103 protein-coding genes and 1 tRNA gene (2 of these 104 running past the window's edge) are annotated in these 112,347 nt (G+C 69.1%); 57 read left to right on the top strand and 47 right to left on the bottom strand.

What is annotated here, in order from left to right; translation table 11 throughout:
• The 8 genes from flgC to ACG00Y_RS05325 all read left to right on the top strand — a co-directional run.
• On the top strand, positions 1-381 hold the 3' portion of the coding sequence (gene flgC / locus ACG00Y_RS05360) for a flagellar basal body rod protein FlgC (RefSeq protein ID WP_394476678.1). Its footprint begins 33 nt before the window's first position; the window shows 381 of its 414 coding nt (coding positions 34-414); its start codon lies beyond the left edge, outside the window; its stop codon occupies positions 379-381.
• A 5-nt stretch (positions 382-386) separates the two neighbouring features.
• Positions 387-1,028: a flagellar hook assembly protein FlgD gene (locus ACG00Y_RS05355; protein ID WP_394476677.1), complete on the top strand. Its 642-nt coding sequence runs from the start codon at positions 387-389 to the stop codon at positions 1,026-1,028.
• A 46-nt stretch (positions 1,029-1,074) separates the two neighbouring features.
• Positions 1,075-2,391, top strand: a complete 1,317-nt coding sequence (flgE, locus tag ACG00Y_RS05350; RefSeq protein ID WP_394476675.1) for a flagellar hook protein FlgE — start codon at positions 1,075-1,077, stop codon at positions 2,389-2,391.
• A gap of 25 nt (positions 2,392-2,416) precedes the next feature.
• Positions 2,417-3,142 carry a flagellar basal-body rod protein FlgF gene (gene flgF, locus ACG00Y_RS05345; protein WP_394476674.1) on the top strand — a complete coding sequence of 242 codons (726 nt, stop codon included), beginning with the start codon at positions 2,417-2,419 and terminating at the stop codon, positions 3,140-3,142.
• 2 nt (positions 3,143-3,144) lie between these two features.
• A complete protein-coding gene (gene flgG, locus ACG00Y_RS05340; RefSeq protein WP_394476672.1) occupies positions 3,145-3,927 on the top strand; it encodes a flagellar basal-body rod protein FlgG in 783 nt (260 codons plus the stop codon).
• A 10-nt stretch (positions 3,928-3,937) separates the two neighbouring features.
• Positions 3,938-4,606 (top strand): flagellar basal body L-ring protein FlgH, encoded by a 669-nt coding sequence (locus tag ACG00Y_RS05335; RefSeq protein ID WP_394476671.1) that lies wholly within the window; start codon positions 3,938-3,940, stop codon positions 4,604-4,606.
• A gap of 136 nt (positions 4,607-4,742) precedes the next feature.
• Positions 4,743-5,417, top strand: a complete 675-nt coding sequence (locus tag ACG00Y_RS05330; protein WP_394476669.1) for a substrate-binding periplasmic protein — start codon at positions 4,743-4,745, stop codon at positions 5,415-5,417.
• A gap of 98 nt (positions 5,418-5,515) precedes the next feature.
• The gene (locus ACG00Y_RS05325; protein ID WP_394476667.1) at positions 5,516-8,830 is read left to right on the top strand and encodes an ATP-binding protein; all 3,315 of its coding nucleotides are present in this window, start codon (positions 5,516-5,518) and stop codon (positions 8,828-8,830) included.
• Here ACG00Y_RS05325 and ACG00Y_RS05320 read toward each other — a convergent pair.
• The 6 genes from ACG00Y_RS05320 to ACG00Y_RS05295 all read right to left on the bottom strand — a co-directional run bounded on the left by ACG00Y_RS05320 (position 8,827) and on the right by ACG00Y_RS05295 (position 14,333).
• Entirely contained in the window at positions 8,827-10,119 is a 1,293-nt protein-coding gene (locus tag ACG00Y_RS05320; protein WP_394476666.1) for a hypothetical protein, read from the bottom strand. The genes ACG00Y_RS05325 and ACG00Y_RS05320 overlap by 4 nt on opposite strands.
• Positions 10,120-10,217: 98 nt before the next feature.
• Positions 10,218-11,474: an amidohydrolase gene (locus ACG00Y_RS05315; RefSeq protein ID WP_394476664.1), complete on the bottom strand. Its 1,257-nt coding sequence runs from the start codon at positions 11,472-11,474 to the stop codon at positions 10,218-10,220.
• 116 nt (positions 11,475-11,590) lie between these two features.
• Positions 11,591-11,740: a hypothetical protein gene (locus ACG00Y_RS05310; protein WP_394476662.1), complete on the bottom strand. Its 150-nt coding sequence runs from the start codon at positions 11,738-11,740 to the stop codon at positions 11,591-11,593.
• Positions 11,741-11,761: 21 nt separating this feature from the next.
• The gene (locus ACG00Y_RS05305) at positions 11,762-13,087 is read right to left on the bottom strand and encodes a hypothetical protein (protein ID WP_394476660.1); all 1,326 of its coding nucleotides are present in this window, start codon (positions 13,085-13,087) and stop codon (positions 11,762-11,764) included.
• Positions 13,084-13,926 carry an ABC transporter ATP-binding protein gene (locus tag ACG00Y_RS05300; RefSeq protein WP_394476658.1) on the bottom strand — a complete coding sequence of 281 codons (843 nt, stop codon included), beginning with the start codon at positions 13,924-13,926 and terminating at the stop codon, positions 13,084-13,086. The genes ACG00Y_RS05305 and ACG00Y_RS05300 overlap by 4 nt, the downstream gene beginning before the upstream one ends.
• Positions 13,923-14,333 carry a GntR family transcriptional regulator gene (locus tag ACG00Y_RS05295; protein ID WP_394476656.1) on the bottom strand — a complete coding sequence of 137 codons (411 nt, stop codon included), beginning with the start codon at positions 14,331-14,333 and terminating at the stop codon, positions 13,923-13,925. The genes ACG00Y_RS05300 and ACG00Y_RS05295 overlap by 4 nt, the downstream gene beginning before the upstream one ends.
• Positions 14,334-14,522: 189 nt before the next feature.
• Here ACG00Y_RS05295 and ACG00Y_RS05290 point away from each other — a divergent pair, with 189 nt between their 5' ends.
• The 7 genes from ACG00Y_RS05290 (at position 14,523) to ACG00Y_RS05260 (ending at position 24,475) form a co-directional block, all read left to right on the top strand.
• Entirely contained in the window at positions 14,523-15,572 is a 1,050-nt protein-coding gene (locus ACG00Y_RS05290) for a flagellar basal body P-ring protein FlgI (protein ID WP_394477493.1), read from the top strand.
• Positions 15,572-16,441: a flagellar assembly peptidoglycan hydrolase FlgJ gene (gene flgJ, locus ACG00Y_RS05285; protein WP_394476654.1), complete on the top strand. Its 870-nt coding sequence runs from the start codon at positions 15,572-15,574 to the stop codon at positions 16,439-16,441. Before ACG00Y_RS05290 ends, flgJ begins: the two co-directional genes overlap by 1 nt.
• A gap of 179 nt (positions 16,442-16,620) precedes the next feature.
• Positions 16,621-18,612: a flagellar hook-associated protein FlgK gene (flgK, locus tag ACG00Y_RS05280; RefSeq protein ID WP_394476652.1), complete on the top strand. Its 1,992-nt coding sequence runs from the start codon at positions 16,621-16,623 to the stop codon at positions 18,610-18,612.
• A 3-nt stretch (positions 18,613-18,615) separates the two neighbouring features.
• Complete coding sequence (gene flgL / locus ACG00Y_RS05275; RefSeq protein ID WP_394476650.1) at positions 18,616-19,917, top strand: flagellar hook-associated protein FlgL; 1,302 nt, start codon at positions 18,616-18,618, stop codon at positions 19,915-19,917.
• A gap of 119 nt (positions 19,918-20,036) precedes the next feature.
• A complete protein-coding gene (locus tag ACG00Y_RS05270; protein WP_394476648.1) occupies positions 20,037-21,218 on the top strand; it encodes an EAL and HDOD domain-containing protein in 1,182 nt (393 codons plus the stop codon).
• Between the two features lie 191 nt (positions 21,219-21,409).
• Positions 21,410-23,869 (top strand): PAS domain-containing sensor histidine kinase, encoded by a 2,460-nt coding sequence (locus ACG00Y_RS05265; protein WP_394476646.1) that lies wholly within the window; start codon positions 21,410-21,412, stop codon positions 23,867-23,869.
• A gap of 9 nt (positions 23,870-23,878) precedes the next feature.
• Positions 23,879-24,475 (top strand): response regulator, encoded by a 597-nt coding sequence (locus ACG00Y_RS05260; protein WP_394476644.1) that lies wholly within the window; start codon positions 23,879-23,881, stop codon positions 24,473-24,475.
• 164 nt (positions 24,476-24,639) lie between these two features.
• On the opposite strand, the gene ACG00Y_RS05255 is transcribed toward ACG00Y_RS05260, so the two are convergent.
• Entirely contained in the window at positions 24,640-25,968 is a 1,329-nt protein-coding gene (locus ACG00Y_RS05255) for a sensor histidine kinase (protein WP_394476643.1), read from the bottom strand.
• A 140-nt stretch (positions 25,969-26,108) separates the two neighbouring features.
• Between ACG00Y_RS05255 and ACG00Y_RS05250 the strand changes: the two genes are divergently transcribed.
• The 3 genes from ACG00Y_RS05250 to ACG00Y_RS05240 are packed head-to-tail and all read left to right on the top strand — an operon-like array spanning position 26,109 to position 30,548.
• Complete coding sequence (locus ACG00Y_RS05250) at positions 26,109-26,477, top strand: Hpt domain-containing protein (protein ID WP_394476641.1); 369 nt, start codon at positions 26,109-26,111, stop codon at positions 26,475-26,477.
• A 7-nt stretch (positions 26,478-26,484) separates the two neighbouring features.
• Positions 26,485-28,704, top strand: coding sequence for a putative bifunctional diguanylate cyclase/phosphodiesterase (locus ACG00Y_RS05245; RefSeq protein WP_394476639.1), 2,220 nt, complete (start codon positions 26,485-26,487; stop codon positions 28,702-28,704).
• The gene (locus ACG00Y_RS05240; protein WP_394476637.1) at positions 28,704-30,548 is read left to right on the top strand and encodes a diguanylate cyclase domain-containing protein; all 1,845 of its coding nucleotides are present in this window, start codon (positions 28,704-28,706) and stop codon (positions 30,546-30,548) included. The genes ACG00Y_RS05245 and ACG00Y_RS05240 overlap by 1 nt, the downstream gene beginning before the upstream one ends.
• Before the next feature lie 22 nt (positions 30,549-30,570).
• Here the strand turns inward: ACG00Y_RS05240 and ACG00Y_RS05235 are convergent, their stop codons facing one another.
• From ACG00Y_RS05235 to ACG00Y_RS05170, 14 genes are all read right to left on the bottom strand, one after another.
• Positions 30,571-31,917: a methyl-accepting chemotaxis protein gene (locus ACG00Y_RS05235; protein ID WP_394476635.1), complete on the bottom strand. Its 1,347-nt coding sequence runs from the start codon at positions 31,915-31,917 to the stop codon at positions 30,571-30,573.
• Between the two features lie 50 nt (positions 31,918-31,967).
• Positions 31,968-32,681: an RNA polymerase sigma factor FliA gene (locus tag ACG00Y_RS05230; RefSeq protein WP_394476633.1), complete on the bottom strand. Its 714-nt coding sequence runs from the start codon at positions 32,679-32,681 to the stop codon at positions 31,968-31,970.
• 17 nt (positions 32,682-32,698) lie between these two features.
• Positions 32,699-33,478 (bottom strand): flagellar biosynthesis protein, encoded by a 780-nt coding sequence (locus ACG00Y_RS05225; protein ID WP_394476631.1) that lies wholly within the window; start codon positions 33,476-33,478, stop codon positions 32,699-32,701.
• A complete protein-coding gene (flhF, locus tag ACG00Y_RS05220) occupies positions 33,478-35,133 on the bottom strand; it encodes a flagellar biosynthesis GTPase FlhF (protein ID WP_394476630.1) in 1,656 nt (551 codons plus the stop codon). Before flhF ends, ACG00Y_RS05225 begins: the two co-directional genes overlap by 1 nt.
• Complete coding sequence (flhA, locus tag ACG00Y_RS05215; protein WP_394476628.1) at positions 35,130-37,220, bottom strand: flagellar biosynthesis protein FlhA; 2,091 nt, start codon at positions 37,218-37,220, stop codon at positions 35,130-35,132. Before flhA ends, flhF begins: the two co-directional genes overlap by 4 nt.
• Positions 37,217-38,392, bottom strand: coding sequence for a flagellar biosynthesis protein FlhB (gene flhB, locus ACG00Y_RS05210; protein ID WP_394476626.1), 1,176 nt, complete (start codon positions 38,390-38,392; stop codon positions 37,217-37,219). The genes flhA and flhB overlap by 4 nt, the downstream gene beginning before the upstream one ends.
• Positions 38,393-38,559: 167 nt before the next feature.
• The gene (locus tag ACG00Y_RS05205; protein WP_394477491.1) at positions 38,560-39,189 is read right to left on the bottom strand and encodes a protein phosphatase CheZ; all 630 of its coding nucleotides are present in this window, start codon (positions 39,187-39,189) and stop codon (positions 38,560-38,562) included.
• Positions 39,190-39,221: 32 nt separating this feature from the next.
• On the bottom strand, positions 39,222-39,614 hold the full coding sequence (gene cheY / locus ACG00Y_RS05200) for a chemotaxis response regulator CheY (protein WP_233371843.1): 393 nt from the start codon (positions 39,612-39,614) through the stop codon (positions 39,222-39,224).
• Positions 39,615-39,668: 54 nt separating this feature from the next.
• On the bottom strand, positions 39,669-40,643 hold the full coding sequence (gene motB, locus ACG00Y_RS05195) for a flagellar motor protein MotB (RefSeq protein ID WP_394476625.1): 975 nt from the start codon (positions 40,641-40,643) through the stop codon (positions 39,669-39,671).
• Positions 40,644-40,685: 42 nt separating this feature from the next.
• A complete protein-coding gene (gene motA / locus ACG00Y_RS05190; RefSeq protein ID WP_394476623.1) occupies positions 40,686-41,543 on the bottom strand; it encodes a flagellar motor stator protein MotA in 858 nt (285 codons plus the stop codon).
• A 90-nt stretch (positions 41,544-41,633) separates the two neighbouring features.
• The gene (locus tag ACG00Y_RS05185; protein ID WP_394476621.1) at positions 41,634-42,386 is read right to left on the bottom strand and encodes a class I SAM-dependent methyltransferase; all 753 of its coding nucleotides are present in this window, start codon (positions 42,384-42,386) and stop codon (positions 41,634-41,636) included.
• Positions 42,387-42,409: 23 nt separating this feature from the next.
• The gene (gene flhC / locus ACG00Y_RS05180) at positions 42,410-42,946 is read right to left on the bottom strand and encodes a flagellar transcriptional regulator FlhC (RefSeq protein ID WP_394476619.1); all 537 of its coding nucleotides are present in this window, start codon (positions 42,944-42,946) and stop codon (positions 42,410-42,412) included.
• 34 nt (positions 42,947-42,980) lie between these two features.
• Positions 42,981-43,301, bottom strand: a complete 321-nt coding sequence (gene flhD, locus ACG00Y_RS05175; RefSeq protein WP_394476617.1) for a flagellar transcriptional regulator FlhD — start codon at positions 43,299-43,301, stop codon at positions 42,981-42,983.
• 226 nt (positions 43,302-43,527) lie between these two features.
• On the bottom strand, positions 43,528-43,986 hold the full coding sequence (locus ACG00Y_RS05170; RefSeq protein WP_394476615.1) for a tetratricopeptide repeat protein: 459 nt from the start codon (positions 43,984-43,986) through the stop codon (positions 43,528-43,530).
• Between the two features lie 436 nt (positions 43,987-44,422).
• Between ACG00Y_RS05170 and ACG00Y_RS05165 the strand changes: the two genes are divergently transcribed.
• The 8 genes from ACG00Y_RS05165 to ACG00Y_RS05130 all read left to right on the top strand — a co-directional run bounded on the left by ACG00Y_RS05165 (position 44,423) and on the right by ACG00Y_RS05130 (position 51,413).
• Positions 44,423-45,334: a flagellin N-terminal helical domain-containing protein gene (locus tag ACG00Y_RS05165; protein ID WP_394476613.1), complete on the top strand. Its 912-nt coding sequence runs from the start codon at positions 44,423-44,425 to the stop codon at positions 45,332-45,334.
• A gap of 294 nt (positions 45,335-45,628) precedes the next feature.
• Positions 45,629-46,540, top strand: a complete 912-nt coding sequence (locus tag ACG00Y_RS05160; protein ID WP_394476611.1) for a flagellin N-terminal helical domain-containing protein — start codon at positions 45,629-45,631, stop codon at positions 46,538-46,540.
• A gap of 174 nt (positions 46,541-46,714) precedes the next feature.
• The gene (locus tag ACG00Y_RS05155; protein ID WP_394476609.1) at positions 46,715-47,698 is read left to right on the top strand and encodes a flagellin N-terminal helical domain-containing protein; all 984 of its coding nucleotides are present in this window, start codon (positions 46,715-46,717) and stop codon (positions 47,696-47,698) included.
• A 153-nt stretch (positions 47,699-47,851) separates the two neighbouring features.
• Positions 47,852-49,255: a flagellar filament capping protein FliD gene (gene fliD, locus ACG00Y_RS05150; RefSeq protein WP_394476607.1), complete on the top strand. Its 1,404-nt coding sequence runs from the start codon at positions 47,852-47,854 to the stop codon at positions 49,253-49,255.
• A gap of 130 nt (positions 49,256-49,385) precedes the next feature.
• Positions 49,386-49,832, top strand: coding sequence for a flagellar export chaperone FliS (fliS, locus tag ACG00Y_RS05145; protein WP_394476606.1), 447 nt, complete (start codon positions 49,386-49,388; stop codon positions 49,830-49,832).
• Positions 49,833-49,864: 32 nt separating this feature from the next.
• The gene (locus ACG00Y_RS05140; protein ID WP_394476604.1) at positions 49,865-50,164 is read left to right on the top strand and encodes a flagellar protein FliT; all 300 of its coding nucleotides are present in this window, start codon (positions 49,865-49,867) and stop codon (positions 50,162-50,164) included.
• A gap of 23 nt (positions 50,165-50,187) precedes the next feature.
• The gene (locus tag ACG00Y_RS05135; protein ID WP_394476603.1) at positions 50,188-50,919 is read left to right on the top strand and encodes a flagellar brake protein; all 732 of its coding nucleotides are present in this window, start codon (positions 50,188-50,190) and stop codon (positions 50,917-50,919) included.
• Positions 50,916-51,413 carry a pilus assembly FimT family protein gene (locus tag ACG00Y_RS05130; RefSeq protein ID WP_394476601.1) on the top strand — a complete coding sequence of 166 codons (498 nt, stop codon included), beginning with the start codon at positions 50,916-50,918 and terminating at the stop codon, positions 51,411-51,413. Before ACG00Y_RS05135 ends, ACG00Y_RS05130 begins: the two co-directional genes overlap by 4 nt.
• A 5-nt stretch (positions 51,414-51,418) precedes the next feature.
• On the opposite strand, the gene ACG00Y_RS05125 is transcribed toward ACG00Y_RS05130, so the two are convergent.
• The 3 genes from ACG00Y_RS05125 to fliE form a co-directional block, all read right to left on the bottom strand.
• Positions 51,419-51,874 carry a putative toxin-antitoxin system toxin component, PIN family gene (locus tag ACG00Y_RS05125; protein ID WP_394476599.1) on the bottom strand — a complete coding sequence of 152 codons (456 nt, stop codon included), beginning with the start codon at positions 51,872-51,874 and terminating at the stop codon, positions 51,419-51,421.
• Positions 51,874-52,125 carry a type II toxin-antitoxin system Phd/YefM family antitoxin gene (locus ACG00Y_RS05120; RefSeq protein WP_394476598.1) on the bottom strand — a complete coding sequence of 84 codons (252 nt, stop codon included), beginning with the start codon at positions 52,123-52,125 and terminating at the stop codon, positions 51,874-51,876. The genes ACG00Y_RS05125 and ACG00Y_RS05120 overlap by 1 nt, the downstream gene beginning before the upstream one ends.
• A 95-nt stretch (positions 52,126-52,220) precedes the next feature.
• Positions 52,221-52,547 (bottom strand): flagellar hook-basal body complex protein FliE, encoded by a 327-nt coding sequence (fliE, locus tag ACG00Y_RS05115; RefSeq protein ID WP_394476596.1) that lies wholly within the window; start codon positions 52,545-52,547, stop codon positions 52,221-52,223.
• A gap of 147 nt (positions 52,548-52,694) precedes the next feature.
• Here fliE and fliF point away from each other — a divergent pair, with 147 nt between their 5' ends.
• The 13 genes from fliF to fliR all read left to right on the top strand — a co-directional run bounded on the left by fliF (position 52,695) and on the right by fliR (position 63,734).
• The gene (gene fliF / locus ACG00Y_RS05110; protein ID WP_394476594.1) at positions 52,695-54,389 is read left to right on the top strand and encodes a flagellar basal-body MS-ring/collar protein FliF; all 1,695 of its coding nucleotides are present in this window, start codon (positions 52,695-52,697) and stop codon (positions 54,387-54,389) included.
• Positions 54,390-54,397: 8 nt separating this feature from the next.
• Positions 54,398-55,393 (top strand): flagellar motor switch protein FliG, encoded by a 996-nt coding sequence (gene fliG / locus ACG00Y_RS05105; protein ID WP_394476592.1) that lies wholly within the window; start codon positions 54,398-54,400, stop codon positions 55,391-55,393.
• 12 nt (positions 55,394-55,405) lie between these two features.
• Positions 55,406-56,173 carry a FliH/SctL family protein gene (locus tag ACG00Y_RS05100; RefSeq protein ID WP_394476591.1) on the top strand — a complete coding sequence of 256 codons (768 nt, stop codon included), beginning with the start codon at positions 55,406-55,408 and terminating at the stop codon, positions 56,171-56,173.
• Entirely contained in the window at positions 56,170-57,597 is a 1,428-nt protein-coding gene (gene fliI, locus ACG00Y_RS05095; protein ID WP_394476589.1) for a flagellar protein export ATPase FliI, read from the top strand. The genes ACG00Y_RS05100 and fliI overlap by 4 nt, the downstream gene beginning before the upstream one ends.
• Before the next feature lie 72 nt (positions 57,598-57,669).
• Positions 57,670-58,125: a flagellar export protein FliJ gene (fliJ, locus tag ACG00Y_RS05090; protein ID WP_394476587.1), complete on the top strand. Its 456-nt coding sequence runs from the start codon at positions 57,670-57,672 to the stop codon at positions 58,123-58,125.
• Positions 58,126-58,139: 14 nt separating this feature from the next.
• Positions 58,140-59,336, top strand: a complete 1,197-nt coding sequence (locus ACG00Y_RS05085) for a flagellar hook-length control protein FliK (protein WP_394476586.1) — start codon at positions 58,140-58,142, stop codon at positions 59,334-59,336.
• Between the two features lie 113 nt (positions 59,337-59,449).
• Positions 59,450-60,046, top strand: a complete 597-nt coding sequence (locus ACG00Y_RS05080) for a flagellar basal body-associated FliL family protein (RefSeq protein ID WP_394476584.1) — start codon at positions 59,450-59,452, stop codon at positions 60,044-60,046.
• 10 nt (positions 60,047-60,056) lie between these two features.
• Positions 60,057-61,061, top strand: a complete 1,005-nt coding sequence (gene fliM, locus ACG00Y_RS05075; protein ID WP_394476582.1) for a flagellar motor switch protein FliM — start codon at positions 60,057-60,059, stop codon at positions 61,059-61,061.
• Positions 61,051-61,497, top strand: a complete 447-nt coding sequence (gene fliN / locus ACG00Y_RS05070; protein WP_394476581.1) for a flagellar motor switch protein FliN — start codon at positions 61,051-61,053, stop codon at positions 61,495-61,497. Before fliM ends, fliN begins: the two co-directional genes overlap by 11 nt.
• Before the next feature lie 64 nt (positions 61,498-61,561).
• Complete coding sequence (locus tag ACG00Y_RS05065; RefSeq protein WP_394476579.1) at positions 61,562-61,885, top strand: FliO/MopB family protein; 324 nt, start codon at positions 61,562-61,564, stop codon at positions 61,883-61,885.
• Complete coding sequence (gene fliP, locus ACG00Y_RS05060) at positions 61,875-62,618, top strand: flagellar type III secretion system pore protein FliP (RefSeq protein ID WP_394476577.1); 744 nt, start codon at positions 61,875-61,877, stop codon at positions 62,616-62,618. Before ACG00Y_RS05065 ends, fliP begins: the two co-directional genes overlap by 11 nt.
• A 67-nt stretch (positions 62,619-62,685) precedes the next feature.
• Positions 62,686-62,955 (top strand): flagellar biosynthesis protein FliQ, encoded by a 270-nt coding sequence (gene fliQ / locus ACG00Y_RS05055; protein ID WP_394476575.1) that lies wholly within the window; start codon positions 62,686-62,688, stop codon positions 62,953-62,955.
• 14 nt (positions 62,956-62,969) lie between these two features.
• Positions 62,970-63,734 (top strand): flagellar biosynthetic protein FliR, encoded by a 765-nt coding sequence (fliR, locus tag ACG00Y_RS05050; protein WP_394476573.1) that lies wholly within the window; start codon positions 62,970-62,972, stop codon positions 63,732-63,734.
• A 218-nt stretch (positions 63,735-63,952) separates the two neighbouring features.
• Here fliR and ACG00Y_RS05045 read toward each other — a convergent pair whose 3' ends face one another.
• The 7 genes from ACG00Y_RS05045 to ACG00Y_RS05015 form a co-directional block, all read right to left on the bottom strand.
• Complete coding sequence (locus tag ACG00Y_RS05045) at positions 63,953-64,819, bottom strand: DUF4394 domain-containing protein (protein WP_394476572.1); 867 nt, start codon at positions 64,817-64,819, stop codon at positions 63,953-63,955.
• 121 nt (positions 64,820-64,940) lie between these two features.
• On the bottom strand, positions 64,941-66,257 hold the full coding sequence (locus ACG00Y_RS05040; RefSeq protein ID WP_394476571.1) for an ABC transporter permease: 1,317 nt from the start codon (positions 66,255-66,257) through the stop codon (positions 64,941-64,943).
• Positions 66,258-66,259: 2 nt separating this feature from the next.
• On the bottom strand, positions 66,260-67,429 hold the full coding sequence (locus ACG00Y_RS05035; protein WP_394476569.1) for an ABC transporter permease: 1,170 nt from the start codon (positions 67,427-67,429) through the stop codon (positions 66,260-66,262).
• Positions 67,430-67,431: 2 nt separating this feature from the next.
• A complete protein-coding gene (locus ACG00Y_RS05030; RefSeq protein ID WP_394476568.1) occupies positions 67,432-68,130 on the bottom strand; it encodes an ABC transporter ATP-binding protein in 699 nt (232 codons plus the stop codon).
• The gene (locus ACG00Y_RS05025; protein ID WP_394476566.1) at positions 68,127-69,350 is read right to left on the bottom strand and encodes an efflux RND transporter periplasmic adaptor subunit; all 1,224 of its coding nucleotides are present in this window, start codon (positions 69,348-69,350) and stop codon (positions 68,127-68,129) included. The genes ACG00Y_RS05030 and ACG00Y_RS05025 overlap by 4 nt, the downstream gene beginning before the upstream one ends.
• A 161-nt stretch (positions 69,351-69,511) precedes the next feature.
• On the bottom strand, positions 69,512-70,159 hold the full coding sequence (locus tag ACG00Y_RS05020) for a response regulator (protein ID WP_394476565.1): 648 nt from the start codon (positions 70,157-70,159) through the stop codon (positions 69,512-69,514).
• The gene (locus ACG00Y_RS05015) at positions 70,156-71,313 is read right to left on the bottom strand and encodes a hybrid sensor histidine kinase/response regulator (RefSeq protein ID WP_394476563.1); all 1,158 of its coding nucleotides are present in this window, start codon (positions 71,311-71,313) and stop codon (positions 70,156-70,158) included. Before ACG00Y_RS05015 ends, ACG00Y_RS05020 begins: the two co-directional genes overlap by 4 nt.
• Positions 71,314-71,512: 199 nt before the next feature.
• On the opposite strand from ACG00Y_RS05015, the gene ACG00Y_RS05010 reads away from it, so the two are divergent.
• The 6 genes from ACG00Y_RS05010 to ACG00Y_RS04985 all read left to right on the top strand — a co-directional run bounded on the left by ACG00Y_RS05010 (position 71,513) and on the right by ACG00Y_RS04985 (position 78,658).
• Positions 71,513-71,980, top strand: a complete 468-nt coding sequence (locus tag ACG00Y_RS05010; RefSeq protein ID WP_394476562.1) for a hypothetical protein — start codon at positions 71,513-71,515, stop codon at positions 71,978-71,980.
• Positions 71,981-72,034: 54 nt separating this feature from the next.
• Positions 72,035-72,397: a response regulator gene (locus ACG00Y_RS05005; RefSeq protein ID WP_394410235.1), complete on the top strand. Its 363-nt coding sequence runs from the start codon at positions 72,035-72,037 to the stop codon at positions 72,395-72,397.
• Between the two features lie 25 nt (positions 72,398-72,422).
• Positions 72,423-74,561: a chemotaxis protein CheA gene (locus tag ACG00Y_RS05000; protein ID WP_394476559.1), complete on the top strand. Its 2,139-nt coding sequence runs from the start codon at positions 72,423-72,425 to the stop codon at positions 74,559-74,561.
• A gap of 30 nt (positions 74,562-74,591) precedes the next feature.
• Positions 74,592-75,116 (top strand): chemotaxis protein CheW, encoded by a 525-nt coding sequence (locus ACG00Y_RS04995; RefSeq protein ID WP_394476558.1) that lies wholly within the window; start codon positions 74,592-74,594, stop codon positions 75,114-75,116.
• A gap of 83 nt (positions 75,117-75,199) precedes the next feature.
• The gene (locus ACG00Y_RS04990) at positions 75,200-75,775 is read left to right on the top strand and encodes an ECF-type sigma factor (protein ID WP_394476556.1); all 576 of its coding nucleotides are present in this window, start codon (positions 75,200-75,202) and stop codon (positions 75,773-75,775) included.
• 39 nt (positions 75,776-75,814) lie between these two features.
• Positions 75,815-78,658, top strand: coding sequence for a protein kinase domain-containing protein (locus ACG00Y_RS04985; protein ID WP_394476555.1), 2,844 nt, complete (start codon positions 75,815-75,817; stop codon positions 78,656-78,658).
• 2 nt (positions 78,659-78,660) lie between these two features.
• On the opposite strand, the gene alaS is transcribed toward ACG00Y_RS04985, so the two are convergent.
• Positions 78,661-81,285: an alanine--tRNA ligase gene (gene alaS / locus ACG00Y_RS04980; protein WP_394476554.1), complete on the bottom strand. Its 2,625-nt coding sequence runs from the start codon at positions 81,283-81,285 to the stop codon at positions 78,661-78,663.
• A 107-nt stretch (positions 81,286-81,392) separates the two neighbouring features.
• On the opposite strand from alaS, the gene ACG00Y_RS04975 reads away from it, so the two are divergent.
• Entirely contained in the window at positions 81,393-82,877 is a 1,485-nt protein-coding gene (locus tag ACG00Y_RS04975; protein WP_394476553.1) for an NAD-dependent succinate-semialdehyde dehydrogenase, read from the top strand.
• A 104-nt stretch (positions 82,878-82,981) separates the two neighbouring features.
• Here ACG00Y_RS04975 and ACG00Y_RS04970 read toward each other — a convergent pair whose 3' ends face one another.
• On the bottom strand, positions 82,982-85,387 hold the full coding sequence (locus ACG00Y_RS04970; protein ID WP_394476551.1) for a TonB-dependent receptor: 2,406 nt from the start codon (positions 85,385-85,387) through the stop codon (positions 82,982-82,984).
• Positions 85,388-85,809: 422 nt separating this feature from the next.
• Here ACG00Y_RS04970 and ACG00Y_RS04965 point away from each other — a divergent pair, with 422 nt between their 5' ends.
• The 4 genes from ACG00Y_RS04965 to ACG00Y_RS04950 all read left to right on the top strand — a co-directional run bounded on the left by ACG00Y_RS04965 (position 85,810) and on the right by ACG00Y_RS04950 (position 91,716).
• Positions 85,810-87,474 (top strand): bifunctional metallophosphatase/5'-nucleotidase, encoded by a 1,665-nt coding sequence (locus ACG00Y_RS04965; protein ID WP_394476550.1) that lies wholly within the window; start codon positions 85,810-85,812, stop codon positions 87,472-87,474.
• A gap of 150 nt (positions 87,475-87,624) precedes the next feature.
• Positions 87,625-90,192, top strand: coding sequence for a response regulator (locus ACG00Y_RS04960; protein ID WP_394476549.1), 2,568 nt, complete (start codon positions 87,625-87,627; stop codon positions 90,190-90,192).
• Positions 90,189-91,106 (top strand): diguanylate cyclase, encoded by a 918-nt coding sequence (locus tag ACG00Y_RS04955; RefSeq protein WP_394476548.1) that lies wholly within the window; start codon positions 90,189-90,191, stop codon positions 91,104-91,106. The genes ACG00Y_RS04960 and ACG00Y_RS04955 overlap by 4 nt, the downstream gene beginning before the upstream one ends.
• Before the next feature lie 22 nt (positions 91,107-91,128).
• Positions 91,129-91,716 carry a DUF1349 domain-containing protein gene (locus ACG00Y_RS04950; protein WP_394476547.1) on the top strand — a complete coding sequence of 196 codons (588 nt, stop codon included), beginning with the start codon at positions 91,129-91,131 and terminating at the stop codon, positions 91,714-91,716.
• A 171-nt stretch (positions 91,717-91,887) separates the two neighbouring features.
• Here the strand turns inward: ACG00Y_RS04950 and ACG00Y_RS04945 are convergent.
• Positions 91,888-91,961: transfer RNA gene (locus tag ACG00Y_RS04945), tRNA-Gly, on the bottom strand.
• Positions 91,962-92,016: 55 nt separating this feature from the next.
• On the opposite strand from ACG00Y_RS04945, the gene ACG00Y_RS04940 reads away from it, so the two are divergent.
• The 4 genes from ACG00Y_RS04940 to rpoH all read left to right on the top strand — a co-directional run bounded on the left by ACG00Y_RS04940 (position 92,017) and on the right by rpoH (position 99,433).
• The gene (locus tag ACG00Y_RS04940; RefSeq protein WP_394476546.1) at positions 92,017-94,584 is read left to right on the top strand and encodes an ABC transporter permease; all 2,568 of its coding nucleotides are present in this window, start codon (positions 92,017-92,019) and stop codon (positions 94,582-94,584) included.
• Between the two features lie 73 nt (positions 94,585-94,657).
• On the top strand, positions 94,658-97,837 hold the full coding sequence (locus ACG00Y_RS04935; protein ID WP_394476545.1) for a PAS domain S-box protein: 3,180 nt from the start codon (positions 94,658-94,660) through the stop codon (positions 97,835-97,837).
• A 36-nt stretch (positions 97,838-97,873) separates the two neighbouring features.
• On the top strand, positions 97,874-98,371 hold the full coding sequence (locus ACG00Y_RS04930) for a chemotaxis protein CheW (RefSeq protein WP_394476544.1): 498 nt from the start codon (positions 97,874-97,876) through the stop codon (positions 98,369-98,371).
• A gap of 144 nt (positions 98,372-98,515) precedes the next feature.
• Positions 98,516-99,433, top strand: coding sequence for an RNA polymerase sigma factor RpoH (gene rpoH / locus ACG00Y_RS04925; RefSeq protein WP_394476542.1), 918 nt, complete (start codon positions 98,516-98,518; stop codon positions 99,431-99,433).
• 48 nt (positions 99,434-99,481) lie between these two features.
• Here rpoH and ACG00Y_RS04920 read toward each other — a convergent pair whose 3' ends face one another.
• Together ACG00Y_RS04920 and ACG00Y_RS04915 are read right to left on the bottom strand one after the other, a co-directional pair.
• Complete coding sequence (locus ACG00Y_RS04920) at positions 99,482-100,762, bottom strand: sensor histidine kinase (RefSeq protein WP_394477489.1); 1,281 nt, start codon at positions 100,760-100,762, stop codon at positions 99,482-99,484.
• Between the two features lie 5 nt (positions 100,763-100,767).
• The gene (locus ACG00Y_RS04915; RefSeq protein WP_394476540.1) at positions 100,768-101,427 is read right to left on the bottom strand and encodes a response regulator transcription factor; all 660 of its coding nucleotides are present in this window, start codon (positions 101,425-101,427) and stop codon (positions 100,768-100,770) included.
• A gap of 90 nt (positions 101,428-101,517) precedes the next feature.
• On the opposite strand from ACG00Y_RS04915, the gene ACG00Y_RS04910 reads away from it, so the two are divergent.
• Both ACG00Y_RS04910 and ACG00Y_RS04905 read left to right on the top strand, forming a co-directional pair.
• On the top strand, positions 101,518-102,210 hold the full coding sequence (locus tag ACG00Y_RS04910) for a phosphatase PAP2 family protein (RefSeq protein ID WP_394476538.1): 693 nt from the start codon (positions 101,518-101,520) through the stop codon (positions 102,208-102,210).
• Complete coding sequence (locus tag ACG00Y_RS04905) at positions 102,207-103,874, top strand: phosphoethanolamine transferase (protein ID WP_394476536.1); 1,668 nt, start codon at positions 102,207-102,209, stop codon at positions 103,872-103,874. Before ACG00Y_RS04910 ends, ACG00Y_RS04905 begins: the two co-directional genes overlap by 4 nt.
• Here the strand turns inward: ACG00Y_RS04905 and ACG00Y_RS04900 are convergent.
• The 5 genes from ACG00Y_RS04900 to ACG00Y_RS04880 are packed head-to-tail and all read right to left on the bottom strand — an operon-like array spanning position 103,866 to position 107,820.
• Positions 103,866-104,474 (bottom strand): SCO family protein, encoded by a 609-nt coding sequence (locus tag ACG00Y_RS04900; protein WP_394476535.1) that lies wholly within the window; start codon positions 104,472-104,474, stop codon positions 103,866-103,868. The two genes, ACG00Y_RS04905 and ACG00Y_RS04900, sit on opposite strands and share 9 nt — an antisense overlap.
• Entirely contained in the window at positions 104,471-105,373 is a 903-nt protein-coding gene (gene cyoE, locus ACG00Y_RS04895) for a heme o synthase (protein ID WP_394476533.1), read from the bottom strand. The genes ACG00Y_RS04900 and cyoE overlap by 4 nt, the downstream gene beginning before the upstream one ends.
• Positions 105,374-105,375: 2 nt before the next feature.
• On the bottom strand, positions 105,376-106,464 hold the full coding sequence (locus tag ACG00Y_RS04890; protein WP_394476531.1) for a COX15/CtaA family protein: 1,089 nt from the start codon (positions 106,462-106,464) through the stop codon (positions 105,376-105,378).
• Positions 106,461-107,093 carry an SCO family protein gene (locus ACG00Y_RS04885; RefSeq protein WP_394476529.1) on the bottom strand — a complete coding sequence of 211 codons (633 nt, stop codon included), beginning with the start codon at positions 107,091-107,093 and terminating at the stop codon, positions 106,461-106,463. The genes ACG00Y_RS04890 and ACG00Y_RS04885 overlap by 4 nt, the downstream gene beginning before the upstream one ends.
• 16 nt (positions 107,094-107,109) lie before the next feature.
• Entirely contained in the window at positions 107,110-107,820 is a 711-nt protein-coding gene (locus tag ACG00Y_RS04880) for an SURF1 family protein (RefSeq protein ID WP_394476527.1), read from the bottom strand.
• A 30-nt stretch (positions 107,821-107,850) separates the two neighbouring features.
• On the opposite strand from ACG00Y_RS04880, the gene ACG00Y_RS04875 reads away from it, so the two are divergent.
• Positions 107,851-108,069 carry a twin transmembrane helix small protein gene (locus tag ACG00Y_RS04875; RefSeq protein WP_394476525.1) on the top strand — a complete coding sequence of 73 codons (219 nt, stop codon included), beginning with the start codon at positions 107,851-107,853 and terminating at the stop codon, positions 108,067-108,069.
• Between the two features lie 71 nt (positions 108,070-108,140).
• On the opposite strand, the gene ACG00Y_RS04870 is transcribed toward ACG00Y_RS04875, so the two are convergent.
• The 6 genes in view from ACG00Y_RS04870 to coxB are tightly spaced (at most 49 nt apart) and all read right to left on the bottom strand, a layout consistent with a single transcriptional unit that may run on beyond the window.
• Positions 108,141-109,025 (bottom strand): cytochrome c oxidase subunit 3, encoded by an 885-nt coding sequence (locus ACG00Y_RS04870; RefSeq protein WP_394476523.1) that lies wholly within the window; start codon positions 109,023-109,025, stop codon positions 108,141-108,143.
• A 49-nt stretch (positions 109,026-109,074) separates the two neighbouring features.
• Positions 109,075-109,317 (bottom strand): DUF2970 domain-containing protein, encoded by a 243-nt coding sequence (locus ACG00Y_RS04865; protein WP_394476521.1) that lies wholly within the window; start codon positions 109,315-109,317, stop codon positions 109,075-109,077.
• The gene (locus ACG00Y_RS04860; protein WP_394476519.1) at positions 109,314-109,916 is read right to left on the bottom strand and encodes a cytochrome c oxidase assembly protein; all 603 of its coding nucleotides are present in this window, start codon (positions 109,914-109,916) and stop codon (positions 109,314-109,316) included. Before ACG00Y_RS04860 ends, ACG00Y_RS04865 begins: the two co-directional genes overlap by 4 nt.
• A 1-nt stretch (position 109,917) precedes the next feature.
• Positions 109,918-110,028, bottom strand: coding sequence for a cytochrome oxidase small assembly protein (locus ACG00Y_RS04855; protein WP_394476517.1), 111 nt, complete (start codon positions 110,026-110,028; stop codon positions 109,918-109,920).
• A gap of 5 nt (positions 110,029-110,033) precedes the next feature.
• Positions 110,034-111,683 (bottom strand): cytochrome c oxidase subunit I, encoded by a 1,650-nt coding sequence (ctaD, locus tag ACG00Y_RS04850; protein WP_394476515.1) that lies wholly within the window; start codon positions 111,681-111,683, stop codon positions 110,034-110,036.
• Between the two features lie 28 nt (positions 111,684-111,711).
• Positions 111,712-112,347: the 3' portion of a cytochrome c oxidase subunit II gene (gene coxB / locus ACG00Y_RS04845; RefSeq protein WP_394477487.1), read on the bottom strand. Its footprint extends 483 nt past the window's final position; 636 of the gene's 1,119 nt are visible here — the last part of the coding sequence; its start codon lies beyond the right edge, outside the window; its stop codon occupies positions 111,712-111,714.

Here is a 112,347-nt window from a genome sequence, read left to right as displayed (position 1 = left end):
AGCGCGGTCAGCGCGCAGAGCCAGCGGCTCAACGTGGTGGCCAGCAACCTGGCCAACGCCGACACCGTGGCCGGCCCGGACGGCCAGGCCTACAAGGCGCGCCAGGTCGTCTTCCAGACGCAGCTGATGGGCGCGGGCAACGACAGCGGCAGCGCCGGCGTGCGCGTGACCACCATCAGCGAGGACCAGACCCCCGGCCGCCGCATCCACGACCCCAAGCATCCCCAGGCAGACGCAGAAGGCTACGTGACCTATTCCAACGTGAACCCGGTGGAAGAGATGGTCAACATGATCTCGGCGTCGCGTTCCTATCAAAACAATATTGAGGTCATGAGCACGGCGAAGAACCTGCTGCTCAAGACCTTGCAACTCGGCCAGTGATTGTTATGGACATCACCGCACTCAACGGCAGCTCGACGAGCTCGCCCACCACCTCGGCCAAGAACGCCCAGGACACGCAGGACCGCTTCCTAAAGCTGCTCGTCGCGCAGATGAACAACCAGGACCCGCTGAACCCGATGGACAACGCCCAGGTGACCAGCCAGATGGCGCAGATCCAGCAGGTGACCAGCCTGTCCACGCTGGACACCAGCATCAAGAGCCTGGGCGGCCAGCTCGGCCAGATGCAGGCGCTGCAGTCCATCTCGCTGGTGGGCCGCGAGGTCAGCGTACCCAGCGACAAGATCCAGGTCGTCGCCGGCGTGGCCGAGGGCAGCTACGAGCTGGACGGCGCGGCCAAGACGGTCAAGCTGGAGATCCTCGGGCCCGCCGGCAACGTCATCGACACACAGCAACTTGGGGCCGAGGGCTCGGGCCGCCACACGTTCACATGGAAGGCGGGCACGCTGGCGGCCGAGGGCGGCGAGGTGAAGTACCGCATCACCGCCATGAACGGCGCCGCCACCGTCTCCGCGACGACCTATGCCTACGACACCGTCGACGCCGTCTACAGCGAGGGCGGCAGCCTCAAGCTGAACCTGGCCCGCCTGGGCCCCGTGGACTACACGAGCGTCTCGGCCGTCAACTGACCGCCTTTTTCATCCGAACTTCCCGCACGACAGCAAGGACTCCCTCATGAGCTTCCAGCAAGGCCTTTCCGGGCTCAACGCCTCCTCCAAGAACCTGGATGTCATCGGCAACAACATCGCCAACTCCGGCACCTACGGCGCCAAGAGTTCGCGGGCCGAGTTCGCCGACGTCTACGCCGCCGCATTGAACGGCGCGGGCCAGAACCAGATCGGCATCGGCACCAGCCTGCAGTCCGTCGCCCAGCAGTTCACGCAGGGCAACATCTCGACCACCGAGAACCCGATGGACCTGGCCATCAACGGCGGCGGTTTCTTCCAGGTCAGCGACGGCCTGAACCCGACGCGCTACAGCCGCAACGGCCAGTTCAAGGTCAGCAAGGACGGCTTCGTCATCAACAACGACGGCCTGAAGCTGATGGGCTACCCGGCCAACGGCGCTGGCGTCATCCAGCCCGGCACGGCGCAGCCGCTGCAACTGCCCACGGGTGGCATCCCCCCGGCCGTCACGACCGAGATCGAGATGGAGTTCAACCTCGACTCGCGCCTGGCCACCACCGCCCCAGGCGGCGGCACCGGCGTCGGCATGGACCTGGCCGACAGCGCCACCTACAACAACGCCACGTCGTTGACCGTCTACGACGCCAAGGGCCAGGACGTGGCCGTGACCTTCTACTTCCAGAAGGCCGCGACGGCCGCCGACGGCAGCGACTCCTGGAACGTCTATGCCACCGCCAACGGCTCGGCCTTCGACACCGACGCCACCGGTGCGGCCATCCCGCTGGACGCCTTCGGCAACCCGACGGCGCCCTACACCACCCTCACCTTCCCGCCCACCGGCGGCTCGCCGACCTTCCCGACCACGCCCATCTCGATGAACGTGCCGGCCGGCACCAGCGCCCGCGGCAACGCGACGCTGGCCATTCCGAACATCCAGCTCGACCTGACCGGCGCGACCGAGAACGGCAGCAGCTTCGCCGTGACCAACCTGACGCAGGATGGCTACGCACCGGGTCAGCTGACCGGCATCCAGGTCGCCAGCAACGGCATCGTGCAGGCCCGCTACTCCAACGGCCAGAGCAAGCCGGCCGGCCAGGTCGAGCTGGCCTCTTTCCGCAACCCGCAAGGCCTGCAGACCATGGGCGGCAACGTCTGGATTCGCACGGTGAACTCCGGCGACGCGGTCGTCGGCGTGCCGGGCGACGGCAACATGGGCGCGCTGCAGTCCGGCGCACTGGAGGAGAGCAACGTCGACCTGACCGCCGAGCTGGTGAACATGGTCACCGCGCAGCGCGCCTACCAGGCCAATGCGCAGACGATCAAGACGCAGGACCAGGTTCTGCAGACGATCGTGAATCTGCGCTGATCAACGCAACGGCTGAGGAGGTGTAATGGACCGCATGATCTACCTGTCAATGGCCGGCGCGAAAGCGGCCATGCAGCGGCAGGACGTGCTGTCGCACAACCTCGCGAACGTCACGACCAATGGCTTTCGGGCCGAGTTGCAGGCCTTCCGCGCGGTGCCGGTGCGCGGCGACGGCGCCTCCACGCGTGCCTTCGCGCTGGAAACCACCATCGGCTACAACGACGCCCCCGGCCCGCTGACGCCCACCGGCCGCAACCTCGACGTGGCCATGCAGGGCAACGCCTGGCTGGCCGTGCAGAGCAATGACGGCACCGAGGCCTACACCCGCGCCGGCTCGCTGGACGTGAACGCCGAGGGCCTGCTCGTCATGCGTAACGGCATGCCGGTGCTGGGCGACGGCGGCCCCATCAACGTGCCGCCCAACAGCGCGGTGGAGATCGGCAGCGATGGCACCGTCAGCGCCAAGTCGCCCAACCAGCTGCCCACCACCATCGGCCGCCTCAAGCTCGTGACGCCCGAAGTGCCGATGACGCGCGGCGATGACGGCCTGTTCCGCGCTGGTGAAGGCGACCTGCCCGCCAACCCGGCCGCCCGCGTGCAGGACGGCGCGCTGGAGGGCAGCAACGTCAGCCCGGTCGAGACCATGGTCGCCATGATCGCCGCCGGCCGCCAGTTCGAGCAGCAGATGAAGCTGATGCAGATCGCCCAGACCCAAGGTCAGCAGTCCGCCAAACTTTTAGGGAGTACCTGACCATGATGCGTTCTTTGTGGATCGCCAAGACCGGCATGGAAGCCCAGCAACACCAGCTGGACAACATCTCGCACAACCTCGCCAACGTGGCCACCAATGGCTACAAGCGCTCGCACGCCGTCTTCGAGGACCTGATCTACCAGAACATGCGCCAGGTCGGCGCCAACAGCACCGAGCAAACGACGCTGCCCACCGGCCTGCAGGTCGGCCTGGGCGTGCGCCCGGTGGCCACGGCGCGCATCTACACGCAGGGCAACCTGCAGCAGACCAGCAACAACCTGGACCTGGCGATCAAGGGCGACGGCTTCTTCCAGATCCAGCTGCCCGACGGCACCAACGCCTACACGCGCGACGGCAGCTTCCAGCTCAGCGCCAACGGTCAGATGGTGACCAGCAACGGCTACACGCTGCTGCCCGGCATCACCATCCCCGCCAATGCGCAGAGCCTGACCATCGGCAACGACGGCACCGTCAGCGTCACGCTGCCCGGCCAGGCCGCGGCGCAGACGGTGGGCCAACTGCAGCTCGCCAACTTCGTGAACCCGGCCGGCCTGGACCCCAAAGGCCAGAACCTGTTCGCCGAGACCGCCTCCAGCGGCACGCCCAACACCGGCGCGCCCAACAACAACGGCATGGGCGCCGTGCAGCAGGGCTTCGTCGAGACATCCAACGTCAACGTCGTCGAGGAGCTGGTGCAGATGATCCAGACGCAGCGCGCCTACGAGCTGAACTCCAAGGCCGTGCAGACCTCCGACCAGATGCTGCAGAAGCTGGCCCAGATCTAAGGCATTCGCCATGAAGACCCTCGCCCTCCTCGCCGTCACCGCCCTGCTCGCCGGCTGCGCCGCGCCCTACCCGCAGCCGCAGGTGGAGCTGGCCCACACGCCCGTCGTCAACCTGCCGCACGTGCAGCCGGTGGCCGCCAGCAACGGCGCCATCTACCAGGCCGCCAGCTACCGCCCGCTGTTCGAGGACCACCGCGCCCGCCTCGTCGGCGACACGCTGACCATCAACATCACCGAGCGCGTATCGGCCTCGCAGACCAGCACCAGCGAGCTGAGCAAGACCGGCTCGCTGGCGGTGGGCGTCACCGCGCTGCCCGGCATTGCCGGCAACTCCTTCAACCGCGCCAGCGCGGCCGCCACGTCGGCCAACGACAACCAGGGCAAGGGCAGCAACCAGAACACCAACGAGTTCACCGGCGCCATCACGGCCGTCGTCACCGGCGTGCTGCCCAACGGCCACCTGATGATCAGCGGCGAGAAGCAGATCGGCGTGAACCGCAATGTCGACGTGCTGCGCTTCTCCGGCCAGGTGGACCCGCGTTCCATCGGCCAGGGCAATGCCGTGCAGTCAACGGCGGTGGCCAATGTGCGCATCGAGCAACGCGGCCGCGGCGCAACCGCCGATGCCCACTCGGTGGGCTGGCTGTCGCGATTTTTCCTGAACATCGCGCCGAGCTAGCGGGTTGCCCCGGCCCCCGCGCCGGCCGCGGCGGCCTACCATCACCTGAGGGGAGCCATCAGAGCGACGCAGAGGGTTGGCAGCCATGACGGGTTGGCAACGCAGGAGGGCCGGTGCGGCGTTTTTCACGCTGCTGATGCCCGGGCTCGCGCAGGCCACGCCGCTGCGCCTGGCCACCGACGCCAACGACCAGACCGGCCTGGCCCCCATCGGCCGCGCCATCCTGCGCCGCGCCTTCGAGCGGCTGGGGCTGGCGCTGCAGTTCGAGCCCCTGCCGCTGCGCCGCTCGCTGCCGATGACGCAGCAAGGCCTGCTGGACGGCGAGGCGCTGCGTATCCGCCAGCTGGCGCTCAGCCACCCCGAACTGCTGCTGGTGCCGGTGCCCATCGCCATCGTCCAGGTGCTGGGCTATGTGCGCCAGGCCGGCCCGAGACCCGGCGACGAGGCGGGGCTGAAGGCGCTGCGCCTAGGCTACCCGCGCGGCGTCCTGCTGCTGGAGAACTGGCTGGCCGACGCGCCGCGCAAGGCCGAGGCCAGCACGCGCACCGACCTGCTGCGGCTGCTGCGCGCGGAGGTCATCGACGTGGCCCTGCTGACCTCTCCCGCCGGCCTGCCCGAGCTGGAGCCCGACGACATGAGCGGCCTGGCGCGGCTGGCCACGCCCTTCCAGGTGACACCGCTGTACACGCTGCTGCACCAGCGCCACCGCGAGCTGCTGCCGCGCCTGGCGGCGGTGCTGCGGGAGATGGAGCACAGCGGCGAGTCATCTCGGCTGCGCAACGCGGCCTGGAACACGCTGCTGATGCCTTGACGGCGGCGGCCATCCGCTGCGAGGAGCAGAGCGGCCTGACTACACTGCCGCGCAAAGGAGCATGCACGGGCGCCACGCCCGGTCCAGCAAGCGCAGCGATGGCGACGCGTCCACCGGCAGGCCCGAACACCGCCCCCAACCCCCGCCTGTCGCTGCTGCACGCGCCGGCGCTGACGCTGCCCGACGGCACCCGTCATCCGCTGGCGGCCAAGGATGCGGCCCTGCTGGCCCTGCTGGCCCTGGACGGCCCCACGCCGCGCGCCCAGCTCGCGGCGCTGCTGTGGCCCGAGGCCGGCGTGCCCCAAGCGCGCAACAACCTCCGTCAGCGCCTGTTCCGCCTGCACCGGCTGGCGGGGCGTGACCTGGTGCTGCAAGGCGAGCCGCTGACGCTGGCGGCCGATCTGGCGCACGACCTGGCACCACCCGCCGAGGCCTTGCAAGACGATGCCGGCGCTGCGGCCGGCAGCTTGCTCGGCAGCCTGAACTTTGAACAAGAGCCTGCGCTGGCGCGCTGGGTCGAGCACGCCCGCGAGCGCTGGCGCAGCCAGTTGCGCGACCTGCTGGCCGGGGTGGCGTCAAAGCACGAGGACGAGCACCGCATTGCCGAGGCCCTGCCCTACGCCGAACGCCTGGCGCGTGACGAGCCCTTGCTTGAACACGCGCAGCGCCAGCTGATGCGCCTGCACTACCGGCGCGGCGACCGCGGCGCCGCACTGGCCGTGTATGAGCGCCTGCGCGACACGCTGGACCGTGAGCTGGGCGAGACACCGTCTCCCGAGAGTCGGCAGCTCGCCGCCTTGATCGAGGCCAGCCAGCAGCTGCCCAGCGTGCTGCCGCAACCCGCGCCGGTGGCCGTGCTGTGCCCGCCCCGCCTGGTGGGCCGCGAGGCCGAATGGCAGGCCATGTCGGCTGCCTGGGCGCGCGGCGCGCCGCTGCTGCTGCTGGGCGAGCCGGGCATCGGCAAGAGCCGCCTGCTGGCCGACTTCGCGCAGGCGCAGGGCCTGCGCTGCCGCGTGCAGGCGCGGCCCGGCGACCTGGGTGTGCCGTATGCGCTGCTGGCGCGGCTGCTGCGCGCGTGGTTCACCGCCCATGCCGACGCGCCACCGCCCGAGCCCTGGGTGCGCGCCGAGCTGGCGCGTTGCGTGCCCGAGCTGGGCACGCCGGCCGTCGGTGTGGCCAACGCCCTGCGGCTGCGCGCGGCAGTGGCGCAGGCGCTCCAACACACGGGCGGCGCCGGCATCGCCATCGACGACCTGCAGTTCGCCGACGAAGCCACGCTGGAGCTGCTGACCGGCGGCCTACTCGGCGACGAGGGCGGCGTGCGCTGGCTGCTCGCCGCACGCCGCGCCGAAGTGCCCGCCGCCGTGCGGGCCTGGGTGGCCAGCGCCATGCCTGCGGTGGTGGCGCTCGGGCCCCTGGACGCGGCCGGCGTGCAGGCGCTGCTGGCCTCGGTGGCCGAAGCCGACACCGAGATGCACCAGCTGGCCGCCAGCCTGCACCGCCACACCGGCGGCAGCCCGCTGTTCCTGTTGCAGACGCTGCTCGAATGGCTGCGCCACGGGCGCCGGCCGCTGGGCGAGGGTCAGGCCTTGCCCTTTCCGGCCGACGTGCTGCGGCTGATTCAACACCGCCTGGACGCGCTGTCGCCCGACGCGGTGAAGCTGGCGCGCATCGCCGCGCTGGCCGGCATGGATTTCGAGGTCGCCCTCGGCGCCGCCGTGCTGGAGCGCCACCCGCTCGACCTGCTGGCGCCGTGGCGAGAGCTGGAGCAGGCGCTGGTGATCAACGAGCAGGCCTTTGTGCACGACCTGGTGCGCGAGGCCTGCGTGGCGGCCATTCCCAAACCCATCCGCGCCTGGCTGCACCGGCGCGTGGCGCAGTGGCTGGCGGCCGAACGCCCGGCCACGCCGCCCGCGCGCCTGGCCGCGCACTGGGCGGCGGCGGGCGATGCCGGCGCCGCAGCGCGCGCGTGGCTGCAGGCGGCGCAATACAGCCGCGACGCCGGGCGCATCGGCGAGCAGGCGCGGGCGCTGCGCAGCGCGGCCCAGGGCTTTGCCAGCGCCGGCCTGGCGCCAGAACGCTTCCACGCGCTGACGCAGCTGGTGATCGCCACGCGCGAATCGCAGTCGCCCGCCGAGGCCTTGCCGGTGGCCGACGAACTGCTGGCCGCCGCCGATGGCCCGGCCCAGCACGGCGTGGCGCTGAAGGAGCAGGCGGTGTGCCACATGAATGCGATGCGCCACGACATCGCCGCGCCCTTGCTGCAGCAGGCGGTGGCGCTGCTGCAGACCAGCGGCAACGCCCAGGCGCTGGGCCACGCGCAGTACATGCACGCGCTGTGCACCGCGCGCAGCATCGGCCCCGCGCACGCGACCACGGCCATGCTGGCACTGCTGCCCTGGGCCAAGCAGCAGGTGGACGAGTCGCAGCGCCAGTGCTTCAACGTCGACCTGGGCATCGTGCTCGACCAGTCGGACCAGCGCACGCGGGCGCGGCCGCACTTCGAGGCCGCCATCGCCTTCTTCGAGCGCCACGGCGAGCTGGCCAACCTGGCCTCCACCCACCTGACGCTCGGGCGCAGCCTGGTGCAGCTGGGTGCGCTGCCCGCCGCCACCCGGCACCTGGAACGCGCGGTGGCCTTGCGCAACGAGCTGTCCGGCGGCGTCGCCGGCCAGGGCATCGATGCGCTGAGCCTGGGCCGCGCGTGGGTGGAAGGCGGGCGCTATGCGGATGCCATCGCCCTGCTGGAGCCCTTGATCGAGCGCCTGGACGGCCAGGGCATGGCCGTCGTGAGCGCCGCCGCCCGCCACGCGCTGGCGCGCGCCTTCGCCATGCTGGGCCAGCCGGCGCGGGTGCGCCAGGTGCTGGGCGCGCAGCCCGACAGCGCGCCGCCGTTCCAGCAGGCGCAGGCCCTGTGGACCGAGGCGCTGGCCGTGCAGGCACAGCCGGCCGAACGGCGCGCACTGCTGGAGCGCGCGCTGGCCTGCTTCACGCGCGGCGACATGCCTTATGTGCGGCTGCCCATCGCGTTCGATCTGCTGGCGCTGCAGGGCGATGCCGACGCGCTGGCGCGCTTCGATGAGCGGCTGGCCGAATGCGAGGCCCGGGAACTGCCGGCGGCGCGCCTGCTCGGCTTGGCGCGCCGCGTCCCGCTGCTGCCTGCGCACGAGACGGCGCCCGCGATCACCACGCTGCTGGCCGAGATGGACGAGCGGCACTCGGTGGGCGCCTACCTGCCCGAGCTGCTGGCCGGCTGCGCGAACGCCGCGTTGCAGGCCGGCGAGGCCAAGCTGGCCACGCGCTGCCGCGAGCGTGCGCGCCGCTGGATCTACACGGTGGCACTGCCCCAGGTGCCGGCGGCGTTTCGCGACAGTTTTTTGCAGCGCAACCCGTTCAACCGCGGGCTGGCTTAGAGCCTGGGCGCCTCGCGCTGGCGCACCGTCTCGTCGTCCTTCTTGCCGGCCTTCTGCTGCTCGCTCAACAGCAGCGCGTGCGCGGCCAGGCCGGCCTTGGCAAAACTGCGGTGGTCCATCAACACGCTCTTGAAACTGCTCACCGGGGCGCCGGGCTGCCCGAGGATGTTGAGCGTCAGCACGGTGCCACAGCCGGGGTGCAGCGGCTCGGAACTGCCGGTCTTGCGCAGCGTGTCGGCATCGCCGACCACCTGACGCAGCAGGCTGCTGCGTTCCTCCGGGTCGACGGAGCACAGCTGGGTGCCTTGGCCCGACGGGTACTTCACCACGCGCGGCACGCTGCTGATGCGGCGTTCATCGAGGTACCACACACGCTGACCCGGCGTGACCAGCCCCGGCTTGCCATGGCGTTCGATCAGCTGGTCGACCAGCGACTCCTGCGACACCGGCTGCTTCAGCGTCAGCGTGCGCACCACCGACACCACACCCCCGCCTGCCGACGGCGGCGCCAGCGTGACGAAGATCAGCTCCATCGCCACCTGGCCGGCCGCGCGGTTGGCCACGCCCATGCGCGCCTCGATCTTGAAGTCGTAGCCTTTGCAGCCGGCGCAGTTGGCCTTGTAGACGTAGCGGTTCACTTCCATGATGCGGCCGCCGTAGCCCGCAGCGTGCTTGCGCAGGAGGGCCTCGGCCTCGTCGGCCGGCATGTCCAGGCGAATGCCGAGCACGCTGGCGACGCGCTCATCGGCAGGCGCGGCGGGCGCAGCCGGCGTGGGCTGCGCCGCCGCCGTCGCGCCACCGGCCACCACCGGATACACCATCGGCTTGCCATGCAGCGGCGTGCCGGGCTTGTTGGCAATCTCGATGCTGCCGTTCTCGGTGGCCGCCGCCAGCGCGCGGTAGCCGCCGGGCTTCTCGGCGGTCAGCATCAGCAAGGTGGGCAGGGTCTGCGAGAACAGCGGCACCAGCAGCCTGCCCTTGACCTCCAGCACCACCACCGCGCAGCCGCCCGAGCCGCAGAAGCCGCTGGAGTCGGAGCGCACGATGACCTCCTTGCTGCCGTCGTCGTTGAGGTCGACCACGGCGATGGAGAAGCGGTCCTCGACGATCTCACGCACCGCCTCCAGGCGCTTGAGCCCGTCGCGCTGCTTGGCCGTGCCGGGCTGGAAGTCCAGCGCAGGCCCGGGGCTGTAGGGCTGCGCCAACACCGCCCCCGCCCCCACACACAGCCACCCCGCCAGCGCCAGCTGGCGCGCGGCCTGCGCCATTGCCGAACCGTTCCTGTCCATCGTTGCTCCTTGTCCTCGGAGCAAAGGCTAGCCAGGAGTGCGTTACTGAGGCGTTACCCGCCACCGCCAGCGAAGGCTCGGCCGTGGCGCCAGCCCGCTCAACCCTTGATCGAACCCAGGTAGTCCACTGCCAGGTGGGCCAGTGCCCGCACGCCCACCTCCAGCCCGCGCTCGTCGACGACGAAGCGCGGCGAGTGGTTGGAGTAGGCCTTGCTCGGCTCGATGTCCGGCGGCGTCACGCCGACGAAGAAGAACAGGCCCGGGATCAGGCGCTGGAAGAACGAGAAGTCCTCCGCGCCGGTCGCCTTGGGCACCACCTCGATGCCCATGGGCCGCGGGCCGGTGCTGGCCACGCGGGTCAGCGTGGGCACCATCTGCTCCGTCAGCACCGGGTCGTTGCGCGTGACGGGATAGTTCTTCGTGATGCAGACCTTGCAGGTCGCGCGCGACGCGGCGGAGATGCCCTCGGCCAGTATCGTGATGCGCTCGTGGATCGCATCGCGCATGCCCTCGTCGAAGCTCCGGATGGTGCCGCGCATCTCGACCGAGTCCGGGATGATGTTCTCGCGCACGCCGCCCTTGATGGCGCCGATGGTGACGACGGCAGGCTCGCGGTTCAGGTCCAGCGTGCGGCTGACGATGGTCTGCAGGCCCAGCACGATCTGCGCCGACGTGACGATGGGGTCGATGCCCAGCCAGGGCGCCGCTCCATGCGTCTGCTTGCCCAGCACGGTGATCTTGAGCTTGTCGGAGCTGGCCATCGTCGGCCCCGGCCGGTAGCCGATGACACCGGCCGGCTGGCGTGACGTGACATGCAGGCCGAAGATGGCCTGCGGCGTCGGATGCTCCAGCACGCCCTCCTTGATCATCAGCGCCGCGCCGCCCTCCTCGCCCTCGGGCGGCATCTCCTCGGCAGGCTGGAAGATGAACTTCACGGTGCCGGGGATGTCGGCGCGCAGGCCGGCCAGGATGCTGGCCACGCCCATCAGAATGGCGACATGGCAGTCATGCCCGCAGGCGTGCATGACGCCCACCTCCTCGCCGTTCCAGACCGCGCGGGCCTTGGAGGCGAAGGGCAGTTCCACCTCCTCGGTGACGGGCAGGCCGTCCATGTCGGCGCGCAGCGCCACGACCCCGCCGGGCTTGCCGCCCTTGAGCACGCCGACGACACCGGTGTGGGCCACGCCGGTCTTGACCTCGTCGAAACCCAGCGCGTGCAGATGCTCGGCGACGATGGACGCGGTGCGGAACTCGCGGTTGCCCAGCTCCGGGTGCTGGTGCAGGTCGCGGCGCCAGGCGATGACCTGGGCTTCCAGCGCGGCACTTGCCGCATCGATGTCCTGCTGCAACGACATGGGCGAACCTGAGGTGGGATGCCCCAGTATGAAACAGCTCAGCTCAATTGGTTCAGATCACGCGGGCTCCATGCATGCATGGCCGCCCGAGTCAGCCGTAGGACAAGGGCCCGTTCTCAAACCTGGGGACTCAAGCCGTGGAACTGCCAGGCCATTGCCTCAGGCAGCAGGGCGTTGGCGCTGACTAGGCCGGGCTGAAGGCGGGTCGGCAGCGGCAGCCCGAAGGCCTGGGGCTCGCCATCGGGCGTGGTGGTGGCCAAGGTCATCATGGGTTCATAGCCTCTGCATCAAGCCATCGTGTTCAGGTCACGCCGCGCCCACGCGCGGATCGCGGCGCGGGCGAACAGCGCCGTCAGCGCCAGTTGCAGCAGCAGCCAGACGGGGCCGCGCTGCGGCGTCAAGCCCGTCCAGATCAGCAACGACAGCAGCGTCGGCGCTGCCAGCACCAGTGCGACTCCGATGAGCACGCGCTGCTTCGTCGTGCCACGCCGGCCACGCAACCAGGCCGCAGCGCTGGTGGCGAGCAGCAAGTCGCCGATCCCGGACAGCAAAACCGCCGCCTGGACCGGCCAGAAGGCCCACCCATTGCGGAGCAGGCCCAAACCCACCCCGACACTGAAGAAGCCGACGTAGAACAACATCGATCCCAGCACCAGGCGCTGCGCCCAGCGCTGCACGGAGAAGCCTCCGGGTGCGATCCGGTGGCGCCAGTGCACCGGCGGCGCGATCAGGCGCGAACCCGCGATGGCGCCGAACAACAGCAGCCCCACGCCATAGCCGAGCGCGGCGTAGGGGTGGCTGTAGTCGCGCCCCCAACTCAGCCAATCCAGATCATCCGCGTGCGACACCGGCTGGTACAGCCAGAACAACAGCGGCCAAAAGGACATGCCCTTCCTGCCTTCGCTGCGTTCGGCCACGAAGCTCCACATCCGGTGCGCCCAGCGCCGCCGCCACCACGCCAGTGGCCGCAGCCGTGGCAAGGGGCGCGCTCGGGCGGCCAGCGACCTGGGCGACATCAACGCCGCCCACAGCAGGCCGGCACAGGCCAACAGTGCGAGCGACTGCAACACGTCACCCTCGCTGAGCGCGCGAATGACACCGGGCTGCGCAAGCGACGCCAGCACCAACAGCCCCGGCACGATCAGTACGCGCTGGGCGCGGCCCCAGCGGCTCAGGCCCAGCACCACCCCGCCGCAGAGCCCGGCCGACAGCACCGCCGCCACGCCGGGCAGCAGGCGCAGTTCGCCCTTCTGCCAATCCAGCACCGCCGCCAGCACCCACGGCCCGGCCAGCGCAAGGGCGCCCATCCAGCCCAGGTCGAGCAGCAGTTGCCGGCGCACGCGGTCCCGCGCGGCAGCCGGCGCCACACGGGCTTCCCAGGGGCGCAGGCGCTCGTGCGCTGTCGTCACCAGCGACAACGCGCCCAGGGCCAACAGCAGGACCTGAACCCACAGCAGCGACACCAGCATCTGGGCTGCCGGGCCGCGCATCTCCCAGGCCATCGTGGCGGCCGCCAGCGCGGACGCGCTGACGACGCCCGGCAGCATGCGGGTGAACACGGGCAGCAAGGCGAGTGGTATCTCGCGGCGGGCCTCGGCGCTCACGGCGTTCATGTGTTCAACACCTCCAGCAGGTCCTCCATGCTCAGGCCCGGCTCGCCGGCCGCTTCGGGCCATTGGCGAACGTCCACCAGCGCGCGCCCACCCTGCGCTGCGCTCCAGTGCAGGGCCATCGCATCGCGCTCCCGCGCCGGCACGCAGCGCAGGTTCTCCACGGCCTCGTCCCATTCGATGAAGAGCTGCACCTCGCCGTCGCGCATGAAGAGCACGTGGCTCACCACCCGCTCCAGGTCGCTGAGCAGATGGCTGGACACGAGCACCGTGCGCGGCGCGGGCTTGCGGCGCATGGCGAACAGCGCGCGCATGAAGTCGCGGCGGGAGATGGGGTCCAGGCTGGCGACGGGTTCGTCCAGCAGCAGCAGGTCGGGGTCATGGGCCAGCGCCAGCACGACGGCGAGCTTCTGCTGGTCGCCCAGCGACAGCGCCGACGCCCGCATGCCCAGCGACAGGTCCAGCCGCGCGGCCAGGGCGGCGGCGCCGCGCAGGTCGACGTTGGGATAGATGGCTGCCATCTCGTCCAGGTGCTCCAGGCCGGTCAAGCGGGCGAAGAGGTCGGGCGTCTGCGCCGCGTAGCCCAGGCGCTCGCGCACGCTGTCGGGCAGGGCCAGGCTGGGCTCGCCCAGCAGCCAGGCGTTGCCCTCGTCCGGCGTCTGCAAGCCCAGCAGGCAGCGCATCAGCGTGCTCTTGCCGGCGCCGTTGCGGCCCACCAGGCCGACGACGGCGCCTTCGGGGATGGCCAGGTCGATGCGGTCGAGCACGCGGGTGCGCGCCGAACTCCACTGCTGGGAAGGAACCTGGAGGCCGAGTTGGCGGGCCTCGATGGCGGGGGTCATGGGCTGTCCTGTTCAGTGGAATGAAGGGCTCGTTCCAGCGCCTTGAGCGCCTGGGCGGGTGTGATGCCGAGCTGGTGGGCCTGCCGGGCGACGGCCAGCAGGGCCGGCTCCAGCAGGGCGATGCGGTCATGACCGGCCCGGGCCGGCTGGGCATGGGCGGCCACCACCATGCCCACGCCCCGGCGGCGCTCCAGCAGCCCTTCAGCCTCCAGCAGGCTGTAGGCCTTGCTGACGGTCATCGGGTTGATGGCATGGCGCTCGGCCACCGCGCGCACGCTGGGCAGCTCCCCCCCCGGCCCCAGCTGGCCGCCCGCGACGAGGCGCTGCACCTGCTCCACCACCTGGCGGTAGATGGGTGTGGCCAGTTGCGGCTGGATGTCGAAGTTGAGCTGGGGTGGGCTCGCCATGTGTATTAGTGTATTACTCACACAATACACAAGACAAGCGCTTTCTCGTCGGCCGGCGGCGGAAGGGATCTGAATTGCAGGGCAGTCCACGCCCTTTTCTGCGGCTTCGGGGGCTCAAGCTTGCGCAGAATCGGTCGAGTGAAGTCCCTGCACGCCCTCCTCCTCGCCCTCGCCGTCCTCCTGGCGCCGATGGCCCACGCTGCCCGCATCAAGGAAGTCGCGTCCGTGGCCGGCGTGCGCTCCAACCCGTTGACGGGCTATGGCCTCGTCGTGGGCCTGGACGGCACGGGCGACCAGACCACGCAGGCGCCCTTCACCGGCCAGAGCCTGACGGCCATGCTGCAGCAGTTCGGCGTCATCCTGCCGCCGGGCGTGACCATGCAGCCGCGCAACATCGCCGCCGTCATGGTGACCACCTCGCTGCCGGCCTTTGCCCAGCCCGGCCAGCAACTGGACATCAATGTCTCGTCCATCGGCAATGCCAAGAGCCTGCGCGGCGGCACGCTGATCGCGACACCGCTGCGCGGCGCCGACGGCCAGGTCTATGCCATCGCCCAGGGCAACATGGTCGTCGCCGGCGCCGGTGCGTCGGCCGGCGGCTCCAAGGTGCAGATCAACCACCTCAGCGCCGGCCGCATTCCGGCGGGCGCCCTCGTCGAGCGCTCCGTGCCCACGCCCATCAACCAGGGCGACATGCTGCAGTTCGACCTCAACAGCAGCGACTACGCCACTGCCCGCGCCGTGGCCCAGGCCATCAACAAGGCCAAGGGCGCCGGCATCGCCCAGGCGCTGGACGGCCGCGTCGTGCGCGTGAAGGCGCCTGCCACGCCGGACGAGCGGGTCGCCTTCCTGGCCGATGTCGAGAACCTCGTCATCGACGCCGGCATACCGGCCGCGCGCATCGTCATCAACGCGCGCACCGGCTCCATCGTCATGAACCAGGCGGTCACGCTGTCGTCCTGCGCGGTGGCCCACGGCAGCCTGTCGGTGACCATCAGCTCCACGCCCATCATCAGCCAGCCCAATGCCTTGTCCGGCGGGCAGACGACGGTGACCGAGAAGTCCGACATCTCCATCCGCCAGGAGCCCGGCAGCCTCATCCAACTGCCGGCCGGCGCGCGGCTGTCGGACGTCGTCAAGGCGCTGAACTCGCTGGGCGCCACCCCTCAGGACTTGCTCGCCATCCTGCAGGCCATGAAGAGCGCGGGCGCACTCAACGCCGAGCTTGAGGTGATCTGATGTCGAACAGCTTCCAGTCCATCTCCGGCCAGAGCCTCGGCAGCCTCGACGCGCTCAAGGCACAGGCCTCGCGCGACCCCAAGGCCAGCATCCGCGAGACGGCCAAGCAGTTCGAATCGCTCTTCATGCAGGAAGTCATGAAGAGCATGCGCGCTTCCACGCTGGCCAGCGGCATGCTGGACAACAGCGCCACGCAGCTCGGCACCGAAATGCTGGACACGCAGTTCGCCGGCAAGATGAGCGGGCTGCCGGGTGGGCTGTCAGAGGCCATCCAGCGGCAGCTGCAGCGCCAGATGGGCATCCAGGACCTGTCGCCCGAGAAGGTCAGACAAGCCAGCCAGACGACGCTGGCCCAGGCGCTGCCGGCGCTGGCCACCAAGGGCATTCCCAACCACGTGCAGGGCTTTATCCAGAAGCACGACGCCTCCGCACGCGCCGCCTCGGCGGCCACCGGCATCCCGGCGAGCTTCATGGTCGCGCAGGCGGCCCACGAGAGCGGCTGGGGCAAGCGCGAGATCACCGGCGCCGACGGCACCAAGAGCCACAACATCTTCGGCATCAAGGCCACACCGGGCTGGACGGGCAAGACAGTCGACGTGCGCACCACCGAGGTCATCAACGGCCAGGCGGTCAAGGTGACGGCCAAGTTCCGCGCCTACGGCAGCTACGACGAGGCCTTCAAGGACTACGCCCGCCTGCTGGGCAACAACGACCGCTATGCCAAGGTCGTCGAGCAGGCCAAGAGCGGCAACGCCGCCGGCTTCGCGCGCGGCCTGCAGCAGGCCGGCTACGCGACCGACCCGGCCTATGCCGACAAGATCGCCCGCACCATTCAAACGACCCAGCGCGTGCAAAGCACGTTGGCATAACGCCATGAGACTCAAAAGCGCGCAAGGCTTCCGAATGGAACCAAAAGGCAACCACAGAGGCACAGAGCCACAGAGAACCGCTTTCTCTGGCCTGCCTCTGTGCCTCTGTGCCTCTGTGGTTGCATTGCTGCATTCGCAACATCTGGCACGGGTCACGCGAGACCCCGTGGAGATCTGACATGGCAGGCCTGCTCTCCGTCGGCGCCCGCGCGATGTTCGCCAACCAGGCGGCATTGCAGACCATCGGCCAGAACATCGCCAACGCGAACACGCCCGGCTACTCGCGCCAGTCCGTCGTGCTGACGACCTCGCCGGGCCAGTACACCGGCGCCGGCTTCTTCGGCCGCGGCGTCGATGTGAAGACCGTCGAGCGCTCGCACAACGCCTTCCTGACCAAGGAGGCCTCCACCTCCAAGTCCACCGCCTCGGCCGACACGACGCGCGCCGAGCAGCTGTCGCGCATGGAGAAGGTCTTCCAGCCCGGCACCGAGGGCCTGGGCTATGCAGCCAGCCAGTTCCTGAACGCGCTGGTCGACGTGACCAGCCGCCCCAGCGACCCCTCGGCCCGCCAGGTGGCGCTGGGCCGCGCCAGCGAACTGGCGACGCGCTTCTCCAACGCCGGTGCGCAGCTGACCGACCTGCAATCCGGCGTCGTCAGCGACCTGCGCGCCTCGGTGCAGGTCGTCAACCAGCTCGCCCAGCAGATCGCCGCCGTCAACAACGAGGTCGCCAAGACACAGGGCGCCGGCCACACGCCCAACGACTTGATGGACCAGCGCGAACGCCTGATCTCCCAGCTCGGCGAATACGTGGCCGTGTCGACGCTGCCGGCCGACGACGGCACCGTGGGCGTGTTCATCGGCGGCGGCCAGCGGCTGGTGCTGGGCAACCAGGCCTCGCAGCTGCAGGTGGCCAGCGACCCCTACGACACGCAGCGCGCGGTGCTCGCGCTCAACGAGGGCGGCGTCAACCGCGCCCTCGACGAGAGCGTGCTGACCGGCGGTTCCATGAGCGCACTGCTGGCCTTCCAGAACAGCGACCTGCAGGACGCGAAGAACCTGCTGGGCCAGCTCGCTGCCGCCATCGGCACGCGCGTCAACGACCAGAACGCGCTGGGCCTGGACCTGTCCAACCCGCCCGGCGCGGGCGCACCGATCTTCAACGTCGAGCGCCCGCGCGTGATGCCCGCGGCCACCAATGCCCGCGACCCCGGCGGCAGCTTCACCAGCGGCGCGCAGGCCACCATCGTCGATGCCGGGCGCCTGCTGGCCAGCAGCTACAAGCTGACATCCAGCGCCCCGGGCGTCTACGAGCTGACGCGGCTGTCCGACGGCGTCACGCGCGCCGTGGCCGACGGCGACACGCTGGACGGCTTCCGCCTCGACTTCACGCCGTCGGCGCCCGTGCCCGGCGAGAGCTTCCTCATCGAGCCCGTAGGCGCCGCCGCCGTCGGCATGCGCCGCGTGCTGGACAGCCCCAACGGCATCGCTGCCGCCGCGCCGCTGACGGCCGCCGCCGCCACGGCCAACACCGGCACGTTGACGATCGACAGCATCTACGCCGTCGACCCCAGCATCGACACCAACCTGGCGCCGATGACCATCACCTTCGGCGACACCGACCCGGCCGGCGACCCGACGGCCACGCGCCGGCAGTACACGCTGACGCTGGCGGATGGCTCGGTGCTCAACGGCATCTGGAGTGCCGGCCAGCCCATCGGCAACGAGCCCGCCGCCGGCATCGCCCTCGGCTTCGAGCTGCGCACCAACGGCGTGCCGCGCCAGGGCGACACCATCAACCTGGCCAAGACCGTCTACACGACCACCAACAACGGCAACGCCAAGGCCTTCCTGAACCTGCAGGCCGACGCCTTCATCGGCCGCCAGTTGCTGGCCGACGGCAGCCTCACGGTGGGCTCGACCATCAACGACACCTATGCCGCTGCCATCAGCGACGTGGGCGCCCGCGTGCAAAGCGCGGCCTACCTGTCGGAGGTGTCGACCGGCGTCGCCGCCGACGCCGAGACGCTGCGCGCCGGCCAGGCCGGCGTCAACCTCGACGAGGAGGCCTCGCGGCTGATGCAGTTCCAGCAGAGCTACCAGGCCGCGGCCAAGGTGCTGCAGACGGCGCAGACCCTCTTCGACGAACTGATGCGGCTGTCACAGAGGTAAGCCATGAGACTCTCCACCGCCAACCTCTTCGATTCGTCGATCGCCAACCTGCAGCGCCGCCAGATCGCGATGCAGGACCAGCAGCAGCAGCTCACGTCCGGCAAGCGCGTGGCGCTGGCCAGCGACGACCCGACCGGCGCCGCGCGTGCCGAGCGGGCGCTGGCGTCCATCGGCCGCGTCGACGCCAACCAGCGCGCGCTGGAGGCCAGCCGCAACAGCATGACGCTGGCCGAGTCCGCGCTGGGCGACGCCAACGAGCTGCTGCAGCAGGCCCGCGAGACCCTGGTGGCGGCCGGCAACGCCAGCTACTCCGACGCCGAGCGCAAGAGCCTGGCCACCAAGCTGCAAGGCATCCGCGACGAGCTGCTGGCCATCTCCAACCGCTCCGACGGCGCCGGCGGCTACGTCTTCTCCGGCCAGGGCTCGTCCAGCCCGCCCTTCCTGGACCAGGCCAATGGTGTGGCCTACGTCGGCGTGCCCGGCACCATCGATACGGGCAACCTCGACAGCTTCCAGCTGACCGTCGACGGCCGCGCCGCGTGGGAGCAGGCGGTCGGCGGCAACGGCAGCTTCGAGACCGCGCCGCGCGCCATCGTCATCGACCCCGTCAGCGGCAGGCCCACGGTTCAGCTGATCGACCCGGTCGCCACGGCCGGCAACGGCGGCGTGCCGGTGCCCATCGTCAACGCCCTCACCGGCCTGCCCGCAGCCGGCTGGATAGACAGCGGCCGCGTCACCGAGCCCACCTTGCTGACCGGCCATGACTACCGCGTCGACATCGCCGGCACGGCGCCCGCCCAGACCTACACGCTGACCGACCAGACGCTGGGCAGCGTCGTCGCCAGCGGCGCCTTCAAGCCGGGCCAGGCCATCGGCGGCGATGGCATGGCCTTCGCGATCAGCGGCGTGCCCGTCGATGGCGACGCCTTCGCCATCACCGGCGCGCGCCCCGACACCAAGCTGTTCAGCGTCATCGACAAGGCCATCGTCGACCTCAACACGACGCTGCGCACGCCGGTGCAGGTGACCCAGGGCAACACGCTGGCGATCCGCGACGTCGATGCCGTCATGGGCAACCTGCAGAGCATGCGCAGCCAGGTTGGCGAGCGGCTGAACAACCTGGACGGCACCGAAGGCCGCCTGGCCGCGCTGAAGCAGTACAGCGAGCAGGAACGCAGCGCCGCCGAGGACCTGGACATGGTGCAGGGCATCTCCGACTTCCAGAGCCAGCAGTCCGGCTACGACACCGCACTGCGCACTTACGCGATGGTGCAGCGCATGTCGCTGTTCGAATACCTGCGCTAGCGCGCGCCCCGCCAGCTTCGCTGCCGCGTGAAGCTGTCACGATTTGCCGGCATGGGCAGCGGGTGGGCGTGGCAGACTGCCGTATTCACTCGCCCTCACCCGCATCCCAGCGCCGCGCCATGTCAGACAACATCCCCGCCGCCCTCGACCACGCCATCCTGCCCGGCGTCGCCCTCGGCTATGCGCCGGTCATCGACCGCCAGCGCGCCGTCATCGGCACCCGGCTGACGCTGGTGCCGCTGCGCGCCGACGCCCGCACCGACCACGCCGAGCTGCTGGCCGCGTTGAGCGCCACCTTTCCCAACGGCGGCGCCGTCCTCAGCGCCCAGGGCGAGGCCCTGCTGGTCGCGCTGCTGGCCCAGCCACCGGCCGAGGCCGCGCAGATCGAGGTGCCCGCCTTCATCGCCGCCGACCCCACCCACGCCGGCGCGATCGCCGCGCTCAAGGGCGCCGGCCACCGCGGCCTGCTCAAGGGCCTGCCCAATGCGCCGCTGCCGGCCGCCGTCGCCGCCGCCTTCAAGCAGGTCGTGCTGGACCCGGGCCAGGCCGCGCCGGCCGGCACCGAGCTGGTCTGCGCCGGCATGCGCGGCGCTGAAAGCGTCGACGCGGCCTTCAAGGCCGGCGCGCATGCCGTCATCGGCTGGCCGATGGAAGGCGCCTACGAGCCCACCGGCGGCGCCAAGACCGAGATCGCGGTCGACCTGCAGGTCATCATGGAGCTGATGTCGCGCGTCGACGAGGGCGACGACGTCGAGCGCCTGGAACAGACGCTCAAGCGCGACCCCAGCCTGGCCTTCAAGCTGCTGCGCTACATGAACTCCGCCGCCTTCGGCCTGCCGGTCGAGGTGTCGAGCTTTCGCCACGCCATCATGCTGCTGGGCTACGCCCGCCTGAAGCGCTGGCTGGCCCTGCTGCTGACGACGGCCAGCAAGGACCACAGCATGCGCCCCATCATGTACGGCGCGCTGCGCCGCGGCGTGCTGATGGAGGAGCTGGCCCAGGGCATGAGCGAGCGCGAGCAGCGCGACGAGATGTTCATCTGCGGCCTGTTCTCGCTGCTGGACCACATGCTCAAGTCGCCCTTTGACAAGCTGCTGACAAGCATCCCCGTGCCCGAGCGCGTGCGCCAGGCGCTGGTGGACGGCAGCGGCCCGTTCCATCCCTACCTGGAGCTGGTGCGGGCCATCGAGGCCGAGAGCGTGTTCGACTACCGCGAACGCGCCGACGCGCTGATGCTCAGCGCCGGCGAAGTCAACGCCTGCGTGCTGCGGGCCTTGTCAAAGGCGGCTCAGCTCGAATGAGCTGGAGCCCCTCGCCCAATCTCGCACCGCTGAACGCGGGCGAGCCTGGTCGGTCCCCCGAGGGGACGAGGCTGCCCGCGGCATCGAGCCGCGTGCAGCCTCGGGCGGGCCGGCTTGGGGCGGCCCGGCGCTCGGCCCGAAATCCCGCACAACCTGGGTTGACTGACGTGCTCGACGCCACCGGCTGAAAGATGTTCGGCCCGCCCGCCTCCGCCGCGCTGCTGGACCTCATCGCCGACCCCGTGCTGACGCTGCGGGGCGACCTGTCCGCGCTGCGCGCCAACCCGGCCGCGCGCGACTGGCTGGGCGCCGACGCCGCCGAGGGCTGGCGCCTGCTGCGCCACGCGGCCGGCATGCGGCTGGAGACCTGGCTGCGCGAAGCCACCCTGGCCATCGACGCCGGCCGCATGCCGCCGCCGGCGCCGCCGCTCAAGCTCGCCGACGGCCAGCGCGCCACGCTGCGCCTGCTGCGCGAGCGCCCCAACTGGCTGCTGCACGCCCGCCTGAGCGCCGCCGACCCCGGCGAGCCGCCGCTGGTGGAATGGCTGGCGCTGTCGCCGCTGCCGATGCTGCTGGCCGATGCCACCGGCGGCGCCGTGCTGCGCCGCAATGCCGCCTTCGACGCGCTGAGCCCCGGCGCGCCGCGCCATCTGAACGACCTGCCCGACCTGCTGCAGGCCTTGCTGGGCTGGCAGCGCGGCGCGCCGCTGCCGGCGCTGGCGGCCCAGCGGCTGCAGGACCCACCGCTGGTCACCGAGGCCGAGTTCGTCGACCCGCAGGGCCGCCAGCGCTGGCTGCAGGCAAGGCTGCGGCTGTGGCGTCACGACGGCCGCGCGCTGTTGCTGGTCATGCTGGAGGACCAGAGCACGCTGCATGAGCGCGACCTCGCCCACCAGCAGCTGGACGCGCTGATGGACACCGCCGCCGTCGGCCTGGCCACCTTCCAGCCCGAGGCCGGCTGGCTGAAGGCGCACCGCAAGGGCTCGCCGTTCAAGTCCGGGGCCGGCAAGCAGCCGATCGGGTCGCTGCAAGGCATCAGCCGCGACATCGTCGAGCCGGCGTCGCTGGCCGAATTCGAACGCCTGCAACGCGCGCTCAAGAAGGGCGACGCGGTCGAGGTGCGCTACGCCGTGCGTCACCCCGAGCTGGGCCGGCGCTGGCTGCTGACGCGCGTGGCGCCGGCGCTGCTGGCGGGCGGGCGGCGCTCCACGTCGGTCGTCACGCTGGACGTGACCGCCCAGGCCCAGGCCGAGAACGCGCTGCTGCTGCGCGCCGAGAGCGAACGCACGGTGCTGGACTCGGTGCTGGTGGGCATCGTCACCGTCGGGCCGGACGGCATCGAATGGATGAACCGCTCGGCCCGCCGCATGTTCGGCTGCGAGCTGCAGGACGTGCTCGGCCAGCCCATGGGCGTGCTGGCGCCGGACGACGACCATGCCTTCCACGCCGAGCCGGGCAGCGACGTGTTCGAGTGCCGGCTGCGCGGCCGCGACGGGCGCGAGTTCTGGGTCATCGGCAACGCGGTGCAGACGCAGCGCGAGAACGGCCCGGGCGAAGTGACCCAGCAGACGACCTACGCGCTGCTCGACATCGACCGCCGCCGCCAGGCCGAAGCGCAGAGCCGCCAGGCGCAGGCGTCGCTGGCGCGCATCATCGAGGCCGCGCCGCTGGCCATCAGCCTGCATGAGGCGCACAGCCTGCGCATCGTCAAGCTCAACCAGGCCGCTGCAGCGATGGCCGGCCGCACCGAGGCGCAGCTGCTCGGCGGGGGCCCAAGCGTGCTGTTCGGCGCCGAGCAGGGCGAGCAGGTGGCCGCCGACATGCGCGAGGCGCTGGAGACGCTGGCCGTCGTGCAGCGCGAGTACCGCGTGTCGTCCGGCGCGGCGGAGCGGGTCTGGCACACGCGGCTGCTGCACCTGGCCGGCGTCGGCGGCGACGATGCGCCCGAGTTGCTGCTGCTGGTCGCCAGCGACGTGACCGAGCACCGCGCCGCCGAAGCCGCCCGCCTGCAGGCCGCCATCTCGCAGCGCGAGCTGCTGGTGCGCGAGGTGCACCACCGCATCAAGAACAACCTGCAGGGCGTGGCCGGCCTGCTGCAGCAGATCGCCGTGCGCCGGCCCGAGGTGGCCGGCGTGCTGAAGGAAGCCGTGGGCCAGGTGCAGGCCATCGCCCAGGTCTATGGCCTGCAGGTGGGCGCAACCGGGCCGCTGCTGCTCAAGCGCGTGTTCGACGCCATCGTCGGCTCGGTGCAGCGCCAGCAGGGCCGCGTCATCACGACGCCCGCCGAAGCCGGCGCGCTGCTGGACGACTGGTGCCTGCCCGAGGCCGAGGCCATCCCCATCGCGCTGAGCCTCAACGAACTGCTGGGCAATGCCCTGAAACACAGCGACGGCGCCCAGGTGCGCTGCCAGCTCATCTGCGACACGCTGGGCGTCACCGTGGAGATCGCCAACCCCGGCCGCCTGCCCGAGGGCTTCCTGCTGCAGAACGTCAAGAGCGGCGTCTCGGGACTGGGCCTGGTGCGCGCGCTGCTGCCCCGGCGCAGCGCCATCCTCAGTCTGGAACAGCAGGGTGGCGACGTGGTTTGCCGGTTGGAACTGATTCCACCGAGTGTGGTTCACAATCCGGCCACAAGACCAAGTTCTGGATAGAGGGGCACGGTGAGCAAGGGCAAGATCCTGGTCGTCGATGACGACAGACTGGTACTGGCGACGCTGAGCTACGGGCTCACGCAGGCCGGCTTCGAGGTCATCGACGCCGACAACGGCGACGACGCCATCCTGCTCGCCCGCGAACACCGGCCCGAGCTGGCCCTGCTGGACATCCGCATGGAAGGCCTGACGGGCTTCGACGTGGCCGCCTATTTGCGCGAGTTCCTGCAGACACCGTTCATGTTTTTGTCCGCCTTCGCCGACGAGGCGACGGTCGCCAAGGTCAAGGAGCTGGGCGCCGTCGCCTACCTCGTCAAGCCGCTGGACATCTCGCAGATCGTTCCCGCCGTGGAGGCTGCCTTTGCGCGCTCGGCGCCCGCGCCAGCGCCTGCTGCAGCCGCCGCCGCTTCACCCTCGGAACTGCCCACGCTGCTGGACCCGACGGCCATGGCTGTCGGCGTGCTGATGCACCGCTACTCGCTGCCGCGCGACGAGGCCTTGTCCCGGCTGATGAGCCTCGCCGCCGCCGACGGCCACAGCCTGCCGGAGCAGGCCCGGCGCATCGTTGATGCGGTGGAGCTGCTGGCGAGGCCAGGCCAGCGTTGATCGGCGATTCGCGGCCGTAGTGCCTGCGCGGGCCGAGCGCCGGGCCGCTCCCAAGCCGGCCCGTCTGGCGATGTGCGAGCGGGGCACGCCCCGCGAGCATCGCCGTCCCCTTGGGGGACCGACCAGACCGCCTGCGTTCAGCATGGCGGGCTGGGCGAGGGGCTTCAATTCAACGTGAAGTAAAAGCGCGAGCCCTCGCCCACCGCCGACTCCGCCCAGACATCCCCACCATGCCGGCGCACGATGCGCCGCACCAGCGCCAGGCCCACGCCCGTGCCCTGGAAATCGCTGGCGCTGTGCAGGCGCTGGAAGACGCCGAACAGCCGCTCAGCGAAGCGCATGTCGAAGCCAGCGCCGTTGTCCGAGACCACGAACACCCGGCGCCCGCCCTGCTCCACGCTGGCAAAGCGGATCTCGGTGCAGGGCACCTTGGCGCTGTACTTCCAGGCATTACCCAGCAGGTTCTCCAGCACCATGCGCAACAGCGTCGGATCGCCCTGCACGGTCAGGTCAGGCTCGATGTCCAGCACCAGCTCGCGCTGCGGCGAGGCGCGCTTCAGTTCTTCCATGACGTAGCCGGCCTGCTGCGACAGGTTGACTGGCTGGCGGGCCAGCGGCCGTGTGGACAGCTGGCTCAGCGACAACAGCGCGTCGATCATGCTGTTCATGCGCGCGCTGGCACTCATGACGCGGTCGAGATGGTCGTTGCCGACGCGGTCCAGCCGGCCGCCGTAGTCTTCCTTCAGGATGCGCGCAAAGCCCTCGACGACACGCAACGGCGCGCGCAGGTCGTGCGACACCGTGTAGCTGAACGATTCATGCTCGGCGGCCAGGTCCGTCTGAATTGCTGCCGGTGCCGCCAGCGCGGCCACCTCGGGCGGCCGAGCCGTGCCGACATAGCCGGCGAAATGACCCTGCGAGTCGATGCACGGCAGGCCGCTCAGGCACCACTGCGCATCGCCCTCGGCAGCAGCCAACTGCAGCTCGGCAAAGGGCTGGTGGGCATGCAGGCGCTCGCGCAGCTCGACTGCCGGGCCGGCCGCTGCGAAGCGCTCCCACAGCAGCTGCGTGCTGCCCCCCGCACCCACCCAGCTCGATGCCGGCACACCCTGCGGCGCCTGCCAGCGCACGAGTCGGTGGGTGGCATCGGTAGCCCACTGCCAGTCGCGTTGCAACTGGGCCTGCATCAGCAACTGCTGACGCGCATCGCGCAGCGGCTCGGCCAGGCGCTGGCGGGTCAGCCGCACGCCCACATGCCAGCCCAGGGCCGCAGCGACGAGCAACAGCAGTCCGGTGAAGAAAGCCGTCAGCACCAGGGCTGCGTGGACGAGGCCGACCTCGCCGCCCCAGACCCGCATGAGGGCCAGCACGACCCCGGTGCCGAGCATCAGCATCAGCACCGAAGCCCCGGCCAGACACAGCACCACGAGCCTCATCGACGGTCGCCGCTCAAGCCGGCGCGCGAGCACGCTGTCGTCGCTGAAGCTGTTCATGGCGGGCATTGTAGGCAGCGGTTCTGAGCGTTCTGGTGCATATGCACCAACGCTCGGATAGCGCTGAATGTGTGCATTCCTTCGCGTCAAGCCCCCAGGCCAGCCAAGCTACATTTGCAGCATCCCTGTGCCCGCCGCCCATGACTGCCCCATTTCCTGCAGCCCAGCTCGATTCCGAGGCGATCCGTCGCTTGCGCGAGCTTGACCCCAGCGGCGGCAACAAGCTGCTCGAACGCGTGGTGGCCGCCTTCTCCAGCTCGGTGGATCGCCTGCTGGCTGACCTGGCCCGCGCCCGCGCAGCACCGACACTGGATCTCACCGTCATCCGCCACGTGAGCCACACACTGAAGTCCTCCTCCGCCAGCCTGGGCGCGACCGCGCTGTCGGCGCGTTGCGCAGACATCGAAGTCCTCGCCCGCGAGGGCCGCACCGAAGGCCTGGCCGAGCAGTTGGACGCTATGCTCGAAGAGATTCAACAGGTACGCACGGCGCTCGCCGCGCTGCTCTGAGCCCAGCATGCTGCCCACCGGTCAAGACCTCGACGATCTGCCCCCGCAGCCGCGCGTGTTGCTGGTCGATGACGACGAGGTCAACCTGCTGCTGACGGCCGCCGCGCTGCGCGAGCGCGGCTTCGAAGTCACCGAGGCGCCCAGCGGCAGCGACGCGCTGGCCCAGCTCTCGCTGCGCGCGCCGGACGTCGTCGTGCTCGACGCGCTGATGCCCGAGCTGGACGGCTTCGAGACCTGCGCGCTGCTGCGCGCGACGCCGGGCTTCGAGTCCCTGCCCGTGCTGATGCTGACCGGCCTGGACGACGAGGCCTCCATCAACCGCGCCTACCAGGCCGGCGCGACCGATTTCTTCGTCAAGTCGCCGCAGTGGAGCTTGCTGGACGGGCGGTTGCGCTACCTGCTCCGCAGCTCACGCACGCGCAACGAACTGGAACGCAGCAAGGCCAAGCTGGCGCGCGCCCAGGACCTGGCGCGCATGGGCAGTTTCGAGTGGTGGCGCGGCGTGCCCGGCAGCTTCCTGATCTCGGCGGAAGGCCTGCGCGTCTTCGGCCGCGGCCCGCAGGACCGGCTGGACTTCCTCAGCGTCATGCGCATGGTGCCGGGCGATGACCGCCACGTCTTCCTGCGCCTGCTGCGCGATGTCATCGCGCACACGTCGGTGCTGATCACCGACCTGCCGCTGACGCTGCCCGACGGCCGCCAGCGCGTCGTCCACATCGAGGCCGAGCCCGAGTTCAACGAGCAGGGCGGCGTCAACGGCTACACCGGCATCCTGCAGGACGTGACCGACCGCCGCCAGGCGGAGGACCGCATCCGCCAGTTGGCGCACTTCGACGCGCTGACCGGCCTGCCCAACCGACGGCAACTGATCTGGCGCGTCGAGCGCGCCATCGAGAGCGCCCGCCGCGGTGGCCATGAGGTCGGCCTGCTGCTGATCGACCTGGACCGCTTCAAGGTCATCAACGACACGCTGGGCCATGCGGCCGGCGACGAACTGCTCATCGAGGTCGGCCGGCGTCTGCGCGGCTGCGTGCGCCATTCCGACCAGATCATGGAAGGCGTGCTCGAAGGCCTGGGCAACCGCAGCCACCGAGGCCTGGAGGCCGTGGGCCGCCTGGGCGGTGACGAGTTCGTGGCGTTGCTGCCCGAGGTGGCCGACGAGCGCGACGCCGAACGCGTCGCCCAGCGCGTGCTGGAGGCGCTCCGCGAACCCATCTTCGTGGGCGGCCAGGAATGCTTCGTCACGGCCAGCGTCGGCATCGCCATCTACCCGCGCGACGGCCAGAGCATGGCCGACCTGCTGCGCAATTCCGACGTGGCGATGTACGCCGTCAAGAGCCAGGGCCGCAACGCCTCGGCCATCTACTCGCCGCAACTGGCCGGCCACGGCAAGCAGAAGCTGGAGCTGGAAAGTGCGCTGCACAAGGCGCTGGAGCGCAACGAGATCGTGCTGCACTACCAGCCCAAGATCGACGTGCGCGCCGCCCGCATGGTGGGCGCCGAGGCGCTGATGCGCTGGCAGCGCGGCAACGTGCTGGTGCCACCGGCCGACTTCATCCCGCTGGCCGAGGAAACCGGCCTCATCGTGCCGCTGTCCGAGTGGGCGCTGAAGGAAGCCGCCCGCCAGGCCAAGCTGTGGTCGCTGCAATTCGGCTTCGCCGACTCCATCGCCGTCAACCTCCCTAGCAGGCTGTTCGAGCGGACCGATCTCGTCGAGCACATCCACCAGTGCGTCAGCGCCTATGGCGTGCCGCATCGGTCCATCCAGCTTGAGATCACCGAGAACAACCTGATGAAGGACTTGCAGAACGTCATCCCGTCTCTGCACCGCCTGAACGAAGTGGGCGTGGAAATCTCCATCGACGACTTCGGCACGGGTTATTCATCGCTGGCCTACCTGACCACGCTGCCGATCTCGGAAGTGAAGATTGACCGCACCTTCGTGCGCGATCTCGGCATCACGCCGCAAAGCTCGGCCGTCGTCACGGCCATCATTGCACTGGCCCGTGCGCTCGGTCTGCGCGTTATCGCGGAAGGCGTGGAGACGCTGCGGCAGATGGAGGTGTTGCACCGCCTGGGCTGCTCGCTGATGCAGGGCTTTTTGTTCAGCAAGGCACTGCCGCCCGACGAGCTGGAGCGCTGGATCGCGCTGACCGTGTTGCCGCGCAAGGCGCCATGGATCACGCAGGCGGACGGCAGCGTTGACGTGACCCGCGGGCAACGCTGATGCGCTCGCAACTGCCTCCGGCCCAACTGGCCAAGGCCGCGCTGCAACGCCTGGCCCAGGCGCGGCTGGAGCCCACCCCCGAGAACTACGCACGCGCCTACGCCATCGAGGCCGGCGGCGAGCCTGCGCCCGCCACGAGCAGCGTCGTGCCGGAGCGCGCGCAGCAGCTGATGTCCAAGCTCATCAGCCTGGCCCTGCCCTCGGGCACCCAGCGGCAGGATCTGCAGGCGACATTGCGCGAGCAGCGCTACGACGAGCTGCAACGCCAGGTCGACAAGCTGCTGGAGGTGGCCGGCCCGGGCGCCCAGGCCGAGGCGCTGGTGCAGGCCATCGAGCGGCTGGTGCGCGGCCTGGAGCGCGGCGGCAAGCACTGGACGCTGGCGCGCAAGAAGGACGGCATCAACCGCGTGCTGGAGCTGGGCCGCAGCGACAGCAGCAAGCTCGTCAAGCGCCTGTCGCAGCTGATCGCCAGCTGGGACAAGGACGGGGACGGCAGCGAGGTCGAGACTGATGACGACGGTGGCACGCCCAGCCAGTTCTTCGTCGACAGCGCCTTTGCCGAGAGCGGCTTCCGTGAGAGTAGCGGCTTTGGCGACAACCTGGGCCGAGCCACCGACAACGGCACGCCGCCGGTAGACCTGGCGCCCTGGCAGGACATCGGCGACGAACTCAATGCCACCGTGCGCCACGCGCTGCGCTCGCCGCAGACCGACGCGGCACCGGCCGACGCGCTGATGCGCGAGCTGGACGCAGCTCAGGCCGAGCTGAAGGCCAGCGGCGCCAGCCCCGAGCGCGCCACGCAGATGGCCGCGCTGTGCCTGCGCGCCCGCCACCTGCTGGACCACCGCCGCCATCTGTTCGACGAACTCGGCGGCCTGTGCCGCGAGCTGAGCGGCAGCCTGGTGGACCTGGCCGAGGACGACTCCTGGGCACGTGGCCAGGCCGAGGCGATGAACCAGACGCTGGCGCAAGGCCTGTCAGGTCGCGGTGTGCGCACCGTGTCCGAGCTGCTGAGCGGCACGCGCGAGCGCCAGCGCGCGCTGCGCGACGAGCGCTCCAAGGCGCGCGATTCCCTCAAGGGACTGATCCAGCGCATGCTGACCGAGCTGGGCGAGCTAGGCCAGCACACTGACCGCTTCCAGAACAACGTGGGCCGCTATGCCAACGCCATCGAGCAGGCCGACTCCCTGGAGAGCCTGGCCGGTACCGTGCGCGAGATGGTGGAGGAAAGCCGCAGCGTGCAAGGCCTGGTTTCGCAGACGCAGCAGCGGCTGACGCTGGAGCACGACCGCGCTGCCGCGCTGACGCAGCGCGTCGACGAACTGGAGGGCGAACTACGCCGGCTGTCCAGCGAGGTCCACACCGACCAGCTCACCCAGGTCGCCAACCGCCGCGGCCTCATCCAGGCGTTCGGCATCGAGCAGGCCAAGTCGGAGCGCGAGTCAACTCGCGTGGCACTGGCGCTGCTGGACATCGACAACTTCAAGAAGCTCAACGACAGCCTGGGCCACCACGCCGGCGACATCGCGCTGAAGTCGCTGGCCGAGCGCACGCAGGCCTCGCTGCGCCCGGGCGACATGGTGGCGCGCTACGGTGGCGAGGAGTTCGTGCTGATGCTGCCCAATACGCCGCTGGATGAGGCGCAGGCGGTGCTGGTGCGCCTGCAACGCTCGCTGTCATCGGCGCTGTTCAACCACGAGGGCAAGGATGTCTTCGTGACCTTCTCGGCCGGTGTCACGCTGTACCGCGCCGGCGAGACGCTGGAAGCCGCACTGGACCGCGCGGATGTGGCTCTCTACGAGGCCAAGCACACGGGCAAGAACCGCGCGTGCATCGCGGAGTAGATCGCTCTTCGGCGGTTGCCGCCTAAAAGCTAAATGCGAGGCGCAGGCCGCCCCAATGGCGGCCGTTGACGATGATCGGCGCCGCCGCCTCCTTCAGCAGCACGAAGCGGCCGCCACCCATGTCGCGCCGGTAGGTCTGCAGCAGGAAGGACTTGGTATTGCGCGCCGACGCCAGGCCGGTGCGGTCATTGAAGATGCGGCGGTAGCGGCTGTTGGCCGTGTTCCAGACCGTATCGCCCGGGCGCTGCGGCTGGCAGTATTTGCGGTTGTGCGTCGCGATGTAGCCGTTGCGGTCGGCCGAGATGCAGAAGACGATCTTGTCGCTGAAGCCCAGCGCCTTCTCCTGCACGGCCGGGAAGAGCCGGTCGGTCAGCTGGCAGAAGCGCGTGGTGTGCTGCTGCGGGTTGGTGCCGTCGACGGCGCGGTAGCCCTCGTCGAAGAGGTCGGCCTCGCTGATCTGGCCGTCGCGCAGCGCGCCTTCCAGCAGTTCGGCAATCTCGGCGGCTGCCTGCTGCGCCGTGCGGATGAAGGGCATGTCGTCGACCTCGACGCCGCTGGACGCGATCTGCTCGACCAGGTCCTCCGACATGCGCAGGAAGCGGTCGCTGCCGTCGAAGGCGACCTTCAGGCCGTGCGTGGCCTCCAGCACCTCGCGCTCCAGTTCGTGGGCGCGCTCATTGAGCAGGCCCATCTGGCGGCCGCTCTCTGCAGCGGATGTGGAGATGCGCTGCACGTCCTCCTCGACCTCGTGGAAGGCGGCATGGATCTGGCTGGGCTTGTTCGGGTTCTCGGTCAGCTCGTCGCTGAAGCGGTCGATGCGCTCCTGCAGGCTGGTCACCGCCTTGACGATGGCCTTGGACGAGGCCTCGACCTGGCCGGCCAGCGCCTTGACCGCCTCGGCGACGACGGCAAAGCCGCGGCCGGCGTCACCGGCATGCTTGGCCTCGACGGCCGCGTTGAAGGCGACGAGCCGGGTCTGCAGCGAGATCTTGGTGATTTCGGCGGCGGCGTCGGACACCTGGGCCAGCGTGGACGCGATGCCCGTGACTTCGCCACCGACGACACCCAAGGCGCCGCGCGCGCGCTGCACGGCGGCCGCGCTCTGGGCGGTGGCGTTCGCGATGGCCGCTTGCGCCTGGCCGATCTCGTTGAGCTGCTGGGCCAGCGCCTTCATCGCCTGACCCTGCATCTGCACGACGCGCTGCGTGTCTTCCAGTGCACCGCGAACCTCGGCGGCATCCTTGCCGACGGTTGAAATGGAACGCGCAAGGCCCTTGACGACGTTCAGCGCCGCGCTGTCGTCGCGTCGCACCGGCTCTTCATGCGGAACCACGGCGGACGTGCTACCGGCCTTGAACCATTTCAGCATTGCGCTTGTCCCTCGTTCTTGTGCGATGGGAGCGCGACCGACGGCGTTCCCTACCAATCACGCAGCTTAACGCGCAACCTTGCAATCGACTGACTGTGCAACTGGCAGACGCGGGACTCCGTGACCTTGAGCACGGCCGCGATCTCCTTGAGGTTCATGTCCTGCTCGTAGTACATGCTCATCACGAACTGCTCGCGCTCGGGCAGGTTCTTGATGGCCGCCACCAGCGCCTCGCGCATGCGGTGGTCCTGCAGCTGGGCCACGGGGTCGCTGTTCTCGTCGGCGACATGGCGGTCGAGGTAGTCGTTGTCGCCGTCATCGCCGGACATGTCTTCCAGGTAGACCAGCTGGGTGCCGCGCACCTTGGAGAGCAAGTCCTGGTACTCGGCCAGCGGCAAGCCCATCTCGGCGGCGATCTCGGCCTCGTGCGGTGCACGGCCCAGGCGCTGCTCGACCTTGTGCACGGCCACCTCGATCTCGCGCTGCTGGCGGCGCGTGCCGCGGCTCATCCAGTCGCCGCCGCGCAGCTCGTCGAGCATGGCGCCGCGGATGCGCTGGGTGGCAAAGGTCTCGAACTGCACGCCCTGCTCGGCGTCGAAGCGCGACAGCGCGTCGGTCAGCCCGATCAGGCCCACCTGGATGAGGTCGTTCACCTCCACGTTGGCCGGCAGCTTGGCGATCATCTGGTGCGCCAGGCGTCGGACCAGCGGGCTGTACTGCTTGATCAGCGTGCTGTTGTCGAGGCGGCCTTTGGGCGTGTACATGACGGACTCCGGCGAGGTCAATGCGCAGCGATGAAGGGATTGGACGCCTTGCGCGCCGGGCGCAGCGGGGTCGCGTCGGAGGAGGCGTCAAGCGCCGCGCCCGGAGGTGCAGCAAGCAGCAGCTCGCGGGCCAGATGACGCAGCTCGGGTGTCAGCGACGCCTGTTGGGAGGCACGGGGGTCGAGGCAGGCCCAGTCGCGCAGCACCGCGCCGAGGAAGCCGTCGGCGCAGGAGTGGAGCTGTTGCGCGATGCGGGTGGCCACGCGCAGCTGGGGGTGGCAGGCCATCAACAGACTGTAGACCATCAACCCGGCGCGCTGCGTGAGCCATTTCATGCCTGCGTAGGCTTCAGTCACGCTCGCCGGGTCGGTGTCGGCCAGCAGCAGCGGGCGCACCTCGCGCAGCGCGACGACGCGGGCCAGCTCGGCCGCCGGCGCGTGCAGCAGGATGACGTCGGCGTCAGGCGCGGCGGCGGCCACGGCCTCCAGGAAGGCGGCCGCCGAACCGTTGGCGTTGATGTAGCGCAGCGGCAGGCCGCGAGCAGCGAGGTAGGACACCCTGGGCGACAGCCGCTCGATGCAGTTGGACAAGTCCACCTGCGCCAGCTCGGACGGCCGCGGCGACTGCTCGCCGGCGTCGACCACCAGCGTCTGCAGGTTCAGCTCGGCAAAGGCGGCGCACAGGCCTTCGAGCAGCACGCCGGAGCCCATGACGCGCGGGTTGCTGACGACGGGCACGAAGCGCGTCTTGGACGCCGCGAACAGGCGGCGCAGACCGTGGGCTTGGTCTTGAAGCATCAGTGGATGGCCCTCGACAGGCCTTCAGCCAGCGGTGCGCCGGCGAAGATCAGGTTCACATCGGTGTTGTCCATGCGCCAGGCGCCCGAGGCGGCGCCCTTGAGCGCGCGCTGCACGAGGGCGGGGCTGGGCAGGCGGTGCCAGTCTTCCGGCACGCGCTGGCCGTTGGCGGTGCCCAGCACCTTGAGCTTGTGGCGGATCAGCGTGTCCAGCGCCGGGGCCAGCTTGACGGCTTCGTCGAGCTTGCTGAGCACGACGCCCTCGCAGGCCGCGCCCTTCCAGGCGTTGACGACGTCCTCGATGGTCTCGCCCTGCTGGGCGGCGTTGATGACGAGCAGCTTCTTGATGCTGGGGTGGGCCAGCATCTCCAGCAGCTCCTGCGTGCGGCTGTCGCGCTGGGCCATGCCGGCGGTGTCGATGAGGATGAGCTTCTTGTTGGCGAGCAGGTCCAGCAGGTCGTCCAGCGAGGCGCGGTCATGCGCGGTGTGCACGGGCACGCCGAGGATGCGGCCGTAGGCGCGCAGCTGCTCGTGGGCGCCGATGCGGTAGGCGTCCAGCGTGATCAAGCCCAGCTGGCCGGCGCCGTACTTGGTGGCGAAGTGGGCGGCCAGCTTGGCGGTGGTCGTCGTCTTGCCGACGCCGGTGGAGCCGATCAGCGCGAACACGCCACCGCGGTCCTCGATGGCCGGGGCGGCCTCGTCGGTCTGCAGGTTGCGCGACAGCACGTGGGCGGCCCAGACGGTCTCGTCGGCCACTTCCCCTGGCTTGAACTCGGACGGGCAGCTCTCGGCCAGCTTGCGCACCAGCGCCGGGCTGAAGCCGAGTTCGAGCAGGTGCTGCGTCAGGCGGGCCTGCACAGGCTGGCGCTGCAGCTTCTCCATGAAGGCCAGCGACGAGAAGCGCTCCTCGATGAGGCCACGCATCTGGCGCAGCTCGGAGGCCATGTCCATCTGGTTGCGCTGGGTGGCGGTCGGCTGGCCGGGCAGCGGCATGGGTTCGGCACTGGCGAGGTCGCTGAGCTGGGGCACGGCGCGCTGTTGCGGTACCTGGGCGGTGGGGATGCGGATCTCGTCGCGCAGCACCGGGGGCATGGGGCGGGCCGGCGGCTTGCCGTGCGGCTGGGCCGGACTCGCGCGCCGGGGCGCCAAGGCGGCCAGCGCTTCGGCGGCGCGGCGTTCGCGCTGGGCGCGGGCGGCGTCCAGCGATACGGCGGGTGGCTGCTGCGGCGCGGGCGTCGGCTGGGCGGCGGCCAGCGGGTCGGGCTGGCCGGCCATCTCGGCCTGGCGGCGGCGCAGCACGCGCTCGCGCACGTAGTCCTGGAAGCTCAGCGTGCTCATGGCCAGTTGCTCGGCGTCGTTGCCCACCTCGGGTGTGCCGAAGCTGGGCTCCTGGCGGGCGCGCTCGGCAAACGGGGGGCGCTGAGACTGCAGTTGCGGCTGCGGCTGCGCCTGCTGGACGGGCGCACGGGCCACGGTGCGCGGTGCGGTCTGGGCGATCTGCTCGATCTGGCCCATGCCTTCCGGGGCCATCGCCAGCACTTCCACGCCTTCGGGCACGTTCTTGTTGGAGAGCACGACCGCGTCGGCGCCGAAAGCCTGCTTGACGAGCGCCAGGGCCTCGCGCGATGTGCGGGCGGTGAATTTGCGAACGTTCATGCTGTACCTCCAATGATGGAGCCGATGCGGATGGTGTGGGTCTCAGGAATCTCGCTGTGGCCGAGCACCTTGAGCCGCGGAGCTGCCCGTTTCAACAGGCGGGCCATGGGCGCGCGGATCAGGTCGGGCACCAGCAGCGCGGCGGGCACGCCGCGGTCTTCCTGCTTCTGCGCGTTCTCGGCGGCGCTGCGGGCCAGCGTGTCGGCCACGCCGGGGTCCAGCGCCGCGCCGTGCGGGGAGTTCAGGGCCTGGGTGACGAGGCGCTCCAGCTCGGGCTCCAGCGCAATGACGTCCAGCTCCTTGGTGGAGCCGTAGATCTGCTGCACGATGGCCGGCGCAATGTGGGTGCGGATGCGGCGGGCCAGCTCGGCCGGGTCGGTCACGGCAGCGGCGTTCTCGGCCAGGCATTCGACGATGGAGCGCATGTCGCGCACGTGCACGCCCTCTTCCAGCAGCAGCTGGAGCACGCGTTGCAGGGAGGCGATGCTGACCATCTTGGGAATCACGTCTTCGATGAGTTGTGGCGCCTGCTTGGTGAGGTGTTCCACCAGCGACTGCGTCTCCACCCGGCCCAGCAAACGGGCCGCGTAGACTTGCATCAAGTGTGAAAGGTGGGTGGCCACGACGGTCGAGCAATCAACGACCGTAAACCCGCTCATTTGCGCCATCTCGCGCTGGCGTTCCTCGATCCACACCGCCGGCAGGCCGAAGGCGGGGTCGGTGGTCTGCGTGCCGATGAGCTTGTGCGTCGCCTGGCCGGGGTTGATGGCCAGGAACATCCCGGGGTAGGCCTCGGCCTCGCCGACGACGGCGCCACGCAGCGAGATGCGGTACTGGCTGGGGCGCAGCTCCAGGTTGTCACGGATGTGCACCGGCGGCGGCAGGAAGCCGACCTCCTGCGCAAACTTGCGGCGCACGCCCTTGATGCGGCTCAGCAGGTCGCCCTCGCGGCTCTTGTCGACCAGCGTGATCAGGCGGTAGCCGACCTCCAGGCCCAGCGTGTCCACGGGCACCAGGTCGTCCCAGCTCGCCTCGCCGGCCCCTTCGCTGGGCGGCATGATGGGCTTGACGGCCTTGGCGGCCTCCATCGCCTGCTCCTTGGTGCGCAGCCACCAGGCCAGGTAGCCCATGCCTGCGGCGATCAGCAGAAAGACGACGTGCGGCATGCCCGGGATCAGGCCCAGCGCGCCGATGACGCCGGCCGTGATGGCCAGCGACTTGGCCGAGCCGAAGACCTGCTTGCCGATCTGGCTGCCGATGTCCTTGTCGGTGCCGACACGGGACACCACCATCGCCGCCGCCACCGAGATCAGCAGCGCCGGCACCTGGGCCACCAGCGCGTCGCCAACGGCCAGCAGGATGTAGCTGTCGGCGGACTGGCTGGCCGTGAGGTTGTGCTGGACCATGCCGATGATGAAGCCGCCAACGATGTTGATGATCAGGATCAACATGCCGGCGATGGCGTCGCCGCGCACGAACTTGCTGGCACCGTCCATGGAGCCGAAGAAGTCGGCCTCGTCGCCCAGCTCGGCGCGGCGGCGCTTGGCCTCGGCCTCGTTGATGAGGCCGGCGTTCAGGTCGGCGTCCACCGCCATCTGCTTGCCGGGCATCGCATCCAGCGTGAAGCGCGCGCCGACCTCGGCGATGCGCTCCGCGCCCTTGGTGACGACGATGAAGTTGATGACCACCAGGATCGCGAACACGATCAAGCCGACCGCGAAGTTGCCGCCGATCAGGAAGTGGCCGAAGGCCTCGATGACCTTGCCGGCCGCGCCCGTGCCGGTGTGGCCTTCCAGCAGCACGACGCGTGTGGAGGCGACGTTCAGCGACAGGCGCATCAGCGTGGTCAGCAGCAGCACGGTCGGGAAGGCCGCGAAGTCCAGCGGCCGCACCATGTGGGCCGCCACCATCATCACCATCACGGCCATGGCGATGTTGAAGGTGAACAGCAGGTCCAGCACGAAGGGCGGCAGCGGCAGCACCATCATGGACAGGATCAGCAGCACCGCCACGGGTGCGCCCAGCGCCGCGATGACGCCCGCACGCGGGCCGAGCATGCCTTGCAGTTTCTGGATCAACGGGTTCATTCGGCAAAGTCCTCGTCGGGATCAGGCTGCCAGCCAGGCTTGTTGTGCGGGTCCAGCTCGGGCGGCACATGCGGATGCGGCACGTCCGGGCGGGGCGCATTGCGCGAGGCCATGGCGGCGCGCAGCTGGTAGACGTAGGCCAGCACCTGGGCCACGGCGCCGAACAGCGCGGCCGGGATCTCGTGATCGACCTTGGCGTGGGCATAGAGCGCGCGGGCCAGCACGGGCTGCTGCAGCACCGGCACCTTGTTCTCCTTGGCCAGGTCGCGGATCTTCATCGCCAGCAGGTCGGCGCCCTTGGCGATGACCTTGGGCGCGGCCATGCGGCCTTCCTCGTACTTCAGCGCGACGGCGTAGTGGGTCGGGTTCATGACCACCAGGTCGGCCTGCGGCACGGCGGCCAGCATGCGGCGCCGGGACATCTCGCGCATGCGGGCCCGTACCTTGGCCTTGACCTCGGCGTTGCCCTCGACCTCCTTCATCTCCTGCTTGGCCTCTTCGCGCGTCATGCGCATGCGGCGCAGCCAGAGCTGCCGCTGCAGCGGCACGTCGATGGCGGCGAACAGCGCCAGCGCGATGGCCAGCAGGCCCAGGGCTCCCATCAGCTGCTGGCCGGCATAGGCCAGGGCCGACGGCAGCGGCACGGACATGATGCTGACGTAGGCGGCCAGCCGGTTCTTCAGCACCAGCGCGCCGACGACGCCCAGCACCAGCGCCAGCAACACGGCCTTCAGTGCCGTGCCCAGGCCCTGACCGCTGAACAGGCGGCCGAGGCCGGCGATCGGGTTCAGGTGCGAGAACTTGGGCGCCAGCGGCTTCATCGTCCAGTTCCAGCCGCCGCTGGCGAGGTTGGCGGCGATGGCGGCGATGAGCATGACCAGGGCAATGGGGCCCATGACGACGGCGAAAGCCAGCGTCATCTCCACGAGTCGCTCGCCCATGAAGCCCGGCCTGGCCAGCAGGGCCGCGTCGAAACGCAGGCCCGAGACCAGCGTCTGGCGCAGCTTCTCGATGATCTGCGGCCCGCCCGCGGCCAGCGCGGCACCGCCCGCGACCATCATCATGAAATGCGGCAGGTCGCGCGAACGCGGCACCTGGCCCTCGGCCCGCGATCTTTCGATCTTCTTGGGCGAGGCGGGTAGGTTGCGGTCCTGTGCGTCGTTTTCGGCCATGGCGTGGTTCGCCCCATTCGAGGCGCTGGACCGAATTGTTCGAGGTGGGCCCCGAAACTTGAGCGAGAAAAGCGGGGTACTTGGCCCGCTGTTCCTGACCGCCGCACAACCGAGCGCAGAAATGCAAAAGGCCGGCAGATGCCGGCCTCTTCAGGAGCAGGAATGGATCAGAACCCGAGACTCGCCAGCAGGTCGTCGACCTCGCCCTGGTTCGTGACCACGTCGGTGCGGCCCTCGGCGTTGACGACCGGGCCTTGCAGGATGGTCGGGTCGACCTTCTCGCGCTGCTCGGGCGGCACGACCTGCACCAGCAGCTTGACAAGGCTGTCTTCAAGGTCATTGGCGAGCTTGACGACCTTGGCCACGACCTGGCCGGTCAGGTCATGGAAGTCCTGCGCCAGCATGATGTCGGTCAGGTGGTTGTCGATGCTCTGCGTGCGGCCTTCGACATCGTTGACGAAGTTCATCACCGCGCCGCTGGCCACGGCCCGCACCGGGTCGGCCACGATGAGGGCGGCCAGTTCCTTGGTGGCCTTGCTGATGCCGACGTGTTCGGCCTTGGCCTGGTCAACCGAATTCAGCACCTTCTCGGCGGCGGCGGCCGTCTTCTCGGCGATGTAGCTCAGGCGGCTGCGCGCGTCGGGCAGCCCGTCGGTGGCCACCTGCAGCTTGGGCATGACGCCCAGGCGCTGCATGGTGTCGTGCAGCGTGCGCGTGATCGTCCCGAGCTGTTGAAAGACCTCGGGCGAGACAAGCAGGGGTTCCTGCGCCTTGGCCAACTCGTCCAACTGATCCATCGACATGGCAGTCCCCTGTTTATTGGTTGTTGTCAGGCCGCAGCGGCCAGCTTCTGCATGATCTTCAGAACCTTCTCCTCCAGCGTCGCCTTGGTGAAAGGCTTGACGATGTAGCCGGCGGCGCCCGACTGGGCAGCCAGCACGATGTCTTCCTTGCGGGCTTCGGCGGTGACCATCAGCACCGGCAGGTGCTTGAGGTTGGGGTCTTCCTTGATGGCCTTCAGCAACTCGAAGCCCGTCATGTTGGGCATGTTGATGTCGCTGACGACGAAGTCGAACTTGGCGCCCTTGAGCATGCTCAGCGCTTCGACGCCGTCTTCGGCCTCTTCGCAGTTGTTGTAGCCGATTTCCTTGAGCAAACCGCGAACGATGCGGCGCATGGTGGAGAAGTCGTCGACGACCAGGAATTTCATGTCAGCGCTCATGGCGATCCTCTCTCTTGGGCAGGCGGGATTTCAGGTCAGGACGCAGTCTAGGTTCTAGCGGCTCGCGGGCGACGACTCAGTTTGCGGCATTTTTCCGGTCCCGGGCACTTGCGTGAGCCCCGGCTCGGCGGGAGCCACCTCGGCCTCGGGCTCGTCGGGGGTGTTCTTCAACACCGCATCCTCCGCATCGCGGTTCATGACGATGATGCTGATGCGCCGGTTCAGCGCGCCGTTGGGGTCCTTGGCATCGAGCAGCTTGCTCGCCGCCAGGCCTTGCACGCGCAGCATGCGGGCCTCGGACAGGCCGCCCGCCACCAGCTCGCGGCGCGACGCGTTCGCGCGGTCGGCCGACAACTCCCAGTTGCTGTAGCCCTTGTCGCCGGCCGAGAACGGCTGGGCATCGGTGTGGCCCTCCACGGTCAGGCGGTTGGGCACCTCGGTCAGCACACTGCCCAGCTCCTGCAGCAGCTCGCGCATGTAGGGCTTCACGATGGCGCTGCCGCTGTCGAACATCGGCCGGTTGCCCTCGTCGACGATCTGGATGCGCAGGCCTTCCTTGGTCATGTCCAGGCGGATCTGCCCGCCGAGCGCCGCGAGCTTGGGGTTCTCGGCCAGCACTTCTTCGACCTTGGTCTTGAGCTGCTCCAGCCGCGACTTCTCGGCCTTGCGCTGTTCCTCCTTCAAGGCGCGCAGCGTGTAGCTGGCGCGTCTGGCGGCACTTTCGCCTTCCTTGACCTGGCCGGTCTCGCGCGTGAGGTCCTTGCCGCCGCCGCGCACGACGCTGGACGAGTCCCCCGAGCCCGAGCCGCCCAGCATGGACACGCGCAGCGGCGACTGGAAGAACTCGGCGATGCCCTTCTTGTCGCCCTCGGTCGTGGAGCCGAGCAGCCACATCAACAGGAAGAAGGCCATCATGGCCGTGACGAAGTCCGCGTAGGCGATCTTCCACGCACCGCCATGCGCCGCATGGCCGCCCTTCTTCACCTTCTTGATGATGATGGGCTGGAGCTTTTTTGCGTCACCGGCCACGATGGGCTCCTGCCAAGGCTGAAGAAAGAAGGATGGCGTGCATCACTTTTTCTTCACGTGACTCTCAAGCTCGGTAAACGACGGCCGGTCACCCGAGAACAGCACCTTGCGGCCGAACTCGATGGCCACCTGGGGCGCATAGCCCTGCATGCTGGCCAACAGCGTCGTCTTGATGCACTGGAATTCCTTGCCGGCGTCCTCCACCTTCTGCTCCAGCAGGCCGGCCAGCGGCTCGGCGAAGCCGTAGGCCAGCAGGATGCCCAGGAAGGTGCCGACCAGCGCCGAGCCGATCATGCCGCCCAGCACCGCCGGCGGCTGGCCAACGGAGCCCATGGTGTTCACGACGCCCAGCACGGCGGCGACGATGCCGAAGGCCGGCAGGCCGCCCGCCAGGCGCTGCAGCGCGGCCACCGCCGCATGCTCTTCCTGGTGGTGGGTCTCGATCTCGCTGTCCATCAGCGATTCGATCTCGTGTGCGTTCAGGTTGCCCGACACCATCATGCGCAGGTAGTCGGTGATGAATTCGGTGACGTGGTGGTCGTTGCCCACCACCGGGTACTTCTGGAACAGCGGCGAGCTGTGCGGGTCCTCGACGTCCTTCTCGATGGACATCAGGCCTTCCTTGCGCGCCTTCTGCAGGATGTCGTACATCAGCGCCAGCAGCTCCATGTAGCGCGCCTTGCTGTACTTGCTGCCCTTGAAGCACAGGCCCAGGCCCTTGGCCGTCGCCTTGACGACCTTCATCTGGTTGTTGGCCAGGAAGGCGCCGATGGCCGCGCCGAAGATGGTGATCATCTCGAAGGGCAAGGCCGTCAGGATGACGCCGATGTTCCCACCGTGGGCGATGAACACGCCGAAGATGCAGACCATCGAGATGGCAAAGCCGATGATGACGAACATGCGCTTTGGGGTAGAGAGTATTCAGGCCGTCGGGGCCCGATGCCGGGGGGCTTGAGAAAGTATGCCGCGCCCGCCCCCGGCGTGAACGGGTCATTTGAGCGGCTTTGACATCGCTTTAAGCGCGGGGCGGTAAAGCCACACGAACTGGCCACTGTCCAGCTGCCAGCTGGTTGCGGGCGCTACGCCCGGGACGGCGAAGTCCAGGCTGACGAGCCAGGCATCGGGCGCCATCTCAGCACAGGCCTTGGCCCAGACGCGGGGCATGGACTCGGGTCGCTGGAAGACATAGACCAGCGCGAACGGCGCCCAGTCGTCGGCCCACAGGTCGCCCTGGCGCACGGCCGCACCGCGCGCCCGCCAGCGCGCCAGCAGCGCCAACGGACGGCTCCATTCCACACCTTCGACGCTGGCGCCCGGGTAGACATGGACCAGTTCACGAAGGCCATCACCGACGCCGCAGCCGGCGTCCAGCACGCGGGCGCCGGGCGGCAGCGGCGCCACGGCGGGGAGCCGGCCGAGGGCGCCGCGGGGCGTGGGGAACAGCGGCGCCTCGCTCCAGGCCCGGCGCGGGTAGAGCCACCACAGGATCAGCAGCGGCGCCAGCCACAGCAAGCCCGACGCCCCGCCCTGCCAGCCCAGCGCCAGCACGGAGACCGGAAAGCCCAAGGCGACGATGAGCCGCCGCCAGCGCTGGCCATGCAACCAGCCCAGCGCGGCGCCCACGGCGGCGCCGGCGGCCAGGGCCGGGCCGGGCGCCAGCCCTGCGGCCGATGCGGCTGAATAAATGAACCAGGCCGCCAACCAGCTCCACAGAGCCGGCAGCGGCCAACGGGTGATCCACATGCCCGCGAGCGTAGCGGGGTTGATCAGTGCATCTGGATGGAGCCTTGTGCACGGCCCTTGCCGGCGCGTGCCGGCGGGTTGCACAGGCCGCAGACGAAGTGGCGGGCCATCTCGTGCGGGTGGGTCACGAACTGGCCGTTGCACTTGGCGCACTTGGTCAGCGTCAGCATGCCGTTGTCGACGAACTTCACCAGGCGCCAGGCGCGGGTGACGGAGAGCATGGCCTCCAGGCCCTGGGCCGTGGTCTGCTCCTGGTAGAGCTGGTAGGCCTTGATGACGGTGTCGATCTCGTCCATTTCCGCAGCCTTGTTCAGGTACTCGTGGATGTTCAGGAACAGGCTGGCGTGGATGTTGGGCTGCCAGGTCATGAACCAGTCCGTCGAAAAAGGCAGCTGGCCCTTGGACGGCGACTTGCCGCTCACTTCTTTATAGAGACGCAGCAGGCGCTCGTAGGACAGGTCGGTTTCCGATTCCAGCACCTGCAGGCGGGCACCCAGATGGATCAGCTGAACGGCACGTTCGATCTGCCGGGCTTCGGTGAGGATGCTCTTGACGCGCATGGTGGGCTCCTGGAATCAGATGAATATTGCGAGATCAGGCGTGCTCGTGGCGGCCGGCCATGAGGATCGAAGCGTGGAGGCGGGACACGCTCTCGTTCGCACCCGGCTTGCTGTGGTTGGTCAGCAGGCCCCACACCAGGTCGTCGTTCATGCGGAAGGCGCACAGCAGCGTGTTGCCGGAAGCGATCTTCATGATCTGCGCCGGGCTCAGCGTGCCGATCAGCGTGGCCGTGTCTTCACTGATGCCCAGGCGATACAGCGCCTGGTCGCGGTCGGCGCGGATCAGGCTCTGGGCCAGCATCAGGTAGGACAGGTTGGCTTCACGGATCTCGGCGAGCATTTGGTCGGTGTTCATGGCAGCTTCCGTTCAGAGGTGAGGGGGTGTTGCGGATCAGTGAAACGGATTGTGTTGACCGCCCTTCTCCGGCGATATCAGGCTGGCTCCGTGCGCAGCGTCCCGTTTTTGGGAAGGCCGTGTCAGTGAAATTCCTACAGCTGCGTCGGGTTGGCGGCCGCCAAAAGCACCGAAGCCCCGGCAGCTTGCGCTGGCGGGGCTTCGTCGAGGGAAGTTGGCAGGCGGGTCAGGTGCGCAGCAGCCGCTCCAGCTCCTGCATGGCCACCGGCAGCAGGTCAGGCGCGCCATCCAGCAGGTTATCGCGGCCGGGGCCGGCTTTCAGCGCGGTCAGCACCTCGATGGCACGCTGGCTCCGGCCGAGGCCGGACAGCGCGAAGCCCAGCGTGTAGAGGCTGGGGCCGTGGTGGGGCTGGATCTGCAGCGCGCGCTCGGCGCACTGGGCGGCCTGGTCCAGGCGACCGGCGACGAGCAGCAGGGCCGCCATGTCGGCCTGCAGTTCATGGCTGACCGGCTCGTCTTCCATGGCGCTCTGCAGGATGCCCAGGCCTTGGCCCAGGTTGCCGCGCGCCGCCTCGGCAAACGCGGCGTTGCGGGCGCGGGCCAGCAGCATCAGGGCGCTCTCCGGCTCCGCAGCGGCGGGATGGCGGATGACGTTGTTGCGAACGGATGTGGACAGGGCGGGCATCGCTGAACTCCAGACCGGCACGCCTATCGGCCGGGATGGGTTGGACTGTAGGCAGGGGCCCTGGCCCCGATCTGCCGAAAAGCCGGCGCCTGACGGGCCATTTTCCTGGGCGCCGCCCGATCCAGCGAACAAGGCGTTGCAACTGCCTCTGTTCAAAAGATCACACCCCTTGACAAAACGACTCAAGAAACATGGGCGGCTGTCCGATAGCCATTGCAACGGCGCCGGCAACGGTTCCGTGGTCCGGCTGGAAAGCCGAGGTGGTGTCAGGCGCTGCGGCGCAGGACGAGCTTCAACGGTTGACTGGCGTCGGGCGTAGCCACAAGGGCTCGTCTACCAAGGCGTGCCTGCGTGGGCAGCACGGGTGCCTCACCCGGGCACCCGGGTCTTCGCCGGCGCCTTTGCCGGGTTCTCTCTAGCTAACAGGAAGCAAATCATGGCTGCAACCATCAATACCAACCTGCTGTCGCTCAACGCGCAGCGAAACGCCAGCACGGCGCAGAGTGCGCTGGCTGTCTCCATGCAGCGCCTCTCGTCCGGCCTGCGTGTCAACTCCGCCCGCGACGACGCGGCCGGCCTGGCGATCGCCGAACGCATGAACTCCCAGGTCAAGGGGATGAATGTGGCGATCCGCAACGCCAACGACGGCATCTCGCTGGCCCAGACGGCAGAAGGCGCCCTTGGCAAGGTCAACGACATGCTGCAGCGCATGCGCGAACTGGCCGTGCAGTCCGCCAACGGCACCAACAACAGCGACGACCGCACCGCGCTGAACAACGAGTTCACGCAGTTGCAGGAAGAAATCACCCGCCTGACGAACAACACCACGTTCAACGGCCAGTCCGTGCTGACCAACACGACGGCCTTCGCCTTCCAGGTGGGCGCCAACGCGACCAGCAACGACACCATCTCCATCAGCGGCCAAAACATGCTGGGCACGGCCACGGCGGCGGCCACGAACGACGGCGCGCTGGCAGAAGTGGCCAACACCACGAATACCGACATCCTGGCCGTCGGCGCTGCCGGCACCGGTACCGATTTCGCGACCTACACCGGTAGCGGCACGATCGGCGCGCTGGACTCCGTCGCCAAGATCGACCTGGCGATCGCCCAGGTCAACGTGGCACGCTCCACCTTCGGCGCGGCGCAGAACCGCTTCGACGCCGTCATCGGCAGCCTGGGTACTGCCGTCGAGAACCAGTCCGCCGCCCGCAGCCGCATCGTCGATGCCGACTACGCGATGGAAACCGCCAACCTCAGCCGCGCACAGATCCTGCAGCAAGCCGGTACGGCCATGATCGCCCAGGCCAACCAGCAACCGCAGCAAGTGCTGCAGTTGCTTCGATGAGGCTGGGCCAGCCTCGACGCTGGTCCTGAGCTCTCCATCATCAGCGGCAGTCGTCGTTGAGCCCAAAGGGCAAAGCCCGCCAGCTCAAGCACCCTAAAAGGCCGCCAATTGCCTCCCAATTCAGGCGATTGCGCGGCCCATTAATTGGAGACTCGCTCTCAAGCGTTCCACCGACAGCACCGATAACGGTCTCAACGGGTCCCAACTCGTCAGCGCACCGCAACAGGCCATCCCGGCCATTGCACCCGCTGCATGGGCTCGGATTCCAACCATCGGCACTGAAAGGAACGCGTCATGCCCCAAATCATCAACACCAACCTCGCCTCGCTGAACGCCCAGCGCAACATGTCGGCCTCGCAAGGCTCGCTGATGGTGAGCATGCAGCGCCTGTCTTCGGGCATGCGGGTCAACTCGGCCAAGGACGACGCCGCCGGGCTGGCGATCGCCGAACGCATGAACACCCAGGTGCGCGGCATGGCCGTGGCCATCCGCAATGCCAACGACGGCATCTCCTTCGCCCAAACGGCGGAAGGTGCGCTCGGCAAGATCGGCGACATGCTGCAGCGCATGCGTGAACTCGCCGTGCAGTCCGCCAACGGCACCAACAACACCGACGACCGCAATGCGCTGAACAACGAGTTCGCACTGCTGCAGCAGGAAATCACGCGGCTGTCCAGCAACACCAACTTCAACGGCAACCCGGTCCTGACCGGCTCCACCGCGACCACCTTCCAGGTCGGCGCGAACGCGACGGCCAACGACGTCATCACGATGACGGGTGCCGACATCCTGACCACCACCGTCGTTGCCGACACCAACCAAGGCGCGCTGGCCGACGTCGCCAACGCGCTCACGACGGACATCCTGAACGTCGGTGCGGCGGGCACCGGCGCGACCTTCGACGTCTACGCCCCCGGCACGCAGGGCGCGCTCGACTCGGTGGCCAAGATCGACCTGGCCCTGGCGCAGGTCAACACCGCCCGCTCCACCTTCGGTGCCGCGCAGAACCGCTTCGACGCCGTCATCTCCAGCCTGCAGGTGTCGGTGGAAAGCCAGGCCTCGGCGCGCAGCCGCATCATGGACGCCGACTACGCCAGCGAGACGGCCAACCTGAGCCGCGCGCAGATCCTGCAGCAGGCCGGCAACGCGATGGTCTCGCAGGCCAACCAGCTGCCGCAGCAGGTGCTGGCACTGCTGCGCAGCTGAGCGCGGCGCTGCCGACGGCCGGGAGGTCGTCGGCAGGGGGCTTTATTGACCGTGTTTATCGGCGTTGTTCGCGGTTTCGGGCCGCAAACAGCGCCAACACAATGCACTCCAACGCGTCGCTGAATCGGTGGCGCCGACACCGGAATTCACCGGGCCGTTTGCAGGAGTGCTCAGATGCCCCAGACCATCAATACGAACATCGCGTCGATGAACGCACAGCGGAACTTGAACAGTTCCCAGGGCCTGCTGTCGGTCTCGATGCAGCGCCTGTCCTCCGGCTTGCGGGTCAACTCCGCCAAGGACGACGCAGCCGGACTGGCGATTGCCGAACGCATGAACACGCAAGTGCGTGGCATGTCGGTGGCGATGCGCAATGCCAACGACGGCATCTCGCTGACGCAGACGGCGGAAGGCTCGCTCGGCAAGGTCGGCGACATGCTGCAGCGCATGCGGGAGCTGGCGGTGCAGGCGGCCAACGGCACCAACAACACGCAGGACCGGGCGGCGCTGAACAACGAGTTCACGCAGCTGCAGACCGAAGTCGGCCGGCTGGTGCGCAACACCAACTTCAACGGCTCGCCCATCCTGACGGGCTTTCCGGGCGGCGCGAACTCCTCGTTCACCTTCCAGGTGGGCGCCAACGCCACGGTGGATGACCAGATCGTCATCACGCAGAGCGACATCCTCGGCACCACCCCCGGCACCAGCGGCACGCCCAACGGCAACGACGGCGCGCTGGAAGCCGCCGTCAACAGCACCAAGATCAACATCCTGGGCGCGGCCGGCAGCGGCACGGGCGGCCCGCCGCCAACCGCCGCGGTGGACTTCGCCGCCGCCGTCGCCCCAGCGCTGACGGGTGCCAACGGCGATGAAGGTGACCCGCTGGTGGCCGTGCAGTTCCTGGACTTCGCGCTGGCCCAGGTCAACCTGGCCCGCTCAACCTTCGGCGCGACGCAGAACCGCTTCGACTCGGTGATCGCCAACCTGCAAGTCGCCGTCGAGAACCAGACCTCGGCCCGCTCGCGCATCATGGATGCCGACTACGCCCAGGAAACGTCCAACATGTCGCGGGCCCAGATCCTGCAGCAGGCCGGCAACGCGATGGTCGCCCAGGCCAACCAGTTGCCGCAACAAGTCCTGCAGCTGCTGCAGCGCTGAGGCGCCCGGCGCCAGCGCCACCCAGCAACGCCGGGGTCCGCAGGTCGGATTTCCCGGCGTTTTTCATGGCGCCGCTGAAAAAACGCAAATTTCTCTCAAGTTCTCCGCCGGGGCGCCGAAGACCCTCCGGTAACAGTCAGATTGGAAAGGGTCATGGCCACCATTTCATCGCTCGGTATCGGCAGTGGTCTCGATGTCGAAAGCCTCGTCAGCAAGCTGATCTCGATCGAGCAGAAGCCGATCAACGACATCAAGCAGGCCTCGGCGAAGCTGCAGACCAAGATCTCCGCCTACGGGCAGTTGCAGTCGGCCGTGTCCAACATGCAGACGGCGGCGCAGAAGCTTTCTGACGCCAGCCTGTGGAACGCCTCCACGGTCAGCGTTTCCGACGCCACCGTCGCCAGCGTCAGCGCCACCAGCGCCGGCAACCAGAACCACCTGCTCAAGGTCACCCAGCTGGCCTCCGCGCAGTCGGTCGCCAGCCGCATCTTCGCCGGCGGCAGCAGCACCATCGGTGACGGCACGCTGACCATCGCGCTGGGCCGCTGGAGTGGCGACCCGCCGGTCTTCACCGGCCGCGACGGCAGCACGCCGGTCAACGTCGCCATCACCGGCACCGACTCGCTGACCAGCATCCGCGACAAGATCAACGCCGCCAACGCCGGCGTCAGCGCCAGCCTCGTCAACGACGCGGCCGGCACGCGCCTGGTCATCCGCTCGCTGAGCACCGGCGAGAACCAGGCTTTCCAGATCACGGCCGACACGCCCGCCCTGGCCGATCTGGCCTACGACCCGGCCAGCGGCTCCGGCATGACCCGGGCCCAGGCCGCCAGCAATGCCCAGTTCAACTGGAACGGGCTGGACCTGACCTCCGAGAGCAACACGCTGACCGGCCTGTCCGACGGCATGAGCGTGACGCTGCTCAAGCCGTCGGCCAACGCCATCAACGTCAGCACCGTCAACGACACGGCCAGCGTGAAGAAGGCGATCACCGACTTCGTCACTGCCTACAACGGCCTGCTCAACCTGATGCGCGAGCAGACCAAGTACGACGCCGGCAGCAAGGCCGCCGGCGTGCTGCAGGGCGACACCAAGGCCGTGTCCGTGCAGCAGATGCTGCGCGGCATCACCGGCGGCGGCACGTCACTCGCCGGCGCCTTCAGCCGGCTGGCCGACATCGGCCTGGAACCCGGCCAGAACGGCACGCTGACGGTCAACGCGACCAAGCTCGACAAGGCACTCACCAACCTCACCGACCTGAAGAAGCTGTTCGCCGCGCCCGACACGGTCACGCCCAGCAACCAGGGTTTTGCGCTGCGATGGAACCGGTTCGCCACCCAGATCCTGGGCACGGACGGCGCCATCACGGCCGGCCAGAGCAGCCTGCAAAAACGCGTCAGCAGCAACGAAGACACGATCAGCCGCTTGCAGGACTCGCTGTCGCTGACCGAACAGCGCCTGCGCGCCCAGTACGGCGCACTGGACCTGAAGATGAGCCAGCTCAGCGGGCTGTCCGCCTACGTGAACCAGCAGTTCGGCAACAAATCGTCCAGCTGAGGGGGGGTCCGCAGAGAGACGACGAACAAGGCGCCTGCGGGCGCCTTTTTTAACGCCGCGATGCGGGCTGGCCGCCTCAAGTTCACCGGCCAGAGGCCGAAATTTCAGGTATCCAGCCCAGAGAAGCCTCATGTACGGAAACCCCTCCCCCTTCTCCCCCCGCGTGCAGCGCCCCGGTTCCGCCTACGGCCGGGTCGGCGTCGAGACCGATGTGCTCAGCGCCAGCCCGCACCGGCTCGTGGCCCTGCTGTTCGACGGCGTCATGGAGAGCATGAACCTGGCCATCGCCGCCATCCAGGCGGACAACACCGCCGTCAAGAACAACGCCCTGTGCCGCAGCGTGCGCATCCTGGACGAGGGCCTCAAGGCCGCCCTCAACCTCGACTCCAGCCAGCTTGCCCGCGACCTGCGCGACCTCTATGCCTATGTGTGCATGCGGCTGACCCATGCCAACCTGCACAGCGACGTTGCCGCCATCGAGGAATGCAAGCGCCTGCTCGCCCCGGTGCGCGACGCCTGGGCCACCATCGGCCAGACACCGTCCGCTGCCGACGCCGCCCCGGCCCGCGCCGCCTGAGCCCCCGTCCACGAATCATCCGGGTACCCGCAATGAACTCCGAACTGCTGAACTACTACGAAGCCATCGAGCAGGCCAGCGCCGACATGCTTTCGGCGGCCCGCACCGGCAACTGGGACGAGGTCGTCAAGCTGGAAGGCGCCTGCGTGCTGCTGATCTCGCAGCTCAAGTCCGCCGCCCATCAAAGCCAGCTGGCCGCTGGCGAGTCGCAGCTGAAGACGCGCATCATGCAGCGCATCCTGCTCAATGACGCCGAGATCCGCCACCTCGCCGAGCCGTGGCTGGAGGACTTGGATCACGTTCTGAAGGGTAAAAGCAGACTCGTTCACTGACCGCGAGGCATAACATTCCCGGCATGCCCGCCCCTGAAGTCGCCCCCGAGGAGTTCCGCGTCACCGCGCCTGCCGAAGTCGCCGCCTACCTGCAGCAACTGCAGCGTGGCAACGCCGCCGTGCTGCTGAGCGGCCCGCCGGGTCAGAGCCTGCCCAGCCGCATCTGTGCCTTCGACACCGAAGCCGGCGTGCTGGGCCTGGAGATCGGCGCCGACCCCGAAGGCATCAGCCAGGCGCTGGTGGCCGGCGGCGAGATCACCGCCGTGGCCTACCTGGGCACCATCAAGCTGCAGTTCGAGCTGGACGACACCGTCCTCGTCAGTGGCGAACAGGGCGCCGTGCTGCGCAGCAGCCTGCCCGAGCGGCTGTACCGCTTCCAGCGCCGCCAGTCCTTCCGCGTGCAGCCGGCCGGCAGCGTCTACCCGCGCGTCGTGCTGCCCGGCGCCGTCGAGCCCGGCCGCGCGCTGCGTGTGCTGGACATCAGCATCGGCGGCCTGGCCCTGGCGCTGCCGGCCGACTTCTCTCCCCTGCCCCCAGGCCAGGTCGCCGCCGGCCTCGTGCTGGAGCTGGACCGCATCACCGCGCTGCGCGTCGCGCTGCTGCCCCACCATGCCAGCCCCATCGCCGGCGATGCGCAGGGCATGCTGCAGCTGGGCTGCTCCTTCGTCGACCTCGACCCCGCCGCCAGCCGCTCGCTGCAGGTCTATGTCGACCAGACGCAAAAGCGCCGCCGCCTTCTCAAGCTGGACACATGAGGGCACAACGCGGAGGGGGCAGAGGCTTCACGTTGATCGAGGTGGCCTTCGTGATGGCCATCGTGGCCATCGTCCTCACGGCGGCCGTGCCGAGCTACTCAAACTACCTGGCCAAGCAGCGCCTGCGCCATGTCGCCGAACTGCTGGAGCTGGACCTGCGCCGGGCACGCGCCACCAGCGTGGAGGAAGCGCGCAGCGTGCATGTCAGCTTCCAGAGCGGCCCGCAGTGGTGCTGGGGCGCCAGCCGCCAGGCGCCCTGCAACTGCGCCACCGCCCAGCCGCGCTGCGAGATGGGCGGCATCTCTTATCGGGACCACAAGGGCACGCTGCTGCAGGCCGGCCAGGGCATCCACTTCGAGGCCGGCAAGGGCCGGGCGATGGGCTGGACGCGCATCGGCCTGTCCAACGACCGCAACCAGCAGCTGTTCATCGACCTGAACCCGCTGGGGCGCCCGGCCATCTGCGGGACGGACGCGCGCAAGGGCAGTTGCTGATGCGGTCAGCCAGGGGCTGAGAACAGCGGCAAGGCCAGCGCGGCCGCAGGCGACAGGATGTGCACGCCCCGGGCCTGCAGCGGCGTGGCCAGCACCAGCAAATCCTGATCGCCCGTCACCAGGCAGATCGCCTCGGCCGCCAGCACCGCGTGGATGAACTTGTCGTCCGTGGCGTCGCGGCTGAACTGCAGCGCCGCGATCTGCGCCGGCACCACCACCGGCTCGCTCACCGCGTGCAAGTCGCTCAGCCACTGCCGGCGCCGCTCCATCGACACATAGCGATCAAACTTGGGCCGCCACAGCCGCTGCGACAGCTCGGCGAACGTCGCCTCCGTGAACGCCGGCCGCGCCCGCCTCAACACCTGCCGGGTCAGCAGCGCTGGCGCCCCGAGGGGGCTGAGCAGGCCGCTGATCCAGACATTCGTGTCCACCACCACCGTCGGCCAGGACGGCTGCGCCATCAGCTCTCGTCTGCCAGCAACTGAGCCAGCAGGTCGGGCGACAGCCCGGCGCGCTGGGCTTCAGCCCCGGCCTCGTCCATGGTGCGCAGCAGCCGGTCGGCGTAGAAGGCCCGCATCGCCTCGTAGTCCTCGGCGCTCACCATCACGCCCACCACACGGTCATGGCGCATCACACGCACCGGCTCACGCTGCACCCGGTCCAGGAATTCCCCGAAACGGGTCTTGGCTTCATTGGCGGTATAGGTCTGCATGGCGGCTCCCGGCAAGCTGCCGGCAGTTTACCCGATTCGCCCGAATCGAACGAAACGCGCGATGTCGCTGCAGCCACCGACAGCAGCCGGCCCGCTCAGACCTGCATGTTCATGATCTCGGAGTAGGCCGAGACCAGCCGGTTTCTCACCTGCAGCGTCGCCTGGAAGCCGATCTGCGCCTTCTGCATGGCGACCATGGTCTCCTCCAGGCTAACGGTCGGGTTGTCCAGCTGCACTTCGCGCTGCAGGCGGGACGCCTCGTTCTGCTGCGCGCTGACGTTCTTCAGCGCCTGCGTCATCGCATCGCCGAAGCTGGCGCCCGACGTCGCTGCCGGCTTGGTGGACAGCGGCGTGCCGTTCACCGCCAGCCCCGCCCGGGCGGCGGCCTGAGCGAAGTCGAAGGGGCGCAGCTTCATGTCCATGGGAGCGGACTTTGGCAGCAAGCCCCGCGCACGAAGCACGGAGATGCAGGGCTCGCGTCGGCCACTTCGGCGCTTTCTTGAGGGGGTCGGGCCCGAATAATTTGCGCCATCGGTCGATCCCCGACCTCCCCTGCTGTCTCGCCCTCGATGGACAACGCCCTGAGCGCCCCTGCCGCTGCTGCCCCCGTGATGCTGACGCCGGCCGACGCTGCGCCGAACTTCGTGCAGCGCCTCAACGGCCTGCCGCTGCGCAGCAAGCTGACCATGGGTGCCGGCCTGCTGGCGCTGGCCGGCGCGATGCTGGCCATCACGCTGTGGTCCACCCAGGGCGACTACCGCCCGCTGTACAGCGGCCTGGCCGACAAGGACGGCGGCGAGATCATCAGCCAGCTGTCGGCCCTGAACGTGCCCTACAAGCACCAGGCCGGCGGCACCATCCTCGTGCCGGCCGGTCAGGTGTACGAGGTGCGCATGAAGCTCGCCGCGCAGGGCCTGCCCAAAGGTGGCGGCACGGGTGCTGCCGCCGGCTTCGAGCTGATGGACAAGTCCTCCATCGGCCAGACGCAGTTCGCCGAACGCCTGAACTTCCAGCGCGGCCTGCAGGGCGAGCTGGCGCGCACCATCACCGGCATGGCCGACGTGGCCGACGCGCGCGTGCACCTGGCCATCCCGCAGCAGAACGGCTTCTTCCGCGAGCAGCAAAAGCCCAGCGCCAGCGTGCTGGTGACGCTGCGCGGCGGCCGCACGCTGGACCGCAGCCAGATCGCCAGCATCGTCCACCTGGTCTCCAACGCGGTGCCGGAGCTGCACCCCAAGGCCGTCAGCGTGCACGACCAGACGGGCGCGCTGCTGTCGCAGACCCACGACGCCGCCGCCAGCGGTCTGGACGGCCAGCAACTGCACTACAAGCAGCAGGTCGAGGCAGGCTACAACCGGCGCATCCTGGAACTGCTGGAGCCGGTGGTCGGCCGCGACAACCTGCGCGCCACCGTCACCGCCGACGTGGACTTCTCGCAGACCGAGGCCACCGCCGAGGAGTACCGGCCCAACCAGGGCCCGAACGCCCAGGCCGCCGTGCGCTCCAGCCAGAGCAACGAGTCCAACAACACCAATGCCGGCCTGCCCACGGGCGTGCCGGGTGCGGCCACCAACCAGCCACCCGTGCCGGCCGTGGCACCTGTGAACGGCGCCAGCGCGCCGCTGCAGGCCGCTCAAGGCGGCGCCGGCAACGGCAACAGCCGCCGCGAGCAGGTCACCAACTACGAGCTGGACAAGACCGTGCGCGTGACGCGCGGCGCGGTCGGCAACGTCAAGCGGCTGAACGCGGCCATCGTCGTCAACCACCGCACCACCACCGACGCCAAGGGCAAGACCACCACGCAGCCGGTGTCCGAAGCGGAGACCGCCCGCCTGACCGACCTCGTCAAGGAGGCCATGGGCTTCAGCGCCGAGCGCGGCGACTCGGTCAAGGTCGTCAGCGCGCCCTTCGTCGTCGACAAGACCGAGCCGGTCGACATGCCGCTGTGGAAGCAGCCGTGGCTGCTGGACATCGCCCGCAGCGCCATCGTGCCGCTGGCCTTCGTGGCCATCGCGCTGATCGCCGTGTTCGGCATGATCCGCCCCGCCATCAAGGCCGCCGCACCGCTGCCGCCGCCAGAGAAGCCCGACGCCGTGGACGAACTCGTCGACGATGCGGAACTGCTGCCCGGCGCCGAGGGCCTGCCCAGGCTGGAAGCGCCGCTGCACAACGAAAAGCTTGAGCGCGCCCGCCAATTGGCACGCGACAATCCGGTGGCTGTCGCCAACATCATGCGCGACTGGATTGCGGGAGAGGCCGCCTGAACATGGCCATGGACGACAAAGGCATCGAGAACGCTGCCATCTTGCTGATGTCGCTGGGCGAGGAAGAAGCCAGCGAGGTCTTCAAGCATCTGTCGCCCAAGGAGGTGCAGGCGCTGGGCGAGACCATCGCCAAGCTCAAGGTCATCAAGCGCGCCCAGGTGGAGACCGTGCTCGACAAGTTCGACGCCGTCGCCGAGACGCAGAGCACGCTGGTCACCGACACCGACGAGTACGTGCGCGCCGTGCTGCGCAAGGCCCTGGGCGAGGACAAGGCCAACCTGCTGCTGGACCGCATCCTGCAAGGCAGCGACGTGTCCAGCATCGAGAGCCTGAAGTGGATGGACGCCGCCAGCGTGGCCGAGCTGCTGCGCAACGAACACCCGCAGATCATCGCGGCCATCCTCGCCCACCTGGACTTCGATCAGACCAGCCAGGTGCTGCGCAACTTCACCGAGCGCGGACGCAACGAGGTGCTGATCCGCATCGCCACGCTGGACGGCATCCAGCCGACGGCGCTGAAGGACCTCAACGAGGTCATGAGCCAGATCCTGGCCGGCGGCGAGCGCATGAAGAAGAGTTCGCTGGGCGGCGCCAAGACGGCGGCCGAGATCATCAACATGATGGGCTCCAGCGTCGAGGCCTCGGTGTTGGACTACATCCGCGAGGCCGATGCCGACCTGGCCCAGAAGATCATGGACAACATGTTCACGTTCGACGACGTGAGCAAGATCGACGACAAGGGCATCCAGTCCATGCTCAAGGAAGTGCAGAGCGAGAGCCTGGTCGTGGCACTCAAGGGCGCCAGCGCCGACCTGCGCGAGAAGATCTTCCGCAACATGTCCACCCGCGCCGCCGAGACGCTGCGCGAGGACCTCGACTCGCGCGGCCCGGTGCGGCTGTCGGAGGTGGAGGCCGAGCAGAAGGAAATGCTCAAGATCGTGCGCCGCCTCGTCGACGAAGGACAGATCGTGTTGGCGGGAGGCGGCGACGACCAGTTCGTCTAACCTCCAACGATCATGGCCACCCGCCCCCCACCCCGACAAGTCCCGCCCCCCGACCGCCGCGAGAACGAGCGCCGCAACAGCTACGCCCGCTTCATCCCCGGCGAGGAGTTGCACGGCGCCAAGGCCTGGAGCATGGACAACCTGGGCGGCGCCGCGCCCGCGCCGTTCAGCCCAGCCAAGCCCGCCGCCCCGGCGCCGGCCGCCGCGCCGGTCCAGCCACCGCCGCCGCCCGAGCCCAGCGTGCAGGAGCTGCTGCACGCCGCTCGGCAAGGCGGCTACCAGGACGGTTACCGCGACGGCATGGCCGCACTGGATGCGTTCAAGCACAGCTTTGCGCAGCAGATCAGCGCCCAGGTCGGCCAGGTGGTGAAGAACTTCGATGCCGAGATGCAGGCACTGGAGGGCGACATGGCCCAGGCCATCGCCCGCATCGCCGTCGAGCTGGCCCGCCAGGTGGTGCGCAGCGAGTTGCAGCAGCGCCCCGAGCTGATCGCGCGCGTGGCGCACGACGCCGTCGAGGCGCTGCAGCTGTCGGCCCGCCATGTGCGCGTGCGCGTCCACCCCGACGACTTCCCGCTCGTGCAGGAAGGCGCCGGGGCCGAACTGGAGGCCCGCGAGGCCCAGCTCATCCCCGACGCCGAGGTGGCGCGCGGCGGCGTCAAGATCGACGCCGATGTCGCCAGCGTCGACGCAACCATCGCCACGCGCTGGCAGCAGACGGTCTCGGCCATCGGCCAGACCTCGATCTGGGAAGACCGTCGCGGCAGCGAGGACGAATGACCTCCGAACGCACCGCCCGCTGGCAGCAATACCTCGCCGACCTGGAGACGCTGGCCAGCAACGCCGCGCCGCTGGAGTGCCAGGGCAAGCTGGTGCGCGTGGCCGGCCTGGTGCTGGAAGCCACTGGTATCAAGGTGCCGCTGGGCTCGGTCTGCCGCATCCAGATGCCCAGCAGCGGCAACAACCCGCGGCGGGGCTCGCCGCCGGTCAATGCCGAAGTCGTCGGCTTCTCGGGCGACCGCGCCTACCTGATGCCCACCGACGAGGTGCAAGGCCTGTCCAGCGGTGCCACGGTCGTGCCGCGCCACCTGCCGCCGCTGGCGCCCAGACTGGGTCAGCCGCTGCACCCCTGGCGCCGGGGCGAGGACCGCGGCCTGCACCTGCCCATGGGCGACGGCCTGCTGGGCCGCGTCGTCGACCCGCACGGCCACCCGCTGGACCGGGGCGGCGAGCTGACCGACATCCACAACGAACCGATGGTGCGGCGCCCGATCAACGCGATGGACCGCGACCCGGTGCGCACACCGCTGGACACCGGCGTGCGCGCCATCAACGCGATGCTGACCGTCGGCCGCGGCCAGCGCCTGGGCCTGTTCGCCGGCACCGGCGTCGGCAAGTCGGTGCTGCTGGGCATGATGGCGCGCTACACGCAGGCCGACGTCATCGTCGTCGGCCTGATCGGCGAGCGCGGCCGCGAGGTGAAGGAGTTCATCGAGGACATCCTCGGCGACGAGGGCCGCCAGCGCAGCGTCGTCGTCGCCGCGCCCGCCGACGCGCCGCCGCTGATGCGCATGCAGGGCGCGCACTACGCGACGGCCATCGCCGAGCACTTCCGCGACCAGGGCCGCCATGTGCTGCTGCTGATGGACAGCCTGACCCGCTACGCGATGGCGCAGCGCGAGATCGCGCTGGCCATCGGCGAGCCGCCGGCCACCAAGGGCTATCCGCCCAGCTGCTTCGCCAAGCTGCCGCAACTCGTCGAGCGTAGCGGCAACGGCCTGCCCGGAGAAGGCTCCATCACCGCCTTCTACACGGTGCTGACCGAGGGCGACGACCCGCAGGACCCGATCGCCGACGCGGCGCGCGGCATCCTGGACGGCCACATCGTGCTGAGCCGCGACCTCGCCGAGGCCGGCCACTACCCGGCCATCGACATCGAGCGCTCCGTGTCGCGGGTGATGACCAGTGTTGCACCCCAAAACCAGGTCGATTCCGCGCGTCGCTTTCGCCAGCTTCTGGCGAAATACAACAAGGCCCGCGACCTGATCCAGCTTGGCGCCTACGCCCCCGGGGCGGACCCCGAGCTGGACACGGCCGTGCGCCTGCATGCCGACATGACGCGGCTGCTGCAGCAGGACATGCACAGCCCGGCACTTCTTCACGCCAGCGTCAGCCAATTGCAGGCCGTGGTCCAGGGCGCCTAACCTTTCCGGTCGGGCCGCCGATATCGACTTGAGCGCCTGACCGCCGTGCCAGGCGCTGCGCCGGAGTAGTTCATGAGTGAAGCCGCGACCGATACCCTGAGCCTGCTGCTCGAACGCGCCGAACGCGAGCGCGACGCCGCCGCGCGCGTACTGCACACCGCCGGCCAGCAGGCCGAGGCTGCCCACGCCCAACACGGTGAGCTGTCGGGCTACCGCCAGGACTACCAGCAGCGCTGGACGCAGAGCTTCGCGCGGGGCACGACGATGAGCATCGTCGGCTGCTACCAGAGCTTCGGCCAGCGGCTGGACCAGGCCGTCACCACGCAAGGCCACGTCGCCAGCCACGCCGAGCAGCGCCAGGTGCGCGCCCGCGAGGCGCTGCAGCAGGCCGAGCTGCGCGTGGCCGCGCTGCGCCAGCTGATCGCCCGCCGCCAGGCCGACGCCGCCAAGGCCGCCCAGCGCCGCGAGCAGCGCGCCACCGACGAGTTCGCCGCCCGCGCCCATCTGCGTCGCACCGCCCACGCCTGAGACCGGACGCCGCCATGCTTGCCCAGAACATCGCCCCCAAGCCGACCGCCCTGCCGCCTGCCGTCCAGCCTTCGCTGCCCGCCAACAGCGCCGGCGGCCCCAGCTTTGCCCAGTTCCTGACCGAGCAAGCCCCGCCGCCCGCACAGCCTGATGCCGAGGCGCCGGAGCCGGAAGCGGCGGCCGACGCCGCAGCGCCCCAGGCCGCGCCGGTGCGCCGTGCACCCGTTCCCGCCAAGCCGTCCGGCCAGGCCCGCACGCCGGACGCTGCGGCCAAGGTCGAGCCCAAGGCCGACGCGAAGACCGAGGCGGCCGCCACGAGCGAAGCCATCGCGTCCCCGGACGAGGACTCGCCCGACACGCCGGAGCTGAAGGAGTTCACGCAGCTCATCGGCATGAGCGCGCCCACGGCCATCCCGCCCGACGCGGCGGCTGCCGCAGCAGACGGCCAGCGCGCCGCGCGGCGCGGCCGGCTCGACGCGTCCGCCGACGATGCCGCAGCGGGCCGCAGCGCTGCCCGCGGCCCGGTGGATGCCGCCGCCGATGCGGGCCAGACACCGCATCCCAAGGGCGCCGACCGTCTGGCCGCTCAGGCCGCCCAGGCCGACGAGCGATCCGCCCGCAGCGACGCGCTGCAGGCCGCGTCGTCCTCCCGCGAAGCCACGCAGGACGCCCTGCCCGCCGCCGCGCAGTCCCAGCCCGGCGCGCCCAGCTTTGCCGCCGTGCTGAGCCAGGCACTGCCCACCCTGCCCGGCCAGGCCGACGCCGCTGCCACGGCCACCACCCGCGCCGCGTTGCACGAACCGCTGCACAGCGCCGCCTTCGCGCCGGAGCTGGGCACGCGCGTCAGCCTGCTGGCGGTGGACGGCGTGCAACATGCCGAGCTGCAGCTCAACCCGGCCGACATGGGCCCGGTGTCGGTGCAGATCGTCGTGGACGGCAACCAGGCCCAGGTGTCCTTCCACGCCCTTCAGGCCGAGACCCGCCAGGCGCTGGAGCAGAGCCTGCCTGACCTGGCCGCCGCGCTGCAGGGCCAGGGGCTGACGCTGTCGGGCGGCGGCGTCTTCCAGCAGGCTTCGCGTGATGCGGATCAAAGCCGCGACGGGACGAATGCAGGCGGCGGAACACGCACCACAGGCAGCAGCAACGAGCCCGACGGCGCCACCGCCGCACCCGCTCGCCGCACGATCGGCCTGCTCGACACATTTGCCTGAACCGGAAATAGCAACGCTGCGGACCAGCTAATCCCCGCTTGCCCGGCAGGCCCGGGGTCAATAATCGGCCGCAATGCCGCCCATCCGTGGGGCAAGACGTTCAAGGAGTTCTCATGGCGACTGCGCCGGCTGCCGAAGCTGTCGCCCCCACCAAAGGCGGGGGCAAGAAGAAGCTGTTCATCATCATCGGCGCCGTGCTGGCGCTGGTGCTGGTGGGCGGTGGCGCGGCCGTCATGCTGCTGAAGAAGAAAGCGCCGGCCGAGGGCGAGGAGGAAAGCGCCGAGACCGAAGAGGTGGCGCCCAAGGCGAAGGCCAAGCCCAAGAGCGACCAGCCACCCACCTTCGTGCCGCTGGACCCGTTCACCGTGAACCTGGCGGACAAGGACGTGGACCGCTTCGCGCAGATCGGCGTCACGCTGCAGGTCGACGACCCCAAGTTCGCCGACCAGCTCAAGGCCTACATGCCCGCCATCCGCAGCAACATCCTGATGGTGCTGTCGCACAAGACCGCCATCGAACTGCTGACCCGCGAAGGCAAGGAAAAGCTCGCCAAGGACATCATGCGTGAAGCGGTGCGCCCCATGGGCATCGAGCTGGAGGACGAGGAGGAGGAGCCGCCCGCCGACGCCCCGAAGAAGAAAAAGAAGAAGAAGGTCGCGGTCGAAAGCCCGATCAGCGAAGTCCTGTTCTCCAACTTCATCGTGCAGTGACGGATCGGCCATGAATCAGCAGATCCTTTCGCAAGACGAAGTCGATGCCCTGCTGCAAGGCATCACCGGCGAGAGCCAGAAGCTCGAACAGGAAGAGGAGCAGGTCGGCGGCATACGCGAGTACAACCTCGCCAGCCAGGAACGCATCGTCCGTGGGCGCATGCCCACAATGGAGATCATCAACGAGCGGTTCGCGCGCAACATCCGCGTGGGCTTGTTCAACTTCATCCGCAAGAGCCCCGAAGTCGCCATCGGCGGCATCAAGGTGCAGAAGTACAGCGCCTTCCTGCGCGAGATCGTCGTCCCGACCAACTTCAACATCGTCTCGGTGAAGCCGCTGCGCGGTTCGGGCCTGATCGTCTGCGACCCGACGCTGGTGTTCGCCGTCATCGACAGCCTGTTCGGCGGCATCGGCAAGTTCCACGCCCGCATCGAGGGCCGCGACTTTTCGCCCACCGAGCAGCGCGTCATCACGCGCATCGTCGAGGTCATCCTGGCCGAATACCACAAGGCCTGGAAGGGCATCTATCCGCTGGAGCTGGAGTACCAGCGCTCGGAGATGCAGCCCCAGTTCGCCAACATCGCCACGCCCAGCGAGATCGTCGTGTCGACGTCGTTCACGCTGGAGATCGGCGAGACCAGCGGCACCATCTACTTCTGCATCCCGTACTCGACGCTGGAGCCCATCCGCGACGTGCTGTACTCCACGACGGTGGGCGACTCGTCCGAGCCCGACCGGCGCTGGATCAACCTGCTGAAGACGCAGATCCAGGCGGCCGAGGTCGAGCTGGTCGCCGAACTGGGCACAGCGCCGGCCACGGTCGAACAGTTGCTGGCCTTCAAGCCGGGCGACTTCATCGAACTGGATCTCGAGCCCATGATCCAGACCAAGGTGGACGGCGTGCCGGTCTTCCAGTGCAACTACGGCACGTCCAACGGCAAGTACGCCCTCAAGATCGACAAGATGCTGACCGGCTCCCAGGAGAGCTGGTTGGGAGCCAAACATGAGTCCTGATTCACCCAGCCAAGAAGAACAGGACGCGATGGCGGCCGAGTGGGCCGCTGCGCTGGCCGAGGCCGCGCCCGCGCCGTCCACATCGACCGAAGTCGCCACCGAGGTGCCGGAGCAGGTCTCCACGCCCAACTTCGCGAACTTCTCACCCACCATGTCGGGCGGTCCGGCCGGCGACATCAACATGATCCTGGACATCCCCGTCCAGTTGACCGTTGAGCTAGGCCGCACGCGCATCCCGATCAAGAACATCCTGCAACTCGCCCAGGGCTCGGTCGTGGAGCTGGACGCGCTGGCCGGCGAGCCGATGGACGTGCTCGTCAACGGCTACCTGATCGCCCAGGGCGAGGTGGTGGTGGTCAACGACAAGTTCGGCATCCGGCTGACGGACATCGTCACGCCGTCGGAGCGGATGCGCCGCCTTTCCAAGGCCGCATAACGACGGGTTAAACGGGGCTGTTGAGGGGATTGCCGCCTCAAGTCGCTCCGCAAAATGCCGAGGCATGAATGCTTCCGGCCTGCTCCCCTTCCTCTGGTTTCTCGGCATCGTCGCGCTGATCCCGGTCGCGCTGTGGCTGCTCAAGCGCACGCCGATCGGCGGCTCGGCGGCGGCTGGCGTGCTGCGCATGGTGGCGCAACTGCCCACCGCGCCCAACCAGCGCCTGCTCGTCGTCGAGGTGGGCCAGGGCGATGACCGCCGCTGGCTGGTGCTGGGCGCCACGGCGCAGAGCATCACGACGCTGCATGTCCTGCCGCCGCAGGCCGAGCCGGTGGCGCCGGCTTCGTTCGCCAAGCTCCTGAGCAAGGAGCGCGGCAATGCAGCGTAAGTTCCTGCTGGGTCTCGGCCTACTGGCAGCGGGCAGCGCCTTCGCGCAAGGCCAGACACCGCCGGCCACGCTGCCGCTGCTGGTGGGCCAGGGCGCGGGCGCCAGCTACTCGGTGCCCATCCAGACGCTGCTGTTCTTCACGGCCCTGGGCTTCCTGCCGGCGGTCATCCTGATGATGACGGCCTTCACGCGCATCGCCATCGTGCTGAGCCTGATGCGCCAGGCGCTGGGCACGCAGGCCGCGCCGCCCAACCAGGTCATCATCGGCTTGAGCCTGTTCCTGACCTTCTTCGTCATGAGCCCGACGCTGGACAAGGTCTATGCCGACGCCTGGCAGCCCTACACCACCGGCGCCATCCCCTTCGACGAGGCCTTGAAGCGCGCCGAGGTGCCGATGCGCGGCTTCATGCTCAAGCAGACGCGCCAGGCCGACGTGGCGCTGTTCTCGCGCCTGGCCAAGCTGGACGCCAGCATCAAGCCGGAGGACGTGCCCTTCAAGGTGCTGGTGCCGGCCTTCGTCACCAGCGAGCTGAAGAGCGCCTTCCAGATCGCCTTCCTTATCTTCATCCCCTTCCTCGTCATCGACATGATCGTGGCGAGCGTGCTGATGAGCCTGGGGATGATGATGCTGTCGCCGGTGCTTGTCGCCCTGCCCTTCAAGCTGATGCTGTTTGTGTTGGCGGATGGGTGGAACCTGCTGCTCGGCTCGCTGGCTGCTTCTTTCGTCACCTGAATCCGCTGACTTGCGGGACAGACCGCCCGAGCGAAGCGAGTAGCTCTGTCCCCAACTGACTAAGACCATGGATGCACAACAAGTCTTCACCTTCGGCCAGCAAGGCCTCTACATGCTGATGCTGGTGGCCGCGCCCATCCTGATCGTCGTGCTGCTCGTAGGCACGGTCATCAGCGTGATCCAGGCGGCCACGCAGATCAACGAGGCGACGCTGTCCTTCGTGCCCAAGGTCATCGCAGCGGTGCTGACGCTGATGGTGGCAGGGCCGTGGATGTTGACGACGCTGGTGGAGTACATCCAGCGGACGTTGATGACGATTCCGTCCGTCGTGGGCTGAGGGCCGACCCGCGGATGTTCAGCGTCACAGAGGCCCAGCTGCTGGAGTGGCTCAACCCCCTCCTCTGGCCCTTCATCCGCACACTGGCCCTGTTCGCCGGCATGCCCACCTTCAGCCAGCGGGCCGTGCCGCTGCGTGTGCGCATCGGCCTGGCGTTCTTCGTCGCCGTCGCCGCCCAGCCGTCGCTGCCGGCCATCCCGCCCACCCCGCTGGACTCGTTGCCCGCCCTCACGCTGCTCGTCGCGCAGCAACTGCTGATCGGCCTGGCCATGGGGTTTGCCGTGCGCATCGTCTTCGCGGCGCTGGAGTTCGCGGGAGAGCTGATCGGCCTGCAGATGGGCCTGAACTTCGCCGGCTTTTTTGACCCCAGCACCGGCGCCCAGGGCACGGCCAGCGCGCGCTTCTTCGGCACGATGGTGGCGTTCCTGTTCATCGCCATCAACGGCCACCTGCTGCTCATCAACGCGCTGGTGCAGAGCTTCCACGCCTTCCCGGTCGGCGCTGAGCCGTTCGCCTTCCTGCGCGCGACACAACCGCAGAAATGGGGCGCCGAGATCTTCAGCATCGGCCTTTGGATCGCGCTGCCGCTGATCACGATGCTGTTGTTCGTCAACCTCGTGCTGGGCGTGATCTCGCGTGTCGCGCCGCAGATCGGCGTCTTCTCGGTCGGCTTCCCGCTGACCATCAGCGTCGGCCTGATCGGCATGGTCGCCACGCTGCCGCTGATGCAGACGCCCTTCACCGTGGCGTTGGAGCGTCTGCTTTCCGCTTTCAATTAGGCCGTATTCGGGCCGAGCGCCGGGCCTGCCATTGGCCAGAGGCCAATGGCCTTCCGTAGGCACAAGCAGTCCGCAGGGACTGCTTGTGTCCGACTCCAGTTCACCAAGCCGGCCCGCTTGGCGATGTGCGAGCGGGGCGTTCCCCGCGAGCGTCGCCGTCCCCTTGGGGGACCGGCCAGCCTTGCCGGCGTGCAGCCGCGCAAGACTGGACGAGGGGCTCACCGAGCCTTGCGGCGGAGTGCGGCCAAGCCCAGCAGGCCCAGGCCCATCATGGCGTAGGTGCCCGGCTCCGGCACGGCGCTGACGGTCAGGCCCGACAGCGTGCCGTTGTAGGTGCCGATCAGCGTGGCGCTGCCCGTGCCCAGGTCGATACCGTAGATGCCGGTCGCCAGCGAGGTACCAGCGTCGACGTTCAGCGCCGCATAGGCCATGCCGTTGCCCAGCACCTCAAAGCCGTTGGCCTTGAGCACGTCCACGCCCAGCGCGCCCACCGTCGTGATGGTGGGCGTGTTGAAGGCCGTGGGCGCCATGGCCAGCGTGTCGGTGGTGGAGTCGATGTAGTACAGCGCGGTGCTGGCCGGCGCGGCGGCAGGCATCAGCATCGTGTTGCTGTAGCCAACAGCGGTGTAGCCGGCAGCGATCTTGTTGGCGGCGTTGCCGACAGCGCCGGTGGCGGCGTTGATGGCGTAGTTGTCGCCGGCCGAGCTGACCAGGCGCAGGGACGCCGCCGTGCCGAAGTCGGCCACCGGGTTGAAGTCGATGCCGTAGCCGAGGTTGGCCTGGATGACGGGGCTGGACAGCGCCGTGACCCAGGTGGCCGCGCCGGTCATTTCATCGACGGTGTAGAGCTGATTGGCCAGACTGACCCCGTAGATCTTGCCGTCCTTGGGGCGGGCGTCGATGCCGACGAGGCGGTCGCCGGTCATAAGGCCCGTGATGTCCATGTTCATCGCGCCAGCGATGTTGGCGGTGTCAATGCGGCTGAGCTGGTTCTGGCTGTTCAGGCCGATCAGCGTGACGGCCTGGGACGAGGCGCAGGCCAGCAGCGCGGCGGCACCGAGGGCGGAACGGAGGGAGAAGGTCATCGCGAAACTCCTGGTTGGGAAGGTGGGAGAGGGAGACACCCCAGCTACGACCAGGAACGGCGTGACGGATGCACGTTCTTTCAATAACCCCCTAACTTGTCTGCATCCAGATCCGATCGGCTCATGCCTCGCGCAACGCCGTCGTCACGGGCAGGCTGGCCGCCCGCACCGCCGGGAACAGCCCGCCGATGAAGCCGATGGCCAGCGCCCACTTGATGCCCTCCCACAGCAGCCCCGGCGACACGGCCAGGTTGAAGCTGAGCTTGCCGACCGCGCCGGCCGACATCGTCGAGGCCTCGTAGCCATTGAACAGCAGCCAGGCCACGAAACCGCCGACCAGGCCGCCAATCAGCGCCAGCAGCGTCGTCTCCAGCATCACCGCCACGACCACCGGCAGGCCACGAAAGCCGATGGCACGCAAGGTGGCGATCTCGCGCGCCCGGGTCGCGACGGCGGCGAACATCGTGTTCAACGCGCCGAACACCGCGCCCACGGCCATGATGCCGCCGACCGTGAGGCCGATGATGCGCAGCATCTTGGTCATGCCCTCGGACTGCTTGGCAAAGAACGCCAGCGTCGTCGTCGCCTTGACCTTGAGCTGCGGGTTGCCTTCCAGCGCCGCACTGAAAGCCTTGACGGCTGCCGCGTTCTCCAGCTTGACCGTGGCCGAGTTGCGCGCCGCGCCGCGCTTGTAGGCGTCGTTGACGACATTCGCATCGGCCCACAGCTCGGACTCCATCGCGTCGCCCGAGGCGAAGACGCCGACGATGGTCCACGGCTGGTTGCCCAGCTTCAGGCTGGCGCCGACCTTCAGCCCCTCGAACTGCCGCACCGCGCCCTTGCCGACGATGATCTCGCGCAGGCCCGGCTGGAAGGACTTGCCTTCGACGATCTTGACATTGGGGCGCACGGCAAAAGCAGCCTCGCCGATGCCGCGCACCTGCGCACTGCCGGTGTCGGCGGTCTCGCTGCCCCGCACCGGCAGGTTGGCCGCCACCACGGTCTCGGCCGAAAGGATGGGCTCACCCTTGGCATTGCGCGCCACGCCGGGCGCCTGCTCGATCTGCACGATGTCCTCGCGGCTCAGCGAGGACGAGACCTCGTTAGCCGACGCGCCGCGCATGACGATGGCCGTGTCCTCGCTGCCCGAGTTGCGCAGCGTCTGTGCATAGCCCTCGGCCATGGCCAGCAGCGCCACCAGCACGCCCACCACGCCGGCGATGCCGACGACGATGACGGCCGACGAACCGATGCGCTGCGTCAGCGTGCTGATGCCCACCGCCGTGACCGAGCGTGCCTGCGCGCCGCTGCGGAACAGCAGCATCCAGAGCGCCAGCAGCACGGCCAGCGCCAGGGCGCCGTACCAGGGCACGAGCACCCAGCCCGCGAGCAGCACAACCATCAACAGCACAAGTCCGAAGTTCTTCAGGAATTTCATGGTCATGCCCTCCCCGCGAGTGCATCGGTGATGTTGATGCGCATGGCGCGCAAAGCCGGCAGCGCACCAACAGCCAAGCCAAACACCAGGGCCAGCCCCACGCCGGCCGCCCAGCTGCTGAGGCCTGCCGCCGGCAGGTTCAGCGCCCCGCCACTGCCCGCGCTGGCGGCGGGCCCGATGACGCTGGCCAGCCCCAGGCCGATGACGCCGCCGATCAGCAGCAGCAGCACCGACTCGGCCAGCACCATGGCCAGCACGCTCTGGCCCGAAAAGCCCAGCGTCTTCAGCACCGCGATCTCGCCGGTGCGCTCACGCACTGCCTGCATCATGGTGTTGCCGGCCAGCAGCAGCAGCGTGAAGAACACCGCGCCCATGATGGAGGTGACGATGAGGTTGATGTCGGCCAACTGCCGCATCCAGGCGGACATGGCCGCAGCTTCCGTCTGCGTGCGCGTCTCGTGGTCGGAGTTGGCCGAGATCTCGTCGATGGCCTTGAGCACGCGGTCGGCCTGGTTCACGTCCTTCACGCGCGTGACGTACCAGCCCACCTGGCCCTGGTTCCACGGCGTGGTGTCATCGAAGTACTTCCAGTTCAGCAGGAACATCTGGTCGTACCAGGCGCCGGTCTTCTTGTCGGCCACATGGATGATGCCGACGATCTTGAAGGGCCAGTTCTGGCTGCCGCTGCGGTCCGGGAAGATGGTGGACTGCATGGGGATCTGGTCGCCCACCTTCCAGCCGAACTTCTTGGCCAGCCCCTCGCCGACAAGGGCGCCATCCTTGGTCTCGGCAAAGGCCTTGCGGTGCTCGGCCGACACTTCCATCTCGGGATAGACGTCCAGATAGTTGGGCGAGACGGCAAAGCTGAAGACCTGGTTCTCGGGCTTTTGATAGGCGCCGCCGAACCAGTTGGCAAAGGCCACGTCCTTGACGCCATCGATCTGCGTCATGCGCGGGCCCAGTGACATCGGCAGCAGCTGGATGAAGCTGATCTTGGCGCCGGTCTGCAGTCGTTGCGCGCCGTTGGCGCTCTTGCCGGCCTGGTCGAAGCCGACGCGCACTGCGTCCAGCAGGCCGAACAGCAGGAAGGCCGTGATGATGGACACCAGGGTCAGGAAGGTCCGCAGCTTGCGCCGGAACAGCGCCGCCCAGATGAGGTGGAGGTACTTCATGATCAGGCCAGCGCTTCAGCGGCGGTGACGAGGGTGCCCTTGTCGAGGTGCAGCGTGTGGCTCGCACGAGCCGCGGCGCGCGGGTCGTGGGTGACCATGACGATGGTCTTGCCATGCTCGCGGTTGAGCGCCTGCAGCAGCGTCAGCACGTCCTCGGCGGACTGGCGATCCAGGTCGCCGGTGGGCTCGTCGCAGACCAGGAGCGTCGGGTCCGACACGATGGCCCGCGCAATGGACACGCGCTGCTGCTGGCCGCCCGACAGCTCGGTGGGCTTGTGCGAGGCGCGGTCGGCCAGGCCCACCAACTGCAGCGCGATGGCCGCGCGCTTCTTGCGCTCGGCCGCCGACAGCTTGGTCAGCAGCAGTGGCAGCTCGACGTTCTTCTGCGCCGACAGCGTGGGCATCAGGTTGTAGAACTGGAAGACGAAGCCAACGCGCGACGCACGCCACTTGGCCAGCGCCGCGCTGCCGAGCTGGTCGATGCGCTCGCCGCCCACGCTGATGGAACCGCCGCTGGGCGCGTCCAGGCCGCCCATCAGGTTCAGCAGCGTCGTCTTGCCCGAGCCCGACGGGCCCATCAGCGCCAGGAAATCGCCTTGACTGACGTCCAGGTCGATGTGGTGCAGCACTTCCAGCTGCTGCTTGCCACGCGTATAGACCTTGGACAGGCCGCGGACTTCGATCAAAGCGCTCATGCTCATTCCTTGTTCACGATGTTGGAACCGTCCTTCAGCTCGGCGGGTGGTGAGACGACGACCGTCTCGCCCGACTTCACCCCCTCGATGACCAAGCGGAACTTGCCGATCTCATCACCCAGCTTGACCAGCCGTCGCTGGGCCTTGCCGTCTGCCGCCACATAGACGACCGCATTGCCCTTGGCCGGTTCGAGCCCGTCCTCCATCCGGATGGCATCCGGCGGCACCAGCACGCCGGGCACCGGCTTGGCTTCGGCCTGGGGCTTGGCCGCCAGGAAGCTCACGCGCACGCCCATGTCCGGCACGACCCGCTCGTCCTTCTGCTCCAGCGCCACGCGCACCTTGACGGTCGCCTTGCCGCGATCGGCGCTGGGGATGACGGCCACGACGTGAGCGGGGATCTTCCAGTCCGGATACGCGTCCAGCACGGCCTCGCAAGGCATGTCGGCCTTGACCTGGGCGATGTAGGCCTCGTTGACGTCGACGCTCACTTCCAGCGAGTCCATGTCGACGATGGTGCCCACGCCGGTCCGCGTGAAGCCGCCGCCGGCCGACAGCGGCGAGATGATCTCGCCGACCTGGGCCGCACGCGCGGTGACGACGCCGTCGAACGGCGCGCGCACGGTGGCGTAGTCGAAGTTGACCTGGGTCTGACGCGCCTGGGCCTGGGCAGCCTCGATCTGGCGCCGGGCGGCTTCCAGTTGTGCGGCGTAGGACTTGACGGCCGTGGCCGCCTGTTCGCGAGACTGGTGCGTCGTCATGCCGCTGGCGGCCAGCTCGATCTGGCGGCGCTCATTGGCCTGGGCCTGTTCCAGCTGCGCCTGCAACTGCCCCAGGTTGGCCTCGGCCGTGCGCACCTGGGCCTGCGCAGCCGCCATGCTCGCCCTCAGCCCGGTGTCATCCAGCCGGGCCAGCACCTGGCCCTTCTTGACCTTGAAGCCCTCGTCGATCAGCACCTCGGTCAGCGTGCCGGTCATCTGCGCCGACACGGTGGCCATGCGGCGCGCCGTCACATAGCCGGTGGCCTGCAGCACCGCATCGCTGCGGGCGCCCTGGCCGTTGGCGCGGGCGGTGGCGGTCTGCACGGCGACGGGCTTGTTGCCGGCGACGAACCACCACGCCGCGCTGCCCGCCAAAGCCACGACGACGAGGCCGGCAGCCACGCCCCAGAGCCACTTGGGCGGCCCGCCGCCGTGCTCGTCACGCTGCGCACCGTCGATGCGCAATTCCTTCAGCAGTCCGGTGTCGATGACGCGCTCCCCTGTATTTGTCCGCCAAGTTTGGGACGAGGCGGATTTTGCACAGACAAGGTTGTCAGGCGATCAGGGCTTTCGACGAACGGCGACCAGCGGCCGTGAACCGACGCCGGCGCGGATGAGCGGCAGGCCTAGCTCGCGACCAGCCCGTTGCGAATGGCGTAGACGGTCAACTCGGAGTTGTTCGCCAGGCCCAGCTTCTCCAGCATGCGGGCACGGTAGACGCTGACGGTCTTGGGGCTGAGCATCAGCTCCTCGGCGATGTCCGACAGGCGCTTGCCCGACGCGATCATCACCAGCGTCTGCAGTTCGCGGTCCGACAGCTTGTGGTGGGCTTGCTCGGTGACGGGCGCGGTCAGGCTCTCGACCAGCATCTGCGCGATCTCGGGCGTCACGTACTTGCGGCCCTGGGCCACGGTGCGCACGGCCTGCACCAGCGTCGCCGGGTCGCCGCCCTTGTTGACATAGCCATAGGCGCCGGCCTTCAGCGCGCGGATGGCGTACTGGTCTTCCGGGTACATCGACACGATCAGCGTGCGCACGGCCGCGCCTTCGTCCTTCAGCACATGCAGCACGTCCAGGCCCGAGCGGCCGGGCATGTTGATGTCCAGCACCAGCACGTCGCAGGGGTTGTCCTTGCCGAGCTTGTGAAGCAGCCCGCGCAGCTCGGTGTAGTCGCCGGCCTCGCCGATGACCTCGATGTCGTCAGCGTCCGCCAGCGTGTCGCGGATGCCGCGGCGGATCAGGCCGTGGTCGTCGCAGAGGATGACCTTGATCACACGCGGCCCCAGATGGAGTTGCCGAGGTCCTTGCCGAAGTCGGTGGCGTCGTCCAGCGCGTCGATGGCGTCCTGGGCCAGCGGCACGGTCAGGATGAGGCTGGCGCCCTGGCCCGGCGTGCTGGACAAGTCCACCCAGCCGCCCACCGTGGCCGCGCGCTCGTGCAGGCCGCGGATGCCGAAGGAGCGCTCCTTGGCCAGGTCCTCCGGCGCGATGCCCTTGCCGTTGTCCTGGATCTCCAGCGTCAGCACGCCGGAATCCAGGCTGAGTTCGATGTCGACGCGCGTGGCGCCGGAATGCTTGGACACATTGGTCAGCGCTTCCTGGGCCGTGCGATAGGCCACCAGCGGCACGCCCGGCGGCAGGGCCAGGCGCTCCTCGCCGATGCGCAGGCCGGCCTCGATGCCGGTGCGGCGCTCGAAGCGGGCCGTCATCCACTGCAGCGCGGCGACCAGCCCCTGCTCCAGGATGGCGGGGCGCAGGTTGTGCATGATGCGCTGGCTGGCGTCGATGGCCGAGCTGACCGTCTCCAGCGCTGCGGCCACGCGCTGGCGCACCGCCGGGTCCTGGGCGTGGCGGTCTATCCAGGCGAGGTCGAACTTCAGCGCCGTCAGCGACCCGCCGACGTCGTCGTGGATCTCGCGCGCGATGGCTGCCCGCTCCAGCTCGACGCTGGTCTGCAGATGGCCGGCCAGCTGATGCAGGCGCAGCTTGGACTTGACCAGCTCCTCGTCGGCATTGCGCCGGGCGCGTTCGTTCTCCGCCGCGTCGATGGCGTGCAGCAGCGCCGGCGCGAGGCGCGCCAGGTTGTTCTTCAGCAGGTAGTCCGACGCGCCGTTGCGCATCGCGGACACGGCCGCATCCTCGCCGATCTCACCGGAGACGAGCAGGAAGGGCGTCGCCAGCTGGCGCTCCTTGACGGCCTCCAACACATCCAGGCCCGAGTAGCCCGGCAGGTTGTAGTCCGAGATGATGGCGTCCCACGGCTGCGGCAGCGCCGCCTCCACGGCCTGCCAGGCGTCCAGCCGCTGCATCTCGACCTTGAGCCCCGCACGAGAGAGCTGGGCAAGGATGAGATGGTGGTCGAGGTCGGAGTCCTCGACATGCAGCACACGCAGGACCCGGCCGGCCCGCTCCACACCAGAAGTCGTCATGGGGCCGCAGTATGCCGCGCCGACGCCGCCTCGCCAGGCGGCACACTCAACGCGCTGCAGACCGGTAATTCCGCGCGTTCTCAGTCCATCTCCAGGTCGACAGCGCTCGAAATTCAGGTGAACATGCCACCGATGCATTCGCCCTGAACGAATACACAGGGTCATCGGACAAGAAGCAGCATCCCCTCGCGGAGACACGATGCAGATAGAAACTTCCACAGGAGCGGAACTCGACGGTGCCATGGGCGCCATGCCACTGCTGGCGGCCGCTGAGCTGCAGGACCACCTGATGACGGTGACCAACGACCTCGAGCGCCTGCAGCGCCTGCTCGACGACGCGGGCGAGGCCTTGTCCACACACTTCTACAGCGCCTCCAACGAGGCCATGTCGCTGCTCGGCAGCAGCGACGGCACGCCCGCCGCCGCCGGGCTGAAGCAGATCATGCAAGACATTGCCGGCGCCATCACCGCGCTGCAGTTCCAGGACATGGCGACGCAGTTGATCGCCCACACCAGCCAGCGCCTGCGCAACTGCGCCGACCAACTGGCCCGCGACACCTTCGGCATGGATGACGAGGACGGCGCGGCCGTCGTCGAGATCGCGCCGCTGCGGCCCAACCCGGTCACGCAGGACGAGATGGACGCCGGCTCCATCGAACTTTTCTGAACCCCCCGGTCAATAAAGCCCCCCAGGCAACACGTTCCCTCGGAGAAAACTCAAATGCACTCAATCCTTGCTGTCGACGACTCGGCCTCGATGCGCCAGATGGTGGCCTTCACGCTCAAGAACGCCGGCTTCAACGTGGTGGAAGCAGTCGACGGGCAGGACGCCTGGGAGAAATCCGGCACGCGGGACTTCGACCTGGTGCTGACCGACCAGAACATGCCGCGCATGGACGGCATCAGCCTGACCAAGAAGCTGCGCGAGAACCCCAAGTTCAAGACCACGCCCATCCTCATCCTGACCACCGAATCCAGCGATACCATGAAGCAGGCTGGCCGCGCGGCAGGCGCCACGGGCTGGCTGGTCAAGCCCTTCGACCCCGCCAAGCTGATCGAAGTGATCGGCAAGGTCATCCGCTGAAGTCCGTTGCAAAGGGAGTACAGCCATGGGTGACATGACCACCGAAGGCGCCAGCATCAGTGCTGGCATCGATCTCAGCCAGTTCTATCAGGTCTTCTTTGAAGAAGCCGGCGAGAACCTCGACAACATGGAGCGGCTGCTGCTCAATGTCAACGTCGAAGCCGCCGACGACGAAGAGCTGAACGCCATCTTCCGCTGCGCCCACTCCATCAAGGGTGGTGCAGCGACCTTCGGCTTCAGCGACGTTGCCGAACTGACCCACCAGATGGAGACGCTGCTGGACAAGCTGCGCCGCCATGAGCTGCAGCCCAACTCGGCCATGGTCGACGTGCTGCTGCAGTCCGGCGACGCGCTGCGCACCCAGTTGGCCCGCCACCAGGGTTCGGGCGGCGACGTGTTCGACACGACCGACCTGCTGGTCAGCATCAAGAGCTTCGTCGAAGGCGGCGGCGCCGCCGCACCGGCGCCCGCGCCCGCGCCCAAGACTGCTGCAGCGCCCTCACCTGCCCCCGCACCCGTCACGCCCGCCACGGACGCCAAGCCCGGCACGCGCCTGCTGGAGCTGCAGGTCGGCCCGCTGACCGACCTGAGCCTGGCCGACAACCTCGTCGAGCTGTTCAAGGAAATCACCGACCTCGGCAACATCGAGCCGCTGGACGCTGGCCAGAGTTCAGACGGCATGCGCCGCTTCAAGGTGCTGACCAGCTCGACAGACAACGACCTGCTGGACCTCTTCACCTTCCACGTCGCCCGCGAGCAGGTCAAGCTGATCCCGCTCGGCCCGGGCTTCGGGTTCTACGAGGGCTCCCCCGGCGCACCGCCGGCCGAGGCGCCGTCCGCCGACCCCGGCTACGGCTTCTTCGATGATGCACCGGGCGTGCCCGCCGGTGGCGCCGCTGCGGCGGCCGCACCGGCGGCAGAGGCTGCGCCCTCGGCCGCCATCGTCCCGACCCGCACCGCCGCGCCGGTCGCCAAGGCCGAGGCCAAGCCGGCGGCCATGGACCAGACCACGCTGCGCGTCTCCATCGAGAAGGTTGACCAGCTCATCAACCTGGTCGGCGAGCTCGTCATCACCCAGGCCATGCTGGCCCAGAACAGTCGCGAGCTCGACCCGGCGCTCTATCAGCAACTGACATCGGGCCTGGCCGACCTGGAGCGCAACACGCGCGACTTGCAGGAGTCGGTCATGTCGATCCGGATGATTCCGATGTCGACTGTCTTCAACCGCTTCCCGCGCATGCTGCGCGACCTGGCCGCCAAGCTGGGCAAGAAGGTCGAGCTGGTCACGCAGGGCGAAGCGACCGAGCTCGACAAGAGCCTGGTCGAGAAGATCACCGACCCGCTGACCCACCTGGTGCGCAACAGCTGCGACCACGGCATTGAAATGCCCGCCGACCGCGAGGCGCGTGGCAAGCCCGAGCAGGGCACGATCACGCTAGTCGCGTCCCACCAGGGCGGCAGCATCGTCATCGAGGTGCGCGACGACGGCCGCGGCCTGAACCGCGACAAGCTGATCAAGAAGGCCCGCGAGAAGGGCATCGACGCGCCGGACACGATGACCGACGCCGAATGCTGGAGCCTGATCTTCGCGCCCGGCTTTTCCACAGCCGATGTGGTCACCGACGTGTCGGGCCGCGGTGTCGGCATGGACGTGGTCAAGAAGAACATCACGTCGCTCGGCGGCACGGTGGAGATCGACTCGGCCGAAGGCTACGGCATGAAGGTGTCCGTGCGCCTGCCGCTGACGCTGGCCATCATGGACGGCATGAGCGTGGGCGTCGGCGACGAGTGCTACATCCTGCCGCTGTCCTCCGTCGTCGAGTCCTTCCAGGTGCAGTCCGACACCATCAAGACCGTCGCCGGTTCCGGCCGCGTCGTCGAGGTGCGCGACGAGTACATGCCCGTCATCGAGCTTGAGAAGGTCTTCGACGTGCCGCGCTTCGACTTCGAGCACGTCAGCTCCATCATGGTCGTCGTCGAGGCCGAAGGCGGCCGCGTCGCGCTGCTGGTGGATGAACTGCTCGGCCAGCAGCAGGTCGTCGTCAAGAACCTCGAAGCCAACTACCGCAAGGTCAACGACGTGTCCGGCGCCACCATCATGGGCGATGGCCGCGTGGCGCTGATCCTGGACGTCGGCAGCCTGGTGCGCCGCTCGCGCCATTAACAACCAACCAAGATCGACAGAGAGGTTCGCATGGAAGCCAGCAACGTCCCCGCCCTGCGCCAAGCCGGCGCCGTCACTACCAAGGCCCACGGCCCCAAGAGCGGCGAATACCTGACCTTCCGACTGGGCTCGGAGGAGTACGGCATCGACATCCTGAAGGTGCAGGAGATCCGCTCCTACGAGCAGCCCACGCGCATCGCCAATGCGCCGGACTTCATCAAGGGCGTGGTCAACCTGCGCGGCGTCATCGTGCCCATCGTCGACCTGCGCCTGAAGCTCAACTGCGCAACCGCCGAGTACAACAGCTTCACGGTCGTCATCGTGCTGAACGTGAAGAACCGCGTCGTCGGCGCGGTGGTGGACTCGGTCTCCGACGTGCTGGAGCTGAGCCGCGACGCGATCAAGCCGGCACCGGAACTCAGCTCGGCCTCGGTGGACACCAGCTTCATCACCGGCATCGGCTCGGTGGCCGACCGCATGCTGATCCTGATGGACATCGAAGGCCTGATGAGCAGCGCCGAGATGGGCTTGATGGAAGCGGCCATCGCCGCCTGATATCGACCTCACAAGACAGAACGGGCGGCCTGCGGGTCGCCCGTTTTCATTGGTCGTCCGGCTGTCCTCCCCATAATCGGCGCATGCCCGACGCCATTCGCCCTGCCCTCGCCGAAGCCGGCTCCGTGCCGCTGGACGACCAGCTCTGGCGCGAGACCTTCGACGAGCTGAAGAAGGTGGCGCATGCCCGCCTGCGCTCGGCGGGCGACCCGACGGGCTGCAACACCACCATGCTGGTCAACGAAAGCTGGCTCAAGCTGTCGGCGCGCGCATCGCAGCAGGCGGGTGGCGAGGGGCTGAGCTTTCCGACGCGATCCCACTTCTTCGCCTACGCCTCGCGCGCCATGCGCTCCATCGTCGTGGACCTGCTGCGCGAACGCGCGGCCCAGCGGCGCGGCGGCGACGCCGTCCAGTGGGTGACGCTGGACACCGCGCTCGGCGAGCGCCTGCCCGCACCCGAGGACGAACCGCTGCAGGTGGACGCCGCGCTGCGCACGCTGGAGGCGCGCGAGCCGCGTCTGGCGCGCGTGGTCGAGCTGCGCTACTTCGCCGGCATGACCGAGGCGGAAGTGGCCGACGTGCTCGGCGTGACCGACCGCACCGTGCGCCGCGACTGGGACAAGGCGCGGGCCTTGCTGCGCACGCTGCTCAGCGCCTGAGTTGTCCGGTTTGCATTGCGGAATCCGTTGGTCCCGCTGATGCAACCTGATCCATCGCCCACCTCGCCCGCGCTGGCCTTCAGCGATGAATGGTGGGGCGAATACTCGCGCCTCACCGAAGAGGCCATGGCCCTGGACCCAGCCGATCGCCCGGCCTGGCTGGCATGCCTGGCGCCCCACCTAGCGCCGCTGCGTGACGCCTTGGTCACCTTCCTGCGTGAGCTAGATGCAGTGCAGACTGGCGGCTATCTGGAGACCCCCGCCGCCCTGTCGACCGGCGCCGCGCCGCGCCACAGCGAGCGCGTGGCCGGCCAGCGTATCGGCCCCTACACGCTGCTGCGCGCCCTGGGTGCCGGCGGCATGGGCGAGGTATGGCTCGCGCAGCGGGCCGACGGCGCCTACCAGCGCGAGGTGGCGCTGAAACTGCCGCATGCCCACCTGCTGGCCGGCAGCGTGCGCGAGCGCTTCCTGCGCGAGCGCGACATCCTGGCCCGCCTCGCCCACCCGCACATCGCGCGCTTCTACGACGCCGGGCTGGACGACAGCGGCCAGCCCTACATCGCGCTGGAGGCCGTGCACGGCCAGCCCATCACGCATTGGGCCCGCGAGCACACGCTGGGACTGGCCGAACGGCTGGACCTGTTCGCGCAGGTGACCGACGCCGTCGCGCACGCGCACGGCCGGCTGGTGGCCCATCGCGACCTGAAACCCGCCAACGTGCTGGTCAGTGCCCAAGGCGTGCGGCTGCTGGACTTCGGCATCGCCAAGCTGCTGGCCGACGGCACGGCGGGCGACACCGCGCTGACCCGCGCCGACGCGCTGCTGGCCACCCCTGCCTACGCCGCCCCGGAGCAAACGGCCGGCGGCACGGTGACGGTGGCCACCGATGTCTATGCGCTCGGCGTGCTGCTGTTCGAGCTGCTGACCGGCACCACGCCGCATGCGGTGCTGAAGTCGTCCGGCCTTGCGGCTGGCGACCTGCTGGCGTCCAACTGCGCCACGCCCGCGCTCGCCACCGAGGCCGGCAGCACGCCCAAGGCTTGGCGCCAGCGCCTGCGCGGCGACCTGGACGCCATCCTCGCCAAGGCACTGGCCACGGCGCCGGACGCGCGCTATGCCTCGGTGGCTGACCTAGCCGCCGACCTGCGCCGCCACCGTGCCGACAAGCCCATCCAGGCGCGCCGCATCACCGCCTGGACGCGACTGGCGAAGGTGGTGCGCCGCCGCCGCACTGCCGTCGTCATGGCCGCGCTGCTGTGCGCAAGCCTGGTGGCTGGCCTGGCCGGCGTGCTATGGCAGGCCCGCGAGGCGCAGGCGCAGGCGCGCCGCGCCGAGGCGGTGAAGGCCTTCCTGCTGTCGGTCTACCGCGCCAACGACCCGCGCATCGCATCGGACACGCCGCGCGGGCAGATCAGCGCCAAGGCGCTGCTGGACGCGAGCGTCGGCCGCATCGACAGTGCCTTCGCGGCGGATGTGAAGCTGCGCATCGAGCTGCTGCGCACCGCCGCCGACATCTACCGCGAGCTGGGCGACGAGGCCTCGTTCGAGACGCTGCAGGCGCGCCAGCTCGCCCTCGTGCGCGAGCACTTCGGGCCGCTGCACGACAACATCCTGGACGACGCCGTCGAGCGTGCCGCCCGCGCGGCGGCCCGGGCCGACACGCGCTGCGGCGCGCTGCTGCAACAGGCCGACGACCTGCTGCGTGTCGCGCGACGTGACAGCGGCCCGCTGCGCGGCCACTGGTGGATGGCGCGCTCCATCTGCCTGCGCCAGCAAGCCGGTACCGAGGCCGAACGCCACACCGCGCTGAAAGCCGCCCGTCAGGCCTTCGCCGACGCGCCCGCCACAGAGCGCGGCCGCGTCACCGTGCTGATGGAGCTGGCCACCGAAGCCTCCCACGCCGGCCGCCACGCCGACGCCGTGGCGCTGAACCGCCAGGCCTTGCAGCAGGCCGAGGCCAACCCCGAGCGGGACGACGCCGAGGTGCAGACCATCCACGGCAACATCGCGCTGACGCTGCAGCAAAGCGGCGACCTGGCCGGCGCCGAGGCGGCCTTCGCCATCTCGGCCGCCATCGCCGAGCGCACCACGGGCGCCGACGCCCGCCAGGCCTGGGTGCCTGCAGCCAAGCGCGCCCGCACGGCGCATCTGGCCGGCGGCCGGGAGCGCGCCCTCACCGCGTTCGACGCCGTGCTGGCACGGCTGCCACCCGAGGCCGCCAACGACTCGGACGCACAGCAGGTGCGCGAGGACTGGGCGGAGCGGCTCTCGGCCGAGGGCCGGCCGCTGCTGGCCATTCCCGTGCTCGAGTCGGTGGAGCGCGCCTACCTGCGTGCGCCGCCCAACGACTTCGCGCTGCGCCGCCTGCGCCGCCACCTGGGCGATGCCTATGCACGCGCCGGCCAGGCCAGTGACGCCCGGCGTGTCTTCACGGCGGCGCTAGCCGAGTTCGAGGCGCGCGATGTTCCCGGCAGCCAGGCCACCGCCGCCGCCCGTGAGCGCTGGGGGCGCTTCCTGCTCGCGCAAGGGGACGTGGTGGGTGCGCAGGCGCAGTTCACCACCGTGGTCGAGCGGGCCGGCGAGCGGCGTTGGTCACATGCAGCGCTGGCCCACGCCGGCCTGGCCCGCGTGGCGCTTGCCGCCGGCCGCACGGACGACGCCGCGAAGCATGCCGACACGGCCTGGACGACCTGGGGCCAAAAGCAGGGCTTCTTCGACATCCGCATGGAGCCTTATCTGCAGCGCGTGCGGGCGGCGGTGCTGGCCGCCCAAGGCCAGGCTGCGGCCGCACAGGCACTGCGCGACGAGGCGCTGGCGGCCAGCCGCCGCTACGACGCGCCCGAAGCGCCGTCGGCGCAGCGGCTGCTGCATCTCGACCTCTGAACCTAGACCCGCTCGCCCACCCAGCCAGCCACCGATGCCAGCGCCGCCGCCACGCCGGCCGGCTGCGTGCCGCCCGCCATCGCCATGTCGGGCTTGCCGCCGCCCTTGCCACCGACCTGCTGGGCGACAAAGTTGACCAGCTCACCGGCCTTGACCTTGCCCACGCTGTCGGCCGTCACACCGGCCGCGATCTGCACCTTGTCGCCGTCGACCGCCGCCAGCACGATGGCCGCCGTCTTCAGCTTGTCCTTGAGCTTGTCCATGGTCTCCCGCAGCGTCTTGGCGTCGGCGCCTTCCAGACGGGCGGCCAGCACCTTGATGCCTTTGACGTCCACGGCCTGGGCCATCAGTTCATCGCCCTGGGCGGACGCGAGCTTGCTCTTGGCGGCGGTGAGTTCCTTCTCCAGCGACTTGATCTGGTCCAGCACCGCATGCAGGCGGCCTTCCAGGTCGGCAGGTGAGGTCTTCAGCGTCTGCGCGGCAGCCTGCACGGTGGCTTCCAGCGACTGCAGATAGGCCAGCGCGTTCTCGCCCGTCACCGCCTCGACGCGGCGGATGCCAGCGGCCACGCCGCCTTCGGCCACGATCTTGAACAGGCCGATGTCGCCGGTCGCCTTCACATGGGTGCCGCCGCAGAGTTCCTTCGATGAACCGATGGACAGCACGCGCACGTTGTCGCCGTACTTCTCGCCGAACAGCATCATGGCGCCGGTCTTCTGCGCGTCGTCCAGCGCCATGACCTTGGCGGTGGCGGCGGCGTTGGCCAGGATCTCGGCATTGACGATGGCCTCGATCTCCTTGATCTGCTCCGCCGTCATGGGTGCGTTGTGGGCGAAGTCGAAGCGCGTGCGCTCGGCATTCACCAGCGAGCCCTTCTGCTGCACGTGCGCGCCCAGCACCTCGCGCAGGGCCTTGTGCATCAGGTGGGTGGCGCTGTGGTTGCGCACGGTCTTGGCACGCCGTTCCGCATCGACACGGGCGGTGAAGATGTCGCCGACCTTGACCGAACCTTCCACGACCTGGCCGTGGTGGCCGAACACATCGGCCTGGATCTTCAAGGTGTCCGCGACGACGACGCGCGTGGTGCCGTTGCGCAGTTCGCCGGAGTCACCCGCCTGGCCGCCGCTCTCGGCGTAGAAGGGGGTGTGGTCCAGCACGATGACGGCGTCGTCGCCGGCCTGGGCGGCGTCGACCTGGGCGCCGTCGACGTAGATCGCGGTGACCTTGCTCGTCTCGCAGACCAGGTGCTCGTAGCCGTGGAACTCGGTGGCCACGCCGCTGTACGCCAGGCCCTGCGCCATCTTGAACTTGCCGGCGGCGCGGGCGCGGTTCTTCTGCTCTTCCAGCAGCTCGTTGAAGCGCGCCTCGTCCACCGTCACGCCGCGCTCGCGGCAGACGTCGGCGGTCAGGTCGACCGGGAAGCCGTAGGTGTCGTGCAGCTTGAAGGCCGTGTCGCCGTCGACGTTGCCACCCTTGGCGAGTGCCGCTTCGAGGATTTCCATGCCGGTGGCGATGGTCTGGAAGAAGCGCTCTTCCTCAACCCTCAGCACCTCGGTCACGCGGGCTTGCGCCTGGCGCAGCTCGGGATACGCCTCGCCCATCTCGGCGCTCAGCGCGGCCACCAGCTTGTGGAAGAACGGCGTGCGCGCGCCCAGTTTGTAGCCGTGGCGGATGGCGCGGCGGGCGATGCGGCGCAGCACATAGCCGCGACCGGCGTTGCCGGGGATGACGCCGTCGACGACGGTGAACGAGCAGGCGCGGATGTGGTCGGCGATGACCTTCAGCGACGGGCTGTCCTTGTCGCAGTCGCCACCGCCGGCCGCGTCCACGGCCGACTTGGCAGCCGCGAGCAGGTTCACGAAGGTGTCGATCTCGTAGTTGCTGTGCACATGCTGCAGCACGGCCGCCAGGCGCTCCAGGCCCATGCCGGTGTCCACCGACGGCTTGGGCAGCGGGTGCATGACGCCGTCTTCAGTCCGGTTGAACTGCATGAAGACGTTGTTCCAGATCTCGATGTAGCGGTCGCCGTCCTGCTCGGCCGAGCCCGGGGGGCCGCCGGCCACGTCGGGGCCGTGGTCGTAGAAGATCTCGGTGCAGGGGCCGCAGGGGCCCGTGTCGCCCATCATCCAGAAGTTGTCGGACATGTAGCGCGCGCCCTTGTTGTCGCCGATGCGCACGATGCGCTCGGCGGGCACGCCCACGGTCTTGTTCCAGATCTCGTAGGCCTCGTCGTCCTCGCTGTAGACGGTGACCCAGAGCTTGTCGGCCGGCAACCCGAAGTTGACCGTCAGCAACTCCCAGGCGTAGGCAATTGCATCCTTCTTGAAGTAGTCGCCGAAGCTGAAGTTGCCCAGCATCTCGAAGAAGGTGTGGTGGCGCGCGGTGTAGCCGACGTTGTCCAGGTCGTTGTGCTTGCCGCCGGCGCGGATGCACTTCTGGCTGGTGGTGGCGCGCGAGTAGCTGCGCTTGTCGAAGCCGAGGAACACGTCCTTGAACTGGTTCATGCCCGCGTTGGTGAACAGCAGCGTCGGGTCGTCACCCGGCACGACGGGGCTGGACGCGACGATCTGGTGGCCTTTCGACTCGAAGAACTTCAGAAAGGTCTGGCGGATCTCGGCGGCTTTCATGCAGCGGCTTCCCTGGAAAAGGTCAGTGACAAAGAAGCGGGATTGTAGGGAGGGGGCTTTACGTCGCCCGGGTAGAGTGACTCTCAATACGACAGGAGAGACCCCCGATGGACGCGAATTCCCCGCTGGACATGCTCGACGACCCCAGCCTGCTGCGAACCCAGGCGCTGATCAACGGCGAATGGGTCGCCGGCGCCAACACCTTCCCTGTCACCGACCCCGCCACCGGCCGCGAGCTGGCCCAGGTGCCCAACCTGGGCCGCGCCGAAACCGAGTCGGCCATCGCCGCCGCCGCCAATGCACTGAACGCCTGGAAAGCCAAGCCGGCCAAGGAGCGCGCCGCCGTGCTGGTGCGCTGGCAGCAACTGCTGGTCAAGCACGCCGACGACCTGGCCCGGCTGATGACCGCCGAGCAGGGCAAGCCGCTGGCCGAGGCGCGCGGCGAGGTGATCTACGGCGCCAGCTTCCTCGACTGGTTCGCCGAAGAGGCCAAGCGCGTCTATGGCGAGACCATCCCGACCACCGACCCGACCAAGCGCTACCTCGTCATCAAGCAGGCCGTGGGCGTCTGCGCGGCGATCACGCCGTGGAACTTCCCGCTGGCGATGATCACGCGCAAGGTGGCGCCGGCGCTGGCCGCCGGCTGCACGGTCATCATCAAGCCTGCCGAGGCGACGCCGCTGACCGCCCTGGCCGCCGCAGAACTGGCGCAGCGCGCCGGCATGCCGGCCGGTGTGCTGAACGTGCTGACGGCCGACTCGGCGCAGTCCATCGAAGTGGGCAAGCTGCTGTGCGAGAGCGACGTCGTGCGCCACCTGTCCTTCACCGGCTCCACCGAGGTGGGCCGCATCCTGATGCGGCAGTGCGCGCAGACGGTCAAGAAGCTCAGCCTGGAACTGGGCGGCAACGCGCCCTTCCTCGTCTTCGACGACGCCGACCTGGACTCCGCCGTCGACGGCGCAATGGCCAGCAAGTACCGCAACGCCGGCCAGACCTGCGTCAGCGCCAACCGCATCTATGTTCAGGCCGGCGTCTACGACGCCTTCCTGGAGAAGTTCGCGGCCAGGCTGGGCCAGTTGAAGACGGGCAACGGCTTCGAGGCCGGCATCAACGTCGGCCCGCTGATCGACGAGCAGGCACTGCAGAAGGTCGAGACCCACGTGGCCGACGCGATCGCGCTGGGCGCCAAGGTGCTGGCCGGCGGCAAGCGGGTCGAGACGACGACCGGCAACTTCTTCGAGCCCACCCTGCTGGCCGACGCGACCCCGCAGATGCTGTGCTCACGCGAGGAAACCTTCGGCCCGGTGGCGCCGGTGTTCAAGTTCCAGACCGAGGCCGAGGCCATTGCGCTGGCCAACGCCACGGAGTTCGGCCTGGCCAGCTACTTCTACAGCCGCGACATCGGCCGCATCTTCCGCGTCGGCGAGGCGCTTGAGTACGGCATGGTGGGCGTCAACACGGGGCTGATCTCGACGGCGGAGGTGCCGTTTGGCGGGGTCAAGCAGTCGGGCCTGGGCCGTGAGGGCGCGCGGCAAGGCATCGAGGACTATGTCGAGGTGAAGTACCTCTGTCTCGGCGACATTCAGAAGTAAGTCGGTCCCAGAAACGAAAAAACCGCGAGGCAGCTTTTGGCTGCACTCGCGGTCGCCGGGATGGCTGACCGGGCTTGATCGGCCCGGCAGCCAAGCTTTTCGGCTTACTCGAAGTCGGCGCTGAAGGTCAGCGTGCTGAGGCGGGGAGCGCCGAGGTAATAGAACACGCGCTGGGCGGCCTGGCTCTGGTAGGCCACGGCATTGGTCACCGTGCCCGAGGACGGGTTGCGGTACTTGGCATTGCCGATGTTGCTGATGTTGAAGCGAATCAGCGCGTTCTTGGCAAAGCCCAGATTGCCCAGCTTGTAGCCGGCGTCCACGTCACCCGTGGTGTAGGCCGGGGCGATCTCGTCGTTCATCAGCGTCGCGTACTGCGAGCCGGAGTACTTGCCCTTCACGCGCACGTAGAACGGGCCTTGCTCGTACTGCAGCGACAGACCGGCCATGAACTCGGGCGTCAGCGTGAACTTCTTGCCGGCCGTCGGCAGCGTCACCGCCGTCGACACGCGCAGGTTGTCCTTCATCATGCTTTCCTGGATGGTCACGGAGCCATAGGCCGAGAAGCCACGGACCACGCCGGAGCCGGCTTCCAGTTCCAGGCCGCGGGTGTTGACGCGGCCGGCGTTCGTGTACACGTTGGTCAGCGTGTTGGGATCGACGGCGTTGGCCTGACGGTCCTTGAAGTTGGAGTTGAACAAGGTCGCGGTGACGGACAGCATCGGCGACTGATAGCGGAAGCCGACGTCCGACATGATGGACGTTTCGGCCTTCACCTCGGTGAACGGCTGGATGGCGCCGGCCACGAAGCGCACGTTGCTGCCCGTGTAGGCGAAGTTGGACGGCGCGCGGAAGTTCTTCGCGACGTTGGCGAACACCTGCACGCGGGGAGCTGCGTTGAAACGAACGCCCATCTGCGGCAGCACCTCCGTGAACGAGCGGCGGATGCGGTATTCCTGCTGCACGTTCGTGAACGTCGTGGCCGTGGCCGTGGCGTAGGAGCGCGTCGTCGTTTCGTTGGCGAAGCTGGTCACGTCGCGCTGCACGGTGGGCACGCGCACGCCCAGGGACAGCAGGCCGCGGTCGCTGGCGAAGCTGATCTGGTCGTTGAAGTAAACCTGGTGGGCCGTGCTGACGGTGGCCCAGTCGCGGCCCTGGTAGCAGCTACCGTCCGCGCGCTGCACGCAACCCTCGCGCAGCCACATGTCGGCCGGCTCGCCATCGGCCTTCAGCTGAACGGCGGGCTGGGTCTGGCGGTGCTTGGAACGCTCGAACCAGACGCCGAACTTCAGGTAGTGGTTCTCGACCGTGGTGCTCAGCTCGGCCGTGACGCCGGGGCGCTGCGTCTTGGTGACGCTGGCGCGACCCACGCGAACCACATCCAGCGTGTCGCCGTCGCCATTGATGTCCTTGGCGCCACCGCGCAGGCTGGTGGTTTCGTTCAGGGCTTGTTCACCCCAGCCGCCGTTGCCGAAGCCGTACCACATGTAGGGCTGGACCTTGAGGTAGGTGTCCTGGGCCAGCTTGAAGGAGCCCGACACCGAGGCGATCACGTTCTCGAAGGGGTTCAGCGACGTGCCCCAGTAGATCGGGTTCATGACCGTCTCTGTCTGCGCCGTGTCCTTGACCGGCGCCAGCTTCGGCTTGAACGTCGTCGGGAAGTCGTAGTAGTAGCCGTTGGTGTTCAGCTCCGCCAGGCTCATCGAGTAGATGTTGTTGTTGACGGCGCGGTTGTAGAGCACCGAGCCGAGGATCTTGTTGTCCTCGTTCAGGTCCAGCGAGAAGCCAAAGTCGATGTGATCGCGCTTGGCCTTGCCCTCACCCTTCCACTTGTCAGCCTCGGTGTGCGAGTAGCTGAGGAAGGCCTTGGCCTTGTTGTTCATGAAGCGGCCAGAGTCCAGGCGCACATAGGTGCGCGACATGCTGAGGCCGCCCAGCGTCTGCGCCACGCGCGCGCGGCGCTTGTCGGTCGGGTCGCAGGTGATTACGCCGACGCTGCCGCCGGAAGCGCCGCCGCTGGGCGTTTCCAGTTCGGTGGAGCCCTGGGCCACCGAGGTGGTGCAGACGTTCTCGTTGTCGATGAACTCCTGCGGGTACACCGCGAAGTTGCCCGAATCGTTGACCGGCACGCCGTTCACGGTGAAGCCGAGCTGGTCCGAACCGAAGCCGCGGATCGACAGACCGCCGCCGAACAGGCCGGTGGCGTCGTAGTTGAAGGTGTTGACACCGGGCAGCAGTGCGATCGACTGGTAGGAATTGCCCGTGGCCCGCTCCATCTCCAGCGATGCCTTGGTGACCGTGCTGCGGCCCTTGACGGAGTCGTCGTTGATCATCATGCCGGAGCCCAGCTTGGCGCCGGAACCCACCACCGTGATCGTGCCCAGACGAACGGTGTCGTCCTTGGCGCGCGGTGCGGCTTCTTCCTTCGCCGCTTCCTGCGCGTAGACGACGCCGGTGGCCAGCACGGTGACAGCCAGGGCGGTGGCCGTCTTGCAGAACAGTCTGCTCTTCATTCCTAGACTCCTATTGGGCGCGGCAAGGCGCGCGTGGCGTTGACAACAAATTCGGTGAGGCGCCGCCTGCCTGATGACCAGCGACCGATGGCCGACTTCCGACCGTCCCGGAATTGTCATGACTTTCCGTGACAGAACTTTACGGGTAAGTCAGAAGTGGAGATTTTTAGAGCACCGACCCTTTCCTTGCACCAAAGACGTGCGAAAAACGAGCCGCAGTGCCGAATGATCGGGGGGCGTTCGGTTGTGAATTTTTCCCAGGGCAACCGGCCTCGCCACCCGGCCTCACGCGCACCAACTTGGGTCTCGCCGGCACTTCAACGCGGCACGCCAGGGCTGTCGTAACTGTCGCGAAACCGCGACAAACGGGTGCAACACAGCCCCTCCTAAGATGGCTGATTGCCCCGAATCCCCTCCCAACCATGCACTTTCGCCTCCTCGCCGCAGCACTTGCCAGCGCCCTGCTCGGTGGCTGCGCCACCCGGCCGCCCGCCACGACCGAGCTGACGCTGCTGTCCATCAACGACTTCCACGGCAACATCCAGCCGGCCCGGCCGACGCCGCTGAGCCCGCGTCTGCCCGACCCCGCCACCGGCGAGGTCAAGCCGCAGCCGGCCGGCGGCGTCGCCCACCTGGCCACGGCGCTGGCGCAGTTGAAGGCGCGCGACCCGGACGCGCTCGTCGTCGCCGGCGGCGACCTCATCGGCGCCTCGCCGCTGATCTCCAGCCTGCTGCGCGACGAGCCGACGCTGGCGGCCTTGTCCCAGTTGGGCATTGCCGCGAGCGCCCTGGGCAACCACGAGCTGGACGCCGGCCTGCCCGAGCTGCTGCGCAAGGCGCGCGGCGAATGCGGGCCGAGCGAATGTCTGTGGCCCGGTTTCAAGGGGCCCGGTTTCCCCTACCTGGGCGCCAACGTGCTCGACGCCAGGACCGGCCAGCCGCTGCTGCCGACCCACGTGATCCGGCAGGCCGGCAGCCTGAAGATCGCCATCGCCGGCGTGGCAACGAAGGAGACGCCCAAGGTCATCGTCGCCCGGGCCATCGAGGGCATCCGCTTCGCAGACGAGGCCGACACGCTGAACGCCCTCGTGCCCCAGCTGAAGGCCGAGGGCGCCCAGGTGCTGGTGGCCGTCATGCACGAAGGCGGTGTGCAGGGGCGGGACTCCAGCGCCAACGACCCCAGCTATGCCTGCCCGACGCTGACCGGCCGCGTGCACGACATTGCCAAGCGGCTGGACCCCGCCTACGCCGTCATCATCGGCGGCCACACCCACCAGGCCTACACCTGCAAGATAGCCGGGCGCCTCGTCGTGCAGGCCGGCAGCTACGGCGGCTGGGTCACCGAAACCCGCCTCAAGCTCGACGCCAATGGCCGCGTCACCGATGCCCAGGCCACCAACCACCCGGTGCTTCAGTCGGCCTATGCGCCCAACCCGGCGCTGGCCGCCCTGGTCGCCCAGGCTGCGGCGCTGACCGAAGCCGCGCGCATGAAGCCGGTGACCACACTGCCGCGCGGTGCAGTGCGCAACGCCAAGGAGCCCCATGGCGACTCCGCGCTCGGCAACCTGATCGCCGACAGCCAGCTGGCTTTTGCGCGCAAGCAAGGCCCCGCCGACATCGCCTTCATGAACCCAGGCGGCATCCGCGCCGACCTCGTCGTCGAGCCCGGCAGGCCGACGACGATGGGCGATCTGCTCGCCATCCAGCCCTTCGGCAACGAGCTGACGGCGCTGACGCTGACCGGCCAGCAGCTCTGGGACATCCTGCAGCGCCAGTTGCCCAAGGCCGGCGCCGCGCCGCGCCTGCTGCAGCCGTCGTCGACGCTGCGCTACCGCTGGCGCACCGGCGCCGACGGCACGGCCCAGCTCGGCGAGATCCTCATCGACGGCCAGCCGCTGAACCGCACGCGAGACTACCGCATCGTCGTCAGCAGCTTCCTGGCCGAGGGCGGCGATGACCAGGTCGGCTTCAAGCACGGCCGCAACAAGGCGGTGCTGGGCGCCGACATCGACGCCCTCGTCGACACGCTGCGCAGCGACCCGCAGGCGCTGGACAAAGCGGCGCCCGGGCGCATCGTCAGGGAATAGCTGCCCGGCAGCCGCCCGCGAAACTGTCGCTGGTTGCGGCGACCCCACACCGGCGTTCAGGCCGCTCGCCCTAGACTCCGGGTGCCCGGCAACCGGCGCCGGGCATAGCAGGCCGGGGGGTCGATGTCGACAGCGGACATGCAACATGGCGTGAGCGCCGAAGGCCCGCGCGAGCCGCACGCTGCGGCCAGCCCGCTGACCCTCGCGGTCCTGGCCCACCTGCCCTGCGGCCTGGCCGTCTTCGACGCCGAGCGCCGGCTGCTGGTGCACAACGCCGAGTTCGAGCGGCTGCTCGACATCCCGGCCTCGCTGTTCGAAGAGCCGTCCCTGCGCTTCGACGACCTCATCAGCTTCTTCGCTGCCAGAGGCGACTACGGCCAGGGCGACAAGGCCCGCGCCGCCGTGGAGGCTGCCCTGGCCCTGGGCCGCGACACCCAGCCGCGCCGGCTGGAGACCTACCGCGTCGGCGACCGCGTCATCGAGGCCCGCACCGCGCCGCTGCCGGACGGCGGGCTGGTTGTCACCTGCCTGGACCAGACCCCGCAGGCCCAGGCTCGCCTGGCCGCCGAGCGCGCTTCGCAGGCCAAGACGCGCTTCCTGGCCAACATGAGCCACGAGATCCGCACGCCGATGAACGCCGTGCTGGGCATGCTGCGCCTGCTGCAGAAGACGCCACTGGACGCCCGCCAGCGCGACTACGCCGTCAAGAGCGAGGGCGCCGCGCGCGGCCTGCTGGGCCTGCTCAACGACGTCCTCGACTTCTCCAAGATCGAGGCCGGCCACTTCGGCCTGGACCCACACCCCACCCGCTTCGACGAACTGCTGCGCGACCTGTCCGTCATCCTGGCGGCCCACGGCGACAAGCGCGACATCGAGGTCCTCTTCGACCTCGACCCCGCCCTGCCGCCCATCGTCATCGCCGATGCGCTGCGGCTGCAGCAAGTGCTGATCAACCTGTGCGGCAATGCCATCAAGTTCACCGCCACCGGCGAGGTCGTGCTGCACATCCAGCGCATGGCACAGAGCGACGGTGCCGTGGCGCTGGCCTTCTCGGTGCGCGACACCGGCATCGGCATCGCGCCCGAGCAGCAACAGCGCATCTTCAACGGCTTCACGCAGGCCGAGGCGTCGACGGCCAGGCGCTTCGGCGGCACCGGCCTGGGTCTAGCCATCAGCCGGCGTCTGGTGCAGCTGATGGGCGGCGACATCCACGTCGACAGCACACCCGGCCAGGGCAGCCGATTCGGCTTCACGCTGAGCTTCCCGCTGCCGGCCGAGCTGCCCGCGCCCGTACCGCGCCAGACGCTGCAGGCCCTGGTCGTCGACGACCACGGCGAAGCCCGCCGCGTGCTCGGCGCGCTGGCCGAGTCGCTGGGCTGGCAGGTGCGGTTGGCGGGCAGCGGCGCCGACGCGCTGGCGCTGGCCGAGCAGACGGCGCCGGAGGTCGTGCTGCTGGACTGGGTCATGCCCGGCATGGACGGCTGGCAGACCGCCGTCGGCCTGCGTCGCCGGCTCGGGCCAGGCCCGCTGATCCTCATGGTGACCAGCCACGACCGCGACCACCTCGCCCAGCGCAGCGCCTCGGAGCAGGCCTTGCTCGACGGCTTCCTCGTCAAGCCCGTCACCGCCGCCATGCTCAGCCAGGCCGTCACCGCCGCCATCCAGGCGCGTTCGAGCGAGGCGGCTACGCCGCAGCCCGATGCCGCGCCGCAGCGCCTGGCCGGGCTGCAGTTGCTGGTCGTCGAGGACAACCCCGGCAACCAGCAGGTCACGCGTGAACTGCTGGAGCACGAGGGCGCGATCGTCACGGTGGCCGGCGACGGCCAGCAGGCGCTCACGCTGCTGGCCCAGACGCGCGGCCGGCCCGGCTTCGACGCCGTGCTGATGGACGTGCAGATGCCGGTGATGGACGGCACGACGGCGACGCGGCTGATCCGCCGCCAGCTCGGCCTGACGCTGCCGGTCATCGCCATGACCGCCGGCGCGCTGGAGAGCGAACGCCAGGCCTGCCTGGACGCCGGCATGGACGAGCACATCGGCAAGCCCGTCGACCCCGACATCATGGTGGCGGTGCTGAGGCGCCGCTGCGGCGCGGCACCCGTGCCCGACCAGCGCACGCCCGCCGCCCACCTGCCGCCCGCCGTGCAAGACGCGGCGGGCCGTGCCGGGATCGCGCTGGCCGAGTCGCTGGCGCGCATGTCGGGCCGCGTGGAACTCTTCGAGCGCACGCTGGCCGCGCTGCATGAGCAGGACCGCAAGCTCGCCCACGCGCTCACCGAAGGCGGCTCCACCGCCGCCCGCAGCCTGCATGGCTACCGCGGCCTGGCCGCCATGCTGGGCGCTGAAGGGCTGGCCGCGCTGGCCGCCGAAGGCGAGCATGCCGATGCGCCCGATGCCGACTGGCAACGCCGTTTCGACGCCCGCCGCCGGGCCGACCTGGCCACGCTGGACCGCCTCGCGGCCGAGCTGCAGGCGCAGGAGCCCGCCGCGCCGGATGCGCAGGCCGCGCCGCAGCAAGACCTGACCCAAAGCCTGGACCGCCTGGCCCAGCTGCTGGCCGGCTCCGACCTCGACGCCATCGACCTGCACCAGGCGCTGCGTGCGCAACTGCCACCGCCCGCCCGCGCCGCGCTGGACGCCGCGATGGCGGCCCTCGATTTCGATGCCGCGCTGGCGCTGTCCCGCGACCTGCGAGCCACCCTGGAGCTGCACCCATGATGCACATCGCCCTGCCTGGCCACGCCCCCGCCGGCCGCCGGCCGCGCCTGCTCCTCGTCGACGACCAGCCCGTCAACATCCAGGCCCTGCACCGCGTCTTCGCAACCGACTGTCAGGTACTGATGGCGACCGACGGCCAACGTGCGCTGCAGCTCTGCCGGGACCGCCAGCCCGACGTTGTCTTGCTGGACGTGCAGATGCCCGGCATGGATGGCCACGAACTCTGCGCCGAGCTGAAGGCCGACCCGCTGCTGCGCGGCATCGCCGTCATCTTCGTCACGGCCCAGGACCACCCCGACGACGAGACCCGCGGCCTGGACGCCGGTGCCGCCGACTTCATCACCAAGCCCTTCAACCCCACCGTCGTGCGCGCCCGCGTGCGCACCCAGCTCACGTTGAAGGCGCAGTCCGACCTGCTGCGCGAGCTGGCCTTCGTCGACGGCCTGACCGGCGTGCACAACCGGCGCCATTTCGACGAGCGCCTGCTGGCCGAATCACGCCGGGCGCAGCGCACGCGCGCACCACTGGCCGTGGTGCTGGCCGACGTGGACCACTTCAAGCGCTACAACGACGCGCTGGGCCACCTGGCCGGCGACGACTGCCTGCGCCGCGTGGCGGCGGCGTTGCGCAGCTGCCTGCGCCGGCCGACCGACCTGCTGGCGCGCTACGGCGGCGAGGAGTTCGTCTGCCTGCTGCCCGACACCGACCTGGCCGGCGCCATCGGCGTGGCGCAGTTGATGGAAGACACGGTGCGGGCGCTGGCGCTGCCGCATCCGGGTGTTGAGGGGTGCGTGACGATCAGCCTGGGGGTTAGCGCCGGGAACCAGGGGACGGGCCTGGTCGAAGCGGCAGATCGGGCGATGTACCTGGCGAAGGCGGCGGGACGGGGGCGGGTGAGCTGGGTGGAGAGCTGACAATTCGCGCATGACTCAAGCCATGCTGCGCGACACGCTCGCCCCGTTCCACTGGTCCAACGAGCCTGCCGACTGGCATCTGTCCGATGCACTGGCGCTCACCACCCGCCCCGATACGGACTACTGGCAACGCACCCATTACGGCTTCAGGCGCGACAACGGGCACTTCTTCTTCGTGCCGGTGAACGGCGACTTCAGCCTGACCACCCACGTGAAGTTCGCGCCGAATGCGCAATACGACCAGTGCGGCGTCATGTGCCGGGCGAGTGCCGATTCGTGGATCAAGGCGTCGGTGGAGTACGAGCCCGACGGGCACAGCCGGCTGGGGTCGGTCGTGACCAACCTGGGTTACTCGGATTGGGCGACGCAGGATGTCGAGTCGACGCTGGATCGCCTCTGGTATCGCCTGAGTCGACGGGGTGCCGACTTCTGCGTGGAATCGTCGGCGGACGGGGTGGCATGGCAGCAGATGCGCATCACGCATCTGCATGGCTGCCCGGAGCAGATTGAGGTGGGGGTGTACGCGTGCAGCCCGGTGGGAGCGGGGTTTAGGTGCAGGGTGCTCTCGCTGACGTTGGGGGCGAATGTGTGGGGGGCTGCGGGGGAGTGATGGGAATGCTCGGAATCGGCTGAGGCCGATCCCTCGGCCTCGCTCCCGCTCGGCCCGTGCCTGCGGCACGTCCAAGGACAGCCACTGGCTGTCCTTGAGCGAACCCGGGTGGGTTCTCATCCCAAGACCCTTTCCAAATGCAGACGGCCCCTTCGAGGGGCCGTCTGCATTTGGAGCGGGTGATGGGAATCGAACCCACGTAGTCAGCTTGGGAAGCTGGAGTTCTACCATTGAACTACACCCGCATTGGGGCGCGAGTTTACAGGCTCGACGCGGGGCCGCGCGGCTACAGTCGTGCGCATGACGTCCCCTGCTGCAGTTGCCCCACGTCCTCCCGCCACTTTGACCGTCGCCTGGCGACAACTGCTGCGGGATTGGCGGGCCGGTGAATTGCGCCTGCTGATGCTGGCCGTGGCGCTGGCCGTCGCCGCTCTTTGCGCGGTGGCCTTCCTGTCCGACCGGCTCGACCAGGGCCTGCGCCGCGACGCCGCGCAACTGCTCGGCGGCGACGCCATCGTCGCCAGCGACCAGCCCACGCCGCCGGCCATCCTCGACCTGGCCGCCTCACTGAAGCTCGCCACCGTGACCAGCGCCAGCTTCCCCAGCATGGCGCGGGCCGACGAGGCGCATGGCGGCGAGAGCCGGCTGGTGGCCGTGAAGGCGGTCAGCGGCGGCTATCCGCTGCGCGGCCGCATCAAGCTGCGCGAGGCCTTGCCCGGCCGCAGCGGCGCGCCGGCGCCCGGCGAGGTCTGGGCCGACCCGGCCGTGGCCGACGGCCTCGGGCTCAAGCTCGGCGACAAGCTGCTGCTGGGCGACAGCCAACTGCTGCTGGCCGCCCTCATCGAGACCGAACCCGACCGCGGCGGCGGCTTCATCAACTTCGCGCCGCGCGTGCTGCTGACCGAGGCCGACCTCGCCGCCACGAAGCTCGTGCAGCCGGCCAGCCGCCTGACCTACCGGCTGGCTGTCGTGCCCGGCCCCGGCGCTGCCGCCGACGCGGTGAAGCGCTTCGTCACCGGCTCCGAAAAAGTCATCGCAGATCAGAAGCTGCGCGGCCTGCGCCTGGAGTCGCTGGAATCGGGCCGCCCGGAAATGCGCCAGACGCTGGACCGCGCGGCGCGCTTCCTGCGCCTCGTGGCCATGCTGTCCGCGCTGCTGGCCGCCGTCGCCGTGGCGCTGGCGGCGCGCGACTTCGCGGCCCGCCACCTGGACGCCTGCGCGATGCTGCGCGTGCTGGGCCAGCCGCAGCGGCGCATCGCCTGGGCCTACGGGCTGGAGTTCCTGCTCGCCGGCCTGGCCGCCAGCCTCGCCGGCGTGCTGCTGGGCCTGGCGCTGCACCAGGTGTTCGTGTCGCTGCTGGCCGGCCTCATCAACGTGGAGTTGCCAGCACCCAGCATCTGGCCGGCGCTGCTGGGGCTGGGGCTGGGGCTGTCGCTGCTGATGGGCTTCGGCCTGCCGCCGGTGCTGCAGCTGTCGGCCGTGCCGCCGCTGCGCGTGATCCGCCGTGACCTGGGCGCGCCCAAGGCCGGCTCGCTGCTGGTGCTGGGCGCGGGCGTGGCCGGCCTGGGCGCCATCCTGATGGTGCTGGCGGGCGACATCAAGCTCGGCGGCATCGCCGCAGCCGGGTTCGCCGGCGCGGTGCTGGTGTTCGCGGGGCTGGCCTGGGGCGCGGTGAAACTGCTGCGCCGCATCGTGCCGGTCAACGTGAGCGGCGCGCGCGTGCCGCGCTGGCTGCTGCTGGCCACGCGCCAGGTGGCGGCGCGGCCGGGGTTTGCAGTCATGCAGGTGTCGTCGCTGGCCGTGGGCCTGCTGGCACTGGCGCTGCTGGTGCTGCTGCGCACCGACCTGATCGACAGCTGGCGCGCGGCGACGCCGGCGGCGGCGCCGGACCGCTTCGTCATCAACATCCAGCCCGACCAGGCCGAGGCCTTCCGCAAGACGCTGGACGACGCCGGCGTGAAGGACTACGACTGGTACCCGATGATCCGCGGCCGCCTGACGACGATCAACGGCGAGGCCGTGCAGGCCAAGCGCTTCACCGAAGACCGCGCCCAGCGCCTGGCCGAGCGCGAGTTCAACCTCAGCCACACGGGCGAGCTGCCCGCACACAACCAGCTGGTCGGTGGCGGCTGGGGCGCCGCACCGGCGGGCGAGATAGGCTTGAGCGTGGAGGACGGCCTGGCCAAGACGCTGGGCGTCAAGCTCGGCGACCAGCTGGGCTTCGACATCGCCGGCCAGCCGGTGCAGGGCCGCATCACCAGCCTGCGCAAGGTGGACTGGTCGTCGATGCGGGTCAACTTCTTCGTGCTGTTCGAGAAGGCGGAGCTGCCCGACCTGCCGGCCACGCAGATCGCCGCCTACCGCATGCCGGCGGGCATCAAGCTCGACCGCGAGCTGGCCAGGCAGTTTCCCAATCTGACGGTCATCGACGTCTCGGCCCAGCTCAACCAGGTGCAGGGCGTGCTGGACCAGGTCATCCAGGCGGTGCAGTTCCTGTTCGGCTTCACGCTGGCGACCGGCCTGGTCGTGCTGCTGGCCGCCGTGGGCAGCACGCGCGAGGCGCGGGCGCGCGAGTTCGGGCTGATGCGGGCGCTGGGCGCACCGTCGTCGCTGCTGGCCCAGGTGCAGCGCGCCGAGCTGCTGGGTGTCGGCGCGCTGGCCGGCTTCCTGGCCGGCGCGGTGGCCATCGTGCTGGCCGGGCTGCTGGCGCGCTTCGTGTTCGAGTTCGACTGGCAGATGAAGCCTTGGGTGCCGCTGATCAGTGCCGCCTGCGGCGCGCTGCTGGCCTGGAGCGCCGGCTGGTGGAGCCTGCGCGGCGTGCTGCAGCGGCCGGTCATGCAGACGCTGCGCGAGGCCCAGGCGGAATGAGCGCGGCGCCGGGCCGCCCCAAGCGAGCTCGCTCCCGCTTGGCGGGACAGCGCGTAGCGCGAAGGGTGCACCAGTGAGGTTTACCGCCCGCGACATCCGCCGCTACCTGGCGCTGTCGGCAGGTGTCACGCTCGTCTACTACCTGCTCGGCCGGCTCGGCCTGCTGATGGTGTTGCCGCCCTATGAGGTGTCGCCCATCTACCCGGCGGCGGGCTGGGGGCTGGCGGTGCTGCTGGTCTGGGGCCTGCGCTACCTGCCGGCCGTGGCGCTGGGCTCGTTCGTCATCCAGGCGACGATGCTGGGTGACCTCACCGCCCAGCCGCTGTGGACGGCGCTGGGCATCGCCTGCGGCGCGGCGGCGCAGGCGGCGGCCGGCACGCTGCTGATGCGGCGCTGCTGCGGTCGGCCCCTGGTGCTGGCGGCGCCGCGCGAGGTTGGCGGCTACCTGGTGGCGGCCACGCTCGCCTCCGTCGTCAGCCCGAGCTGCGCAACACTGGTGCTGCGCGCCAGCGACGCCATCGCTGCGGCGCAGATGGGCCAGGTGTGGATGGTCTGGTGGACGGGCGACCTGATGGGCGTGCTCATCGCCACACCGATCACGCTGGCCCTCATCGGCCAGCCGCGCTCGGCCTGGGCAACGCGCCGCTTCAGCGTCGGTCTGCCGATGCTGCTGACAACGCTGCTGGTGGGCCTGGGCGTGGCCGCGACGATGGAATGGGACCGCCAGCGCAACCGAGCCGACTTCACGCGCGAGGCCACCGGTGCCGGCCAGTCCCTGGCCGGGCGGCTGCGTGAGCCGTTGTTGATCCTGGAAGGCGTGCACAGCCTGGCCAAGGTCAAGCCGCACCCGACGCGCGAGGAGTTCGCGCTCGCGACGCGCGGCTTCCTGGGCGAGGACAGCCCGTTGCTGGCCCTGGGGCTGATACAGCGCACGGCGCGTGCCGACATTGAGCGCTTGAACGCGCAGGCCGCTGCCGACGACTTGCCCGGCGGCTTCCGCGCCCGCGACCGCAGCCGCGCGGGCGACATCACCACGCCGCCCGACGAGGACATGATGGTCATCCGCTTCGTCGAGCCGCTGTCGCGCAATGCTGCGGCGCTGGGCGTCAACGTGCGCAGCATCCCGGGCGCGCGGGCGGCGCTGGAGAAGGCCACTTCGCTGCGCCGGGCGGCGGCGTCGGCGGGCATCCAGCTGTCTCAGGACAAGGAAGGCGCCGTCGGCGTCGTCGTCTACCAGCCGCTGTACCGCAGCCAGGGCGGCGCGGCCGATGGCGGGCCGGACGGCGCCGTCTTCGCGACGCTGCGCCCCGACCTGCTGCTATCGCGCCTGGCCGCGCAATGGCCCGAGCACCTGGGTGCCTGCCTGGTGGATCTGGAGCCGGGCGCGGCCTTCGTGCGCCTGGCCGGGCGGGTCGGCTGCGAGGCCGTGCAACGCGGCGAAGACGCCACCCTGCCGCTGGTGAAAATGCCGCTGACCTTCGGCGGCCGGCAGTGGGAGGTGCGTATGTACGACCTGCCGGGCATGGCGCAGGCGCCGGGCCGCAGCTGGGCCTTCGCCCTCGTGGGCCTGCTGGCCACGGCGATGGTGGGCGCGCTGCTGCTGCTGATGTCGGGCCGCACCCAGCATGTCGAGGCCCTCGTCGGCGAACGCACCCGGGCGCTGGAGCGCGAGATCGCCAGCCGTGCCGAGGGCGAACAGGCCTTGCGCCAGACCGAGCAGCGCTTTCGCAGCATCTTCGAGACGGCACCGATCGGCATTGCCTTCACCGACCTGAACGGCAGCTTCCAGGAGGTCAATGCGCGTTTCTGCAGCCTGGTGGGCTACACCGCCGACGCGCTGCTCGGGCTGCGCTCCATCGACATCACCCACATGGAGGACCGCAGCGAGGACATCCACCAGGGCCGCCGGCTGATGCGCGGCGAGATCCCGTTCTACCGGCGCCTGAAGCGCTATGTGCGACCGGACGGCGTCGTCGTGCATGCGCGCGTGCTCGTCAGCCTGCTGCGCGGCAGCGACGGCCGGCCGCACCGCTTCGTCGGCGTCGTCGAGGACATCACGGACCAGTTGCGCATGGAGGAACTGGACCGCGCCCGCGAGGCCGCCGAGGGCGCCAACCAGGCCAAGAACGAGTTCCTGTCGCGCATGAGCCATGAGCTGCGCACGCCGATGAACGCCATCCTCGGCTTCACCCAGCTCATGCAGATGGACGCCAGCGAGCCGCTCGCCCCCGGCCAGCGTGCCCGCGCCGAGCAGATCGCGCAGGCCGGCTGGCATCTGCTGGAGATGATCAACGACACGCTGGACCTGTCGCGCATCGAGGCCGGCTCGCTGCGCCTTGACCTCGCCGCGCTGGACCTGCCGCCGCTGCTGGCCCGAGCGCTGGCGCTGGTGCAGCACAACGCGGCCGAGCGCGGCCTGGCCATCAGCCAGCGCCTGGACCCGACCGCACTGCGCCTGACCGGCGACCCGACGCGCGTCACGCAGATCCTCACCAACCTGCTCAGCAACGCCGTCAAGTACAACCGCGCCGGCGGCCGCATCGCCATCGAGGCCGGCGCACCCGCGCCCGGCTGGATCGAGGTCACCGTGCGCGACACCGGCCTGGGGCTGACCGACGAGCAGCGCGCCGCGCTCTTCCAGCCGTTCAACCGCCTCGGCCGCGAGCGCAGCGGCCTGCCGGGGACCGGCATCGGCCTCGTCATCAGCCAGCGCCTGGCCGAGATGATGGGCGGCAGCCTGCGTGCCGAAGGCGTGCAGGGCCCCGGCGCCTGCTTCGTGCTGCGCCTGCCAGCGGCGCGCACCACCCCTGCGGTGGCCGTCACGGACGGCGGCGGCGAACCGGCCGCCGCCCAGCCAGGCCCGCATCACCGCCTGCTCTACGTCGAAGACAACCCGCTGAATGCCGAGGTCATGCGCGGCATCCTGGAGCAGCGGCCGGGGCTGGAGCTGGAGGTGGCGACGACGGTGGCGGAAGGCCTCAAGGCCTTGCAAGAGCGGCCACCGGCGCTGGTACTGCTGGACTGGCAACTGCCCGACGGCGACGGCCTGGGCGTGCTGACCGGCCTGCGCGCGATGGGCGGCCAGCCGCCGCCGGTCATCGTCGTGTCGGCCAACGCCCAGCCCGAGCAGATCGCGCTGGCCCAGGCCGCCGGCGCCAACCACTACCTGACCAAGCCGCTGGACGTGCGCGAGCTGCTGGCGCTGGTCGACGAATTGTTGGCACTGACGCCCGCTCCCGACGGGGCAAAATGAGCGCTTGAGCACCACCCACCCCTCTGCGCAGCACCGATGAGCACCGACCTCGTTCCCACCACCGGCGCCCAGGCAGCCCAATCAACGGCCCGCGCCGCCGGCAAACAGTTCCTGACCTTCCGCATCGCCGAGGAGGAATACGGCCTGGACATCCTGCGCGTGCAGGAAATCCGCTCCTATGAGGCGCCCACCCGCGTCGCCAACGCACCGACCTTCGTCAAGGGTGTTGTCAACCTGCGCGGCGTCATCGTCCCCATCCTGGACCTGCGCCTGCGCCTGGGTCAGGCCGGCGAGTACAACGCCTTCACCGTCGTCATCGTGCTGAACGTGGCCGGGCGCATCGTCGGCATCGTCGTCGACTCGGTGTCCGACGTGCTGGAACTCAGCGCCGACGAGATCAAGCCGCCCCCCGAAGTGGCTGCGGCGCTGGATGCCCGCTTCATCACCGGCCTGGGCAAGCTGGGCGAGCGCATGCTGATCCTGCTGGACATCGAGGCCATGATCCAGAGCCCCGACCTCGGCCTGGTGGACTGATTCAAGTTAGTGGATGCCCACTGTTCCACGCAGGTGAATACTGCGTTCCAGACTGAGCCTCGCCATCCTTAGCACTCCTCCAGCCGGAGTGCTAATATTGCTTCAACGCTGCATTCAAGCAGCAGTTCAGCAAGGATCAAGACGATGTCCGCTTCAGCCGCCATTGCCGTTCGCAGCCCCTGGGCCCTGGTGCCCTCGCTGGGCAACCTGGACGCCTACATCTCCGCCGTCAACCGTCTGCCGCTGCTGACGGCCGAGGAAGAAATCTCCGCCGCGCGCAGCCTGCGTGACAAGGGCGACGTGGAGGCCGCCGGCCGCATGGTGTTGTCGCACCTGCGCCTGGTGGTGTCCATCTCGCGCCAGTACGTGGGCTACGGTCTGCCGCAGGGCGACCTGATCCAGGAAGGCAACGTCGGCCTGATGAAGGCCGTCAAGCGCTTCGACCCGGACCAGGGCGTGCGCCTGGTCAGCTACGCCATGCACTGGATCAAAGCCGAGATCCACGAGTACATCCTGAAGAACTGGCGCATGGTCAAGGTCGCGACGACCAAGGCCCAGCGCAAGCTGTTCTTCAACCTGCGCTCGATGAAGCACCAGTTGAAGGCCGGCAATCCCGATGCGGCCACGCACCGCAACACGCTGACCGATGCCGAGGTGGCCCACGTGGCCAGCACGCTGAACGTCAAGCGCGAGGAAGTGCTGGAGATGGAGACGCGCATGTCCGGCGGCGACGTGGCGCTGGAGCCGCTCACCGACGACGAGGGCGAGAGCTTTGCGCCCATCGCCTACCTGGCCGACGACAGCCAGGAGCCCACCCGCGTCATCGAGGCCCGCTCGCGCGACGACTTGGCCGGCGACGGCATCCAGCGTGCGCTGGACGTGCTGGACGCCCGCAGCCGGCGCATCGTCGAAGAGCGCTGGCTGAAGGTGAACGACGACGCGTCCGGCGGCATGACGCTGCACGAGCTGGCGGCCGAGTACGGCGTGTCGGCCGAGCGCATCCGCCAGATCGAGGTGGCGGCGATGAAGAAGATGAAGAAGGCGCTGACGGAAACCGCCTGAGCGCTCCTCCGGCAGCCAGAGCAAAGGCCCTTCGGGGCCTTTGTCGTTTCAGGACGTGGTGGGAGGAAGCCCGCCCAGATCCAGCTCGACGCCAAACCCGACGGGCGCCGGCAGCAGGCGGACGCCGCCGCCATGAGCCCGCGCGACGATGTCGGCCAGCATCAGGCCCAAGCCCAGGCCGGCCGGCCCTTCGTACTGCTGGCTGCCAAGTGCCTGCTGAAGTTCCGCAATGCGCTGCGGCGGCGCGCCGCTGCCGTCGTCCAGCAGACGGACGACATTTCCGACGACTTCCACCCTCAGCGTCCGGGCGCCATGGCGCAGCGCGTTGTCGACCAGGTTGATGAGCGCTGCCGCCAGCAGGTCGGCGTCAGCGGCCACCGCCGTGCCGGCCGGTGCCTCGATGACCAGCCCCTCCATCGGCAACCGCGCCAGCATGGCGCCGACGTCTACCGGCTCGCGCTGCAGGTCGACGCCACTGCGGAAGAGCGTCAGTAGCGCCGTGACGACGCGCGCCAGCCGGCCTGCAGCCTGTCGAGTGCGCAGCAGGCGCGGCTGCAGGGCCGGGGGTGCTTCGCGCAACGCGACGGCGAGCTGCGCATCCATGCCGGCCAGCGGCGTGCGCAGTGCGTGCGCCGCGTGAGCCGTGAAGGCGCGCTCATTGGCCAGGCGGCGCGACAGCCGTCGGCCCAGGTCGCTGATCGCGTCGTGCATGGGCGCCAGTTCGGCGCGCGTGACCGGAGGCAGCTCGCTGCCGGGCTGCATCGGGTCGTGCTGGCGCACGGCGGACGAGAACGCCTGCAGCGGCAGCAGCTCCCGGCCCAGCCGCGCGCGCAGCACCCACAGGCACAGCAGCCCGACGAACAGGGCGGCGCCGGCGCTGGCCATGCCCACCGCCGCCATGGTTTCGCGGCGCTCGGCCATCGTCTGGGCGACGTAGAGCGTGGCCTCGCCCAGAGGGCGGCCGTAGCTGTGCCAGCCTTCCCCGGTCGATGCGATGCCGTGTCGCACCTGGCCATGAAACGCCTGCTCGGGTGCGAGCTTCGAACGGGCGAGCACATGGCCCCGGCTGTCGACGAGCTGCCAGGCGAAGTGGCTCGTCGACCCGGACGCCGCGACGACGCGCGTGGCGCCGCTGGCGGGCAAGGGCCCGGCGGCCAGCACCTCCGCCAGCACGTCGGCCGAGTCCTGCAGGGTTTCGTCCAGCAGTTCGAGCACCTCGCTGCGCACGGCCCACCAGACCAGGGCCGTGGCCAGCACCGCCCACAGCAAGGCCAGCACGGCCACCAGCCGCGACAGACGGCCGCGGATGGAGGGCAGGCTGCCTGTCATCGCCGTCACGGCTCGTCCCCCAGTCGATAGCCCAGACCGCGCTGGGTCTCGATGAGGCCTCGGCCCAGCTTGCGCCGCAGGCTGGAGACGTGCACTTCCAGCGCATTGCTGGACACCTCTGCGTCATTGCCGAGCACGATGAGTTCCAGCGCCCGCTTGTCGACAACGCGGCCCCGGCGCTGGACCAGCGCCTCCAGCAGCGCCCACTCGCGCGCCGTCAGGTCCACCCGGCGCGCGTCGACGCTGGCGCTCCTGGCCGCCAGGTCGATCTGCACGGCACCCAGGGCCAGCATCGAGCCGCTCGCCCCGGCACGGCGGCGCGAGATCGCGCGCAGCCGCGCCGCAAGCTCCTCGGGCTCGAAGGGCTTGACCAGGTAGTCGTCCGCGCCGCTGTCCAGCCCCTCGATGCGGTCACTGAGCAGGTCGCGCGCAGTCAGCACCACCACGGGGGTCGCATTGCCACGGCGCCGCAACGCGCGCACCCAGTCGAGGCCCGAGCCGTCGGGCAGCTGCCAGTCCACCAGCAGCACGTCGTAGGGGTCGTTCTCCAGCGCCCTGGCCTCGGACAGGCGGCGCAACCAGTCCACGACATGCCCGTCGGACACGAGGAAGTCGCGCAGGCCTTCTCCCAGCACGTCGTCGTCTTCAAGCAGCAGCAGGCGCATCCGGGGTCCGCAGTTTTTGTCTGCAAGGACGCTAGCACGCGCGGACGGGGCTTCAGCCTGTCTTCAGGTCACCCCGGCTCAATGCCCGCCATGCAAGCTTATTCACGGCCCATGCCGGGCGCCGTCGGCCTAGCGCCAGCGCGGCAGCGGGACAACGCCCTCTGGTCCACCGCCATTGCCTTCGCCCTGCTGCTGTTGTGGGACGCAACGACGCTTGATCTGCGCCTTGCACGGCTCTTCGGAGACACAGGGGGCTTTGGATGGCGCGAGCATTGGCTGACCAGCGGCGCCCTGCACCAGGGCGGCAGAGCCCTGGCGTGGATGGTCGCTGCGCTGCTGCTGGTCAACGTGTTCAAACCGCTGTTCACGTCGCAGTCACGTCGCGAGCGCATCTGGTGGCTGGCCGTGACGCTGGCCTGCGTTGCGCTGATCTCCACGCTCAAGCGCGCCAGCGCGACCAGCTGCCCCTGGGACCTGGCCGAGTTCGGCGGCGCGGCGCACTACGTGTCCCACTGGCGCTTGGGCGTCGCCGATGGCGGGGGTGGCCACTGCTTCCCGTCCGGGCACGCAGGCGCCGCATTCGCCTTCGTCAGCGGCTTCTTCGCGCTCAGGCGCGCCTACCCACGCGCAGCGCGGGCATGGCTGGCCGGCGTCGTCATCGTCGGCACGCTGTTCGGCCTGGGCCAACTGGCGCGCGGCGCGCACTACGCCAGCCACACCCTCTGGGCGGCATGGGTCTGCTGGGCCCTGTGCACCGGCAGCGCGCGGTGGCTGCAGCGATGAAGTCGCGACTCACCGCATCACATCCCCTGGCCCAGGTCTGGCTCGCCGCGCTGTGGATGGCGCTGCTGGCCAACTGGCCGCTGTGGACACGGCTGCAGTCCGTACCCGAGATCCACGGCGTTCGCGGCCTCGTGTTCACGGCGGCATTCGCCGGCATGGTGACGGTAGCGACTGCCGCGCTGCTGAGCCTGCTCGCCTGGCCGCGCGTCATCCGGCCGCTGCTCGTGGTGCTGCTGCTGAGCGCAGGCGCGCTGGCGCACTTCATCGGCAGCTACGGCATCGTCTTCGACCCGACCATGGTCGTGAACCTCGTGCAGACCGACGTGCACGAGAGCCGCGACCTGCTGAGCTGGCGGCTGCTCGCCAGCATTGCGCTGCTGGGCGCCCTGCCCGCCTGGTGGCTGCTGCGCCAGCCCGCCGCACCCGCGCAGCGCCCGGCCAGGCGCGCAGGCTTCAATGTGCTGTCCTTCGTGCTGGCGATCGCCGCGATGCTGCTGCTGGCGCTGAGCATGTTTGCCGACCTGTCCTCGACCATGCGCAACCACAAGACGCTGCGCTACATGATCACGCCACTGAACGGCGTCTACGCCCTCAGCGCCGCCGCCCTGCGCGGCCAGGCAGCACCGAGTGGCCCGCCGGCCGTCGTGGGGGCAGACGCCCATCTGCTGCCGCGTGCCCAGGGTGCGAAGCCACCACTGCTGCTGCTGGTGGTGGGCGAGACGGCGCGCGCGATGAACTTCAGCCTGAACGGCTATGCACAGCCGACCAACCCAGAGCTGGCGGCTTTGCCCGTGGTCAGTTTTCGCCAGGTCGCGTCATGCGGCACCAGCACCGCCGCCTCGCTGCCCTGCATGTTCTCGCCGCTGGGCCGCGACGCCTTTGCGGACGCGAAGGGCCCGCAGGAGAACCTGCTCGACGTGCTGCAACGCGCCGGCCTGGCCGTGCTGTGGCTGGACAACCAGAGCGGCTGCAAGGGCCTGTGCGACCGCGTTCCCAACGCCCACGCGAGCCGGCCGCCCGAAGGCGCGCCGCCGCTGCCGGACCGCCTGTGCGACGGCGACGAGTGTCTGGACGAGGCGCTGCTGCACGGCCTGGACCGTCGCATCGCCGCGCTGGACGCGCAGCAGCTGGCGCGCGGCCTGGTGCTCGTCATGCACCAGATGGGCAGCCACGGGCCGGCCTACTTCAAGCGTTCGCCGCCCGAGCTGAAGCGCTTCCAGCCCGAGTGCCGCAGCAATGCGCTGCAGCAGTGCCCGCCCGAGCAGGTCGTCAACGCCTACGACAACAGCATCGTGGCCACGGACAGGCTGCTGGCGCGCAGCATCGCCTGGCTGCAGACACAGGCCGGCCGTTTCGACCCCGGCCTGCTCTATGTCTCCGACCACGGCGAGTCGCTGGGCGAGAACGGCCTGTTCCTGCACGGCATGCCCTACGCGATGGCGCCACGCGAGCAGACGCAGGTGCCGCTGATCATGTGGTTGCCTGAAGGTGGTGGCCTGGCTGCGTCGCTGGAGCCGGGATGCCTGACCCGGCTCAGCAAGGCGGCCGCCTCACACGACAACCTCTTCCACACGGCGATGGGCTGGGTCGGCGCGCGGGCCGATGCCTACAAGGCGGAGTGGGACTTGCTGGCGGGCTGTCGCCGCCGGCCGGCCTCAGGATGACTTGCGGCTTTCGGCCAGCAGCAGCTTGATGTCGTCCACCAGCGGCTGGGCGCCCGAGCCGTAGCGGGCATACACGCGCACCCGGCCTTCGGTATCGAAGATGAAGCTGGCGGCCGTGTGGTCGACCATGTAGGTCTCGGGCGTCTTGCCCGGCACCTTGGCGTAGAAGACCTTGAACTCCTTGGCCACGGCCTTGGTCTGCTCCTCGCTGCCACGCAGGCCGATGAAGGTCGGGTCGAAGCTGGCGAGGTAGGGCTTGAGCAGCGCTGCGGTGTCGCGCTCGGGGTCGACGGTGACGAAGATGCCCTGCACCTTGTCGCCGTCCGCGCCCAAGGAGCGCTTGACCTCGGCGACCTCGGCCATCGTCGTCGGGCAGACGTCGGGGCACTGCGTGTAGCCGAAGAAGATCACCAGCACCTTGCCCTTGAAATCGGCCAGCGAGCGGGCGCGGCCGTCCTGGTCGGTCAGGTTGAGCTGCCTGGCGTACTCGGCGCCGGTCAGGTCGATGCCCTTGAAGGCCAGTTTGTCGGGCCCGGCCTTCTGGCAGGCAGACAACGCGAGTGTGGCCAGTGCGGCCAGGGCAAAGCGACGTGTGCTCATGCGATGTAGTGGTCGATCAACAAGGCCGCGAACAGCAGCGACAGGTGCCAGATGGAGAACCAGAAGGTCCGCCGCGCCAGCGCCTCCGAATACGAGCGCCACAGCCGGAAGGCATAGCCGCAGAAACCCAGGCCCAGCGCGATGGCGCTGACCAGGTAGAACCAGCCGCTCATGCCGGTCAGGAAGGGCAGCAGCGTGGCAGCGAACAGCACCCAGGTGTAGAGCAGGATCTGCAGCCGCGTGTAGTCGTTGCCGTGGGTCACCGGCAGCATGGGCAGGCCGGCGCGGGCGTAGTCCTCGGCGCGGTACAGCGCCAGCGCCCAGAAGTGCGGCGGTGTCCACAGGAAGATGATCAGGCACAGCAGCCAGGGCTCGGGGCCCAGGTCGCCGCGCAGCGCGGCCCAGCCAAGCACCGGCGGCATGGCGCCCGAGGCGCCGCCGATGACGATGTTCTGCGGCGTCATGGGCTTGAGGATGACGGTGTAGATGACCGCATAGCCGACGAAGGTGGCGAAGGTCAGCCACATGGTCAGCACATTGACGTAGACGCCCAGCAGCGCCATGCCGGCGGCGCACAGCAGGCCGGAGAACGCCAGCGTCTGCGTGCGGCTCAACTCGCCCTTGGCGGTGGCGCGCCAGGCGGTGCGCTTCATGCGCGCGTCGATGCCGTCTTCGATGAGGCAGTTGAAGGCCGCCGCCGCGCCGGCCACCAGCCAGATGCCGGCAATGGCCGCCAGCATGGTCAGCGCCTGCTGCAGGTCCGGCAGGCCGGGCACGGCAAGGGCCATGCCGATGGCGGCGCAGAAGACGATGAGCTGGACGACACGCGGCTTGGTCAGCTGGTAGAACTGCTGCCAGCGCGGGCTGTGCATCAGGGCACTGGCGGTGGAGGTCGACATGGTCAGGGCGACGTCTTCTGCAGACGTGCGAACAAGGTGGTGAGCAGGGCCAGCAGCACGGCAGCGCCGGCAGTGTGGGCCAGGGCGGCAACGATAGGCCAGTCGAGCACGACGTTCGACAGGCCGGAGGCAAGCTGCCAGCCGGCCGCAGCCAGCAGCAGCTTGGCCCAACCCGGCGCCCGCCGACGCAGCGCCCAGGCAAGTGCGAGGATGGCCGCGAAGACGACCGCCGCACCGAGACGGTGGGCCATGTGGATGGCGGCCAGCGCCTCGAAACCCAGCCAGCTGCCGTCGGCGCGCTGACCCAGCTCGCGCCAGAGCTGGAAGCCCTGGCCAAAGTCCATCTGTGGCCACCACTGGCCGCCGTGGCAGGTGGGGAATTCGTCGCAAGCCAGCACCGCGTAATTCGTGCTGACCCAGCCGCCCAGGCCGACCTGGACAAGCGTCAGCACGAGCACCGCCAGCACCGCGCGGCGCAGCGCCGGCGGCACGGCCAGCGGGCGGGGCTCGTAGGCCTCGTGCTGCCAGGCCAGCAGCATCAGCAGGCCCATGCCGAACAGCAGATGCAACGTGACGATGGCGGGGAACAGCTTCATCGTCACCGTCAGCGCGCCGAACGCGCCTTGCACGCAGACCCAGACGAAGGTCAGCGTCGGCAACCAGGCCGAGGGCGCGCGCTCGCCGCCGTGGCGCTTCAGCCGCCAGCTCAGCACGGTCATGACGAGGATGAGCAGGCCCACGCCGCTGGCGAGGTAGCGATGGATCATCTCGATCCAGGCCTTGCCATGCGTGACCGGGCCGGTGGGCATGGCGGTCTGCGCAGCCTCGATGTGCTTGCGTGCGCCGACCGGGCTGGCCGAGCTGTAGCAGCCGGGCCAGTCCGGGCAGCCCAGGCCGGAATCGCTCAGCCGCGTGAAGGCGCCGAAGACGATGAGGTCGAAGGTCAGGAACAGCGTCAGCGCCGTCAGCGCGCGCAGGCGGCCGGCCGGCGTCGCGCTGCGCGAGCGCTGGCGCCACCAGATCAGCGGGCCAAGGGCGACCGCGCCGCCGATGGCAGCGACCTGGCCCAAGGGCAGGAGCACGTCGTTCATCGGCCTGCGGTGTCCCAGCTGGCGCTGGCTTTCAATAGCTTGCTGAGATCGCCCTGCAGCTTCTTGGGCTCGGGCTCGGCCGGGGCGCGCTCCATCCAGCGGTTCATCGGGTCGATGATGAAGAAATGGTCGGCCAGCTTGCGGCCGTCGGCGGGCTTCAGCCAGGCGGCGAGACGGTCGGCCGGCACGCGCAATACGGTAACCTCGGCGCCCTTCTGCCCCACGGCGGCCAGCACCTCGGCGCGCGGCGTGCCGGCGTCGGGGATCAGCCAGAGCTTGTCGACGCGAGGCCGCTCCTTGCCGAGCATCTCGCGCAGCTGACGCTGCACGAACAGCTGGCGCTCGCAGGCGGCCGGGCAGTCCGAGCCCTGCACAACGGTCAACAGCCACTGGCCGCGCAGCGAGGCCGGCGTGACCGGGCGGCCCTGCAGGTCGGTGAGTGGCAGGTCGGCCGGCATGTCGACGTGCGGCGAGATCAGCTCGCCATAGGCCGAGCCACTGGGCTTGACGACGTAGAAGGTGAAGTAGGACGCGACGACCGGCGCCGCGCACATGGCCAGCACCAGCAGCATCTTCCAGCGGCCGGCGCGCTGCTGCGGCACTGCGCGCGGGTCGGGCAGGCTGTGCACCGCAAAGCTCAGCGGTTCAGGGCTGCTGCTTGCGGAGCCGGGGGCGGACGAGTTGGAACCAGACATAGAGGACGAGGATCAGCGCGCAGAGCGCAAACCATTGAAAGGCGTAGCCATAGTGTTTGTGAAGGCCCAGCTCCGGCGCCGGCCAGTGGCGCAGCAGGCCATCGTCGGCGCTGGCGTCGGTCTGCACGACGGTCAGCGGCAGCAGCTTGAGGCCCGCTTCGGCGCCAAAGGCCGCAGGGTCGAGATTCTGCCGGATCGCCCCGGTCGAGCCTTCGCCCAGCTCATAAAGCCGGGATGGCGAAGCGGCGAGGCGCCCGATGACTTCGACCTCGCCGGCCGGCGTGGCCAGCGGTGGCAGTCGGTTTCGCTCGGCCACATGGCGCGGCGCCCAGCCCCGTTGCACGAGGACGGTGTCGTCACGGCCGGAGAGAAGCAGCGGCGTCACGACGAAGAAGCCGACGCGGCCGTCCATCGGCCGGTTGTCCAGCCAGACGGTGCGATCGGCGACCCAGGTGCCGCGCAGCGCGACACGGCGGTGCACCTGGTCGGCGCCGGCCAGTTCGGCATTGCTCAGGGCGGGCTGCTGCGACTGGGCGTCCAGCGCGGCCTGCAGGCTGACCTTCTGCGCTGCGCGGTCGAGCTGCCACAAGCCCAGGCGGCCCGTCAGCGATGCGCTCAGCAGCGCCGCGATCAGCACGACCCAGCCGCGCCGGCTCAGCATGACCGGAACCCGCGCGGATAATCCGCCGCCATGAACTTCGTGATCCTGATCGCCTTCATCGGCATCCTCGGCGCGCTGGCAGCGGCTGGCTTCTTCATGCTGCGCAAGGGCAGCGGCGACAAGCGCAGCCCGAACATGGCACGGGCGCTGGCGGTTCGCGTCGGCGTGTCGGTGGCGCTGTTTCTCATCATCCTGTTTTGCTGGTGGATGGGCTGGATACAGCCGACCGGCGTGCCCATGAGTCGATAGGAACTGACCGGGCCGGAATCAAAAAAAGCGCCGCTTCCGCGGCGCTTTGTCGTTGGCGGCGCCGCAGCGCCTTACATCCAGTAGACGACGACGTACAGGCCCAGCCAGACCACGTCGACGAAGTGCCAGTACCAGGCCGCGCCTTCGAAGCCGAAGTGGCGGTCGGCCGTGAAGTGGCCCTTGTGCAGGCGGATGGTGATGAACAGCAGCATCAGCATGCCCACGAAGACGTGGAAGCCATGGAAGCCGGTCAGCATGAAGAAGGTCGAGCCGAACACGCCGGAGCTGAGCTTGAGGTTCAGGTCCCGGTAGGCGTGGGCGTACTCGTAGCCCTGCACGACCAGGAAGATCACGCCCAGCAGCACCGTCATCCACATGAAGGCGATGGTCTTGGCACGGTTGCCAGCGATCAGCGCATGGTGGGCGATGGTCAGCGTGACGCCCGAGGTCAGCAGCAGCGCCGTGTTGATGGTCGGCAGCGGCCAGGGACCGATGGTCGAGAAGGGCTCGACGGTGCCGGCCGGCGCGGCGGTGAAGCCGGCCGCGCTGCTCGGCCAGATGGCCTTGAAGTCGGGCCACAGGATGGAGTTCTCGAGGTTGCCAAGCTCCGGCACCGAGTGGACGCGCGCCCAGTACAAAGCACCAAAGAAGGCAGCGAAGAACATCACCTCCGAGAAGATGAACCAGCCCATGCTCCAGCGGAAGGACACGTCGATGCGGTCGCTGTAGAGGCCGCTCTCGCTCTCATGGATGGCTGCGCTGAACCACTGCTGCAGCACAAAGCCCCAGGCCGCCAGACCGCCGATCAGCGAGTACATGCCCCAGCCGTGGCCGTTGATCCACTGGCCGGCGCCGAGGATGACGAAGAACAGGCCGATGGCGGCCCCGACCGGGTACCACGAGGGCCCCGGGACGAAGTAGTACGGGGCCTTGCCCGAGGTAGTCGCTGCCGACATGTTGTTCTCCTAGTACTCGCTCGTTCTGAACTCTGTTGCGACCGGGCCGTCAGGCCGCAGCCACGCCACTGCTGATGACCCAGCGGACCACCAGCACCAGCACCAATACAAACAGGGCGGCGCCCAGCACGCCCGCAATGATCACGTGCACCGGGTTGAGCTTGGCCATGTCTTGCTCATGGTCCCGGCCCCGGCGCACGCCAAAAAAACTCCAGGCCACCGCTGAGATCGTCTGGCGCAGCGAGGCCTTGCGGCCGACGGCGTCCTTGAAATCCTGGCCCGGCTTGGTCACAGCGCGGCTCCCGCACCCTTGGGTGCCTCGCCGACCTTGAACCCACCCTTGCCCGCCACCTCGAAGAAGGTGTAGGACAGGGTGATGGTCTTCACATCCTTGGACAGCTTGGGGTCGATGACGAACACGACCGGCCACTGCTTGGTCTCGCCCGGCTGCAACGTGTACTCGTTGAAGCAGAAGCATTCCAACTTGTTGAAATGCGCGCTGGCCTGCATGGGCGCATAGCTCGGGATGGCCTGGGCGGCCATGACGCGATCCTGCTTGTTGCGGAACTCGTACATGACCTGGCTCAGCTGGCCCGGATGCACCGTCATGTGCCGCACCGCCGGCTTGAAGTCCCAGGGACCACGCGCGTTGGTGTCGAACTCGACGGTGATCGTGCGGCTGTAGTCGATCTGGCCATTGCCGTTGGCATCGCTCTTCCCGGCTGCGACCTGGCGCTCGGACAGCGACAGCACGTTGATGCCCAGTGCCTCGCAGATGTGCTTGTACAGCGGCACCAGCGCATAGCCGAAGCCAAGCATGAACACCACGATCACCACCAGCTTCAAGAGAAGCTGTCGGTTGTCGCGGCTCAGGGCGTCGAGCAGGCGCATGTCAGCTGGCCAGCAGCATGATCTTGGCAACGAAGCCGACACCAAAGGTCAGCGCGACCGTCAGCAGGATCAGCCCCAGCCGGCGGTTGCTCTTGCGCTGTTCGGGTGTCATGGCGTTCAGTGGCCGTGGACGATCTTGGTGGCCGAAGCGTTCAGCTTGGGCGGCTCTTCGAAGGTGTGGAAGGGGGCCGGCGACGGCACTTCCCACTCCAGGCCTTCCGCCGCTTCCCACGGCTTCTGTGCAGCCTTCTCACCCTTGCCGCGCATCATCGGGACGACGACGAACAGGAAGAAGTAGACCTGCATCAGCCCGAAGCCGAAGGCGCCGACCGACGCGATGGCGTTGAAGTCGGTGAACTGCATCGGGTAGTCGGCATAGCGACGCGGCATGCCGGCCAGACCCAGGAAGTGCATCGGGAAGAAGGTGATGTTGAAGAAGATCAACGAGCCCCAGAAGTGGACCTTGCCGCGGAACTCCGAATACATCACGCCGGTCCACTTCGGGCCCCAGTAGTAGACGCCCGCGAACAACGCATACAGCGAGCCGGCCACCAGCACGTAGTGGAAGTGGGCCACGACGTAGTAGGTGTCCTGCAGCTGGATGTCGACCGGCGCCATGGCCAGGATGAGGCCGGTGAAGCCGCCCATCGTGAACACGAAGATGAAGCCGACGGCGAACAGCATCGGCGTCTCGAAGGTCATCGAGCCGCGCCACATCGTCGCCAGCCAGTTGAAGATCTTCACGCCCGTGGGCACGGCGATCAGCATGGTCGCGTACATGAAGAACAGCTGTCCCGTTACCGGCATGCCGGTGGCGAACATGTGGTGGGCCCAGACGATGAAGGACAGGATGGCGATGGACGCCGTGGCGTACACCATGGACGCGTAGCCGAACAGGCGCTTGCGGGCGAACGCCGGCACGATCTGGCTGACGATGCCGAAGGCCGGCAAGATCATGATGTAGACCTCGGGGTGGCCGAAGAACCAGAAGATGTGCTGGTACATGACCGGGTCACCGCCGCCAGCGGGGTTGAAGAAGGCGGTGCCGAAATGGCGATCGGTCAGCGTCATCGTGATGGCACCGGCCAGCACGGGCATGACGGCGATCAGCAGGTAGGCGGTGATCAGCCAGGTCCACGCGAACATCGGCATCTTCATCAGCGTCATGCCAGGGGCGCGCATGTTGAGGATGGTGACGATGATGTTGATGGAGCCCATGATGGACGAGGCGCCCATGATGTGCATCGCGAAGATGCCGGCGTCCATCGACGGGCCCATCTGCAGCGTCAGCGGCGCATACAGCGTCCAGCCGGCAGCGGGCGCGCCGCCGGGCATGAAGAAGCTGCCCACCAGCATGATGGCGGCGGGGATCAGCAGCCAGAAGCTGAAGTTGTTCATCCGCGCGAAGGCCATGTCGCTGGCGCCGATCTGCAGCGGAATCATCCAGTTCGCAAAGCCGACGAAGGCCGGCATGATGGCGCCGAACACCATGATCAGACCGTGCATGGTCGTGAACTGGTTGAACAGCTCGGGGTTGAAGAACTGCAGGCCCGGCTGGAACAGTTCAGCGCGGATGCACAGCGCCAGGATGCCGCCGACCATCAGCATCGCGAACGAGAACAGCAGGTACAGCGTACCGATGTCCTTGTGGTTGGTGGCGAAGACCCAGCGGCGCCAGCCGGTGGGAGCGTGGTGGTCGTCGTGGTGATCGTGGGCGTGGCCGTCATGGCCACCGTGAACACCGTGGGGGGGAAGCACTGCACTCATTTGGATTCCTCTGATTCGGTGTTCAGAATTACTTGCGGGCGGCGACGATTTCGGACGGCTGCACGGTCTGGCCCGTTTTGTTGGACCAGCTGTTCTTCGTGTACGTGATCACGGCGGCGATGTCCGTGTCGCTCAGCTGCTTCCAGGCTGGCATGCCCTTGTCGAGCACGCCATTGAGCAGGATGGCGATCTGCTTGGACTTGTCTTCGTCCAGCACGACCGGCGCCTTGTCCAGCGCCTTGATCGGGCCGGCGCCGGTGCCATCGGCCTTGTGGCAGGCCGCGCAGTTGGCGGCGTAGACCTTCTCGCCGCGGGCGATCAGCGCCGCCTGCTCCCAGACCTTGTTCGGGTCGTCGGCCTTGGCGGCGGCTTCCTTTTGCTTGACCGCAACCCAGGCGCTGTAGTCCTCGGCGGACACCACCTTCACGTGGATGGGCATGTAGGCGTGTTCCTTGCCGCACAGCTCGGCGCACTGGCCGTAGAAGTCACCGATCTTCTCGGCCTTGAACCAGGTGTCGCGCACGAAGCCGGGGATGGCATCCTGCTTGACGCCGAAGGCCGGCACCATCCAGGCGTGGATGACGTCGTTGGCGGTCGTGATGATGCGGATCTTCTTGTCCACCGGCACGACCAGCGGGTTGTCGACCTTCAGCAGGTAGTCGTC

The organism is Pelomonas parva (assembly GCF_043555835.1).
GTDB lineage: Bacteria > Pseudomonadota > Gammaproteobacteria > Burkholderiales > Burkholderiaceae_C > Pelomonas > Pelomonas parva.
Note: the sequence above shows the minus strand (reverse complement) of the source record. Positions and strands in the feature narration are given on the sequence as shown.

Coding starts and splice junctions, on each gene's coding strand:
- ACG00Y_RS05355 (WP_394476677.1), top strand. CDS start 387: ATGGACATCACCGCACTCAACGGCAGCTCGACGAGCTCGCCCACCACC.
- flgE (WP_394476675.1), top strand. CDS start 1,075: ATGAGCTTCCAGCAAGGCCTTTCCGGGCTCAACGCCTCCTCCAAGAAC.
- flgF (WP_394476674.1), top strand. CDS start 2,417: ATGGACCGCATGATCTACCTGTCAATGGCCGGCGCGAAAGCGGCCATG.
- flgG (WP_394476672.1), top strand. CDS start 3,145: ATGATGCGTTCTTTGTGGATCGCCAAGACCGGCATGGAAGCCCAGCAA.
- ACG00Y_RS05335 (WP_394476671.1), top strand. CDS start 3,938: ATGAAGACCCTCGCCCTCCTCGCCGTCACCGCCCTGCTCGCCGGCTGC.
- ACG00Y_RS05330 (WP_394476669.1), top strand. CDS start 4,743: ATGCCCGGGCTCGCGCAGGCCACGCCGCTGCGCCTGGCCACCGACGCC.
- ACG00Y_RS05325 (WP_394476667.1), top strand. CDS start 5,516: ATGGCGACGCGTCCACCGGCAGGCCCGAACACCGCCCCCAACCCCCGC.
- ACG00Y_RS05320 (WP_394476666.1), bottom strand. CDS start 10,119: ATGGACAGGAACGGTTCGGCAATGGCGCAGGCCGCGCGCCAGCTGGCG.
- ACG00Y_RS05315 (WP_394476664.1), bottom strand. CDS start 11,474: ATGTCGTTGCAGCAGGACATCGATGCGGCAAGTGCCGCGCTGGAAGCC.
- ACG00Y_RS05310 (WP_394476662.1), bottom strand. CDS start 11,740: ATGACCTTGGCCACCACCACGCCCGATGGCGAGCCCCAGGCCTTCGGG.
- ACG00Y_RS05305 (WP_394476660.1), bottom strand. CDS start 13,087: ATGAACGCCGTGAGCGCCGAGGCCCGCCGCGAGATACCACTCGCCTTG.
- ACG00Y_RS05300 (WP_394476658.1), bottom strand. CDS start 13,926: ATGACCCCCGCCATCGAGGCCCGCCAACTCGGCCTCCAGGTTCCTTCC.
- ACG00Y_RS05295 (WP_394476656.1), bottom strand. CDS start 14,333: ATGGCGAGCCCACCCCAGCTCAACTTCGACATCCAGCCGCAACTGGCC.
- ACG00Y_RS05290 (WP_394477493.1), top strand. CDS start 14,523: ATGGCCCACGCTGCCCGCATCAAGGAAGTCGCGTCCGTGGCCGGCGTG.
- flgJ (WP_394476654.1), top strand. CDS start 15,572: ATGTCGAACAGCTTCCAGTCCATCTCCGGCCAGAGCCTCGGCAGCCTC.
- flgK (WP_394476652.1), top strand. CDS start 16,621: ATGGCAGGCCTGCTCTCCGTCGGCGCCCGCGCGATGTTCGCCAACCAG.
- flgL (WP_394476650.1), top strand. CDS start 18,616: ATGAGACTCTCCACCGCCAACCTCTTCGATTCGTCGATCGCCAACCTG.
- ACG00Y_RS05270 (WP_394476648.1), top strand. CDS start 20,037: ATGTCAGACAACATCCCCGCCGCCCTCGACCACGCCATCCTGCCCGGC.
- ACG00Y_RS05265 (WP_394476646.1), top strand. CDS start 21,410: ATGTTCGGCCCGCCCGCCTCCGCCGCGCTGCTGGACCTCATCGCCGAC.
- ACG00Y_RS05255 (WP_394476643.1), bottom strand. CDS start 25,968: ATGAACAGCTTCAGCGACGACAGCGTGCTCGCGCGCCGGCTTGAGCGG.
- ACG00Y_RS05250 (WP_394476641.1), top strand. CDS start 26,109: ATGACTGCCCCATTTCCTGCAGCCCAGCTCGATTCCGAGGCGATCCGT.
- ACG00Y_RS05245 (WP_394476639.1), top strand. CDS start 26,485: ATGCTGCCCACCGGTCAAGACCTCGACGATCTGCCCCCGCAGCCGCGC.
- ACG00Y_RS05240 (WP_394476637.1), top strand. CDS start 28,704: ATGCGCTCGCAACTGCCTCCGGCCCAACTGGCCAAGGCCGCGCTGCAA.
- ACG00Y_RS05235 (WP_394476635.1), bottom strand. CDS start 31,917: ATGCTGAAATGGTTCAAGGCCGGTAGCACGTCCGCCGTGGTTCCGCAT.
- ACG00Y_RS05230 (WP_394476633.1), bottom strand. CDS start 32,681: ATGTACACGCCCAAAGGCCGCCTCGACAACAGCACGCTGATCAAGCAG.
- ACG00Y_RS05225 (WP_394476631.1), bottom strand. CDS start 33,478: ATGCTTCAAGACCAAGCCCACGGTCTGCGCCGCCTGTTCGCGGCGTCC.
- flhF (WP_394476630.1), bottom strand. CDS start 35,133: ATGAACGTTCGCAAATTCACCGCCCGCACATCGCGCGAGGCCCTGGCG.
- flhA (WP_394476628.1), bottom strand. CDS start 37,220: ATGAACCCGTTGATCCAGAAACTGCAAGGCATGCTCGGCCCGCGTGCG.
- flhB (WP_394476626.1), bottom strand. CDS start 38,392: ATGGCCGAAAACGACGCACAGGACCGCAACCTACCCGCCTCGCCCAAG.
- ACG00Y_RS05205 (WP_394477491.1), bottom strand. CDS start 39,189: ATGGATCAGTTGGACGAGTTGGCCAAGGCGCAGGAACCCCTGCTTGTC.
- cheY (WP_233371843.1), bottom strand. CDS start 39,614: ATGAGCGCTGACATGAAATTCCTGGTCGTCGACGACTTCTCCACCATG.
- motA (WP_394476623.1), bottom strand. CDS start 41,543: ATGTTCGTCATCATCGGCTTTGCCATCTCGATGGTCTGCATCTTCGGC.
- ACG00Y_RS05185 (WP_394476621.1), bottom strand. CDS start 42,386: ATGTGGATCACCCGTTGGCCGCTGCCGGCTCTGTGGAGCTGGTTGGCG.
- flhC (WP_394476619.1), bottom strand. CDS start 42,946: ATGCGCGTCAAGAGCATCCTCACCGAAGCCCGGCAGATCGAACGTGCC.
- flhD (WP_394476617.1), bottom strand. CDS start 43,301: ATGAACACCGACCAAATGCTCGCCGAGATCCGTGAAGCCAACCTGTCC.
- ACG00Y_RS05170 (WP_394476615.1), bottom strand. CDS start 43,986: ATGCCCGCCCTGTCCACATCCGTTCGCAACAACGTCATCCGCCATCCC.
- ACG00Y_RS05165 (WP_394476613.1), top strand. CDS start 44,423: ATGGCTGCAACCATCAATACCAACCTGCTGTCGCTCAACGCGCAGCGA.
- ACG00Y_RS05160 (WP_394476611.1), top strand. CDS start 45,629: ATGCCCCAAATCATCAACACCAACCTCGCCTCGCTGAACGCCCAGCGC.
- ACG00Y_RS05155 (WP_394476609.1), top strand. CDS start 46,715: ATGCCCCAGACCATCAATACGAACATCGCGTCGATGAACGCACAGCGG.
- fliD (WP_394476607.1), top strand. CDS start 47,852: ATGGCCACCATTTCATCGCTCGGTATCGGCAGTGGTCTCGATGTCGAA.
- fliS (WP_394476606.1), top strand. CDS start 49,386: ATGTACGGAAACCCCTCCCCCTTCTCCCCCCGCGTGCAGCGCCCCGGT.
- ACG00Y_RS05140 (WP_394476604.1), top strand. CDS start 49,865: ATGAACTCCGAACTGCTGAACTACTACGAAGCCATCGAGCAGGCCAGC.
- ACG00Y_RS05135 (WP_394476603.1), top strand. CDS start 50,188: ATGCCCGCCCCTGAAGTCGCCCCCGAGGAGTTCCGCGTCACCGCGCCT.
- ACG00Y_RS05130 (WP_394476601.1), top strand. CDS start 50,916: ATGAGGGCACAACGCGGAGGGGGCAGAGGCTTCACGTTGATCGAGGTG.
- ACG00Y_RS05125 (WP_394476599.1), bottom strand. CDS start 51,874: ATGGCGCAGCCGTCCTGGCCGACGGTGGTGGTGGACACGAATGTCTGG.
- ACG00Y_RS05120 (WP_394476598.1), bottom strand. CDS start 52,125: ATGCAGACCTATACCGCCAATGAAGCCAAGACCCGTTTCGGGGAATTC.
- fliE (WP_394476596.1), bottom strand. CDS start 52,547: ATGGACATGAAGCTGCGCCCCTTCGACTTCGCTCAGGCCGCCGCCCGG.
- fliF (WP_394476594.1), top strand. CDS start 52,695: ATGGACAACGCCCTGAGCGCCCCTGCCGCTGCTGCCCCCGTGATGCTG.
- fliG (WP_394476592.1), top strand. CDS start 54,398: ATGGACGACAAAGGCATCGAGAACGCTGCCATCTTGCTGATGTCGCTG.
- ACG00Y_RS05100 (WP_394476591.1), top strand. CDS start 55,406: ATGGCCACCCGCCCCCCACCCCGACAAGTCCCGCCCCCCGACCGCCGC.
- fliI (WP_394476589.1), top strand. CDS start 56,170: ATGACCTCCGAACGCACCGCCCGCTGGCAGCAATACCTCGCCGACCTG.
- fliJ (WP_394476587.1), top strand. CDS start 57,670: ATGAGTGAAGCCGCGACCGATACCCTGAGCCTGCTGCTCGAACGCGCC.
- ACG00Y_RS05085 (WP_394476586.1), top strand. CDS start 58,140: ATGCTTGCCCAGAACATCGCCCCCAAGCCGACCGCCCTGCCGCCTGCC.
- ACG00Y_RS05080 (WP_394476584.1), top strand. CDS start 59,450: ATGGCGACTGCGCCGGCTGCCGAAGCTGTCGCCCCCACCAAAGGCGGG.
- fliM (WP_394476582.1), top strand. CDS start 60,057: ATGAATCAGCAGATCCTTTCGCAAGACGAAGTCGATGCCCTGCTGCAA.
- fliN (WP_394476581.1), top strand. CDS start 61,051: ATGAGTCCTGATTCACCCAGCCAAGAAGAACAGGACGCGATGGCGGCC.
- ACG00Y_RS05065 (WP_394476579.1), top strand. CDS start 61,562: ATGAATGCTTCCGGCCTGCTCCCCTTCCTCTGGTTTCTCGGCATCGTC.
- fliP (WP_394476577.1), top strand. CDS start 61,875: ATGCAGCGTAAGTTCCTGCTGGGTCTCGGCCTACTGGCAGCGGGCAGC.
- fliQ (WP_394476575.1), top strand. CDS start 62,686: ATGGATGCACAACAAGTCTTCACCTTCGGCCAGCAAGGCCTCTACATG.
- fliR (WP_394476573.1), top strand. CDS start 62,970: ATGTTCAGCGTCACAGAGGCCCAGCTGCTGGAGTGGCTCAACCCCCTC.
- ACG00Y_RS05045 (WP_394476572.1), bottom strand. CDS start 64,819: ATGACCTTCTCCCTCCGTTCCGCCCTCGGTGCCGCCGCGCTGCTGGCC.
- ACG00Y_RS05040 (WP_394476571.1), bottom strand. CDS start 66,257: ATGAAATTCCTGAAGAACTTCGGACTTGTGCTGTTGATGGTTGTGCTG.
- ACG00Y_RS05035 (WP_394476569.1), bottom strand. CDS start 67,429: ATGAAGTACCTCCACCTCATCTGGGCGGCGCTGTTCCGGCGCAAGCTG.
- ACG00Y_RS05030 (WP_394476568.1), bottom strand. CDS start 68,130: ATGAGCATGAGCGCTTTGATCGAAGTCCGCGGCCTGTCCAAGGTCTAT.
- ACG00Y_RS05015 (WP_394476563.1), bottom strand. CDS start 71,313: ATGACGACTTCTGGTGTGGAGCGGGCCGGCCGGGTCCTGCGTGTGCTG.
- ACG00Y_RS05010 (WP_394476562.1), top strand. CDS start 71,513: ATGCAGATAGAAACTTCCACAGGAGCGGAACTCGACGGTGCCATGGGC.
- ACG00Y_RS05005 (WP_394410235.1), top strand. CDS start 72,035: ATGCACTCAATCCTTGCTGTCGACGACTCGGCCTCGATGCGCCAGATG.
- ACG00Y_RS05000 (WP_394476559.1), top strand. CDS start 72,423: ATGGGTGACATGACCACCGAAGGCGCCAGCATCAGTGCTGGCATCGAT.
- ACG00Y_RS04995 (WP_394476558.1), top strand. CDS start 74,592: ATGGAAGCCAGCAACGTCCCCGCCCTGCGCCAAGCCGGCGCCGTCACT.
- ACG00Y_RS04990 (WP_394476556.1), top strand. CDS start 75,200: ATGCCCGACGCCATTCGCCCTGCCCTCGCCGAAGCCGGCTCCGTGCCG.
- ACG00Y_RS04985 (WP_394476555.1), top strand. CDS start 75,815: ATGCAACCTGATCCATCGCCCACCTCGCCCGCGCTGGCCTTCAGCGAT.
- alaS (WP_394476554.1), bottom strand. CDS start 81,285: ATGAAAGCCGCCGAGATCCGCCAGACCTTTCTGAAGTTCTTCGAGTCG.
- ACG00Y_RS04975 (WP_394476553.1), top strand. CDS start 81,393: ATGGACGCGAATTCCCCGCTGGACATGCTCGACGACCCCAGCCTGCTG.
- ACG00Y_RS04970 (WP_394476551.1), bottom strand. CDS start 85,387: ATGAAGAGCAGACTGTTCTGCAAGACGGCCACCGCCCTGGCTGTCACC.
- ACG00Y_RS04965 (WP_394476550.1), top strand. CDS start 85,810: ATGCACTTTCGCCTCCTCGCCGCAGCACTTGCCAGCGCCCTGCTCGGT.
- ACG00Y_RS04955 (WP_394476548.1), top strand. CDS start 90,189: ATGATGCACATCGCCCTGCCTGGCCACGCCCCCGCCGGCCGCCGGCCG.
- ACG00Y_RS04950 (WP_394476547.1), top strand. CDS start 91,129: ATGCTGCGCGACACGCTCGCCCCGTTCCACTGGTCCAACGAGCCTGCC.
- ACG00Y_RS04940 (WP_394476546.1), top strand. CDS start 92,017: ATGACGTCCCCTGCTGCAGTTGCCCCACGTCCTCCCGCCACTTTGACC.
- ACG00Y_RS04930 (WP_394476544.1), top strand. CDS start 97,874: ATGAGCACCGACCTCGTTCCCACCACCGGCGCCCAGGCAGCCCAATCA.
- rpoH (WP_394476542.1), top strand. CDS start 98,516: ATGTCCGCTTCAGCCGCCATTGCCGTTCGCAGCCCCTGGGCCCTGGTG.
- ACG00Y_RS04920 (WP_394477489.1), bottom strand. CDS start 100,762: ATGACAGGCAGCCTGCCCTCCATCCGCGGCCGTCTGTCGCGGCTGGTG.
- ACG00Y_RS04915 (WP_394476540.1), bottom strand. CDS start 101,427: ATGCGCCTGCTGCTGCTTGAAGACGACGACGTGCTGGGAGAAGGCCTG.
- ACG00Y_RS04910 (WP_394476538.1), top strand. CDS start 101,518: ATGCAAGCTTATTCACGGCCCATGCCGGGCGCCGTCGGCCTAGCGCCA.
- ACG00Y_RS04905 (WP_394476536.1), top strand. CDS start 102,207: ATGAAGTCGCGACTCACCGCATCACATCCCCTGGCCCAGGTCTGGCTC.
- ACG00Y_RS04900 (WP_394476535.1), bottom strand. CDS start 104,474: ATGAGCACACGTCGCTTTGCCCTGGCCGCACTGGCCACACTCGCGTTG.
- cyoE (WP_394476533.1), bottom strand. CDS start 105,373: ATGTCGACCTCCACCGCCAGTGCCCTGATGCACAGCCCGCGCTGGCAG.
- ACG00Y_RS04890 (WP_394476531.1), bottom strand. CDS start 106,464: ATGAACGACGTGCTCCTGCCCTTGGGCCAGGTCGCTGCCATCGGCGGC.
- ACG00Y_RS04880 (WP_394476527.1), bottom strand. CDS start 107,820: ATGCTGAGCCGGCGCGGCTGGGTCGTGCTGATCGCGGCGCTGCTGAGC.
- ACG00Y_RS04875 (WP_394476525.1), top strand. CDS start 107,851: ATGAACTTCGTGATCCTGATCGCCTTCATCGGCATCCTCGGCGCGCTG.
- ACG00Y_RS04870 (WP_394476523.1), bottom strand. CDS start 109,025: ATGTCGGCAGCGACTACCTCGGGCAAGGCCCCGTACTACTTCGTCCCG.
- ACG00Y_RS04860 (WP_394476519.1), bottom strand. CDS start 109,916: ATGCGCCTGCTCGACGCCCTGAGCCGCGACAACCGACAGCTTCTCTTG.
- ACG00Y_RS04855 (WP_394476517.1), bottom strand. CDS start 110,028: ATGACACCCGAACAGCGCAAGAGCAACCGCCGGCTGGGGCTGATCCTG.
- ctaD (WP_394476515.1), bottom strand. CDS start 111,683: ATGAGTGCAGTGCTTCCCCCCCACGGTGTTCACGGTGGCCATGACGGC.